123 protein-coding genes, 2 tRNA genes, 1 other RNA gene and 1 pseudogene (2 of these 127 only partly in view) are annotated in these 115343 nt (G+C 38.7%); 82 read left to right on the top strand and 45 right to left on the bottom strand.

What is annotated here, in order from left to right; genetic code table 11:
* The 9 genes from JGE69_RS00790 to JGE69_RS00830 all read left to right on the top strand — a co-directional run.
* Positions 1-323, top strand: partial view of an urease accessory protein UreD gene (locus JGE69_RS00790; RefSeq protein WP_199111838.1) — the final stretch only. The gene continues 553 nt to the left of window position 1, outside the view; only the last 323 of its 876 coding nucleotides appear in the window; the start codon falls outside the window, past its left edge; its stop codon occupies positions 321-323.
* A gap of 101 nt (positions 324-424) precedes the next feature.
* Positions 425-727, top strand: coding sequence for an urease subunit gamma (gene ureA / locus JGE69_RS00795; RefSeq protein ID WP_002117495.1), 303 nt, complete (start codon positions 425-427; stop codon positions 725-727).
* A gap of 11 nt (positions 728-738) precedes the next feature.
* Positions 739-1047: an urease subunit beta gene (locus JGE69_RS00800; RefSeq protein WP_046812721.1), complete on the top strand. Its 309-nt coding sequence runs from the start codon at positions 739-741 to the stop codon at positions 1045-1047.
* A 37-nt stretch (positions 1048-1084) separates the two neighbouring features.
* The gene (ureC, locus tag JGE69_RS00805) at positions 1085-2785 is read left to right on the top strand and encodes an urease subunit alpha (RefSeq protein ID WP_199111840.1); all 1701 of its coding nucleotides are present in this window, start codon (positions 1085-1087) and stop codon (positions 2783-2785) included.
* A 70-nt stretch (positions 2786-2855) separates the two neighbouring features.
* The gene (gene ureE / locus JGE69_RS00810) at positions 2856-3338 is read left to right on the top strand and encodes an urease accessory protein UreE (protein WP_199111842.1); all 483 of its coding nucleotides are present in this window, start codon (positions 2856-2858) and stop codon (positions 3336-3338) included.
* Entirely contained in the window at positions 3325-3990 is a 666-nt protein-coding gene (locus JGE69_RS00815; RefSeq protein ID WP_199111844.1) for an urease accessory protein UreF, read from the top strand. Before ureE ends, JGE69_RS00815 begins: the two co-directional genes overlap by 14 nt.
* Before the next feature lie 23 nt (positions 3991-4013).
* Positions 4014-4628 (top strand): urease accessory protein UreG, encoded by a 615-nt coding sequence (ureG, locus tag JGE69_RS00820; RefSeq protein ID WP_002117800.1) that lies wholly within the window; start codon positions 4014-4016, stop codon positions 4626-4628.
* A gap of 9 nt (positions 4629-4637) precedes the next feature.
* A complete protein-coding gene (locus JGE69_RS00825) occupies positions 4638-5207 on the top strand; it encodes a HupE/UreJ family protein (protein WP_199111846.1) in 570 nt (189 codons plus the stop codon).
* Positions 5208-5264: 57 nt separating this feature from the next.
* Positions 5265-5720, top strand: coding sequence for a hypothetical protein (locus JGE69_RS00830; protein ID WP_063098331.1), 456 nt, complete (start codon positions 5265-5267; stop codon positions 5718-5720).
* A gap of 72 nt (positions 5721-5792) precedes the next feature.
* Here the strand turns inward: JGE69_RS00830 and rsmD are convergent, their stop codons facing one another.
* Positions 5793-6338 carry a 16S rRNA (guanine(966)-N(2))-methyltransferase RsmD gene (rsmD, locus tag JGE69_RS00835; protein ID WP_068564191.1) on the bottom strand — a complete coding sequence of 182 codons (546 nt, stop codon included), beginning with the start codon at positions 6336-6338 and terminating at the stop codon, positions 5793-5795.
* Positions 6338-8356, bottom strand: coding sequence for a penicillin-binding protein 2 (mrdA, locus tag JGE69_RS00840; RefSeq protein WP_199111848.1), 2019 nt, complete (start codon positions 8354-8356; stop codon positions 6338-6340). Before mrdA ends, rsmD begins: the two co-directional genes overlap by 1 nt.
* 235 nt (positions 8357-8591) lie before the next feature.
* On the opposite strand from mrdA, the gene JGE69_RS00845 reads away from it, so the two are divergent.
* The 9 genes from JGE69_RS00845 to JGE69_RS00885 all read left to right on the top strand — a co-directional run bounded on the left by JGE69_RS00845 (position 8592) and on the right by JGE69_RS00885 (position 19355).
* On the top strand, positions 8592-9110 hold the full coding sequence (locus JGE69_RS00845) for a hypothetical protein (protein ID WP_002117557.1): 519 nt from the start codon (positions 8592-8594) through the stop codon (positions 9108-9110).
* Between the two features lie 61 nt (positions 9111-9171).
* Positions 9172-10485: a membrane protein gene (locus JGE69_RS00850; protein WP_005070566.1), complete on the top strand. Its 1314-nt coding sequence runs from the start codon at positions 9172-9174 to the stop codon at positions 10483-10485.
* A gap of 86 nt (positions 10486-10571) precedes the next feature.
* The gene (gene adk, locus JGE69_RS00855) at positions 10572-11225 is read left to right on the top strand and encodes an adenylate kinase (protein WP_002117671.1); all 654 of its coding nucleotides are present in this window, start codon (positions 10572-10574) and stop codon (positions 11223-11225) included.
* 186 nt (positions 11226-11411) lie between these two features.
* Positions 11412-12743: an SWIM zinc finger family protein gene (locus JGE69_RS00860; protein WP_199111850.1), complete on the top strand. Its 1332-nt coding sequence runs from the start codon at positions 11412-11414 to the stop codon at positions 12741-12743.
* The gene (locus JGE69_RS00865) at positions 12734-14371 is read left to right on the top strand and encodes a hypothetical protein (protein ID WP_199111852.1); all 1638 of its coding nucleotides are present in this window, start codon (positions 12734-12736) and stop codon (positions 14369-14371) included. The genes JGE69_RS00860 and JGE69_RS00865 overlap by 10 nt, the downstream gene beginning before the upstream one ends.
* A gap of 32 nt (positions 14372-14403) precedes the next feature.
* Positions 14404-15486: an ATP-binding protein gene (locus JGE69_RS00870; protein WP_063098336.1), complete on the top strand. Its 1083-nt coding sequence runs from the start codon at positions 14404-14406 to the stop codon at positions 15484-15486.
* A 76-nt stretch (positions 15487-15562) separates the two neighbouring features.
* A complete protein-coding gene (locus JGE69_RS00875) occupies positions 15563-17920 on the top strand; it encodes a DUF5682 family protein (RefSeq protein WP_199111854.1) in 2358 nt (785 codons plus the stop codon).
* Between the two features lie 3 nt (positions 17921-17923).
* Positions 17924-19108 carry a VWA domain-containing protein gene (locus JGE69_RS00880; RefSeq protein WP_063098338.1) on the top strand — a complete coding sequence of 395 codons (1185 nt, stop codon included), beginning with the start codon at positions 17924-17926 and terminating at the stop codon, positions 19106-19108.
* Between the two features lie 64 nt (positions 19109-19172).
* Entirely contained in the window at positions 19173-19355 is a 183-nt protein-coding gene (locus JGE69_RS00885; RefSeq protein WP_019456871.1) for a hypothetical protein, read from the top strand.
* Here the strand turns inward: JGE69_RS00885 and nth are convergent.
* Positions 19352-20038, bottom strand: coding sequence for an endonuclease III (nth, locus tag JGE69_RS00890; protein WP_060465437.1), 687 nt, complete (start codon positions 20036-20038; stop codon positions 19352-19354). The two genes, JGE69_RS00885 and nth, sit on opposite strands and share 4 nt — an antisense overlap.
* The gene (locus JGE69_RS00895; protein ID WP_199111856.1) at positions 20039-20830 is read right to left on the bottom strand and encodes an RnfABCDGE type electron transport complex subunit B; all 792 of its coding nucleotides are present in this window, start codon (positions 20828-20830) and stop codon (positions 20039-20041) included.
* Positions 20831-21102: 272 nt separating this feature from the next.
* Here JGE69_RS00895 and gdhA point away from each other — a divergent pair, with 272 nt between their 5' ends.
* Positions 21103-22506: an NADP-specific glutamate dehydrogenase gene (gene gdhA / locus JGE69_RS00900; protein ID WP_199111858.1), complete on the top strand. Its 1404-nt coding sequence runs from the start codon at positions 21103-21105 to the stop codon at positions 22504-22506.
* Positions 22507-22558: 52 nt separating this feature from the next.
* Here the strand turns inward: gdhA and JGE69_RS00905 are convergent, their stop codons facing one another.
* The 5 genes from JGE69_RS00905 to JGE69_RS00925 all read right to left on the bottom strand — a co-directional run bounded on the left by JGE69_RS00905 (position 22559) and on the right by JGE69_RS00925 (position 28968).
* Positions 22559-23668 carry an META and DUF4377 domain-containing protein gene (locus JGE69_RS00905; RefSeq protein ID WP_086264902.1) on the bottom strand — a complete coding sequence of 370 codons (1110 nt, stop codon included), beginning with the start codon at positions 23666-23668 and terminating at the stop codon, positions 22559-22561.
* A 168-nt stretch (positions 23669-23836) separates the two neighbouring features.
* Complete coding sequence (locus tag JGE69_RS00910) at positions 23837-24613, bottom strand: DODA-type extradiol aromatic ring-opening family dioxygenase (RefSeq protein WP_199111860.1); 777 nt, start codon at positions 24611-24613, stop codon at positions 23837-23839.
* A 112-nt stretch (positions 24614-24725) separates the two neighbouring features.
* Entirely contained in the window at positions 24726-25205 is a 480-nt protein-coding gene (gene rlmH, locus JGE69_RS00915) for a 23S rRNA (pseudouridine(1915)-N(3))-methyltransferase RlmH (protein ID WP_002054393.1), read from the bottom strand.
* Positions 25206-25509: 304 nt separating this feature from the next.
* Positions 25510-27939, bottom strand: a complete 2430-nt coding sequence (lon, locus tag JGE69_RS00920) for an endopeptidase La (protein WP_199111862.1) — start codon at positions 27937-27939, stop codon at positions 25510-25512.
* A gap of 444 nt (positions 27940-28383) precedes the next feature.
* Positions 28384-28968: a 5-formyltetrahydrofolate cyclo-ligase gene (locus tag JGE69_RS00925; protein WP_199111864.1), complete on the bottom strand. Its 585-nt coding sequence runs from the start codon at positions 28966-28968 to the stop codon at positions 28384-28386.
* Positions 28969-29208: 240 nt separating this feature from the next.
* Between JGE69_RS00925 and JGE69_RS00930 the strand changes: the two genes are divergently transcribed.
* From JGE69_RS00930 to JGE69_RS00940, 3 genes are all read left to right on the top strand, one after another.
* Positions 29209-29550, top strand: a complete 342-nt coding sequence (locus JGE69_RS00930) for a hypothetical protein (protein ID WP_199111866.1) — start codon at positions 29209-29211, stop codon at positions 29548-29550.
* 118 nt (positions 29551-29668) lie between these two features.
* Positions 29669-29782: a hypothetical protein gene (locus JGE69_RS00935; RefSeq protein WP_002117788.1), complete on the top strand. Its 114-nt coding sequence runs from the start codon at positions 29669-29671 to the stop codon at positions 29780-29782.
* Between the two features lie 93 nt (positions 29783-29875).
* Positions 29876-30196 carry a hypothetical protein gene (locus tag JGE69_RS00940; protein WP_199111868.1) on the top strand — a complete coding sequence of 107 codons (321 nt, stop codon included), beginning with the start codon at positions 29876-29878 and terminating at the stop codon, positions 30194-30196.
* 431 nt (positions 30197-30627) lie between these two features.
* Here the strand turns inward: JGE69_RS00940 and JGE69_RS00945 are convergent, their stop codons facing one another.
* The 8 genes and pseudogenes from JGE69_RS00945 to JGE69_RS00980 all read right to left on the bottom strand — a co-directional run bounded on the left by JGE69_RS00945 (position 30628) and on the right by JGE69_RS00980 (position 34961).
* A complete protein-coding gene (locus JGE69_RS00945) occupies positions 30628-30876 on the bottom strand; it encodes a helix-turn-helix domain-containing protein (protein WP_199111869.1) in 249 nt (82 codons plus the stop codon).
* Between the two features lie 75 nt (positions 30877-30951).
* Complete coding sequence (locus tag JGE69_RS00950; protein WP_199111871.1) at positions 30952-31410, bottom strand: DUF551 domain-containing protein; 459 nt, start codon at positions 31408-31410, stop codon at positions 30952-30954.
* On the bottom strand, positions 31407-31613 hold the full coding sequence (locus JGE69_RS00955; RefSeq protein WP_199111873.1) for a hypothetical protein: 207 nt from the start codon (positions 31611-31613) through the stop codon (positions 31407-31409). Before JGE69_RS00955 ends, JGE69_RS00950 begins: the two co-directional genes overlap by 4 nt.
* Complete coding sequence (locus JGE69_RS00960) at positions 31613-31909, bottom strand: hypothetical protein (RefSeq protein ID WP_199111874.1); 297 nt, start codon at positions 31907-31909, stop codon at positions 31613-31615. Before JGE69_RS00960 ends, JGE69_RS00955 begins: the two co-directional genes overlap by 1 nt.
* 263 nt (positions 31910-32172) lie before the next feature.
* Positions 32173-33303 (bottom strand): annotated as a pseudogene (locus JGE69_RS00965) (ATP-binding protein); the annotation flags it as partial.
* Between the two features lie 11 nt (positions 33304-33314).
* On the bottom strand, positions 33315-33641 hold the full coding sequence (locus tag JGE69_RS00970) for a hypothetical protein (protein ID WP_199111876.1): 327 nt from the start codon (positions 33639-33641) through the stop codon (positions 33315-33317).
* Between the two features lie 2 nt (positions 33642-33643).
* Positions 33644-34084, bottom strand: coding sequence for a hypothetical protein (locus JGE69_RS00975; protein ID WP_199111878.1), 441 nt, complete (start codon positions 34082-34084; stop codon positions 33644-33646).
* Positions 34085-34301: 217 nt separating this feature from the next.
* On the bottom strand, positions 34302-34961 hold the full coding sequence (locus JGE69_RS00980) for a LexA family protein (protein WP_199111880.1): 660 nt from the start codon (positions 34959-34961) through the stop codon (positions 34302-34304).
* A gap of 104 nt (positions 34962-35065) precedes the next feature.
* On the opposite strand from JGE69_RS00980, the gene JGE69_RS00985 reads away from it, so the two are divergent.
* The 38 genes from JGE69_RS00985 to JGE69_RS01170 all read left to right on the top strand — a co-directional run bounded on the left by JGE69_RS00985 (position 35066) and on the right by JGE69_RS01170 (position 64802).
* Entirely contained in the window at positions 35066-35254 is a 189-nt protein-coding gene (locus tag JGE69_RS00985) for a hypothetical protein (protein ID WP_140948380.1), read from the top strand.
* Between the two features lie 70 nt (positions 35255-35324).
* Positions 35325-35825, top strand: a complete 501-nt coding sequence (locus JGE69_RS00990) for a phage regulatory CII family protein (RefSeq protein ID WP_199111882.1) — start codon at positions 35325-35327, stop codon at positions 35823-35825.
* Positions 35826-35874: 49 nt separating this feature from the next.
* Entirely contained in the window at positions 35875-36195 is a 321-nt protein-coding gene (locus tag JGE69_RS00995; RefSeq protein ID WP_199113200.1) for a hypothetical protein, read from the top strand.
* The gene (locus JGE69_RS01000) at positions 36192-36848 is read left to right on the top strand and encodes a hypothetical protein (protein ID WP_199111884.1); all 657 of its coding nucleotides are present in this window, start codon (positions 36192-36194) and stop codon (positions 36846-36848) included. Before JGE69_RS00995 ends, JGE69_RS01000 begins: the two co-directional genes overlap by 4 nt.
* Positions 36845-37798 carry a helix-turn-helix domain-containing protein gene (locus JGE69_RS01005; protein ID WP_199111886.1) on the top strand — a complete coding sequence of 318 codons (954 nt, stop codon included), beginning with the start codon at positions 36845-36847 and terminating at the stop codon, positions 37796-37798. Before JGE69_RS01000 ends, JGE69_RS01005 begins: the two co-directional genes overlap by 4 nt.
* Complete coding sequence (locus JGE69_RS01010; protein ID WP_199111888.1) at positions 37795-38187, top strand: DUF559 domain-containing protein; 393 nt, start codon at positions 37795-37797, stop codon at positions 38185-38187. The genes JGE69_RS01005 and JGE69_RS01010 overlap by 4 nt, the downstream gene beginning before the upstream one ends.
* 2 nt (positions 38188-38189) lie before the next feature.
* Entirely contained in the window at positions 38190-38729 is a 540-nt protein-coding gene (locus tag JGE69_RS01015) for a hypothetical protein (RefSeq protein ID WP_227602346.1), read from the top strand.
* 105 nt (positions 38730-38834) lie between these two features.
* Positions 38835-39437, top strand: a complete 603-nt coding sequence (locus JGE69_RS01020; RefSeq protein ID WP_199111891.1) for a hypothetical protein — start codon at positions 38835-38837, stop codon at positions 39435-39437.
* 161 nt (positions 39438-39598) lie between these two features.
* On the top strand, positions 39599-39817 hold the full coding sequence (locus JGE69_RS01025; protein ID WP_199111893.1) for a hypothetical protein: 219 nt from the start codon (positions 39599-39601) through the stop codon (positions 39815-39817).
* A 133-nt stretch (positions 39818-39950) separates the two neighbouring features.
* Positions 39951-40175 (top strand): DUF2158 domain-containing protein, encoded by a 225-nt coding sequence (locus JGE69_RS01030; protein ID WP_199111895.1) that lies wholly within the window; start codon positions 39951-39953, stop codon positions 40173-40175.
* Positions 40176-40177: 2 nt separating this feature from the next.
* Positions 40178-40438, top strand: coding sequence for a DUF6953 family protein (locus tag JGE69_RS01035; protein ID WP_413784468.1), 261 nt, complete (start codon positions 40178-40180; stop codon positions 40436-40438).
* A gap of 42 nt (positions 40439-40480) precedes the next feature.
* The gene (locus tag JGE69_RS01040) at positions 40481-41128 is read left to right on the top strand and encodes a putative metallopeptidase (RefSeq protein ID WP_199111899.1); all 648 of its coding nucleotides are present in this window, start codon (positions 40481-40483) and stop codon (positions 41126-41128) included.
* Positions 41129-41174: 46 nt separating this feature from the next.
* Entirely contained in the window at positions 41175-41657 is a 483-nt protein-coding gene (locus tag JGE69_RS01045) for a DUF2280 domain-containing protein (RefSeq protein ID WP_199111901.1), read from the top strand.
* Complete coding sequence (terL, locus tag JGE69_RS01050; RefSeq protein WP_199111903.1) at positions 41635-43161, top strand: phage terminase large subunit; 1527 nt, start codon at positions 41635-41637, stop codon at positions 43159-43161. Before JGE69_RS01045 ends, terL begins: the two co-directional genes overlap by 23 nt.
* 8 nt (positions 43162-43169) lie before the next feature.
* Positions 43170-44516: a DUF1073 domain-containing protein gene (locus JGE69_RS01055; protein WP_199111905.1), complete on the top strand. Its 1347-nt coding sequence runs from the start codon at positions 43170-43172 to the stop codon at positions 44514-44516.
* Positions 44449-45261, top strand: a complete 813-nt coding sequence (locus JGE69_RS01060; RefSeq protein ID WP_199111907.1) for a phage minor head protein — start codon at positions 44449-44451, stop codon at positions 45259-45261. Before JGE69_RS01055 ends, JGE69_RS01060 begins: the two co-directional genes overlap by 68 nt.
* Positions 45262-45332: 71 nt before the next feature.
* Positions 45333-46184, top strand: a complete 852-nt coding sequence (locus JGE69_RS01065) for a hypothetical protein (protein ID WP_004834300.1) — start codon at positions 45333-45335, stop codon at positions 46182-46184.
* A 77-nt stretch (positions 46185-46261) separates the two neighbouring features.
* The gene (locus JGE69_RS01070; protein ID WP_199111909.1) at positions 46262-47458 is read left to right on the top strand and encodes a DUF2213 domain-containing protein; all 1197 of its coding nucleotides are present in this window, start codon (positions 46262-46264) and stop codon (positions 47456-47458) included.
* A gap of 18 nt (positions 47459-47476) precedes the next feature.
* Positions 47477-47947, top strand: coding sequence for a hypothetical protein (locus tag JGE69_RS01075; RefSeq protein ID WP_199111911.1), 471 nt, complete (start codon positions 47477-47479; stop codon positions 47945-47947).
* Between the two features lie 3 nt (positions 47948-47950).
* On the top strand, positions 47951-48931 hold the full coding sequence (locus JGE69_RS01080; protein WP_199111913.1) for a major capsid family protein: 981 nt from the start codon (positions 47951-47953) through the stop codon (positions 48929-48931).
* Positions 48932-48943: 12 nt separating this feature from the next.
* Positions 48944-49312 (top strand): hypothetical protein, encoded by a 369-nt coding sequence (locus JGE69_RS01085; protein ID WP_199111915.1) that lies wholly within the window; start codon positions 48944-48946, stop codon positions 49310-49312.
* Between the two features lie 9 nt (positions 49313-49321).
* Positions 49322-49705, top strand: coding sequence for a DUF4054 domain-containing protein (locus JGE69_RS01090; protein WP_199111917.1), 384 nt, complete (start codon positions 49322-49324; stop codon positions 49703-49705).
* Between the two features lie 9 nt (positions 49706-49714).
* Positions 49715-49906, top strand: a complete 192-nt coding sequence (locus JGE69_RS01095) for a hypothetical protein (protein WP_199111919.1) — start codon at positions 49715-49717, stop codon at positions 49904-49906.
* A 7-nt stretch (positions 49907-49913) separates the two neighbouring features.
* The gene (locus tag JGE69_RS01100; RefSeq protein WP_199111921.1) at positions 49914-50396 is read left to right on the top strand and encodes a hypothetical protein; all 483 of its coding nucleotides are present in this window, start codon (positions 49914-49916) and stop codon (positions 50394-50396) included.
* Complete coding sequence (locus JGE69_RS01105) at positions 50389-50832, top strand: hypothetical protein (RefSeq protein ID WP_199111923.1); 444 nt, start codon at positions 50389-50391, stop codon at positions 50830-50832. Before JGE69_RS01100 ends, JGE69_RS01105 begins: the two co-directional genes overlap by 8 nt.
* A 62-nt stretch (positions 50833-50894) precedes the next feature.
* Positions 50895-51662, top strand: coding sequence for a hypothetical protein (locus tag JGE69_RS01110; protein WP_013198709.1), 768 nt, complete (start codon positions 50895-50897; stop codon positions 51660-51662).
* A gap of 6 nt (positions 51663-51668) precedes the next feature.
* Positions 51669-51983, top strand: a complete 315-nt coding sequence (locus JGE69_RS01115) for a hypothetical protein (protein ID WP_199111925.1) — start codon at positions 51669-51671, stop codon at positions 51981-51983.
* 35 nt (positions 51984-52018) lie between these two features.
* Positions 52019-52246: a hypothetical protein gene (locus tag JGE69_RS01120; protein WP_171457874.1), complete on the top strand. Its 228-nt coding sequence runs from the start codon at positions 52019-52021 to the stop codon at positions 52244-52246.
* Between the two features lie 71 nt (positions 52247-52317).
* Entirely contained in the window at positions 52318-52818 is a 501-nt protein-coding gene (locus JGE69_RS01125) for a zinc ribbon domain-containing protein (protein ID WP_130121512.1), read from the top strand.
* A gap of 96 nt (positions 52819-52914) precedes the next feature.
* Positions 52915-55953: a phage tail protein gene (locus JGE69_RS01130; RefSeq protein ID WP_199111927.1), complete on the top strand. Its 3039-nt coding sequence runs from the start codon at positions 52915-52917 to the stop codon at positions 55951-55953.
* Positions 55954-55963: 10 nt separating this feature from the next.
* On the top strand, positions 55964-56617 hold the full coding sequence (locus JGE69_RS01135) for a DUF2460 domain-containing protein (protein WP_199111929.1): 654 nt from the start codon (positions 55964-55966) through the stop codon (positions 56615-56617).
* A complete protein-coding gene (locus JGE69_RS01140) occupies positions 56614-57471 on the top strand; it encodes a DUF2163 domain-containing protein (protein ID WP_199111931.1) in 858 nt (285 codons plus the stop codon). The genes JGE69_RS01135 and JGE69_RS01140 overlap by 4 nt, the downstream gene beginning before the upstream one ends.
* Positions 57472-57529: 58 nt before the next feature.
* Positions 57530-59992, top strand: a complete 2463-nt coding sequence (locus JGE69_RS01145) for a DUF1565 domain-containing protein (protein WP_199111933.1) — start codon at positions 57530-57532, stop codon at positions 59990-59992.
* A gap of 5 nt (positions 59993-59997) precedes the next feature.
* Complete coding sequence (locus JGE69_RS01150; protein WP_098729269.1) at positions 59998-60420, top strand: C40 family peptidase; 423 nt, start codon at positions 59998-60000, stop codon at positions 60418-60420.
* Positions 60420-62909, top strand: coding sequence for a phage tail protein (locus JGE69_RS01155; protein WP_199111934.1), 2490 nt, complete (start codon positions 60420-60422; stop codon positions 62907-62909). Before JGE69_RS01150 ends, JGE69_RS01155 begins: the two co-directional genes overlap by 1 nt.
* Positions 62910-62972: 63 nt before the next feature.
* Positions 62973-63356: a hypothetical protein gene (locus JGE69_RS01160; RefSeq protein WP_199111935.1), complete on the top strand. Its 384-nt coding sequence runs from the start codon at positions 62973-62975 to the stop codon at positions 63354-63356.
* Between the two features lie 580 nt (positions 63357-63936).
* Positions 63937-64482 carry a glycoside hydrolase family 108 protein gene (locus JGE69_RS01165; protein WP_199111936.1) on the top strand — a complete coding sequence of 182 codons (546 nt, stop codon included), beginning with the start codon at positions 63937-63939 and terminating at the stop codon, positions 64480-64482.
* Positions 64483-64550: 68 nt separating this feature from the next.
* Positions 64551-64802 carry a hypothetical protein gene (locus JGE69_RS01170; RefSeq protein WP_199111937.1) on the top strand — a complete coding sequence of 84 codons (252 nt, stop codon included), beginning with the start codon at positions 64551-64553 and terminating at the stop codon, positions 64800-64802.
* Here the strand turns inward: JGE69_RS01170 and JGE69_RS01175 are convergent.
* From JGE69_RS01175 to JGE69_RS01225, 11 genes are all read right to left on the bottom strand, one after another.
* Complete coding sequence (locus JGE69_RS01175) at positions 64792-65637, bottom strand: DUF6236 family protein (RefSeq protein WP_199111938.1); 846 nt, start codon at positions 65635-65637, stop codon at positions 64792-64794. The two genes, JGE69_RS01170 and JGE69_RS01175, sit on opposite strands and share 11 nt — an antisense overlap.
* 48 nt (positions 65638-65685) lie before the next feature.
* Positions 65686-66213, bottom strand: a complete 528-nt coding sequence (locus JGE69_RS01180) for a hypothetical protein (RefSeq protein ID WP_199111939.1) — start codon at positions 66211-66213, stop codon at positions 65686-65688.
* A gap of 335 nt (positions 66214-66548) precedes the next feature.
* Positions 66549-67106, bottom strand: coding sequence for a hypothetical protein (locus JGE69_RS17985; RefSeq protein ID WP_227602347.1), 558 nt, complete (start codon positions 67104-67106; stop codon positions 66549-66551).
* 232 nt (positions 67107-67338) lie between these two features.
* Positions 67339-68634: a Y-family DNA polymerase gene (locus JGE69_RS01190; protein ID WP_199111940.1), complete on the bottom strand. Its 1296-nt coding sequence runs from the start codon at positions 68632-68634 to the stop codon at positions 67339-67341.
* The gene (locus tag JGE69_RS01195; protein WP_199111941.1) at positions 68631-69128 is read right to left on the bottom strand and encodes a LexA family protein; all 498 of its coding nucleotides are present in this window, start codon (positions 69126-69128) and stop codon (positions 68631-68633) included. The genes JGE69_RS01190 and JGE69_RS01195 overlap by 4 nt, the downstream gene beginning before the upstream one ends.
* A gap of 147 nt (positions 69129-69275) precedes the next feature.
* Entirely contained in the window at positions 69276-69911 is a 636-nt protein-coding gene (locus JGE69_RS01200) for an SOS response-associated peptidase (protein ID WP_199111943.1), read from the bottom strand.
* 53 nt (positions 69912-69964) lie between these two features.
* Positions 69965-70450 (bottom strand): hypothetical protein, encoded by a 486-nt coding sequence (locus JGE69_RS01205; protein WP_199111945.1) that lies wholly within the window; start codon positions 70448-70450, stop codon positions 69965-69967.
* Between the two features lie 186 nt (positions 70451-70636).
* A complete protein-coding gene (locus tag JGE69_RS01210; protein WP_199111947.1) occupies positions 70637-71989 on the bottom strand; it encodes a tyrosine-type recombinase/integrase in 1353 nt (450 codons plus the stop codon).
* A 149-nt stretch (positions 71990-72138) separates the two neighbouring features.
* A non-coding RNA gene (ssrS, locus tag JGE69_RS01215) (6S RNA) lies at positions 72139-72323 on the bottom strand.
* A gap of 193 nt (positions 72324-72516) precedes the next feature.
* On the bottom strand, positions 72517-72801 hold the full coding sequence (locus JGE69_RS01220) for a cell division protein ZapA (protein WP_002117766.1): 285 nt from the start codon (positions 72799-72801) through the stop codon (positions 72517-72519).
* Positions 72798-73358 (bottom strand): hypothetical protein, encoded by a 561-nt coding sequence (locus tag JGE69_RS01225; RefSeq protein ID WP_174723502.1) that lies wholly within the window; start codon positions 73356-73358, stop codon positions 72798-72800. The genes JGE69_RS01220 and JGE69_RS01225 overlap by 4 nt, the downstream gene beginning before the upstream one ends.
* Positions 73359-73422: 64 nt before the next feature.
* Here JGE69_RS01225 and JGE69_RS01230 point away from each other — a divergent pair, with 64 nt between their 5' ends.
* The 5 genes from JGE69_RS01230 (at position 73423) to JGE69_RS01250 (ending at position 78371) form a co-directional block, all read left to right on the top strand.
* A complete protein-coding gene (locus tag JGE69_RS01230; protein ID WP_174723500.1) occupies positions 73423-74052 on the top strand; it encodes a UPF0149 family protein in 630 nt (209 codons plus the stop codon).
* A gap of 67 nt (positions 74053-74119) precedes the next feature.
* Positions 74120-75442 (top strand): Xaa-Pro aminopeptidase, encoded by a 1323-nt coding sequence (gene pepP, locus JGE69_RS01235; RefSeq protein WP_174723498.1) that lies wholly within the window; start codon positions 74120-74122, stop codon positions 75440-75442.
* 31 nt (positions 75443-75473) lie between these two features.
* Entirely contained in the window at positions 75474-76682 is a 1209-nt protein-coding gene (gene ubiH / locus JGE69_RS01240; protein ID WP_104075172.1) for a 2-octaprenyl-6-methoxyphenyl hydroxylase, read from the top strand.
* The gene (locus JGE69_RS01245) at positions 76679-77911 is read left to right on the top strand and encodes an FAD-dependent monooxygenase (RefSeq protein ID WP_199111949.1); all 1233 of its coding nucleotides are present in this window, start codon (positions 76679-76681) and stop codon (positions 77909-77911) included. Before ubiH ends, JGE69_RS01245 begins: the two co-directional genes overlap by 4 nt.
* Positions 77912-78119: 208 nt before the next feature.
* On the top strand, positions 78120-78371 hold the full coding sequence (locus JGE69_RS01250; RefSeq protein ID WP_002117665.1) for a hypothetical protein: 252 nt from the start codon (positions 78120-78122) through the stop codon (positions 78369-78371).
* Between the two features lie 37 nt (positions 78372-78408).
* On the opposite strand, the gene JGE69_RS01255 is transcribed toward JGE69_RS01250, so the two are convergent.
* The gene (locus tag JGE69_RS01255; RefSeq protein WP_005070536.1) at positions 78409-78810 is read right to left on the bottom strand and encodes a Cd(II)/Pb(II)-responsive transcriptional regulator; all 402 of its coding nucleotides are present in this window, start codon (positions 78808-78810) and stop codon (positions 78409-78411) included.
* A gap of 65 nt (positions 78811-78875) precedes the next feature.
* Between JGE69_RS01255 and JGE69_RS01260 the strand changes: the two genes are divergently transcribed.
* Positions 78876-79517 (top strand): cation transporter, encoded by a 642-nt coding sequence (locus JGE69_RS01260; protein ID WP_199111951.1) that lies wholly within the window; start codon positions 78876-78878, stop codon positions 79515-79517.
* A gap of 56 nt (positions 79518-79573) precedes the next feature.
* Here the strand turns inward: JGE69_RS01260 and JGE69_RS01265 are convergent, their stop codons facing one another.
* Positions 79574-80176, bottom strand: a complete 603-nt coding sequence (locus JGE69_RS01265; RefSeq protein WP_199111953.1) for a LysE/ArgO family amino acid transporter — start codon at positions 80174-80176, stop codon at positions 79574-79576.
* A 105-nt stretch (positions 80177-80281) separates the two neighbouring features.
* Here JGE69_RS01265 and JGE69_RS01270 point away from each other — a divergent pair, with 105 nt between their 5' ends.
* Positions 80282-81172: a LysR family transcriptional regulator ArgP gene (locus JGE69_RS01270; RefSeq protein ID WP_199111955.1), complete on the top strand. Its 891-nt coding sequence runs from the start codon at positions 80282-80284 to the stop codon at positions 81170-81172.
* A 2-nt stretch (positions 81173-81174) separates the two neighbouring features.
* On the opposite strand, the gene JGE69_RS01275 is transcribed toward JGE69_RS01270, so the two are convergent.
* Both JGE69_RS01275 and rsmI read right to left on the bottom strand, forming a co-directional pair.
* The gene (locus JGE69_RS01275; protein ID WP_199111957.1) at positions 81175-81561 is read right to left on the bottom strand and encodes a hemin receptor; all 387 of its coding nucleotides are present in this window, start codon (positions 81559-81561) and stop codon (positions 81175-81177) included.
* A 99-nt stretch (positions 81562-81660) separates the two neighbouring features.
* Entirely contained in the window at positions 81661-82497 is an 837-nt protein-coding gene (gene rsmI / locus JGE69_RS01280) for a 16S rRNA (cytidine(1402)-2'-O)-methyltransferase (protein WP_032004122.1), read from the bottom strand.
* 209 nt (positions 82498-82706) lie between these two features.
* Here rsmI and JGE69_RS01285 point away from each other — a divergent pair, with 209 nt between their 5' ends.
* The 3 genes from JGE69_RS01285 (at position 82707) to JGE69_RS01295 (ending at position 84762) form a co-directional block, all read left to right on the top strand.
* Positions 82707-83108 (top strand): YraN family protein, encoded by a 402-nt coding sequence (locus JGE69_RS01285; RefSeq protein WP_005070523.1) that lies wholly within the window; start codon positions 82707-82709, stop codon positions 83106-83108.
* 79 nt (positions 83109-83187) lie between these two features.
* Complete coding sequence (locus tag JGE69_RS01290; RefSeq protein ID WP_119685413.1) at positions 83188-83895, top strand: BON domain-containing protein; 708 nt, start codon at positions 83188-83190, stop codon at positions 83893-83895.
* Positions 83896-83898: 3 nt separating this feature from the next.
* Positions 83899-84762: an alpha/beta hydrolase gene (locus JGE69_RS01295; RefSeq protein ID WP_199111959.1), complete on the top strand. Its 864-nt coding sequence runs from the start codon at positions 83899-83901 to the stop codon at positions 84760-84762.
* Positions 84763-84790: 28 nt separating this feature from the next.
* Here JGE69_RS01295 and nudC read toward each other — a convergent pair whose 3' ends face one another.
* The 3 genes from nudC to dnaQ form a co-directional block, all read right to left on the bottom strand.
* Positions 84791-85534 carry an NAD(+) diphosphatase gene (gene nudC, locus JGE69_RS01300; RefSeq protein ID WP_005070517.1) on the bottom strand — a complete coding sequence of 248 codons (744 nt, stop codon included), beginning with the start codon at positions 85532-85534 and terminating at the stop codon, positions 84791-84793.
* Positions 85534-87177, bottom strand: coding sequence for a chemotaxis protein (locus JGE69_RS01305; protein ID WP_199111961.1), 1644 nt, complete (start codon positions 87175-87177; stop codon positions 85534-85536). The genes nudC and JGE69_RS01305 overlap by 1 nt, the downstream gene beginning before the upstream one ends.
* Before the next feature lie 129 nt (positions 87178-87306).
* On the bottom strand, positions 87307-88686 hold the full coding sequence (gene dnaQ / locus JGE69_RS01310; RefSeq protein WP_199111963.1) for a DNA polymerase III subunit epsilon: 1380 nt from the start codon (positions 88684-88686) through the stop codon (positions 87307-87309).
* 233 nt (positions 88687-88919) lie between these two features.
* On the opposite strand from dnaQ, the gene JGE69_RS01315 reads away from it, so the two are divergent.
* The 6 genes from JGE69_RS01315 to JGE69_RS01340 all read left to right on the top strand — a co-directional run bounded on the left by JGE69_RS01315 (position 88920) and on the right by JGE69_RS01340 (position 99084).
* Positions 88920-92135 carry a lytic transglycosylase gene (locus JGE69_RS01315; RefSeq protein ID WP_199111965.1) on the top strand — a complete coding sequence of 1072 codons (3216 nt, stop codon included), beginning with the start codon at positions 88920-88922 and terminating at the stop codon, positions 92133-92135.
* 15 nt (positions 92136-92150) lie between these two features.
* On the top strand, positions 92151-93986 hold the full coding sequence (locus JGE69_RS01320; RefSeq protein ID WP_199111967.1) for an extracellular solute-binding protein: 1836 nt from the start codon (positions 92151-92153) through the stop codon (positions 93984-93986).
* Between the two features lie 31 nt (positions 93987-94017).
* Positions 94018-95070 (top strand): microcin C ABC transporter permease YejB, encoded by a 1053-nt coding sequence (locus tag JGE69_RS01325; protein WP_199111969.1) that lies wholly within the window; start codon positions 94018-94020, stop codon positions 95068-95070.
* Positions 95070-96080 (top strand): ABC transporter permease, encoded by a 1011-nt coding sequence (locus JGE69_RS01330; RefSeq protein WP_199111971.1) that lies wholly within the window; start codon positions 95070-95072, stop codon positions 96078-96080. The genes JGE69_RS01325 and JGE69_RS01330 overlap by 1 nt, the downstream gene beginning before the upstream one ends.
* Positions 96058-97650: an ABC transporter ATP-binding protein gene (locus JGE69_RS01335; RefSeq protein ID WP_199111973.1), complete on the top strand. Its 1593-nt coding sequence runs from the start codon at positions 96058-96060 to the stop codon at positions 97648-97650. Before JGE69_RS01330 ends, JGE69_RS01335 begins: the two co-directional genes overlap by 23 nt.
* Before the next feature lie 189 nt (positions 97651-97839).
* A complete protein-coding gene (locus tag JGE69_RS01340) occupies positions 97840-99084 on the top strand; it encodes an NADH:flavin oxidoreductase/NADH oxidase family protein (protein ID WP_199111975.1) in 1245 nt (414 codons plus the stop codon).
* Positions 99085-99124: 40 nt separating this feature from the next.
* On the opposite strand, the gene JGE69_RS01345 is transcribed toward JGE69_RS01340, so the two are convergent.
* Positions 99125-101248, bottom strand: coding sequence for a TonB-dependent siderophore receptor (locus tag JGE69_RS01345; protein WP_086355013.1), 2124 nt, complete (start codon positions 101246-101248; stop codon positions 99125-99127).
* A gap of 303 nt (positions 101249-101551) precedes the next feature.
* Here JGE69_RS01345 and JGE69_RS01350 point away from each other — a divergent pair, with 303 nt between their 5' ends.
* Positions 101552-102139: a DUF2726 domain-containing protein gene (locus JGE69_RS01350; RefSeq protein WP_086355014.1), complete on the top strand. Its 588-nt coding sequence runs from the start codon at positions 101552-101554 to the stop codon at positions 102137-102139.
* Positions 102140-102228: 89 nt separating this feature from the next.
* Here JGE69_RS01350 and JGE69_RS01355 read toward each other — a convergent pair.
* The 3 genes from JGE69_RS01355 to pyrC form a co-directional block, all read right to left on the bottom strand.
* A tRNA-Glu gene (locus JGE69_RS01355) sits at positions 102229-102304 on the bottom strand.
* A gap of 18 nt (positions 102305-102322) precedes the next feature.
* Entirely contained in the window at positions 102323-102985 is a 663-nt protein-coding gene (rnt, locus tag JGE69_RS01360) for a ribonuclease T (RefSeq protein WP_002117536.1), read from the bottom strand.
* Positions 102970-104004, bottom strand: a complete 1035-nt coding sequence (gene pyrC, locus JGE69_RS01365; RefSeq protein ID WP_199111977.1) for a dihydroorotase — start codon at positions 104002-104004, stop codon at positions 102970-102972. Before pyrC ends, rnt begins: the two co-directional genes overlap by 16 nt.
* Before the next feature lie 149 nt (positions 104005-104153).
* Between pyrC and JGE69_RS01370 the strand changes: the two genes are divergently transcribed.
* Entirely contained in the window at positions 104154-105416 is a 1263-nt protein-coding gene (locus JGE69_RS01370) for a GGDEF domain-containing protein (RefSeq protein ID WP_199113202.1), read from the top strand.
* Positions 105417-105477: 61 nt separating this feature from the next.
* Here the strand turns inward: JGE69_RS01370 and argG are convergent, their stop codons facing one another.
* Positions 105478-106836: an argininosuccinate synthase gene (gene argG, locus JGE69_RS01375; RefSeq protein WP_014206117.1), complete on the bottom strand. Its 1359-nt coding sequence runs from the start codon at positions 106834-106836 to the stop codon at positions 105478-105480.
* 230 nt (positions 106837-107066) lie between these two features.
* Between argG and JGE69_RS01380 the strand changes: the two genes are divergently transcribed.
* From JGE69_RS01380 to JGE69_RS01390, 3 genes are all read left to right on the top strand, one after another.
* Positions 107067-107402 carry a hypothetical protein gene (locus JGE69_RS01380; protein WP_199111979.1) on the top strand — a complete coding sequence of 112 codons (336 nt, stop codon included), beginning with the start codon at positions 107067-107069 and terminating at the stop codon, positions 107400-107402.
* Positions 107403-107530: 128 nt separating this feature from the next.
* On the top strand, positions 107531-109561 hold the full coding sequence (locus JGE69_RS01385; RefSeq protein ID WP_199111981.1) for an NADPH-dependent 2,4-dienoyl-CoA reductase: 2031 nt from the start codon (positions 107531-107533) through the stop codon (positions 109559-109561).
* An 85-nt stretch (positions 109562-109646) separates the two neighbouring features.
* Positions 109647-109736: transfer RNA gene (locus tag JGE69_RS01390), tRNA-Ser, on the top strand.
* 324 nt (positions 109737-110060) lie between these two features.
* On the opposite strand, the gene JGE69_RS01395 is transcribed toward JGE69_RS01390, so the two are convergent.
* The 5 genes from JGE69_RS01395 to JGE69_RS01415 form a co-directional block, all read right to left on the bottom strand.
* Positions 110061-110660: a TetR/AcrR family transcriptional regulator gene (locus JGE69_RS01395; RefSeq protein ID WP_104075189.1), complete on the bottom strand. Its 600-nt coding sequence runs from the start codon at positions 110658-110660 to the stop codon at positions 110061-110063.
* Positions 110661-110664: 4 nt separating this feature from the next.
* The gene (locus JGE69_RS01400) at positions 110665-110982 is read right to left on the bottom strand and encodes a cupin domain-containing protein (protein WP_063098363.1); all 318 of its coding nucleotides are present in this window, start codon (positions 110980-110982) and stop codon (positions 110665-110667) included.
* Between the two features lie 807 nt (positions 110983-111789).
* The gene (locus JGE69_RS01405) at positions 111790-112149 is read right to left on the bottom strand and encodes a RidA family protein (protein WP_174725527.1); all 360 of its coding nucleotides are present in this window, start codon (positions 112147-112149) and stop codon (positions 111790-111792) included.
* Position 112150: 1 nt separating this feature from the next.
* Entirely contained in the window at positions 112151-113392 is a 1242-nt protein-coding gene (locus JGE69_RS01410; protein ID WP_199111983.1) for a D-amino acid dehydrogenase, read from the bottom strand.
* An 80-nt stretch (positions 113393-113472) separates the two neighbouring features.
* Complete coding sequence (locus JGE69_RS01415) at positions 113473-114351, bottom strand: LysR family transcriptional regulator (protein WP_199111985.1); 879 nt, start codon at positions 114349-114351, stop codon at positions 113473-113475.
* Positions 114352-114466: 115 nt separating this feature from the next.
* Here JGE69_RS01415 and JGE69_RS01420 point away from each other — a divergent pair, with 115 nt between their 5' ends.
* Positions 114467-115343, top strand: the 5' portion of a protein-coding gene (locus JGE69_RS01420; protein ID WP_199111987.1) for a Na+/H+ antiporter NhaC family protein. 551 nt of this gene lie beyond the right edge of the window; the window shows 877 of its 1428 coding nt (coding positions 1-877); its start codon is at positions 114467-114469; the stop codon falls past the right edge of the window.

Below are 115343 nucleotides of genomic sequence, written 5' to 3' on the forward strand. Positions count from 1 at the left end.
CATTGTTTTTTGAGGGTGAAGACCGTTGGCTTAGTTCGTGTTTAGGTATGAATAATCAAGCAGTAATGGGAAGTTTTTGGGCCGTAGCACCTGAGAAATATCGGTCATCATTTTATTTAGAACAACAGCTCGAACTCATTCGCGAATTGATGATGCGTATGCAAGCACCTGTAACTTTAACATTATTAGATGATGTGGTTTGTGCGCGTTTCTTGGGAAATGATGTCCGACATTGCCATGATGCATTTGCGGCAATAAGAGCAAGATTAAGACGTTATTGGTTTGATTTAGATGAAGAATTTCCGAGAATTTGGAGAACCTAAGTTACGTTAAATTGCGTATTTAAAAAACGATTAAAACAAGTATGCTGCTTTTGAGCACGTATTTTGCTTAAAGAAAGTTAGATGCTATTTAGGAAAGAGATATGGAACTCAATCCAACAGAAAAAGATAAATTACTTATTTTTACCGCAGGGCTAGTCGCTGAGCGCCGTAAAGCTCGCGGCTTAAAGCTAAATTATCCGGAAGCTATCGCTTTTATTTCTGCTGCTTTGCTTGAAGGAGCGCGGGACGGTATGACGGTGAGTGACTTGATGCATTACGGAACAACTTTATTAAAGCGCGAAGATGTGATGGATGGTGTGCCAGAAATGATTGCTGAGGTTCAGGTCGAAGCAACTTTTCCTGACGGTTCGAAGTTAGTCACTGTTCATCAGCCAATCGTATAAAAGGAGCGTTTATGATCCCTGGTGAAATCATTACTCCAGATACAGACATTGAGCTGAATGTTGGGCGACAAACTTTAAAAGTTGTAGTTGCTAATATTGGCGATCGGCCTATTCAGGTGGGTTCACATTTTCATTTTTATGAAGCAAATGATGCACTACAGTTTGACCGTGAAACAGCGAAAGGCTTTCGGTTAAATATTGCAGCAGGCACGGCAATACGTTTTGAACCGGGACAAAGTCGAGAAGTAGAGCTTGTTGCTTTGGCAGGTAAGCGAGAAGTATATGGTTTTGCGGGCCGAGTCATGGGCAAGTTGGACTAGACATAAGAACGATAATGAAAGAGATGAGTAATAAGTTATGAAAATGTCACGTCGTGCATATGCTGAAATGTTTGGTCCAACGGTTGGAGATCGTATTCGCTTGGCTGATACAGAGCTTTTTATTGAGGTTGAGCAAGATCTAACGACTTATGGTGAAGAAGTTAAGTTTGGCGGTGGCAAAGTCATTCGTGATGGAATGGGGCAATCTCAACTTTTAGCCGATGAAGTTGCCGACACTGTGATTACCAATGCTTTGATTGTCGATTGGTGGGGGATTGTAAAGGCGGATGTTGGCTTAAAAAATGGTCGAATCTGGAAAATAGGGAAAGCAGGAAATCCTGATATTCAACCTGACATTACCATTCCTTTAGGTGCTGCAACAGAAGTGATTGCGGGTGAAGGGCAAATTTTAACGGCAGGTGGTATTGATACTCACATTCACTGGATTTGCCCACAGCAAGTTGAAACAGCACTTATGTCGGGTACAACAACAATGGTGGGTGGTGGTACAGGACCGGCGGCTGGAACTTCAGCAACGACAGTGACTCCGGGGCCTTGGCATATTGCGACCATGTTGCAAGCCATTGATGATTTACCTATGAATATTGGCCTGCTAGGTAAAGGTAATTTGAGTTTGCCAGATCCAATTCGAGAGCAAATTAAAGCTGGGGTAATTGGGTTAAAACTACATGAAGACTGGGGCTCAACACCAGCAGCCATTGATAACTGCTTGAGTGTGGCAGACGAGTTTGATGTGCAGGTTGCAATTCATACAGATACCTTAAATGAAGGTGGGTTTTTAGAAGAAACTTTAGCTGCATTTAAAGATCGCACGATTCATACGTACCATACCGAAGGCGCGGGTGGTGGGCATGCACCTGACATTTTAAAGGCAATTGGACAAAGTAATGTCTTGCCGTCTTCAACTAATCCAACACGTCCTTATACCATCAATACTATTGATGAGCATTTAGATATGCTCATGGTTTGCCATCATTTAGATCCGGCAATTGCTGAGGATATTGCATTTGCTGAAAGTCGTATTCGCCGTGAAACCATCGCTGCTGAAGATATTCTGCAAGATTTAGGCGCCATTGCCATGATGTCATCGGATTCTCAGGCGATGGGGCGCGTGGGCGAAGTGATTTTACGTACTTGGCAAACTGCTCATAAAATGAAAATTCAACGTGGCCCGCTTGAGGGTGATAATGAGTTTCATGATAACAATCGCGTTAAACGCTACATTGCCAAATATACAATTAACCCAGCCATTACCCATGGTTTAAGCCATGAAATTGGTTCGGTGGAGGTCGGAAAACTTGCTGATTTAGTGTTATGGAAGCCTGCTTTTTTTGGTGTAAAACCTTCCATGATTATTAAAGGTGGCATGATCGCAGCGGCACCGATGGGTGACATTAATGCTTCAATTCCGACACCTCAACCCGTGCATTATCGCCCAATGTTTGGTGCCTATCCGCGTGGTGTACATAACACATGTATTACCTTTTTATCTCAAGTGGCAATTGATGAAAAAGTTGCTGATAAACTAAATCTTAAAAAGTTAATTAGCCCATGTAAAAACACGCGTGCAATTACTAAAGCAGATATGAAGCACAACACATATTGTCCAGTTATGCATGTTCATCCTGAAACTTATGAGGTGCGGGCTGATGGTGAATTATTAACATGTGAACCTGCTGACGTGTTACCAATGGCTCAGCGTTATTTCTTATTTTGATAAGTTTTATAGAGATGATTTGCCTCATTACTCTAGATATGAAAGAAATAAATAAGGAGAGAAAAGCTAAATGAAAATTTACACACAACGACTTGAAGATATTTCTCCTGATCAGGCATTTGAAACGGTTGAACTGACTTTTGATACCCGTCAAAAATCACGGTTCCGAGCGGCTTTAACGAGTGGCGTCGATATTGGTGCTGATTTACCGCGTACTGGCATTTTGCGTAGTGGTTCATATATTGCAACGCAAGAGGGCGATGTATTACGTGTTGATGCCAAACCTGAGCGATTAATGCAAGTCACTGCTCAAACCGATTTTGATTTGCTTAAAGCTGCCTATCACTTAGGTAATAGGCATGTACCATTAATGTTGACCCCTTCAGCTTTGTATTTTGAGCCTGATCATGTGCTTGCAGAAATGGTGGAAGGGTTAGGGCTTACAGTTTCAGAAACTGATCATCCGTTTGAACCTGAAAGTGGTGCTTATGCGCAGCATAGTCATGATCATCGTTTAAGCCCAATCAAAGCTTTACATCATGTCCATTCATAGTGCCGCGCAATTACTGCAACTGCTGACACTGTCTTCTACAGCATTGCCAGTTGGGGCGTATTGTTATTCACAAGGTGTGGAAACGGCGATTGATATTGGTCTAATACATGACGAAACCTCGGCAATTGCTTACTTTGAAGAAGTGCTTGAGATGTTGTTGGTGAGGTTTGAGTTGCCCGTATTAAAGCGTCTCATGCAATATCATGATGACTCAGAACAGTTTCTGGTATGGGCAAATTTGTATAAGGCCAGCAGAGAAAGTAAAGAACTCTTGGCAGAATCTCAACAGCTGGCATTTTCTTTAAATGCGTGGATTAAAGATGTTTTAAAAAAAACAGTTGAGGTTAAAAAGCGGTTTGGTTTCGTACCAGTCTATGCACAGCTTTGTGGCCGACTTGAACTCAACGACATGGATGTACTTACTGCTTATACCTTTACTGTTTTAGAAAATCAGGTTTTAGCCGCAGTAAAAACTGTTCCTTTAGGACAAATGGCTGGGCAAAGAATTTTATGGCATTTACATGGTTTAGTACCACAAGCGGTAGAGAAAGCTTTGAAGCTTAATGACGAACAATTGAGCAGCGCTTTACCTCGTTATGCCATGCTGAGCATGAAACACGAAACACAATATTCACGGTTATTCAGATCTTAAGTTTAGGAAAAAGGATAAAAATCATGACAGAACGTAGTCCATTACGAGTTGGAATTGGTGGACCGGTAGGTTCGGGTAAAACAGCACTTACTCTTAATTTATGTTTAGCCTTGCGTAATAAATACAATATGGCTGTGGTGACAAATGATATTTACACCAAAGAAGATTCAAACTTCTTAACCCGTAATGAGGCGATGTCACCAGATCGTATTGTGGGGGTAGAAACTGGTGGTTGCCCGCATACAGCTATTCGTGAAGATGCTTCAATTAACTTGGCTGCAATTGATGATTTGTGTGAAAAATTCGAAGGCTTAGAACTTATTATCATTGAAAGTGGTGGTGATAATTTGGCAGCGACATTTAGCCCTGAACTTTCTGATCTAACTTTATATGTTATTGATGTGGCAGGCGGTGAAAAGATTCCTCGTAAAGGTGGGCCGGGTATTACCAAGTCAGATTTACTCATTATTAATAAAACTGACCTTGCGCCAATGGTCGGTGCAAACCTTGATGTCATGGACCAAGATGCAAAACGTATGCGCGGAGAAAAGCCATTCTTATTTTCAAACATGAAAACACAAGATGGTCTTGAAGAAATTATTCAGTTTATTGAGAAACAAGGGCTGTTTAAAGCTTAAGGAGAGATTATGGACTTCATGAAAAAATGGAATGTAGCGCTCCTTTCATTATTGCCAGCACTTGCAATGGCCCATCCGGGACATGACCATGCACATTCTGGTTTTATGGCAGGCTTTATTCATCCGTTTACCGGTCTAGATCATTTAGTCATGGCTTTGGGTTTTGGTGTCTTGTTGTGGTCAGCTGCTAAACAGTGGAAAATTGCTGGAGTCATTGCCTTAAGTACTACCTTAATTGTAGGCTTTTTAATAGGTGCTCAAGGTTTGGTACTAGTTAATATAGCTGAATACGGCATTGTTGCTTCTTTAGTTATTACAGCAATTGCTCTATGGACAAAATCAAATAAAGTTCTACCAATTGCTGCGGCTTTGCTTGCAAGTTTCCATGGTATGGCTCATGGTGTTGAGTTAGCACATGCAGGGCATATTGTTGCATTAGTAACTGGTATGGTTGCTGGTATGGCGCTCATCTATTTGGGTGGATTGATCTTGGGTGCCGTGCTTACACGCTATGTGCCATATGGCAAAAAAATTGTTGGCACCTGTGCAGCAGTTGTAGCAGTAATTGGTTTAAGTTAATTAAAACCTTGCAAAAAAAGGTAGCATTAAGCTACCTTTTTGGATTTGCAAAATAAAATGTGTGTGCATAAAAATATTGATACTGTTTTTATAGCGCTGATTATCTTTTACAGTGGATATGTTCAGGCTTATGATTTTTTTCAACCAGAAAGTGATTCTACTTTACTAGATACAGACCAGTTGTTAGATCAATCAGATTTAAACTTGGAACAAAGGCGGTTAGCCATTGAGCATGATGATGAAGTTAATAACTATAATGTGCTCAAAAACGAGTTTTATTCAAATGAGCGTTGGGTAATTTATAATTATACAGCCTATGATACTGGGCAACTTCAGAATAAAAACAGTAATGGTTTTACGAATCATATTAATATTCAAGATTTATCCATTTCAGTTGGATATGGGGTTAATTATAGTGTTAATCCAAGACTGAAAATTGGTTATGAATATATTTCGAGTTTTCCTTATGATCGAGGTCAACTCATACGATTTTTTACGATCTATTTATTCTGAAATATGAAATAAAAATAATCTAATTCAAATAAATAGATCAGGTAAATTAATTTGCCATAAAATCCTACATGTTTAAATTTTCTGATAAAGCCCAGCGTGGACTGTGCCAGCTTTAGTGGTTTTAACTTGTTGCCATGTTGCGGGAAGTTGAAGCTGAGCTAAATCTCGGTCAGCTTCAACATAAATGTATCCATTCTTTTTAATATGAGGCTCGGCCAAGTTCGAGAGTTCATGCCATAGATCAAGACTATAAGGCGGATCTAAAAAGACTACATCAAACTGTTCTTTTAAGCGGGGTAGAGCTTGTTGAGCAGTGGCATTAATTAGGTGACAATTTTGGGCTTTTAATAGTTCAATATTATCTTTTAAAAAACGTGCCTGAGTTTTGTCGGGTTCAATCATATAAACAGATGCAGCACCACGTGACAGAGCCTCAAAACCTAATGCACCAGAGCCTGTACAGATGTCGAGAACTTGAGTATTTTGAATATCCCACATGAGCCAGTTAAATAAAGTTTCGCGTACTCTATCTGGGGTTGGGCGTAAACCATCAATGCTAGCAAAAGGAAGTACTCGTCTTTTCCATTCGCCGCCAATTATACGTAATTGATTTTTCATTATTCATCGGCCTCATTGGTAGCAGGACGAGCAGGAGCAGCTTGCGGTGTTGATGTTGCTGGTTTGTTAGTGGTAGCTGTAGCTGATGCTGGACCAGAACTTTCACCGCCGCTTGGAAGTTCACCTGGTTTAATTCCTGCCGTCATTAGCCCGCCATTGACTTGGTGATTTGCTGGACGAATCGGGTTTTTCTTACGAGTTAATAGCCAGTAATCAAAGACAGGTCTTGCAAGTTGAGCAGCTGAACCACCATGACGACCATTTTCCCAAATAACTGCAATCGCAATTTCAGGTTTTTCAGCAGGGGCAAATCCAACGAATAAACCATGGTCAAGTTGACGTTCACTCAAGGCTGCTTCGTTATAGCGTTTACCCTGTGCAATACTCTTAACCTGTGCTGTACCTGTTTTCCCTGCAATTTGGTAGAGGGGAGTACGAATACCGCGGCCAGTACCTGATTGAATTACATCAATCATGGCATCACGCATTTGAATCCAGTCTTCATCAGTGCCGTTGAATTTGATTTTACCATCAGGCGCATTACGTACTGTAAATGGTTTTGCACCATGCGTTGCGCGTAAAACATGAGGCGTTACATGAGAACCATGATTTGCCGTAATTGCTGTTGCCATCGCAAGCTGTAATGGAGTGGCTGTAAACGCGCCTTGACCAATACTGACAGAAATAGTTTCACCCTTCATCCATTTCGCTTTACGCGTACGCATTTTCCATTCAGGACTTGGATAAAGGCCTTCACTTTCACTTGGTAAATCGACACCTGTTTTTTGACCAAATCCAAATTGGCGCATCCATTGGTTCATTTGATCAATACCCATTTGATGGGCAAGAATATAAAAATAGGTATCACATGACATAATGATGGCTTTATGCATGTTCACGATGCCATGACCAGATTTTTTCCAGTCACGGAATTTATGTGAATCACCTGGTAGATGGAAATAACCAGGGTCAGAAATTGCCGTTGACCAGTCTACAATACCGTAGTGTAGGCCACCCATTGCTTCCATTGGTTTAATGGTGGAACCAGGGGGATATACACCCTGCACAGCACGGTTATAAAGAGGTTGGTCTAAATTGTCACGTAGTGAACTGTAGTCAGTATGACTAATGCCTGTCACAAACAAATTAGGGTTAAAACTTGGACTAGACACTAAAGCTAGAATTTCACCTGTACGAGGATCAATAGCGACAATAGCTCCACGACGACCTGCGAGCTGCTGAGAAGCGACAACTTGTAAACCGTAATCTAAAGATAAATAGAGGTCATTACCGCGAGTAGGGTCTTTACGGCCTAAATGACGTAATACATTACTATGTGCATCTGCTTCAACAGATTCATAACCCGGTGTTCCATGCAATAGGTCTTCATAGCTTTTCTCAACGCCAATTTTTCCAATTAGGTTGGTCCCAGCATATAAGTCTTTATCAATACTTTTTAATTCTTTATCGTTGATACGCCCGACATAGCCAATCACGTGAGCAAATAATTCACCGTGTGGATAATAGCGAGTCATTTGTGTCTCGATTCTAACACCCGGAAACTTATATTTGGCTTCACTAAATTTAGCAATATTGGCTTCAGTTAGATTAAGTTTAATCGCGACGCGTTCAGTTTTACGGGCAGTTTTTATACGGCTTTTAAAACGGTCAATATCTTCTTGCGTTAAATCTAAAATAGGCTGTAATTGCTCAATGACACTATCAACATCTTCTACATCTGTTTTACTTAAAGTTGCTGTAAAAACAGGATAGTTATCTGCTAGTAATACACCGTTTCTGTCATAGATATAACCACGAGCAGGTGGAAGTGGTTGCAAGCGAATTCGGTTTTTGTCAGATGCAGTCGAGAATTCGTCGTAGTGAAAAATTTGTAGATAAGCGTATCGGCTAATTAAAACTAATAAACAGATGGTCACGATCCCTACGGCAAAAAAGATACGACCTCGATAAATGCGCTTTTCTTGCTGGATATCTTTTAAAGGAAAGTGCTGTTTCATAAGGATCGACTTAATGACATAGGGTAGAAAAATAGCTGCTTATTCTAACGCAAGAGCACTTAAAATATTGCATAATTTTCAAAGTTTCATTGCATTTTAATAAGATACTTTTTGACTTTGCAGACAACAAAATTGTAGATACTTGTATATAAGAAGCAAAATAATTCTGTTAAAGTCTCTCATTCAATAGAATAGGGTTGTTCTCACCATACGATTAGGGAAAATGGAGAAAATAATGAGAAAAATTTATCCCTTACTTGCAGTTTTGACAGTAAGTAGTTGGGCCCATGCTCAAGACTACTCGTTTCTTCCGGAAGCAAAATTAGCAGGACATAATGCATCTACTTGGAATGTGGGTGCCGGAGTTACTCAAAAATTATTACATCTTAACGGTGAGTGGGTAAATCCATATGGTATTGCCTATGCGAAAGCCGGCGCATTTTTGAATGGTGACAAAACCGCTGGTGGTCAAGTTGGCTTCCGATATCCTTATTATCTTACTGGCACAGACAAAAATGGTTACTATATCGGTTTCTATGCTGGTCATCTTGATAGTAAAGAGGTCGATGGTGATTTTAAATCCCGTTTAGGTGCTGGTGTTGATTTGGCCTATGTGTGGTTAAATTCAGAAAGAATTAGCACTTTTAGTGTGGGTATCGGTGCAGCTGAAAAATTAACCGACCAGAACGGAAATGTTGCTGCAGATACGAAACCACAAATTCAATTTTCTTATTCTCTAAGTTTTGGTTTATAAAACAAAGCAGTTTATCGTTAACTCGCCATAAGCAGAGCACAAATAAATACGAGAGTCTTACATGTTAGAGTACGTCAGTGGATTGTGGCAGACCTTTTTACACAGACCTGATTTTTGGGCCGTTTTGAGTATTATTCCCGTAACGGCTTTTGTCACATGGGCACATGTGTGGATGGCTTTAAAAATGGTATTTTACCCAATTAAATTTTGGGGATTCCATTTAGGACCATTGCCAGTAGGTTGGCAAGGTATCGTGCCACGTAAAGCAGGACGTATCTCTGGAATTATTACTGATAACACTTTATCTAAATTAGGCTCATTGCGTGAATTTTTAGAAGCAATGGATCCTGAAGATATGGCGCGTATTATTGGTGAACAAGTCGGTTTTGAACTTGAACATCTTATTGATGAAGTCATGATCGATCGTAATGCCGTACTTTGGGAAAATTTACCTTATTCAATTAAACGCCGTATTTATGCTCAAGCACATAAGCAATTGCCGGGTGTGTTAAAAGAATTAGTGACTGAGCTGACCATGAATGTAGAGTCACTGGTTAACATGCGTGAAATGGTCGTGAGCCAGATGGAAGGTGATCGCCGTTTAATGGTACGTATGTTCTTAAAGGTGGGTCAAAAAGAAATTAACTTTATTTGGCATATTAGTGCACTGATTGGGATGTTCTTTGGTATTTTCCAAATGGTGGTTTGGTTTGTAGTACCATGGCACTGGACAGTACCATTTTGGGCTGCAATTTGGGGCTTTTTAACTAACTGGATCGCAATCTGGATGGTATTTAACCCAATTGAGCCGCATTATATTCGTTATCCACAGATTTTTAGATTAACAAAAGATCGTAAGTTTCCATGGATTGTACCAGTTCTTCGAATTGGGACCTATAATGTCCAAGGCGCTTTTATGAAGCGTCAAGAGGAAGTCTCTGATGTGTTTTCGAGCGTAGTCACAGAAGATTTGATCACGTTAAAATCGATTATGACCGAAATGATGTACGGGCCGCGTAAAGATAAAACGCGCCGCATTGTTAAGCGTCATATTAACGAAATCATGGAAACTCCGTTAGTTCGCACCTCTTTACAGCTTTCTTTAGGGCCAAGAGAGTACGCAAGATTAAAGACGGACTTGATTGATCGTTCAATTGAAATTACGATGGGACCCGTATGTGACCCAGCACTGAACGCAAGCCGGGCACAGAAGATTTTTCAAATGTTTAAAGAGCGTATTCGCGAACTGACACCAAAAGAATTTCAGAATTTATTACGTCCTGCATTTCAGGAGGATGAGTGGATTCTTATTGTACTAGGTGGGGTAACCGGATTTATTGCTGGTACAATACATTTGTTTGTGGCTTTCTTATAATTCGATGTCAGGCAGGATCTATTGAAGATTAACGAGACTTTTTCTGCCGGACTTCATATTCATTGTTTTAAATGAGGATGTTTTTTATGCGCATTATTTTACTCGGACCACCTGGAGCAGGCAAAGGGACTCAGGCTCAGTTGATCTGTAAGCGCTACAATGTCCCACAAATTTCAACCGGTGATATGCTCCGTGCTGCGATTCGTGAAGGTACTGAATTAGGTCTAAAAGCTAAAAGTGTAATGGAATCTGGTGGTTTGGTTTCAGATGAACTTATTATCGGTTTAGTAAAAGAACGTATTGCTCAACCTGACTGTGCAAATGGCTGCATTTTCGATGGTTTCCCACGTACTATTCCACAAGCTGAAGCTTTGGAAAAAGAAGGGATTAGCATCGATCACGTGATTGAAATTGATGTTCCTGATGAAGAAATCGTAAAACGTCTTTCTGGTCGTCGTCAGCATCCAGCTTCTGGCCGTGTTTATCACACTGTATACAATCCACCTAAAGTGGAAGGTAAAGATGATGAAACTGGTGAAGATCTTGTTCAACGTCCAGATGACCAAGAAGAAACAATCCGTAAGCGTTTAGCGTCTTATCACACTGAAACAGAGCAATTGGTTGGTTTCTACCAAGGCCGTGCTGCTTCTGGTGAAAATGCTCCAACTTATGACAAGCTTGATGGCTTGCGTACAATTGAAGATGTACAAAAAGATTTGTTCAACATCTTAGACAAATAATTTTTTTCTATAAAAAACTGCCCAGTGGTTCCACTGGGCAGTTTTTTTTATATTAATAATAATTAACGACATAATGTGTCGCACTATGTAATAATAGTATGTGAAATTAAATTTAAAACATTTATAGTGTGTTTGATTGTATAAACCAAGACATTGAAATTAAAAAATTATTTTAAAGGGTTAATTATGTTGCTGATGATTCAATCTGATCAGGTGGAACAGATTATTCCAGATGCAAGTTCAGCGAAATCAGCTAAAAAACTAGCGAAATTTGAAGCGTGGAATAATATCTCAGGTTCAGTTGATCAATGGATTTGGGGGGAAATTCAAGGTAGCTCAATTTATCAAAGTGCAATTTTTTTACCCGAACTAAAGTGTGAATGTAGTTGCCCGAGTTTTAAGCGGCCTTGTAAACACGCTTTGGCATTATTATTTGTCTATACCGAGTATCAAGATAAATTTATTGTGCAATCGGATGAACAACATATACCTGAGCGAGTACAGAAATGGCGGGATAAAAAAAACAAATCACTTGAAAAGAAAGAAAATAAAGTCAATAAGCCTATTGATGAAGAAGCCCGACTCAAACGCCAATTGGCGCGTGATAAAAAAATGGATACCGGGATTGATGCATTACAAACATGGCTAAATGATGTTGTTACTCTAGGACTAGGGCGGTTACGTCAACAACAACACGAGAAATTCAGAGATATCCAAAGCCGTTTAGTAGATGCTCAAGTTGCAGGTTTGGTGAGTTATTTAGATGAATTTTCTAGTGCCTTGTATCAAGCCAACTGGCAAGTAGAAAGTTCATTCTGGTTGGCTAAATTACAAACTGCTATTCATCTATGGCAGAATCGTCATCGTCTTAAACCTGAGCTTTATGAAGAGTTAAAACAGTTATTTGGCGTTAATTTGCCAGCTGATATGTGGGATAACATACCAGTTCATAAACTTGATCTTTACGCTTTAGGACAAGTGACGCATGAGTTGGTCAATACTCGGGGACGTTATCGTCGTCAATGGTTATGGGATAGTCAGAACCTGTGTGATTATTTGCTACGAGATTTTGAAATACCCCCTCATTCAAGCTTTGGAGTGACCTTACCTTATCAAAAACAATTGCCTATAAATGTCAAACTCTATCCTGTAATAAGCCAACAACGCTTACGTCTGGAAGATAATCTAATAACATTTAATGATTTAAACGAAGTGCTCATTTCACCTAGGGGGTTTAAAAATTTTGACCAGGCATTTACTCAATATGCGAATGGCTTAAAACAACATCCTTTGCAATTAGTACGCTTTTTCTGGCTAGAGCAATTACGTTTAGTAAAGCTTGATAAAATAATTTATTTGGTCGATCAGGATCAAAAGATGTGTGAAATTGAAATTAAACAGTTTGTTGAGTTGTGGTTTTTAGTGGGGGCAGAGCCTTTCAGTGCTGGTGTAGAGTGGGATGGGTTGAAACTTAAACTTATAAGTATTTGGCAAGGAGGGCATTTTGAATGTCTTTAACCACATTATACAGTGAGTTTAATCAACAGTTACTTCTCAAACTGACTTTAGGACAGCAATTTAAGCAAGTTATAAAAATTCCCAAAGAATTGCAGGATTATGTTCCTAAAGAAATTGATTCAGCACAAGATTTATTGGTCTTAAATCAATATTGGGGACTGATGCAACTAGCAGGTTATCAAACACGAGCTGTGCCTGAAAAGGTTCAAAAGAGTTTTGGTGAAATTGATCAGATACAAAATGAAAAGCAGCTAGATGATGAGCTTGTGCAAATTTTGAAATGGATTGTTGCGCAAGAGTCGCCATTTTTATATCAGGATTGGGTTAATCAAATTTTTAAACTTGCTCAACAGCAGCAGCAAGTGATTCCTCGTTATTTGGTGTTGAAGCTTCTACCACAGTGTCAGAACCCAGTATTATTGGCCACTATTCTACCTGAGTTCGCATTTCAAGGTGATTTTACAACACGTGTGGATGATGCGAAAAGGGTATGGAAATATTTGAAACAACAAGATTCATCGTCATTAATCCGTCAATTGTTGAAATCAAAAAATAGTGATTGGTCCTTACTGATGAGCCAATTGTGCAGTCAATTACCAGACTTTATTAACCAGCATATTGCGGAATTCTGGTCACAATCTATTCAGAAAAATCATTTGCAAAGTCATGCTGAAAGTCTAGTGACATATAACATGCCAGTAACCCAATTTGAAGCTTTATACCAGCATGTGAAAATACTAGAACCCCAAAATGCAGCGACAGTACGCAATAATGCAGCATTAAGCTTTTATTTATATTATCAAGATAATACCCTCTATAACGAGGTTATGGCTTTACTGCGTGCATGTTTGAGCTACGATGTTCAAGCCAGAAAAGTTAAATTCAACATTAACTTAGATCAAGATGATGCATTGAATGATTATGGTTTCTTTGATCGAGAAGCAAATTTGGTTGAAAGCCGTAAAAGTTTAAAAACGGCTTACCAAAGTTCTCAAGTCGAACAGGCTTATCAGGAGTTTTGTGAAGGTTCAAAGGGCGTACTTTATCTCAAAAGAATTTTAATCCAATTACCACTTGCCTATTGGTTAGAATTATTTGGTACTTTGGATCATTTATTTTCATTACATTCGCGACAAAAAGATTCACTGTGGAGCGCATTTATTTTGTGCTGTTACCGAGAGCAGCGCCGTGATCTAGCTTTATGGTTTTATCAACATCAGACCAAATGGTGTGAAGCTGTGACAATATCAACTGGAAGCAGGATCGAGCGTGAGACAATCTTTGGTTTGCTAGATCAGGAGCCAGCAAGCAAATTATTATTAGAACAACTTGAGTCCTATTATCGAAATCAAGATTTAGAACATTTTTGGTATGTATTTCAAAGAGCAAAAGTTTTACATCAAGATCAGAAAATTTCAGAAATGGCAGCTGTGTTAATACAACACGCATATGAGACTTTGGACTTGCAGCAGGATCAAAATAAATTTGCATTATTAAAAGAGCATGCACAATGGCTGATTTTGGAAGCTTATCCAATAGACTTCAGTTGTCTACAACCTCTTTTTCCTATTTCTGAATGGAAACAACTTATTCTGTTTATTCAGTATAAACAAAAACTTATTGCTTAATGATCAATAAATCATAAATTAGGATAATCAACATGTCTCAACAAGTTTTACGTGCACGTGCAGAACAACAGTTTTCTCATGAATTAGATGCATTAAAGGCACATGACCATTTAGCAAAACCACCACAATGGCAACTTTCACCGAAAGCTGTTGTAGATTATTTATTGGGGACCACTTTAGCTGATGGAACTGTGATTTCACCTAAATATATTGGTAATCGCCGTTTAATGGAAATTGCAGTGGCAACTTTGGCAACTGACCGAGCATTGTTATTATTAGGGGTGCCGGGTACGGCAAAATCATGGGTATCTGAGCATTTAGCAGCTGCTATTTCTGGAAATAGTGCATTACTGATTCAAGGTACGGCTGGCACTAGTGAAGATACTTTACGTTATAGCTGGAACTATGCACAACTTTTATCTAAAGGTCCTAGTGAAGATGCATTAGTCAAAAGCCCGATGTTGCGCGCGATGCAAGAAGGTAAGATCGCTCGTGTAGAAGAATTAACCCGTATTCCTGCAGATGTTCAAGATACTTTAATCACGTTGCTTTCTGAAAAAAATCTGCCTGTGCCTGAGCTCGGTATTGAGTATCAAGCGATACAAGGTTTTAGTGTGATTGCAACAGCCAATAACCGTGATAAAGGGGTGAATGAACTCTCCTCTGCGTTAAAGCGTCGTTTTAATACGGTAATTTTACCGCCGCCTGCCACAATCTCAGAAGAAGTCGAGATCGTACAAAAGCGTGTTCAGTCATTAGGTAAAAGCTTGCAACTTCCTGAGATTCAGCCTTTGGATGCTCAAATTCAAAAACTGGTGACGATTTTTAGAGAGTTGCGTCATGGACAAACTTTAGATGGTAAGCAAAAGCTAAAAACTACTACGGGTACCTTATCAACAGCTGAAGCTATTTCTGTGATGAGTCATGGTTGGGTAATGGCTGGGCATTTTGGTTCAGGTAATTTAACTGACCATGAATTAGCAGCAGGTTTACAGGGTGCTGTATTAAAAGATCCTGTTCAAGATATTGTGCCTTGGAAAGAATATGTGGAAACCGTGATTAAACAACGTGAGGGTTGGCAAGACCTGTATCGTGCTTGTCGTGACTTAGAATAAAACCCAATAATAAATGACTTCATCCCAATCTTCTCCTTGAAAAGGAGAAGATGTGATTGAAATAAAGGATAGAAAAATGCTGCATATTCTCGGTATTCGTCATCATGGGCCTGGTTCGGCACGTAGTGTATGTAATGCTTTGGCTTCGATTCAACCCGATTGTATTTTGATTGAAGGACCACCTGATGCCAATCCAATCATTGCCCAATTACAACATGCCGATTTTAAGCCGCCTGTAGCATTGTTGTTGAATACTCCTGTACAAAAAGAAGTACGATCACAGGCGGTCTTCTATCCTTTTGCTGAGTTTTCACCTGAGTGGCAAGCTTTACAATATGCGCTGCGTCAGCAAGTTGCAGTAGAGTTTATGGATCTACCTTTGCAACATCGTTTTGCATTAGAAAAACAATGGGCAGAACAACGTTTACAGAAAGCTTCGCTGGTTGAACAGGTATTAACAGATGAGCAAGAGGTTGAGCTAAATCAGCAAGATGATATTGAGTCAGAATACAATCTGGAACAACATTATCTTTCGATTCGTCGAGATCCAATTCAATTATTGGCTGAACAGTCTGGCTATCAAGATAGTGAACGGTTTTGGGAACATCTAGTCGAACAGCAACCACATGCTGGACAAATGTTTAATGCTATTAGCGATGCGATGGCAGCTTTACGTGATCATTTGCTAAGCCAGCAACCTGAAAATTACAGTAGCGAAGATCAATTGCTGGAGCAGTATCGTGAAGCCTATATGCGCAAAGTGATTAAGCAGGCAGAAAAGCAAGGCTATCAAAATATTGTGGTGATTTGTGGTGCATGGCATGCACCTGTGTTGGTAGATTTAAAAGCTCAAACTAAAGCGGATACTGCTTTACTGAAAGGTTTGCCTAAAATCAAAGTTGATGCTGCATGGATTGCATGGACACATGGACGATTGAGTCGAGATAATGGTTATGGCGCAGGTGTACAAGCGGTTGGGTGGTATACCCATCTTTGGAAGCATTACCAACAAGCTTTAGACGGAAATGTTGATGGCGAAAAAATTACCATTGATTGGTTAAGTCAATTTGCCCAAGCCTTACGCCAAGCAGGTCATGACGCCTCTAGTGCCCAAATTATTGATGCGGTACACCTGATCCAATCTTTATTGCAATTACGTGGACGCCGTATCCCTGATTTGGAAGATTTGTTTGAGGTAATTCGCTCGGTCTTGAATCATGGTTTGGATATTCCACAACCGATTTTAGCTAAATTGCTTGAAGATGAGCAATTGGGACAAGTACCTGCTGAATTGATTGAGTTGCCAATTCAAAAAGACTTTTTACAGCAAGTGAAGCATTTTCGCTTAAAACTCGAAGCACCACATCGTGATATTACGCTAGATTTACGTGAAGCATTCGACTTGGCAAAAAGTCAATTTCTACATTGTATTAAATTACTTGGCGTTGCTTGGGCAGAGTTAGCAGGTACAGGTGCGAAGCAAGGGAATTTTAAAGAAATTTGGCAGTTGTCTTGGCAGCCTGAAAGTAGTTTATATCTGAATGAAATGTCATTGTGGGGCAATAGCGTGCAACTTGCTACGCAAAGTTATGTAGAACATCAGATCAAACAATGTGAAGATGTGGGACAAATTGCTCAACTGATTGAAAGCATTTTATTGTCTGGTTTGGACCAAAGCTTAAATTTAGCGTTGGATAAACTGAATGAACTTACCACCAAGCATCAAGACCCAAGTATTATTTTGGCAACTTTAAAGCCATTAATTACCGCAATTCGTTATGGCAGCGTACGTCAGTTTTCGATGCAACATTTGCATCAACTGGTAGAACATTTAGCGATTCGTTTGATGTTGAGTTTGCCAAGTTATTGCGTACAACTAAATGCTGAAATGGCCCAGCAGTTTGCTCAACAACTACAAGCCTTATATGAACTTTTAGAACAATTACAACAAGATGAATTATTACAGCTTTGGCAGGAGACCTTGCAACAGTTATTGCAGTTGGAACATATGCAAGGTTATTTGCATGGTTGTTGTGTACGTTTAGCACGAGAACAGCAGTTGATTGATGTGAAACAGACACAGGGATTTCTCTCACGAGCTTTATCGATTGGGCAGACGGCAGACTACAGTGCCGCTTGGTTTGAAGGTTTTCTCACTCATCAAGCTTTGTTATTGATTCATGAGCAAAGCCTTTGGGAAACCGTGAGCCAATGGGTCAATCAATTACAAGAGCAGCAATTTATTGAGTTATTGCCAATTTTGGCGAGAACAGCCTCCAGTTTTAGTCCTGCTGAAGCACAGCAATTAATTCAGAAAGTGACGCAAAAAACGACCACAATCAAACAAGAGGTTGGTGTTTTAGACATCGAACGTGCTAAAACGGTATTAGATGAAATTTATACGTATTTGCAGCCTGTTGCTGTCGAGGTTTAAGTGATGAGCATGAATGAAGAACTGATCACTTTAGAACAACCAGACCTTGCGGAACAAGAACGACGTTGGCGTTTGATTTTAGGACAAGTCCCAAATTCGACTTCACATTTACCGAATTGGTCGATGCAAGATAGTAAGATGCAAGAGTGTTTGAATGAACTTTATCAGACGCAGCAGCCTAATCGCCGAGGTGGTCTTGGGCATTCGAGTCCTCGAGTTGCGCAATGGTTAGGTGATATTCGTCAGTATTTTCCATCCTCGGTAGTGAAAGTCATCCAAAAAGATGCTTTAGAGCGTTTGAATTTACAGCAAATGTTGTTAGAGCCTGAATTGTTGGCGAGTGTTGAGGTTGATATTCATTTGGTTTCAACTTTGATTTCACTCAATCATTTAATGCCTGAAAAAACCAAAGAAACTGCGCGTATCGTGGTACGTCAGTTAGTAGAGCAGCTTGAAAACCGTCTAAAGCAGCCCTTGCAGCAAGCGATTAGAGGGAGTATTAACCGTTCAGCTCATACACGACGTCCTAAACGCATGCAAGATATTAATTGGAAGCGCACCATTCAAGCTAATTTAAAGCATTGGCAAGAAGACTTTAAAACGATTATTCCGCATGAATTACATGGGCATCCACGCCAACAAACGGCCTTAAAAGATATTGTACTCTGTGTCGATCAAAGTGGCTCTATGGCTCCCTCAGTGATTTATTCCAGTGTTTTTGCGGCGGTGATGGCAAGTATTCGTGCAGTCAGTACGCAAATGATTGTGTTTGATACCGAGTTAGCTGATTTAACACCTTTACTAGAAGACCCAGTGGATGTGTTATTTGGTACACAGTTGGGTGGGGGAACCGATATTGCTAAAGCGATAAAATACTGCCGTAGTAAAATCACTCGACCAGAAGATACGATTTTTATCCTGATTAGCGATTTGTGTGAAGGTGGTGATGCTAAGCAAATGCTCAAGCAAGTGGCTGAAATGCTAGATAGTGGGGTGCAAGTCATTACGCTACTGGCATTGTCTGATGATGGTGCACCTTGGTACGACACTCAACATGCACAGATCTTTGCTGATATGGGGATTCCAACGTTTGCCTGTACACCTGATCAATTTCCCGAACTAATGGCAACTGCAATTGAAAAACAGGATATTCATGCATGGTATGCAAGCCAACAAAATCTGACATAATAGTAGTTAAAGATTATGTTATGGCATATAACAATCAAAGTTTGAGTGGATTGAGGATACTTCTTTGCTGAAAATTATTTTGATTGTAGTGGTAATTTTAAGTTTAGCTCTACTGTTATTTTTATTGTATCAAAGTCAAAAAATGCTGCGTCATGTGCAGAAACAACAGGCTTTGGAAAATAAAAAGAATGGACGAGAACGTCAACTACATCCGAAATTACAGCAGATTAAGAAACCTCAGGATTAACTGAGGTTTTTTGTTGGAATCGTTTTTATTGCGCCAAATTCAAAGCGATCAGGCCAGTTACAGACATCTGCAACAACACATTCTGCACATTTAGGTTTACGGGCGATACAACAATAACGACCGTGTAATATGAGCCAGTGATGTGAATCTAAAATAAATTCTTTAGGAATGACCTTAATTAAGCGGTGCTCAACCTCAAGAACATTTTTACCTACTGCTAAACCAGTTCGATTTCCTACACGGAAAATATGAGTATCGACAGCCATGGTGGGTTGTCCGAAAGCCGTATTTAAAACCACGTTGGCTGTTTTACGCCCGACACCTGGTAAAGCTTCTAAATCTTTTCTGTTGCTTGGAACTTCACCGTTAAATTGTTCCATTAAAATCTTACAGGTCTTAATGACATTTTCGGCTTTTGCGTTATAGAGACCAATTGTCTTGATATATTCCTTTAACCCATCTACGCCCAAGTTATAGATTTTCTCGGCTGTATTCGCCACAGGGTAGAGTTTATCAGTTGCTTTATTAACACTTACGTCGGTCGCTTGAGCTGACAACATAACTGCAATCAGTAGCTCAAATGGAGATGAATATTTTAACTCGGTTTGAGGTGAAGGTCGTTGTTCGCGAAGGCGTTCAAAGAAAATTTGAATCTGCTTTTTCGTCATATTCTTGACGGCCATTCAGACCTCCTGTAATTGCATGAGTTGCTGTTGAAGTTCTTCAAGTTGAAGACGTTTTTTAGCATCTTCACGAACACTGAGCTGTTTTTCCAGTTTCTTAATTTGCGTACGAATTTTCGCTAACTCAATTGTAGTTTTTGCATCAGTTGACACAACTTCTTTGGATTTCTCGATGAGCTCGATTGAAGGTACTTCATCAAGTGCCTGAGAGAATTGGGCAAACAGTTGGGTATCAATTTCAGCGCGTACTACAGGTCCTTTACGGTGAGTACGACGTTTTTCTTCGCGCTGAATGTGAGTGTAATAACGTTGTCTTAAATCATTTTGTTCAGCGATACGCTGTTGCTCATTTGGTAATGCTTGCGTGTCTTCGACCAAATCAATGCAATCTACCGGACAAGGTGGAATACATAACTCACAACCTGTACATAAGTCAGTCAAGATGGTATGCATGAGCTTACCACTTCCAATAATAGCATCTACAGGGCAAGCACTAATACATTTGGTGCAACCAATACATTCATCTTCCCGAATAATCGCTTTCATTCGTTGGGGACGACCATCGGCCTGTACAGGCCATACGCTAGTTTCAGCGGTTAACACAGGACGATTTAATAGATTTGCGAGTGCATCGGCTACAGGCTGACCACCTGGAACACATTTATTTGCTTCTTCACCTTCAGCAATCGACTTTGCGTAGGGTAGACATCCATCACGATGTCCACATAAACCACACTGAGTCTGTGGTAATAACGCATCAATCTCGCGTATGAGAGAAATAGATGAATTCATAGTGGGCAAATAGCTTGGTTAAAACGATGCGATAATGAAGAAAAACCTAAGTAAGGTCAATGGATTTTAACGAATTTATTGGCTTTTTGATTGACCTAAAATGTAGCTAATATTGCACAATAATAGATCAATAAAAATGAAAAGATAAATGACTATTTCTTATTTTTAAGTAGTTTTTCTAAAAATAAGTTTTTGATAATTAAGATAAATAAAATAATTTAAAATAAGTATTGTTAAAATTGATGGAAAGGGATTTAATATTTTGCTGCTAAATGATGCATTTAAAAATGTATTGCACCAATTTAATTCATTACTATGCTGAGGACCGTGCATTGAAATACAACAACCTGAATGAATTCCTGAATTACGTGCAAGCGCGTGATCCGCATCAACCTGAGTTCTTGCAAGCTGTCGAAGAAGTCATGACGAGTTTGTGGCCATTTATTGAAAAAAATCCGGAATATGCAGAGCAGGGATTGCTAGAACGTTTGGTTGAACCTGAGCGTGTGATTCAATTCCGTGTTTCATGGATGGATGATCAAGGCCAGACTCAAGTTAACCGTGCTTTCCGCGTTCAATACAATTCAGCAATTGGTCCATTCAAAGGGGGGATGCGTTTCCACCCATCGGTCAACCTATCAATTTTAAAATTTTTAGGTTTTGAGCAGACTTTTAAAAACTCACTGACGACTTTACCAATGGGTGGAGGGAAAGGTGGTTCAGATTTTGATCCTAAAGGTAAATCTGATGCTGAAATTATGCGCTTCTGTCAAGCATTAATCATTGAGCTTTATCGCCATTTAGGACCAAATACGGATATTCCTGCGGGTGACATTGGTGTGGGGGCACGTGAAGTCGGTTATATGGCAGGCATGATGAAAAAGCTGAGTAACGACACTGCCTGTGTCTTTACCGGTAAGGGAATTTCATTTGGGGGGAGCTTGATGCGTCCTGAAGCAACTGGTTATGGTACGGTTTATTTTGCAGAAGAAATGCTTAAAGCCCGTGGACAATCTTTTGCTGGTAAAACTGTTTCTGTTTCAGGCTCTGGTAACGTCGCACAATATGCGGCGGAAAAAGCAATGTTCTTAGGAGCAAAAGTTGTTACCTTGTCGGACTCAAACGGCACAGTTTATTTAAAAAATGGTTTTACAGATGAGTTACTTGCTGAAGTAATGGAACTAAAAAACGTTAAACGTGGTCGTATTTCCGAGTTTGCTTCTAAACATGGTTTTGAATATTTTGAAGGAAAAACGCCTTGGCATATTCCTGTTGATATTGCTTTGCCATGTGCTACGCAAAATGAATTAACAGGTGAAGATGCTAAAACGCTTATTGCAAATGGTGTCATTTGTGTAGCTGAGGGCGCTAATATGCCATCTACACTTGAAGCAGTTGAACACTTTATCGAAGCAAAAATTTTATATGCCCCAGGTAAAGCATCTAATGCGGGTGGGGTGGCAACCTCTGGTTTAGAAATGTCTCAAAATGCAATTCGTTTAGGCTGGACCCATGCTGAGGTCGATGAACGCTTACATGCAATCATGAAAGACATTCATGCCAATTGTGTTAGATACGGTACTAAAGAAGATGGTACTGTGAACTACGTAGACGGTGCCAATATTGCAGGTTTTGTAAAAGTTGCTGATGCAATGCTTGCTCAAGGTATTTTCTAAGATAGAAATAAAAAATCCGATGCATAAGCATCGGATTTTTTAGTCTAAAAACTTATTTTTTAGGTTTTTTAACTAACTCTTGTTCTACAACCATATCTAATACATCTGCTTGACTAGATTGGTCTGCAGCCGGGTTTTTCACTTCAAAACGTTTCACACGTAAAATTACGCGTTGGTCTGGTTTGTGTTCAAAACCTTCGATTTGACCGTAATATAATGACCAGTTTTTGTCTGCGTAAGTTTTAACGCCTTTGTCATCATATTTAATTTCACGAACTTGCATACAAGTTTGTGGCGCAACACCAGTACAAGATTTAGTTTCTGGAGCAACTTCTAGGAAAACTGTTTTCCCTTCAGATTGATATTTTGCTTCAGGTGTCATTTTACCTGTGAAAGTATATTTCTGGCCTTGAGCATCAGATACAGTTAATGTTGGTTGATCAACATTTGTAGTATTGAGTTCAAACGGAATTGCACGTTTTTGGAAGAGGCTGCTAGAGAACTGTTCCTGTTTCATTAAAGCAGGTTCACATGCCATCATCGTCGACATTACGTCTGTCGTTACAATCGTATTGTTTTCAACTTTCCAAGTTGTTCCTTGGCGGTTACAACCTGTTGCGATAGATAAACGATCATTTGTAAAGTTAAGAACGATTGGTTTTTTTGTATTTTCAGGCTGATATGACCAAGAGTAGTCTGTTAAAGCTTGAGTATTAACTGCTTTTTGACCTTGGAAAATGTGTTTTTGACCAGTTTTATCTGTCACCGTTAAAATCACCTGACCATTAGTGTTGCTAATTTCAATTGGTAATTTTGCTTCATTAAAGATGCTATTCGACAATTGTTCTTGTTTCATTAAATCATCTTGGCAAGCCATCATAGTTGAAACTAGATTCGAAGTAACAAGTTGGTTGCCTTCAACTTTCCAAGTACCGCCTTGGCCATTACAGCCCGTATTAATGGCTAATTTACCATCTGCATTAAAGTTAAGAATAAGTGGTTTAGAAGCTTTTACATTTTGATAAGTCCATGCATATTCACCTAAAGTGGTTGCAAGGTTTTGTTGTTGCTCAGAAACAATTGGAGCAGGAGTATTAGTAACTGTTTGACACGCCATCAAAGAAAAAGGTAATAACGCAAGAATTAAATATTTAATTTTCATTTAAAAACTTCAAGTAAAAAAACAACAGTAATAAGCTTAAAACATTCTTAAAAAAAGAAAATGTAAACATTTGATTGTTTCGGTTTTTAAAATGTATAAGTTTGTAAATTATTCTAATTTTCAACAAAAATAATGGTATACCCCGCAAAACGGGGTATTTCTTAATAATTAATCAAAACGATAGATGTCCATTCCTAATGAGCCCATTGTGAAGCTACTATGAACAATCGTAAAGCGATTGCCTGTACCCATAGCAAAAAACAAAGGTGCAAAATGTTCAAGCGTAGGGTGGTTACGTTTCACAAACAGCAATGATTGCCAGTCTAAAACTCCATCATAATCTTGATGGGAAAGCTTATTAACGACAGTATTTCTAAAAGTTGAAGCCCATTCAGGAACTTTAGAGTTGTCTCCTTGCCAAGATAATTCTGCAAGATTATGAGTAATACTTCCTGAACCAATGAGTAAGATTTGTTTATCACGTAAAGGGGCAAGCGTTTGTCCTATACGATAAATTTCTTGTGCACTTAAATTTGATGGCAAAGAAATTTCGACTACAGGAATATCTGCATCTGGGTACATATGCAATAAAGGCATCCATACGCCATGATCACGAGGACGGGTACTATTGGCATGTGCAACAAAGTGAGCATCGGCCAATAATTTTAAGATTTCTTCTGCTAATGCTGGTTCGCCAGGCGCACTGTAGCGAATTTCATATAACTCTTTAGGAAATCCACGGAAGTCATGCCACGTTTCAGGACGAGTCGAAATACTTACTTCAAGTGCTTTACTTTCCCAGTGCGCAGACATCACAATGATTGCCTTAGGTATAGGAAGATTTGTACCTAAACGGTGTAGAGCAGGTCCCACTTGTTCCGGGTCAAGTGCAAGCATGGGTGAACCATGTGAAATAAACAGTCCGGGAAGGGTTTGTAGTTCCATTTCATTACACCTGAGTTGAAAAGCAGAATAATAGGTATTATGCCAAAATCAGGACATGATAAAAGTATCCAGATTTCAACGGATTGTTCTTAAAATGAAACGTTTGTTCCTTTTATGCACGGTGATAGGGATGATTGTGGTTAATACTCATGGCCCGATATAGTTGCTCGATTAATAAAACACGTACTAAGGGATGGGGCATCGTAAGTTTTGAAAGTGACCAATGCCAAGCGGCAGCTTTACGTACCTGATCTGACAAACCATCTGGACCGCCAATCGCAAGTGCTACATCATTACCCTCAAGCATCCATTGTTTCATTGTATCGGCTAATTTTTCTGTACTTAGTTCCCGACCACCAACTTCAAGAGCAATTAAGGTTTCATTGGGTTTTAAAGCATTTAAAATACTTTCGCCTTCAATTTGGCAATACTTTAAAATATCCGCTTCTGAATCATTCTTACCGCGTTTGGCCATAGGTAGTTCAATAACTTGGGTTTGAACAAAAGGTTGGATGCGTTTGAAATAATCTTCAAAACCAGTAAGAACCCAAGCAGGCATTTTTTGACCAATGGTCAGAATACGAATTTTCATGTTATCTATTCATTCAAATACAGCTGGCGCATTATACCTGATGAATGAAAGTATCTGACGATCTAAAAAGCTGGCATAAAAAACGCAGTCCAAAAAACAGTGTTGGACTGCGATCAAATGATCATCTGTCTGGAGTTCAGATGATCATAGAGAATAAAAACAAGGCTATCTAAGAATTAGATAGTTAAGAGTACTCATTTATTTAAATACTCTTATTACCTATTATGAGGATGGTTGGATATTTTTCAATCAAATTGTGTAACAAAAAAAAGAGAGCCAAAGCTCTCTCTTTTTTATTTTTTAATTAGTGACGTGCTGCTTTTGAACCTTCCACCGGTTTTACAATCGGTGTTTTAGGTAAAGGCTTTGGCATCGAAACTAATGCTAAAGGTAAGATGTCATCAATACTTTTCACAGCTTTGATTTCCAAACCTTCTTTAACATTCGCAGGAATTTCTGCTAAGTCTCGAACGATGTCTTGAGGAATAAAGACAAGCTTGATTCCACCGCGGTGTGCTGCAAGAAGTTTTTCTTTTAAGCCACCAATACGCATTGCACGACCACCTAAGCTTGTTTCACCAGTCATTGCAATATCTGGACGAATTGCAATACCTGTAAATGCTGATACAAGCGCAGTTGTTAATGCTAAACCAGCAGATGGACCATCTTTTGGTGTTGCACCTTCAGGTAAGTGAACGTGTACATCAGTTTCTTCAAAACGAGAAGCTTCAATACCTAATTCATCGGCACGTGTACGCACTAAAGTCATTGCTGTAGTAATAGATTCTTTCATTACGTCACCGAGTGAACCAGTCGTAATGAATTTACCTTTACCTTTAACAGCTGCAACTTCAATAGTAAGTAACTCACCACCTACAGATGTCCAAGCTAGACCATTTACACGTCCTACTTGTGCTTCATCTTCTGCGATACCAAAGTCAAACTTATGTGGACCTAAGTATTCTGGAAGATTGGCAGAAGTCACATCAAGTTGTAAGTTTTTAGACTTTTTACTTACTGCTTCTTTTACCACTTTACGCGCAATTTTAGACACTTCACGTTCTAGACTACGTACACCAGCTTCACGTGTGTAGCGTTGAACAATGTCACGGATCGCTTCTTCATGAATTGTTAACTCTTTTGGACGTAGACCATTGTTCTTAATTGCTTTTGGAACAAGGTAACGTTCAGCAATGTTAACTTTTTCATCTTCGGTATAACCCGGTAGACGAATAACTTCCATACGGTCAAGCAAGGCTTCTGGAATATTCATACTGTTTGCAGTACAGATGAACATCACTTCAGATAGGTCAAGATCAAGATCTAAATAGTGATCGTTGAACTTGCTATTTTGTGATGGATCTAATACTTCAAGCAATGCAGAAGCAGGATCACCGCGGTAGTCTTGCGCCATCTTGTCAATTTCGTCGAGTAAGAACAATGGATTCTTCACGCCAACTTTTGTTAAAGATTGCACAATTTTACCTGGCATCGCACCAATATAAGTACGACGGTGACCACGAATTTCAGCTTCGTCACGTACACCACCGAGGGCCATACGAACAAATTCACGACCTGTTGCCTTCGCAACAGACTCACCAAGTGAAGTTTTACCTACACCAGGAGGGCCTACTAAACATAGAATCGGACCTTTGAGCTTTTTAACACGCGACTGAACAGCTAAGTATTCAACAATACGGTCTTTTACGTCATCTAAGCCGTAGTGATCTGTATCGAGAATTTCCTGTGCTTTCGCAAGGTTAATACTCACTTTGCTCGCTTTATTCCACGGCGTATCTAAAATTACTTCTAGATAGTTGCGTACAACAGCTGCTTCACTAGACGCTGGTTGCATTGCTTTAAGCTTACGGAACTCAGCTTCAGCTTTTTTACGTACGTGTTCAGGTAAATCAGCTTCAGCAAGACGTTTCTCTATTTCAGCAACGTCATCTTCAGCACCGCCATTCATGTCAGAAAGTTCACGTTGAATGACTTTCATTTTTTCATTTAGAAAGTATTCACGTTGGTTTTTTTCCATTTGACGTTTTACGCTGTCATGCAAAGTTTGTTCAATTTGCTGTTCAGCAGATTGATTGACCAAGTAGCTCATAAGCTCTTGCAAATGTGCTTCAAACTCATCGTGCTCTAAAAACTTCTGTTTAATTTCAATATTTAGAGGCACACGTGTTGCTACGAAGAACATGAGTTGTAGCAAGTCTTCAATTTTATTAGCCGCAGCAACAAGTTCGCGTGCATTACGTAATTTTGCTTCAGCATATTGAGCAAATAAAGTACGTAACTCTTGCAAACGAGTTTCTTGAGTAGCTTTATCTACGTTAATTGTCATTGGACTTAAGCTGTGTTCAGCAGTCAAATGGCTATCTTCATCGATAATCTTTTCAAGTTTAGAGCGATGTAAACCTTCAATAAGTACTTTAATGCAGTTTTCATCATTCTCATGATTTACGACTTGAACAATCTTAGCGACAGTTCCGTACTGATAAAGGTTATCGTGATCAATTTCTTCTGTAAGCGAATCTTTTTGCGCAACTACAAATACTAAATTGTCACTGTTACGAGCCACATCAACTGCATTGATCGATTTTTCACGACCCACGAATAACGCAATTTGCATGTGTGGGTAGACCACTACATCACGTAACGCTAAAAGTGGTAATACACTTGGAACCTGAGGCTCTAAGTCAGTTTTTTCATTCATAATAAGTTCAGACATGGGCACTCCTAATGAGTGACAACGAGGTTGCCATGTTTTTTATAGTGATGTGTATTTCAAAAATTACAAGGGCCTCTCTATAGAAAATGTGGAAAAAATGACTAATTTAGTCAACTTTTTTATTAAAATATTATGAATCAATGGATTAATTCTTAAGAAGAATAAAATTTTGTAGAAAGGATAGGTAATTTAGCTTAATAATTATGAAATATTCATATAGTAAAAAAGACGTTTGGATGGAAAATAACCATTTTCTTATGTCATTTGTCGGCATTGTATAATTAATAACAATGCAAAACTTATTTAATATTGAACATTAAATAGCCGTGTTACTATAAGTTGGTAAATCGGTCTGTCACGTAGAAGTAACCATCCTTAGGGTGGTTACTTTTATGATTTTAGGGGCACTAAAAACTTAAGACTAATTTTAATTTTCTATAAATATTATCTTTTAAAATAATAAATATGTTGAGGGGTGAGTAAAGCATCTAAGGGTTGATCCCAACTTTGACGTTTTAAAGTATGTCCAATAAATTGAAATTGATGAGCCATTCCTAAACGATAAGGCTTATGTTTTGCACTAGCCAATGTACGGTCATAATAGCCGCCTCCCATGCCAATACGCGTACCGTATTGATCACAAGCTAAAAGTGGCATTAACAGTAAATCAAGTTTTGATACATGTTTTCCTCTTGTTGCCATGGGTTCTTTCATACCCAATGGATGATGAGAAAAACGTCGATTTACATATTGGTTTTTAGATATTCTTACCCAGACTAAACGTTGGTTCATAGAACAAATCATCGGTAAATAAACTTGCTTATTCTTTTTAAAACATAATTCTATGAGAAGCTCTGTGTGAACTTCTCCAAAGGCATGCAAATATAAACCAATTTTTTTGGAAGAATGAAAAATAGGCAGGGTATTTAAATGATGAAGAACATTAAGCTGAGCTTGTTTTTGCTCAAATGAACTTAAAGAACGTCTTTTAGATCTTAAATTTTTTCTAATAAAGCTGAGTTCATTCATGTATAAATCTAACTAAGATTAAAGATCAGTCGTGCAAAATTATACCTATTTTTCGACAGCTTTATGGAAATAGAAGGGTAATTCGAAAATAACTTAAATTCGTTAGACCAAAAGTCATAAATTGATCTGATCTATTGTGTTTAACTATTAAAAATTCTATTTCTTTACGTATTGTCAGTATTTCTTTACATTTAATAAGGTTAAGTATATTTAAAAGATTAATGCAGAATTGTTAAGCGTATGAAGTTGAAAATTTTAACCATTACAGTAAGTGCTGGTCTGCTACTTGGTGGATGTACGAAACAAGCCGAACCTGAAGCGGCGGAAGTTGATTATAAAGCTCAATTTGAAGAATCAGATCGTAAAATAGGAGAGTTTTTAGATCAACTAGATAACCCGAATACACCGCAAGTAGTTAAAGTCAAAATCTTATGTCATGACTATCCAGAAGTTTATAAAACCCAATATATGCCTGCCTTAATAAAAATTTCGCCTAAACCTTATACCGAAGAGAAATTATTATCGGATTTGAAAAGTGCGACTGATTACTACAAAGATGCCTTTGCTATTAGGTGTAATTAATAAATTCATTGATGTTTTAATTCTCAAAAAATGCAAAAAATGTGAATTGTTTGGCGATATTGAGTTGTGGTAAGTTTAATTTTGTTTTGTTTATAACTGCTAATTGGGGGTTCTCGATATGGAAATCTTGAAATTCTTACAGAGTTTTAATACGGTCGGTACATATTTAACGATCGCTTCAACCGTTTTAGTAGGTCTAATTATTTATTTTTATGTGATTAATCCAGCATAAAAACCTTTAAAAGAAATAGGGATCAATTTCCTATTTCTTTATTAATAATAAAATTCTTTAATTAATTTAAAGCTATAAAAATAAGGTAGGTATATGAAATTTAAATTATTTTTTCTTGGTTTTTTAGCTTTTGGCTGTTATGCCGATGAAAGTGTAAATGACCCCGAAATTTGTAATGTGGTAAAGAAAGTTTCTTATACTGTCATGGAAGCGCGTCAACAAAAAGTCCCATCTGAAGACTTGCAGCATATAGCGAATAGTCTTGAAGATCCAAAGGCAAAAAAACTTTATCAAGATTTAATTACTTCTGCTTACTCAACCAAAGTATTCAAGACCAGCTTCTTTAAAAGAAAAGCGATAGAAGATTTTCAAACAGCTTGGTATCAAGAATGCCTGAGTAGAAAAGAAAAGTAATTTTGAATGCAAAGACTTATTCATCTCTAAAATAATAATGTCATGCTTATTGAATGCTTGAGAAAAAGATCGTACCGACAGGTCTGTATTGAAAGGCAAATTAAAATAAATATTTGAAATTTTATTATTTAATTAAAAATAAATGCTCCGAAGATGCCGCTGCATGTGTCGTTACCCTGAACCCGATGAGTTCTCGGGTAAAAATGATTTTATAGCAACATGAAACGATATTAGACTATTTGAAATCATATGAAAAGTGTTTTCAAGTATTTGTATTTTAATAATAATATCTGAAATAATACTAAAACACCTGTCATGATACGATAATATATTTTATTTGCCTACTATCTGCCTATTTCTTCGAATTTGCCTATTATTATTGGTTTTTAGCCTATTGTTTGCCTACTAAAATATTACAATAAAAAAGGCGGTTAAACCGCCATTTGTGATGTTGATTGTATACGTCGTCGTTCAATATAAGCTAAAACATCAGCTTTTTTATAAATAATTTTTCGATAGTGAACTTTTGCAAATGGAATACCACCACCTTCACAACGCTTTTTCTGCAACCAAGATGTCGAAACATCAAGTATGGCCGCAAGAGATTCGGGTGAAAATTCTTCATCATCATTAGCGGCGTTGAATTTATCAATCTCGGCTTGTTTATCAATACATTTCATTTAGATTACCTCACCAAAACACTGCAATTTAAAAAGCTAAAAACCATAAAATATTTGTTCCGTAGAGCGCTTCTTTCATCCCTCAGCTCCCGATTCGCTTGGCACTTTATGAAAATGCATCCAGTGTGTTGGTGGATCACTGTCAAAGTTTGCCCAAATATGATTTAAGTCGTCATCACAGGTCATGTAGTCAATTTCTGGTTGAATATCGGGCGCAACTGACCAACAAATAAGTACCATTGTGTCTGTAGTTGGCTCTTCATCTTCAACACAGATCCAAGTTGGCACCGCTTGAGCTTGGGCTTTCATAAAAGTAACTGCTTTTATCCACATCGCCCAGCCAGTATTTACGCGATGGTATATTTCTAAAATGTCCTCTTCACTTAGTTCGGTTTTGACACCATTCGCTATTTCAAAACACCCATCAATCAAGTCAAATTCAAGGACTTCTAAATGATTTGGAAGCCAATATTTTTCTTTAAAGAAAGGTAATTGTTCTGCCCAGAAAGCTTGTTTAGTTTTTAAATCAATCATGCTTTATCCTCCGAAACTATTTCCCATTCACCCCAATCGCCTAAATAGCCTGATTTAGAAATGTTTGTTGTAATCACTTGGCCATCATCACAAGTAACTTTCATTCGTTTGGCATCTACGCGAACAGCTTTATAAACAACATTCATTTGTAGATTTTCTGGTAATGGACTTGAGCCATTTACGGACTTAATTCTTACTTCCATCACGCCACCGCTTTATATATTCGTTTAACTTCATGATTCAGCTCATCCATTGCTGAGCGGCCTTCTTTGAAATACTTCAAAAGCATTAACTTGTAGCGCTCTTGAGCTGCTTTGTTCATCTCACCTTTATCTGTCAAGAAGAGGGTGGCTTTATTCCCTTTAATCAGGTTTACACCGTGAGGCGTACCTCGTCCGCGATAACCTGCATTAACGTTGAACACTATGAACTTCTCGAAAAGCTGCTGGGGTAGCAGCTTTTGTTCGAAAAGAAACTCTGGAGTAATCTGTTTCGACATTAAGATTGCCCCTCCAATACACATTCAGGATTTTCATTCACAAGTAACGCTAAACGAGTAGTAATCGCCTTTAAGAGAGGTTCCATTTGTTGATCAGACCAGCCACGGGTATAGCGATAAACAGCATTTACTTCTACTGTGGTTTTAGATTCACTAACTCGTTGAAGTAGGGTGTCTAGAGTTTTTTGATATGACTCATCCAAGATTTCAGTTTGCTCAACAGGATCTTTTGATGACTCATTTTCAAGATCATTAATTTCAAATGCTGCTATTTCATTTTTGGCTAAGGTTTCAATTTCTTGTTTAACGTTTTCTAGCTTTGCGGCTTCTATTTGTGTAAGTGCATCGATGCCGAAATATTCACAGACCGACTTAACATCTAAACCACAGGTATCAATAAACACCTGTAATTGATCACGATCAGCTTCGGTGATTAAATCCACTGGAATAGAATTAGGATCCATGTATTTGTTTTTTTCAGGGTCAAATACGAAGCCCAAGCTTTTAGCTCTATTAATGAAGTGCTTACGCATTTCCTTATAATGAGGATGATTTTTGTCGAGCTGTTCAATCAATGTATTTAGCTCAGATACATAGTTAATTTGATCGCATTCTGAAAAGAACTGATCTCGCTCTTCAATTGCTTTCATCGTTTGCAACTGAGCAGGAGTCATAGTGTTAAGATGTCTTTTTGCTTGCTCGATCAAATCACCGAAGAAAGTAGGGGCATGGTAAAGATCGGGTAAAACTATATTTCCACTTGTTTCAGCACCAAGATTTCCTGAGTTTTTGGCATGATGCGAGTTTGATGCTTTGAACTTTAGAACACGGACAATTTGCCCATCTGTAGCTTTTTCATAAGTTAGATAAGCCATGATGTCTGATATGCGGTAAAGCACATCACGATTTTTACCACTCATAGAAGGGCGGTGAATTAACAAATCATCGTTACGTTGTTCTTCAGCATGACCAATAAAAATGATGTCTTTGCCATAACTACGAATACGATTAATTAACCCAATAAAATCATTCCCTGCATAACCCTGAGCTTTTAAAGTCAGGTTTCCATCACGCTGGGTATTTCCTTGAATACCTTGATAATAGATTTTAACGCAATCCAGCATGGTGCCAACTGTATCGAAGGCAACAGTATTATAAGGTTTAAGATCCTCTTCAGTTACGTTAGATACATCAGTCCATTTTTGTACTTGTACCGCCGTTCCGCGACGTAAAGCCCCTACACGGTGAACACCTTTATCGAAGTCAAACAAAATGGTGTCTTTTGCCGTAAAGGCTAAAGAAGACTTACCTATGTCAGGATCTGCATAGTAGTAAGCAACAATTGTTTCTACATGGATCGGTTCATTTGCATGAACAATATTTGCAAGTGCCATTTTTATTATCCTTATCTTGAGCCAGTGAAGCCGCGAGAACGCTTATAGTTTTTACGGTCCTGTGAAGAGATATTTGATTCAAGTAGCTTTATAGCGAGCTGCTTTCTACGTTGAAAATCAATTTCTTGAGTGAGTACATCCCAAACTTTCGAATATTCAGTTTTGAACTTCTCAACATCTAAAGGTGTCTTAACTTCTTTGATGATTTTGTACAGAACTGAGCCATTAGCATTAGATGCATACACTTGCCAGCCAATTCGAACGGAATAGAGGCTTGTTAAACGGTCAAGACCTAAATAAGACTTATAGCCGTCAGGGTGCTTTTTGACGTTAGACATGATTAAGCCTCCTCGATCCAATGGTTACGATCGATGTAGCCCACCAACAAAATATTTATATTTTTATGGTCATCGCGATTAGTGAAGTCGTTCCAAGGCTTGCCGCTTAGGTCTGTTACTGATTCAATAGAAAGGTTGGTAATTTCAGCTGCTGTAAAGTCAGATCCAGCTACACCGTAGCTATCTGCAATACCGTTAAAATCAAAGCTTACGTTTAATTTAAAGCCGTCAATGCGTATAACAGCTACACCAGTTTTTTCACCAGTCTGCTTAGCACCTAAAAGCTCGTATTCAGAAGCAACTACTTGTTTGCTTTCATATGAGTAATTAGAAGGGACGCTAGAGTTAGCGGTACGGTATTCACAAGAACCAAGGGCTACAAGTACAGTAATTGCTGTAAGGCCTGCTACCTTATGCTTGTGTGGAATTGCTTTTGCATTCATAATTGATCTCGCAGTTTGCAAAGCACATCGGAAGGTAGAAGAGTCGATGTGCTTTTTTGTTGTCTACGAGATAAATATTAACTATGGTTAATTTTTTAGTCAATAGAAAAGTTAACAATAGTTAATCATTTTTATTAACCATAATTTGATTTTTATTAACTAAAAGAAAACCCACCTTGGGGTGGGTTGAGTGATTTGAGTTACTTAATAATAATTATCAAGATGGTCTTGATCTTCTTTTTGCTCTGTATGTATATCGCATGCAGTCAACTACTTGGCCCACAAAATGACAGTGTTCATCTAAAGGAATTATATTTGGTTCGAATTTTGGATTTAAGGCTTGTAGAAAGCGAGAACCATCTGTCTCGATAACAAGTTTTTTAAAAGTTGCATCTTCAAATCTTCGCACTACAACCATATCGCCAGATTGCATGTCACTGTAGTAAACATCGGGATCAACAAGAATGTAATCACCTTCTAAAAAGTCAGGTTGATTACTAACACCTTGAACTTTTAGGTAAAAACAATTGGAACATTCGTCAGGAAGAGGAAGCCATTCTTCAACTTGGGATAGGTCTACAGATTGCACATTAGTAAATAAACCCGCCTGAACCCATGAAAGTACAGGAGCTAATGTAGCTACTTTCTTAGAGACATTATTATCTATTTTTGGTTCTTCTTTTCCACCATATAACAACCAATCATCAGAAACATCTAAGAACTTTGCAATAACTTTTAAATTGTCAGCTGTTGGAACACTTACACCATCAAGCCACTTTTTAGCAGCAACTGGTGACTTCTTAGTTGCACGTGCTAGGTCAGCAGCTTTTAGCTTTTTCTCATCTAATTTCTGCTTAATGCGCTGGTGTAAAGACATAACAAAAATTCCAAAAACATTAACTAATGTTAATACACAGTATTGAAACTATGGTTAACAAGTGTTAAATTCCAACTATTAACTATAGTTAACTTGGTGCAAGTATGAATCTTAGTGACTTAATGAATTATCACGAATGTAAAAACAAAAAAGAGTTATCTAAAAAAACTGGATATTCAACTGTAACTCTATGGAAATGGGAGAACAACGGAATACCAGTTAGAACTCAAGCTGTTTTACAAGTTCAAACCAATGGGAAGCTTAGAGCAGACCTAAATGTATTAACCGCCTAGGAATAACCATAAGCAAAGTATCAATCAAATAGTTCAAAAAATAAATGTGAAGGAAATGAAGGATTTCACAATGCAAGAAATGACTTTAAGCCGGGATGCACAAATAGCACTTTGGCAAATGGTAAATAAAACACCTAATTGCTCAGCAAAAGAAATTGCTCAAGCAATAGGTGACTCACATAACACGGTTTGTAATTACGGCAATCAGAACATGCCGGCCTATTTACCGAGCTTAAAAAAGCTTGAGGCAATGATTTTTTTTACACAAAACCCTGCATTGCTAAAGGTTTGGGCTCATGAGCTGGGCTTTGCTTTAGTTCCAGTTGGATGCAGCAGCTCTAAGCATCATGAGTTATCAATTTTTGAAGCAATGATGCAGCACAACATTAAAAACGGTAAGGCGAATCGGGTCGTATATGAAGCATATGAAGACGGAATTATTACGCCGATGGAATATGAAGAAATTCACCATCTAACGCAAAACCTTATTGAGCTTATCACCGCCGTTGATCAAGCAGCACTAAAGCAAATGAAAAAATGTACAGCGGAATTAGGAAATGAAAAAGCCTGATGGTCGAGATCAGGCTTTTCAATTCAATTACTGGCTAGAGGAATCGAATATGCAAACTAATTTATCAAATCAATCGTCTAAAGACAATCTGCAAGAACAGAAGCGGCAGCAAATCATTCAGTCTTGGTATGAGCCAGCTCTAAAAACCTTGGACGATTTACTTGAAAAGCGTAGAGAGAACTTGAGAAACCAAAACCGCGAAGAAAAAAATGCAGCGGTAAAACGTGATGAGTTTATGCAAGCACTTTCAGATCAGCACAGAATGCCACTTTTCCATGCAGGTCAAATCATTTCAAGTTTGTATCGAGCTAAACGAATTCGGTACTTAGGTAGCACTTTCATTCAGATGAATGAAGGCGGTGAAGCATGAAAGAAAGATTTTATCTTGCTTGCTTCCGCGACAATGTGGGATCAAATGTAAGTTTTCATTGTATCGATGGCAAAGGTTATGCAACCGATATTAATAAAGCTCATGTTTACAACCATGAAGAAGCTCAAAAAGAATGGAACACTGGTCGTACATATGATCGTCCAATTTCAGCAGAACATGTTGATGCCTTGACTATTTGGAAAGTTGATTGTCAGTACATACCTAAAGAAACATCTTGCGCTGATTTAAATGATTTGTACGTCGCATACCAAGAAAATAAATGGGATGGGAATGATGTTTTTTGGTTGACGATGTATGTTCAGCCTTTAACTGATTTTGAACGTGCTTACAAAATGGATTATGAGGTCGCTAAAGCTTTCCTTAAGAGCACGGATTCAAGCGGTTTTATTGTTATTCCTTTTAGACTGGCCAATGAAGCTAAACGCCGTACGTTTGATTTTAATAAATATAACCCTCGCACTATGACACAAGGAGCAGGCTTAAAAATGCCAGCTCATCTTAAGAAAGCTAAACGCTGTGTAGAAAATCCAAAGTCTCGTTTTAACTGCCCAAATTGCGGAAAAATCGTATGGCAATACAACCCATATGAATTTGATCACTGTGACCATTGCGGACAAGTGGGGGATCTATGAGCTTAGACGCTACTGTATGGGCTTGGAAAACCCGTCAAAAACAAAAGGTGGGTGGTGCATTAAAACCACTTAAAAAATTAGTTCTTCTTTCGTTGGCTGATAGAGCTGGCGAAACTCATGAATGCTATCCAAGTGTTGCTCGTCTTGTGGAAGATACAGAAATGGACCGTAAGACAGTTTTAAAAATTATTGATGAGTTAATTGAGGATGGATTTATTGTCGATACTGGCAAGCGTGAAGGCAGAACAAAGCAAGTAAAAGTATATCTTTTAATCGGAGTTAAGGGCCGAGAAACCGTACCAACAACGGTACTCTTTGATACGGAAAATGATGATTCAAACAGTACCAACAACGGAACAGTTCCAACAACGGAACAGTTCCAACAATTCCATGAAACAGTCCCAACAATTCCGTTAAACAGTCCCAACGATGGGACACGGAATCTTCCAAAGAATCTATCAGAAGAATCTAAAAATAAAAAAACATGGTTGAGTTTGAAAAAACTTGGTGAAGAAATTCTTTTGGCAACTGATCAGGAAACTTACGAGCAAATCAAAAACGCGACTTGGTTCGATCGTGAGCTAAGAGCATTTGAACTCTACAACGCCGAGAAAAATCTTTGTGATGAACTCATGAATTACCACTTTGCAGATTGGTTAATCAACGCATGTGGAAAATACCAAGCACGTGAACAATCTAAAAAACCAAATTCTGGAACACAGGTTCGAGTCCCGCAGGGAGAATCAAACACTCTTAGTTCAAAACAGATTTACTCATTTGCTCAAAAACTTTCTGTACATCCTGAGTTTGCAAGCAAATACGCTGAAGGTAACGAAAGCTATGAACAACTTGCAGCACGTATCGCCGTAAAACTCGCAGATCCTGCGCAACAACAAAAATTGATGCCCTATCTCATTCAAGTTGGTTTCACTGGAAAGGGGGCTGCATGACATCAATGAGCCTTGCTGAATATCGTGAATTATTTCCTATTCAGAAAAATAAAAAGCGCCGTTCAGCAAAGCAAAAACGAGAACCAAGTGTAGGGGAGGTTTTGTTAGCAACTCATCTTAAAGCCTGCAAGATTGATTTTGAGCAGGAATATAAATTCCATCCAAAACGTAAGTGGCGGGCGGATTTTTTAATAACGGGAAAAAAGATTTTGGTAGAGGTCGAAGGCGGGATCTGGAGCGGAGGCCGTCATACAAGAGCCAAAGGTTATCTAGGAGACATGGAGAAATACAACGAAGCGGCAATGATGGGGTTTACAGTTTTGAGGTTCAGTACTCAGCAAGTTAAAGCAGGTGTGGCGATTAAACAAATTGAGCAATTGGTGGGATGAAAATGAAGACAATTGAAAAAATAAGTAATATTGAATGGCTAGGTCAGCACATGCGTGCCAAGACACCAAATTATGAACAAGTATGTTCTAGTAGCACCGATGATGTTGCAGCATGGGAAGTGCGTTGTGCTGCATTTGAAAATATTGAAACTCAATTAGCTAAGGCGCTTGCATCTGTTTATGTATGGGGGCATAAGGCGCAGATTGAATATTTATATGTACAAGAGCATTTAGCTAATATCATGATTCGAGCAGCTGAAGAGAAAAACCAGAAGCCTAATATTATTGGTTTAGAAAAGTTGGCTGAGTTGATAGCTCGTCTTGTTCTTGATTTTGAAATTGACCCAAATCTAAATGAAGTTTTCACAAGTAAAGGCCGATTGTATTACGCGGGTATTGCAGCTCATCATTTAACTTATGACGCATATCGAAAAACATGGAAGGACTACGAAAAGCTTATGGAAGTAGCATTAGTAAATGCACGTTGGGAAATAGAAAACGGGGTTGGGGAATATAGAAGTAGATTGAAAGAAATTGCTTAAATATAGGTAAAATAAATTTGAGTAAATGGCCTGCAATTAATGGGCTTTTTTCTTTTTATATCTTATGATTGTGATGATTTTTAAACTTTATAATAAGGTATACATATGGGGTTTGGTAGCTTAATGCGTGACACAATTAACGTATATGATTTAGATGGTAATCTTGTTGCTGAAAAAGAAAAAGCCAGCGTTCAACAGGGTAAAAAAATTATTACTTTTCGTGCAACTTATCCAGTTCAAATTGGATTCATTGTAGAAAGAATCATTCCTAATGGACTTGTAGAGAGATATAAAGTTATTGAACCGAACTACTGTCAAGGCCTAACAGCTATTGCGCCACATTATCAAATGGATGTTGTTAATGTAAATGCAGAACCTAATCCTAGAGCAGCTAGCACTGTTAATACTATTTCGGTTTCTGGAAATGCGCGATATTATCAAAATAGTACAGATAACTCAGTAAACACTATTAACTACACAACCAATGATTACAGACAGGTTTTAAATCAAATCAAGAGTGATTTGCTGGATTTGGGATTGGATGATTCTGATCTAAATATGTCTAATAAGGTTCTAGGCAAAATTGAGGAAGAAGTACAAAGCGGTAACCCGAATAAGGGTAGGATTAATACTTTTATTGAGTTATTGCCAGCTGGTGTCACTGTACTAGAATCAGTTACCAAACTGATTGAAATGTGTTCGCCGTAATCAATGAAAATTTCCTATTCCATTATTTTGGGAACTGAAGTAAAGTATTTATAGAATGGTCGTATTGTCTTTAGGCATTAGATCAAATTAAAAAGCTCTCCGAAAGGTGGGCTTTTTTGTTTTGTGCTATAGTCCAGACTAATTAAAAACTGGTACTTAAAATGAATATCTGTGTTGGTGGTGAGCTTGACGGCCAAAAGATAGAAAAAGAGGGGCGATTACTTAAAGCCTCTGAAATTGATCCATCATTTAAAACTGAGTACTACAAGCAGATTTTTAACCGCGACAATATTCAATATCAATTCTGGTTACCTCAAGGCTCAGATCTTCACGAAATGTCTAAAAAGGTTTTAGAAATCTTAAGAACACCTAAAAATTAGTTTTTCGTTTGCCGGACGTATCGGCGCAAATGGCCCCGCTAAATATCGATTATTGGCGGGGCTTTTTATTTTTAAAGTTGAAAATATTTTTATTGTCTCAATATATTAATTTCATTAGAAAAGAGACTTAAAAATGACTACAGCAAGAACACCTAAATATAAGATTGGTGATAAGGTTAAATTAAATGTAAATGGTCCAGATATGGCTGTTAAAAGTATTTCTTTAGACTACCATAAAAATTTTGAAGGAATTTATAGATGCCAATGGTTTGCTGGTAAAAAATTAGAATGGGGAGAATTTCCAGAAGAAAGCCTTGAGTTGGTTACAAGTGAGGATGAAGATCAAGAAAAAAAGTAGATATTAACCAAGTAGTTGATTGGATGTTAGCTAAACTATGTACTGAAGGATGTCTCTATCAAGATGATGTAGTAGATTACTTGGTTAAGAACTTCTATTTTGATTTTCTTAAAGAAAATGCAGATGGGAATTTGGTTATTGCCACGCCCTTATTAAATGCCTTTAAAAAACCAACTATATATGATGTTGTTTGGGTAAAACCAGATCGATATTGGCGATATAGAGTTCCAGAAGATGAATCTAGTCGTGAAGCTAGAGGTTAAATATAAGCTGCCAAATGGCAGCTTTTTTAATGGATATAATTTATGAAAAATGAAGTCGGTTTTCATGTTCCAGTTCGTCCAAAACCACCAGAATGGCTTTTTGAAATAAATACACCAAACTTTGCTCCAGCTCCAGAAATGTGGGAATGGATAGGTAAAGTATTTCTAGATCCAAAATCAAAATTATTTAATCCTGATCATATGCATTTACGTTCATTTCGGTATCCCGATATTGCAGTGATGTGGGCTAGATCTGGATTTAAAAAGCAAGGTCGTCAGGTTATTGGTACTACAGAGAAAGTCATGATCAATGCTGGTGGCTGGAAGAAAGAACGGCAAGAAGAACAATACATCCAGTGGTTCAATTATTTACCTGAATACTTAATTACTTTTGATGCCTCATATTCACGCATAGCTAGTGATGTGAATTTTTGCGCTTTGGTTGAGCATGAGCTTTACCATATCGCCCATAAGAAAGATCAATGGGGAACACCTTCATATAACAGAGAAACGGGTATGCCTAAGTTAGCAATTCAAGGACATGACGTTGAAGAGTTTACAGGTGTTGTTCGTCGTTATGGAGCAAGTGAGGATGTCAAAAGAATGGTTGAGGCAGCAAATACAAGACCAGAGCTGTCACGCGCTGATGTTCATTACACATGTGGCACTTGTTACTTAAAGGTGGTTTAAATTTTTTTGCCACTCTACTTGGACGTACTTGGACGGATAGAGAGAAATGGCAAGGCTTAATAAACGGGTAAAACTCTATATAGTACGGTCACTTGCTACCTATGAGACACCCAGCGAAACAGCAAAGGGCGTCCAAGAAGAATTTGGTATTACCGTCACTAAACAGCAATGTGAAGCTTACGATCCAACAAAGAAAACAGGACAGGACTTAAGCGAAGAATTTAAAACTGAATTCTACAGAGTGCGCAAGGAAATGAATGACAATATTAGCGCTATTCCTATCGCAAACATTGCATACCGCCTCAAGCGCCTACAACGCTTCATCGATCATGAACAATTCAAAGACAACCCCGTATTAGTGCCGAGCTTATTGGAGCAGGCAGCAAAAGAGGTTGGTGGACTTTATACCAATCGCAAGGAAATTACAGGCGGTGGCGGTGGTCCATTACAAAGCGAAAATATTACCTATGTGACTGCTACCGATGAGCAGGTAAGGCAGGCGATAGATGAACTCGAGAACGAATATTGATCCTGTTAAAAGCAAAGCTAAGCGGATCAAATGTGAGAAAGAACATTTATTTTTTACACGTGCTTTTTTCTTGCCCCGTATGGGCTTTAAGTTTTCGGTCAATTGGCATCATGAATATATTGCTGACAAGATTGACGAGGTAATTGCTGGCAAGGTTAAAAACTTAGTTATTAACGTTCCACCCGGAAGCGGTAAAACTGAATTACTTACAAACCTTATTGCCCGTGGCATAGCGCGTAATGCTCGATCACGCTTTTTGTATTTGTCTTTCTCACAGTCACTTGTTGAGGATGTATCGGCAACAGCAAGAAATATTGTTAAGTCTGAAGACTTTCAGAATCTATGGCCTGTAAAGATTTCTACCAGTACGGACGCTAAGTCTAGTTGGAAAACTACAGTTGATGGATATGAAGCAGGTCATGTTTATTCTGCATCGATGGGTGGTCAGGTCACAGGTCGCCGTGCCGGTACATTAGCGGATGAAGGCTTTACCGGTGCAATCATTCTTGATGACCCATTAAAGCCTGAGGATGCATTTAGCCAAACAGCAAGACGCAAAGCTAACCGTAAGATCTTAAATACGGTCAACTCACGTAAAGCTAAATCTGATACGCCAATTATTCTGATCATGCAGCGTTTGCACGTTGAAGATCCGACTAACTTTGTGATGACAGGTAATGTGCCTGGTGAATGGGAACAGATCAGTATTCCCGCGCTTATCGATGATGAGTACGTCAGTAAGTTGCCTGAAAAAATACAAAGCAAAATTCCACGTAATGTTGAGCGAGATGCGAAAGGCCGTCAAAGCTATTGGCCATTAAAAGAATCATTGCAATCGCTATTGCAACTCGAACAAGGCGGACAGGATAAAGACGGCGCAACGGTATCGCGTTACACGTTTGCAAGCCAATATCAGCAGGCCCCTAAAAAGCTAGGTGGTGATCTTGTTAAGGCTGAATGGTTCCCACGTTATCTAGAGTTACCAGTTCTTAAGTGGCGGGCTGTATGGGCCGATACTGCTCAGAAGGTCAAAAAGCATAATGACTTCTCGGTGTTCTTATGTGCTGGTCTAGGCTATGACAATAACCTTTATATCATTGATGTGAAGCGCGGGAAATGGGAAGCACCTGAACTATTGAAAGAAGCTAAGGCCTTTATCAATAAGCACAAGGATAGCAATACCAAAATCGGCAAATTGCGCTATATGGCCGTAGAAGATAAGGCGAGTGGTACCGGATTAATTCAATCTATTTCTAGGGAAACGACATTACCTATTCGGGCAATTCAGCGGGATGAAGACAAGTTGTCACGGACAATGGACGTCATTCTTTATGTTGAAGATCAGCGCGTTTGGTTACCTGCAAACGCACCATGGTTATTGAACTATGTTGAAGAAATCGAAGGCCTCACAGCGGATTGGTCACATGATCATGACGACCAGTGGGACCCGACCATTGATGCGATTAATGATTCATTAGCTAAAAAGCCAACTGTATTTGATTAGAGGAAATTATGGCTGAAGATAAAAAGTCCGATGCAATTGGCGATGCAGGGGCGTATACAAACTTTGTCTCAAATATTGGTACCGAACGTGACAAAGCTTCTCACGGATCTTTCGTTAAGAAAGTAATTCCTGATGAGCAGTTAGAAGCGGTGTATCAACACTGGTTAGCTAAGCGTATTGTCAACCGCCCAGCAAGTGACATGCTCCGAGCTGGTTGGTTTTATGAAGGTGTTCAGGATAACGATTTATTGAAGCTTAAAGAGGCTTGTAAGGCTTTTAACTTAGATGGGGTGCTCTTATCTAGTTTGGTCCTTTCTCGCTTATATGGCGTTTGCTATGTGCTTCTAGGAACTGTGGACGGCGGCAACTTAGATCAACCGTTTGACTTAAACAAGTTGGGTGTTGGTCGTTTAGAGTTTTTTACGGTACTCAAGAAAAAGCAGATTGAAGCTGATACTTCAAAGTACTTACCACCAAATGAAGCAGGCGGTCTTTTAAAGCAACCTGAATTTTACAAGCTTAAGCTCGATGGAAAGTCTAACCAACGGATCCACCACACTCGCTTAATTAAATTTGGTCATGCTGACGTGGTCAATGAAGAGCCTGTAAGTGTCTTACAGGAAGTCTATGAGGATCTACTTGATCATGCAGCAGTTAAGAAAGCCACTGCTAGTCTAGTCCATGAATCAAAAATTGATGTTATTAAAACTCCGCATTTGGTTGATAAGATCAAAGAGGATCTAAAAGGTGTAGCAGAACGTTTTCTTAGTGTTGGGTTGCTTAAAGGTCTAAACGGCATGATCGTTTTGGATAAAGAGGAGGAGTACGACTCTAAATCTTATAGCTTTGGTGGCTTACCTGACCTTATGCGTGAATATTCGATACAAACTTCTGGAGCTGCCGAAATGCCATATACGGTTTTATTCGGTCAATCACCAGCGGGAATGAATGCAACAGGCGAACATGACACACGCAACTATTATGACAGTATCGCAACTAAGCAAACATGGTCATTAAAACCATTCATGTTAAGGCTTCTAGGAGTGATTGTTCAAACTACATTTGGTCGTCAGATTCCAACTCTGGACGTTGTGTTCAATCCACTATGGCAGTTAGACGCTAAGGTTCGTGCCGAGGTTGAGAAAGCTAACGCAGAACGTGACGATAAATATCTTCAAATGGGTGTCATTACAGAGCCACAGATAGCAAGACAGCTTGTTATTGACGGTGTTTATTCAGTGATTGATGAAGAACATATCAAAGAGCTTGAGACAATGGTGAAGCCTGATGACGACGATAATACAGATACTGAAACCACACCTCCAGCAAGCAAAGAAACGAAAGAAAGGGCGTAAAGCTTCTAAACCGAGAGCCGTGCACGTAAATCGCCGTGTAGAGCTTTATTACACACGGCAATTACTAGCTATATCTAAATACTGTCAGGATCAAACAAAAGATCTAGTTATACCAACAGTAGGCCAGAACATTGGTGATGCTTGGTTCTCTGAAATGATGACGGCGTTTAGGGAAAAGCTCACAAAGTATGTTGTTGAGGTTTCCCGACCGTTGGCCACAAAAGTTGTGACTGATACCCAAAAGGAAGTAGATAAACAAATAGCGGAACATACCAAATCAATTATTGGTGTGGATCTTACGCCGTTCTATCGAGCTGCTGATATTCAGGATGAAGTAGATCTAAATATTACAGCTAATGTCAGTTTGATTAAGTCTATTCCGCAGCAATACGCCGATAAGCTTGAAGTATTAATCACCAATGCTTTGCAGACTGGACAAACAAATGAAGAGTTGGCCAAAGCTATTAAGCAATTGGGTTTATCTACTGATTACCGAGCACGTCTTATTGCTAGTGATCAGATGGGCAAGATTAACGGCCAAATTAACCAAGCCCGACAGCTTTCAATGGGTGTTGAGACATACACATGGCAGACGGCGAAAGATGAGCGTGTAAGGCCAGATCATCAACATAAGCAAGGCAAGACATTTAGATGGGATTCACCGCCAGATGGTGGGCATCCCGGTCAGCCTATTCGTTGTCGTTGCACAGCTTTGCCTAATTATGAGGATATTTTGATTGATTAATTTAATTACTTTATGAGATTTTAATAACTTGGTAATTAAATTTTATTTAATCATTTTATTAAGGTGGGGTAATGGAAATTAAAAATGAAATTTTAAAAGATTACGAAGATTACTGTCATAAAAAATTAGTTAGTGAGTTTGGTAATTATAAGGCTGGAACAAATGGACCAATTCATTTATATCAACGTTATAAGTACAGAATTATTAACGCTCAACCGAGAGAGGTGATTGAACCTCAAAATTTAGTCATACCTGCTGAACATTTAGGTGCTTATCAAAAAATTATTTTAGATATAGAAAAAGGAAACTCTTTAAATAAATATCAAAGCAGAAACCTTAAAAAGCTAGATTATAATGATGATATGTTATCGCATTGGAGAATCCAGCATTTTCATTTAGGTAATGTTGTGGAAAGTGATGGGTATATGGAAAGAACGTCGGATTTATTGTTTATCCACTTTTCTAACTCTCAAGCACACATTATTGGTATTTTCTCACATGGCGATTGGTGCGATTTAGATATCATCGAAACTATTCATGAAAATTGGCCTAATCTACTAATTAGTTTTAAGTCTGAATCGACTAGCGAACCATTGACAGAAGAGCAATATAAAATTTTAAGACGTAAAGGCTACAACACAACAGTTAGAGTAAAGGATGGTACAGAATATCACCCACCAGGTTTTGGTGTTGTTGCTAATGGATCGCCTGTAGAAGCCATAACGAATGTTCAGAGGATTTTAATTACATTTGAGAACTCATTTGATGCAATTTCTACGAATATTGATCAAATATTAGAGGCTGACCCTCAAAAAAGAACAACTGAAATAGCAACTATCGGTTTGGAGATGGATGAGGCTAATCAAAGATTTGTTTATATAATTAAGGAAACAGGCCATAGATTTACCTTAGATTACGAATAAAGAAATTTTTCATCACAGGAAATTAAATCTGATATTTCAAACCCACCATTTGGTGGGTTTTTTATTGAGCGCAATTTATGAAAACCATTTACCAACTCAAAATTGGTGACTTTGCGCCAAGCGAATCGACACGCTCATTTACCAAAGAGGGGTATCTGAAATGCGTAAATGTTCGTTTAGCTAAAGCGCCTCAAGTACGTCAGTACTATGCGTATGAGTTTCCATCACTGGAAGGTTATACCGCTGATCAAGTCATTAATGTCTACACGCCAGCAGATGAGCTTTTTAAGCCCGAGACTATAAAAAGTTTTAACGGTGTAGATGTCACGGACTATCACCCACCTAAGAACGAAATTAACGCATCTAACTGGAAGGATTATCACATTGGCTATTGTGAGAACGTCCGACAGGAAGGCGATTATCTCGTGGGTGATTTGCTCATTAAAGACAAGATCAGCATTGATCTAATTCAAAGTAATGAACGATTAGAAATGTCTCTTGGCTATGGAGCTCTATTAGTCGTTGAACAAGGTACGGCGCCAGATGGAACGCCATACCAAGCTAAATTTATCAATTTTAATGGCGACCACATGGCGCTAGTTAAATATGGCCGTTGCGGTGGTGATTGCCGCATCGGTGACCAAAAGCAAACTCCACCAGAGGGGAAAACAATGGAAGTAATTGTAAACGGTATGCGTTTTGACATTGGCGATAATAAGCCTTTTGCGGATGCATTAAAGATCCAGCAAGAGCAGCTGGAAAACTTGAAGGCTGCAAAACTTAAAGTTGGTGATAAGCAATTTTCAATCGGTGATGAACTAAACGCAGTTCAAGCAGTTGTAGATCAATTGCATACCGATAAAACCACACTTGAGCAGAAAGTCGGTGATCTGGAAAAGAACCAGATGACGCCTGAAAAACTTGAACAAGCTGCTACCGAACGTGCTGCTGTGATTGCCGATGCTAAAGCATTGGTGCCAACAGTTAAAACTGAAGGCTGCACATGTGAGCAAATCAAGCGCGATGTAATTGCAGCTAAAGCCGGTGATGCGTTGGTAACTGCTTTATTGGGTAGCGTATCGGTAGGAGATGCAAAGCCCGATCAGATCGATACAACTTTCCGCGCTTTGTCTGCTGTGAAAGGTACACACCCATCTAATCCAGTAGGTGATGCACTTCATAAGCAACAAAACATTCAAGCTGGTGACGGTAAGCCAGATGATGGGGAGCCTAAATCTAACAACAAGAAAGAAGCTTGGAAGAAAAGCTTCTAAGAAACTGGAGAGATGACAATGTCTTTAACCCCTCAAGCTATTCCGGGCATGCGTGCACGTCTGCACATGCCTGAAGAAATTCTATCTTTACCAGTTGCTGGTACAGGCGTAGTAAGTGACGGTGAAGTGGTCGTGCAGTCTACTGATGGAAAAACAGTTAGCGCGGTAACTGGAGCAACCAATACAAAGTTTGGTGTAGTCGTTTTTCAGCACGTCGGTAAAACAGGAAAAAATGTATTAGGTAAAGAAGCTTATCAAGCTAAGGACTGTGCACCTGTCATGCAAATCGGCTCAATTTGGGTAAAGCCTACAGCACCTGTGATTGATATCAATGCAAAGGTATATGTGCGTACTGCGAACCCTACTGTCCAAGCGCCGTTAGGTTCACTTTCTTCTGCAGCATTGGATTCTACGGAACTTCCTAATGCCTCATGGGAAACCATCACTGGTCCTGATGGATTAGCAATTCTTCGATTACGTGGAGCATAATCAATGTCAAAACAATTAGAACAAATGAAAATTCGCCTAACGGCAGTTGCACATGGTGTGCAGATCGCCGTAGGTGATGCATTTAATTTAGATAACTTTGCCAAGTTATTGTTGAAGCTTGAATCAATTGATGAAATGACACCGCAACTTGCTGAAGCTCAAGCTTATGCAAAATATTTGCCAATTGAAGGATTGGAAGGTGCAGTTGTGGGATCCGCAAGTGTCTTACAACGTAAGAAAGGTGTCGGCCGTGGTAAACGTTTCGCAGGTACTGGCAACGATGTGCCCTTAGCAGAAGTGGTTTATGACGAAGTTAAACTTACTGTACAGCCTGGTGTTATTGGTTATGAAATCAGTATTTTTGAAGCTGCAGCAGCCCTAAAAGCAGGTATTCAATTAACGACTGATAAAGTTGAAGCGGCTCGTCTGGCTTATGAAAACCATATGAGTGACGTTGCATGGTTTGGAGAGCCTGAAACCGGGTTACAGGGTTTCTATAATCAGACTGGTGTAGAGGTTATTTCTTCTACGGTTGATTATGCAACAGCTACAGTTGAAGCCGTTCTTGCCGATATAAATAAGGCAATTAAAGGCGCTTCAAATGCCTCTAAGTTTGATAGCAGTATTCAGCCTGATACTTTCGTAATGCCTGAGAATAAGTTCACTATTCTCGCTAGCCGTATCGTTCCCGATTCAGCAGGGAAAACCTTCCTTGAATATATTAAGGAAAAGAACACCTTTGCAATGCAAGGTAAAACACTGACATTCACTTCTGAAAGTATGCTTGAAGGTAAAGGTGAAGGTGGTACTGATCGCAGCATTATATATCGTCGTGATCCGAGCTGTATTACTTTCCGTTGTAATGAACTGGAATTCTTGGCAGCTCAACCTATCAATTATGTGATGCGTACACCAGGACACTATATGTATGAAGGTGTCTATTTAAAACGTGTCGATTCTCTCCGCTACTACGATGTTGAATAAGGATAACTAAACATGCCAAAAATTACTTATAGCGGCTCTCAGGCCGCTTTTTCTTTTGATGGGATTCAAGTCGGTCAGGGTCAAACCGTGGAAGTTAATGCTGCGGATCTCACACGTATTTCTAAAGGTAAAGCCTTTAAATCTCTCGTTGAAAAAGGTGAGCTTGAAGTTCAGAAAATCTCAGAAGATGAGCCAAAAGCAGCAGGTAAAAATGGTGGTCGTGGTGGCAAAGGTGGCAATGCAGCCAATGACGCTGCTAAGGTAGCAGATGAAGCTGCTTTGGCCGCCGTGAAAGCTGAATTAACAGCGCTTGAAGTAACGGTTAGTGATGATGAAACACTTGAGCAGCTACAGGCGAAGTTAGATCAGGCTAAGGAATAAGGTGGATCTATGGACGTACAAACGTTTCGTGAAAAGTTCTCGACTGAATCGAGTTTAATGTCTTTGCCAGATGAGAGAATTCAGGATGCATTAGAAGAAGCTGATCTGGTTGTATCTCAAATTGAGTTTGGGGCATTAAAGGAACGTGCTGTAGGTCTATATGCAGCACACATTCTTAAAGTTGGTACCGCAAGTAGCAATGGTACTGCTTTTGGTACTGCATCAAGCATGACAATTGCTGGCCAAAGTGTGAGTTATTCTCGATCATCGAAAGAAGCTTTCTATGATCTCAGCATGTATGGCCAGCGCTACCTTGCGTTAAAAAATTCCATTCCAATCGATGACGAAGGCACAAACCCTAATCGTTTAGGCGTTGGTGTTTTTGTTGTATAGGAGAATCCCATGCCATTTAAATATCAGGCACCAAAAGGCTATAAGCCAACAAAGGTTGTTATTGCTGGTCAAAACCTAGATATCAATAACGGCGTTTTAGAATCTGAGGACGACATTATCCATATGTTAAAGCCTTTAGGTTTTGAGCGTTTTGTCGAAGTGGTTGAGCCAAAGAAATCGACAGCCTCTGCTAAAGAGTAATTAAACTATGAGCGATATTCGTGTTGATAAGCATGTCAACTTTGATGAGATGAATAATCGCGTTAGGTTTGAAATAAGACGCACGATTAACACTCTTACTTTACGCTTACAGCGGATTGTTCAGGAAGATATGTTGAGTGGTCAACGGCTGAACGTACAGTCTGGCCGCTTGCGTGGATCCGTTTCATCTAAAGTGGATGAGGATAAGGATTCGATAGAGGGAACGGTGGGTGCTGGTGGTGCTTTAGTACCTTATGCACCAGCACATGAGTTTGGTTTAAATGGTTCTTTGGGGGTTAAAGCCCATTTAAGAACAATTAAGCAAGCTTTTGGCCGACCTATATCACCGGTTCAAGTCAATATTAAGGCTCACTCACGGAATGTTCGTTTTAAAGAGTTACGCTTCATGCGTGATTCACTGGATATTGTGGCCAAGATTGTGCCGAAAAATATTGATGCAGCAATTGAGCGAGGTTTAGCAGGTGAATAGCGAAGCAATCTATCAAGCGTTATTTGATCGGTTAAGTACAAACGTAGAAGGATTGATTACGGTAAGTCGCCGTTTACGTCACTTTAACCATGTAACACTAGAGCAACGCCCAGCCATGTTTATTACACAAGGCAATCAGCAAGAAGTACCGGTACATGGTTTAGATCCAAAAGTTGAACTAGCCGCTGAGGTTTATCTCTATATCCATGAGACCGATAGAGATAAACCACCATCATCACAGATGAATGTTTTCATCGATCGTGTACGTGAAGCTATTCAGCCAGACTATCCGGAATTTAGCGAAAATCAAACCTTAGGTGGTTTGGTAGAGCATTGCTGGATCGAGGGCACAATCGAAGTATATGAAGCAGTAGAAAACATGCTGGATGATCAGGCGATTGCCATTATTCCTATCCGGATCCTCACAACCAATTAACAAAACATTCATTTAATGACCGCCTCTATGGCGGTTTTGTCATTTTAGAGAGGTCAAAATAAATGGCTCAATATTTATTTGGTGCCGGCAAGATCTTTGCTACACCGATTCAAGACGTTTTCGGGCAGCCGATTAGCAATCCTACACCTGTAGAAGTAGGGGTATTACAGTCGGTCGGAGTCGATATTAGTTTCGATTTAAAAGAACTCTTTGGTCGTGGACAGTTCGCCGTAGATGCTGCACGTGGTAAAGGCTCAATTAAAGGCAAAGCATCATTTGGGCGAATTAACGGAACCCTTTTAAATTCTATTTTCTTCGGTGGCGTTGTTGCTGAAGGTGGAATCGAGACAGTATCCCAAACAATTAATGGCGAAACTATTCTGGCGGGTGGATTGGTTACACCTGTAGTTCCTAATGCTGGCACATTTGTTAAGGATTTAGGTGTTACAGATGGGAAGGCTATTCCACTAAAGCGTGTAGCCTCAGCACCAAAAACAGGAGAATACAGCGTTGATAACGCTACAGGAGCATACACTTTTGCTACAGCTGATGTTGGCAAGATTGTATTCATTAGCTTCCGATATTCCGCGACAGTCGCAGGTGGTAAGTCAATCACAGTATCTAACTTAGATATGGGCTATACACCTGAGTTTGCCTTAGATCTTCAGCGAGATTACAAGGGCAAGTTCATGCACATGAATTTCTACCGCTGCACCAGTAACAAGCTTGGATTCAGTTCAAAGCAGGACGATTACGACATTCCTGAGTTTGAATTCCAGCCTATGGCTGATGATCTTAACCGTGTTTTCAAAATCGATTTATCGGAGTAATAGCAAATGCAATTTAAGCAAGTTGAAAACCCGCGTGGCTCTACAATTATTATTGATGGGCAGCCATTTGTATTTGCTCCATTGTCACTTGGTGCGGTTGAAAAGTTATTGCCAGCTCTTCAAGCATTTAAGCCCGATGATGTTGGCACTGTGATTGATGTTGCGTTTAAGTCGCTTAAGCGAAATTATCCTGATATCACACGTGATGATGTTGCAGAGATGATTTATATGGATCAGCTAACAGAAGTCATGGAAGCTGTAATGTCGGTGTCTGGTCTTAAAGGAAATGATGACAACGCTGCAGGTGGTTCGGGGGAATAGATTGGGAGGAGCTTTACACGCATTTAGTGCTAACCATGGGTAAAGATTACGACTATGTACGTGATGAAATGGATTTACCAAGATTAAGAGCATTAAGTGCGTATCAGCAAAGTAACCCTCCCGCCCATATAGGAATACAACGTCTTTGTCGTATTTTAGAAGCTTTCATGGGAATCGAAGAAACTCCACAAGCTATCACCGTTTCGGATGATGAAGAGGACGATATGCTAGAAGTGTTAGAAAGTTTCCCGCAGGGTGGTTAAGGCTGCCCTATTTGCATTATTTGTAAGCGTTGGTTAAAGTTTGTTAATTAAAACTTTATAAGGATAAATCTGTGGCTTTAACTAATTGCAAAGAGTGTGGGGCACAAGTTAGCACTCAAGCTAAAAATTGTCCAAGTTGTGGGGCTAAAGTTAAAAAACGCTCAATTTTAAAATGGATTTTATTAGGCTTTGTCATTCTTTTTATTATTGGCGTTATTGCGGGTGGTGGTGAGGGATCTTCCTCATCAAATAGCACTAGGGAATTGTCGCCTAAAGAAGATGCTCTTAAAAACACTGTACTTGATTATGATTGGTCAAAAGGTGGATTTGATAGTGTCATGTTAGTTGATTTTAAAATCAAAAATAACAGCAAGTATGACATTAAGGATATAACAGTAGAGTGTGAGCACTATTCAAATAGTAAGACAAAAATCGATAGCAACAGCCGTGTAATTTATGAAATTGTAAAAGCTGGACAAACTAAAACAGTTAAAGAATTCAATATGGGATTCATCCACTCACAAGCTGCATCTTCAAGTTGTGGAATATCTGATTTAGTCGTAATTCAATAAGTAGTCTTCAAGGAAAACGCCGTAATTACGGGGTTTTTTTTATTTCTTTTAATTTACCTTGCATCGGCAAGGTTTTTTTATGCCTATGAGGTGTGTATGGCAAATAATAACCGTGTCGAGGTGCATATCGGTGCAAAAACTTCCGAGTTAAAGGAAGGAATGCAAGATGCTGAAAAAATTGTTTCGGATGCTTCTAAGAAAATTGAAAGTACGGGAAATAATATTGATTTTAAACTTGATCTATCAAATCTAAGATCAGAGTTAAATGGTTTTGCGACAGGTTTATCTGACAGATTTAAAACTGTAGGGAACGATATAAAAAGCTCCCTTACTAGTGGTTTATCCTTAGTTAAAGGCGGTTTCTTTTTAGGGATAGGTCAAGAAATAGCGAGAAGTGCAGCTGAGGCTGTGGCGGCAATACCAGATTTAGTTTCTGCAGTTGGTAAAGCATCTAAAGAATTAGAAATTCAATCAAGGTTAGCAAATGCAAATACCACTGAATTTCAAGAGTGGGCATTTGCGGCAAAAAAGGTAAATGTTGAGCAAGATAAACTTTCGGACATCATGAAGGATGTAAACGATAAGTTTGGTGATTTTATGCAAACAGGCGGCGGTGAAATGGCCGACTTCTTTGAAAAGATTGCCCCAAAAGTTAATGTTACTGCAAAAGAGTTTCAGGGTTTATCAGGTCCGCAGATCCTTGAAAAGTATTACCAGACTTTGCAAAAAGCTAATGTTTCGCAAGCTGAAATGACCTTCTACATGGAAGCAATTGCGAATGATGCGACTTTATTAGCGCCATTACTGGATAACAACGGACAAAAATTAAAAGAATATGCAAGACAGGCGCATGATTTAGGCGTAATCATGAGTGAAGATGCAATTGCTGCGACTAAAGAATTTAACTCTGCTCTTGAAACGATACAAACAACATTACAAGGAGTGCTTACACGTATTGCAGCCCAAGCAGCACCGTCATTAACTGAGTTAGCAAATCAATTTTTAACATTTGCAGTAGATTCTAAAGATGCTATTGATGACTCAATTAAATCAATTATTGGTATTTTTGAAAGCCTCTTTTCTATTCTCAGTGAGCAGTTCACTACTATTGCAGGAATCTGGAATGATTTGACGGGAAACATTGGTGATGATGCAAATACTCAGATAAGCTTTATGGATGCTATTTCAGTAGCTTTACGTGCGCTTGGGGTGGTTGTAACTGGATTTCAAGTTGGAGTTCAAACAGCATTTGCAATTATTCGCGCCGTTGTGGTGACGGTATGCCAAGCCCTGATCATTGCCTTTAATGGCCTCATGGCTGGCTTTGACATGGTGCGCAATACCATTCAATTCGGTTTAGATGTTCTTCAGGTTAAATTTCAAACTTTCGGTAGTGTCGTTAATAATATTCTTCACTTCAATTTCTCAGGTGCGAAAGCTGCATGGGAGGGTGGATTATCTCAATTAGGTGGGATTACTGATCGATATACCAATCAAATGAAAGGTCGAATGAACGACCTTAAAAACTCTTGGAATACTGGCGCAACCACCGCAGCTAACTCACTTGTCACCGCAGGTAAACGGATTCTTGATGTTACAACGGCGGGCAATCAGAAGATTACCAGCTATGTGTATAAAGATCCGGCAAAATCAATTGAAACACCAAGTGTTCCAAAACTTGGAATTGGCGCTCCACCTCCAAGTACAAATAAGGGCATTGGTACAGGTGTTAAGGATGATAAAGGAGGGTCTAAATCATCTGCAAAATCTAAAGCTGAGCAAGAGGCTAAAGAGCGTCAACGACAGGCTGAGCAGGCAGCTAAAGCGCTGGCTGATATTCGGTATAAATATGCATCCGAAGAAAAGAAAGTCGCTTTAGATCTACAAAAGGCATTAGATGAGATTGAAAAATCTAAAATGTCTGAAGCTGAAAAAGTCGCTGCCAAAGTCAAAGCCGAAAAGGATGCCTCAGACAAGATCATTGCTATCCGTTTAAAAGAGTTTGAGGAATACAAAAAAGCTCGTGAAGAACAGATAGACAATTATCAACAGCAAGCACAGCGCCTTTATGAAATTGAGGCGGCACGGATCCAAGCAGAATATGATGCCAAGAAAATTTCAAATGTTCGTAAAGTTCAATTAGAGAAGCAGCTCGAAGATCAATTACGTGAAATTAAGCGGCAAGGTCTTTTAGAGCGTCTGGCACTTGAGAACGAGCAAACTGGCGTTACTGGTAAGCAAGGTAATCAAAACCAAATCACAAACAATATTTCCGATTTAGAGACAGATCAGAAAGTTGCTGACACTAAGTCTATGGGCTTAATTAGTGATGCCGAAATGAAAGACTTTGAGGCTAAGTTTGGTGGCTTTACTTCTAGACTTTCCAATCTTTGGGAACAGGGCATTCAGTCACTTATGAATGGTACCTTGACTTGGAGCAACGCAACTAAAGCAGTGCTGGCTGATATGGGTGCATTTGCCTTGCAGTCGGCAACTAAAGAGCTACAGGGCTGGCTAAGAATCCAAGCGATTAAGTTAGCTCGAAAACTTGGTTTTGTTGGTGCTGAAACGGCGGCAGAAGCTTCCGGCCAAGCGGCTCAAACGGGGGCAACGATCGCTGGTGAAGCAACAAGAACTGGTGTAACTGCCTCAGGTGGTTTAGCTCGTTTAGGATTAAAAGCTGCTGAAGCTGTCAAAGGCATCATGATGTCAGCTTGGGAAGCAATGGCGGGTGCATTTAAAGCCATGGTTTCTATTCCTTACATCGGTCCAGTTCTCGCCGTGGGTGCCGGTGCTGCTGCGTTCGGTTTAGTTGCTGGTTTAGCTGGCAAGATCAAATCTGCTCGAGGCGGTTACGACATTCCATCAGGTGTGAATCCAGTTACCCAGCTGCATGAAGACGAAATGGTTTTACCTTCTCAACATGCAAATACTATTCGTGAAATGGGTAAAGCTATGCGTAGTGGTGCAAGTTTTGGAGCAGCTGCAGCTGCTGAAGGTGATGGAGCTGGAGCGACCATTAATATCAGTGCAATTGATGCAAAAAGTATTGAGCGCTTGTTAAAGAAAAATGGCCGTGCGGTTGCTAATGGTTTGAATAGTTACGCTCGTGGATTCGGTAAGAATGGTAAATAAGGGGGTATAAGTGTCTAACGTTTTATTTCCAGAGTTACCCGGTCTTGAATGGGATACATCAATTACCCCCACGTTCAATACCAAGATCATGACATCAATTAATGGCCGAGAGCTACGTGCAAGCTTTCAGTCTACTCCCAAATATGAAATCTCGTTGTCTTACGCTTTCTTACGTGAAAATAAGGGGAGAAAAGAATTGCAGCAACTCCAAGGCTTTTATTTAGAACGCCGAGGCGCATTTGATTCATTTCTTTATAAGATGCCAGACGATAACCAGTTTGACTGTACATTTATTGGTGATGGCTCAACTACCTCATACCAGCTCTACAAGATGATGTATGACACGCCTTTGCCTCTTGGGAATACAGAGGAAAAAATTGTACAGGCCATAGATCCTAATATGTGGAATCAAGCACCTGCTAAATCTATGTGGAATACCAATACAGCTAAACGGATGTGGAATACAGCAACCGCACAAGTTACCGCAGATGGTAAATACATTCTTTCTCAACCGATTGAAGCCGGTATCGAACTAAATATTAAGGGTACTTATTTTTATCGCTGCCGCTTTAAAGATGACACTCAACAATACGTTAACTTTATGCACAAGCTTTGGAAGGCTGGAAAAGTTGAGTTAATCGGATCCTTAGGAACAAAGATATGAGACAAGCATCACCTCAACTTATCGCCTTGTTAGATGCTGATCAGTTCATCATGGCCGATTTGTACACCATTACGACCATACAGGGTATTGAGTATCGTTATACAAGCTATGACGTTAATTTGACTGTTCAGGGTAAAGAATTTCGTGCTGATGGACCAATCATCAGCCGAGAAGGTACTAGCCTATCTTTAGGCATTGAGGTAGATAATTTATCTATCACAATTGAGACAAATGAAAGTACAAAATTTGGTGATGTGCCAGTAGCTCAAGCCTTTCATAACGGCATATTGGACGGCGCACGGTTTAAGCTGGAACGTATCTTTATGGATATGTATACACCAACTGATACTAGTGCCGGCACCTTGGTTTTATTTGAAGGTCGTATCGTTGAGCCTGAGCTTGATCGATATGAAATCAATGCAAGTGTGGTTTCTGATGTTGATAATTTAAAACTTCAAATGCCAAGAAACTTGTATACACCAGGATGCTTAAATACTCTTTTTGATAGTGCATGTGGCTTACTTAGTGCTGATTTCGCTGTTAATACAAACATTGGTCCAAACAGTACTCCTAACCGGATCCTATGCAATTTAAGCCAGCCTCAGGGGTGGTTTACCCAAGGCGTATTAGAGTTTTTGGAAGGGGTAAATATTGGGATTAAGCGAACTGTACGATTACATGAATCGGGTGCTTTACTCTTAACCTTGCCGCTACTTGAAATGCCTGAAATCGGTGAAGCTATTCGCGTGTATTCAGGCTGTGATAAACGTCTCGATACCTGTACTAATAGATTTAATAACCGTGCTCGGTTCCGTGGTGCACCTTTTGTACCGGTTCCTGAAACTTCTGTTTAAACATATTCATCTTTAACCAAAACCCCGCATAGAGCGGGGTTTTTTATGGGGCTATAAAATGGCTTTACCGAATGTTAATGATTTAATCGGGGCAGCTGTGACAGAAGAAGGTTTTAAAACCGCTTTAAAACAGTTTCTCGAAAATACAGCTTCTACAGATCAATTGAGTAGTTCACTTAATCAATCTCTCGATTACACAGATTCTCGTGAGCGTTTGGGGCTGTCTCAAAACATCTTTACTCTTGATGAAATCAAAGGAATCGATTTTTCAAGAATCACAAACCAAGCAGGGCGCACTGCCGTTAACCGGATTACCCCTAAAGCTATTAAAGTTACTGGGGCAGCAAATACTACAACAGATGTTCGCTGGCGTTTTAGCGCGGCTCATTTTAAAGATACTAGTGCTATCTCGGCTTATATTCGATTAAAGAGTGTAGGAGCTAGTGCTGGTGCTGCGGTGCAAGCAGTTCAATTCATGCTCTGGCAAACCAACATAACTGGTGGATCACTAAAAACTAATTCAACTTTAATTGCTGGACCTGAAGCAATTACAAGCGAACGAAATGTAGTAATAGAAAATATTGCTCTTGATCCGGCAGCTATATTTGTTGAAATTGGATTTAGCATTAATGCTGTAGCTGCCAGAGATTTGATATTTGAAGACTTCTGCATTTCTTCAGCAGCAAAGGCAGTGTTTATTAGACCTCTTGCAAATCCCGTAAATTTATTTCCTGATCCACTATACAGTGGTCAATATTCAAAAACTTTCGATGGTCTAGCTCGGATTGAAAATAACGAATTGATCATGACTTTTGAAGAGACAAGTACCCTTCGGCAGTCACTCTACCAAATCCCAGCTTTAGGCCGATTTGCCCCTGGTGCTATTGTGCGTTTTGGTGCGGAAGTTTCTAGCAATTCAACAAATGCTACACATGTAACACTAGTATTTTGGGATGCTGCAGGAGTAGAAATTCCTAATACTCGTTCTACAGCTGCTTCTCGAATAGTGAACAGTTACGACATACTGTCAACTGAGTTTGTCGTCCCTCAAAACTGTGCACGTGTAGATGTGCGGCTTATGAAAGACGCAAACGCAACACTTGCAAAGTTTAAACCCGCATTTATTTATTGTTCTTATCAAAATCGTGTCAATTTTAATCCTCAATTTCCCTTAACCATAATTTATGTAGATGGCGTGAATGGTTCAGACTCGAACAACGGTACGCAAACAGCTCCTCTAAAAACTCTCACACGTGCGATGGTAATGGCAGGGTATTACACACGAATTGTTGTGGCTGAAGGCGATTATGCTGAAGCGCCTCAAGTTACTGCAAAAATCGGAGTTTTAGAAATTGAAGCAGCCCGAAATGCTCGCGTTAGACTTATAGGAGGTACAAAAGTAACAGGGTTCACACAGACAGCCGGTTATTCAAAAATTTGGCAAGTTAATCTAATTGATAGCCCATTATTGGCTACGGATCGAAGTGGATTTTGGCTAATTCATCATGGTGTGCCTGATGCTACAACTCTCATTCCAGACTTAGAACGCCATAGTCTACATGAGGGGAAAATCTATCGAATTGCCGATTACACAAGAATTTGGAAAGTAAATAGTGTAGCTGAAATTGAAACTGCAACTAAGCCAAGCTGGTTTTGGGAAAATGGTATTTTGTATTTAAGCTGCGCGGGTTTTGGTAATCCAAATAATGCCGATATCAGGATCCCTGAGAAAGTACTCAGCCCGTTCTACACTTCTGCAATAACCAAAGATCAAAAAATTAAGCTAACTGGAATCGAATCATTTTATTGGCTTCACGGTTTTAGAACTTGGGATTTTTCAAGTGTAGAAATGACTCGTTGTAAGGCATGGGGTAACCGAGTAAACGGTTTTGAGCATAGCAACACAATGCATGTTTGCCGTACAAGTTGCGAAAGTGGGGGGAACTGGGTGGATGGTTCCGGTGGGCATGTCCACACAGCCCAAGGGCGTCCGAATCCGTCTGGACAAAGTTGTTTGTACATCGGCTTTAACAACTATGAACATGAGCCGGGTGATGATGGGCAGTCTCTTCATGAGTATTGGCGCGGTGTGGATTTTGGTGGATTAATTGAATACACAGGCGATCGATGTCTTGCTACGGCTGTAGGCGGGCATTCTGTACATCATGGCGTTCATGTTCGCAGGTCAGCACAAGGTTTGGGGCTTTGGGATATCGATGACGGGGCGGGTTTTGCTTGCGTAGGAACTGCAACGGATGGTGGCGCAACAACAAACATGGAATTATACAACTGCATTGCCGAAGACTGTCGTATTAGTATCAATGTTGCGGGTGTTGATATTAATAAAAACGTTATCAATGCTCATAATTTCAAATCATATAATCCGACCGTAGCGCACTTCAATGCTTCACGGGGTGTGATCAATTTATATGGAGCTGAAGTTAGTGATGATGATAAGCCTATTAAGCAAATGGATAATGGCGGTCTCATTAATGTTAAAGCCACTAAAAAGGTAACCTAATCAAAATGAAAAATCTTGAAGCTGTTCAAGAGGCTTTAACTTGGCTAGGTACACCTTATCATCATCAAGGCCGCGTTAAAGGTGTTGGAGTGGACTGCGGAACATTGATTTGTGAGGTCTATGAAAAAGTAGGTCTCATGGATCATCTAGATCCACGGCCATATCCACCAGACTGGCACATGCACCAGATGGGACAGCGTTATTTAGAGCTTATTTTGGGTGTATGTGATCCGATAGAAGGACCACCACAACCGGGTGACATCGTTTTATATCAATTTGGCAAGTGCATTAGTCATGGTGCAATTGTCATCGAATGGCCTCAGGTCATTCACAGTTATCTCCATCAGGGAGTGATTATTCAGGATGGAACAAAAGGAAGTTTAGCCCGCCGTATAGCGGGCTTTTTTCGTATGAAGAGGCTGAAATAATGGGTGGATTATTTGGCGGTACCACAATTAGTACTACTGATACCCGTATTAATTCTATGCGTATTCAGCAGTCAGCTTATGGGCTTTGCCAGCCTTTGGTTTATGGCAAAACCCGCGTAGCGGCTAATATGTTTTGGTATGGAGATTTTCTAGCAACGCCTCACACAACTGTTGAAAAATCAGGCGGCAAAGGGGGGAGCACTAAAACTAGTAACACTACATTTAGTTATAGTGCATCTCTCATGCTTGGGCTATGTGAGAACCAGATTAAAAAGATCGGCTTGATTTGGGTTGATAAAGAACAGTACATATCAAAGCTGGAGGGATCTATTACGTTAGATCCAATCGATCAGCTAAAGTTTGAATTGTTTGATGGGAACAATAACCCTCCGTGGGGGTGGTTAGTTTCAAAGCATCCAGATCAGGCAATTAACTATCCATTTTTGGGATATGTAGCATGTGCTAATTATGAGATGGGAAATAGTGCCAGCCTTTCAAATCACACTTTTGAAGTGATTAGCACAATTACTCTGTCAGAATCTATTGATGATGCTAATCCGGCTGATGTGATTGAAGACTTTATTACGCATCCTAGACATGGCGCTGCACCTAATTTAAATATGGCAGATTTAGAAGAGTTCCGTACTTATTGCCGTGCTGCAAATCTCTTAATTAGCCCCGCATTCACAGAACAACGCCCAGCATATGAAACAATCAATGAGATTGTCGAGGCTGTAAATTGTGCTGTGGTACCAAGTCCAGACGGTTTAAAGATTCGTTCTTTTGGCGATTCTGCAATTACAGGGAACGGCGTTACTTTTACTCCGGATCTCACACCGGTTTATCACTTAACTGATGATGACTTTATTAGTGATGATGAACCTGTGCGAGTTCGCCGTAGCCGTGATACTGATGCTTATAATCATGTGCAGATTGAATACATCAATCGCTACAACCAGTACAACACAGAAACGACTGAGGCCAAGGACCAAGCAAATATTGAAATGTTCGGCTTGCGTACTGAAGATCCCGTCGAAAGCCATTACTTTTGTGAGCCCAAAATAGCCCGTCATGCTGCACAGCTTCGCTTACAACGATTGCTTTATGTTCGTAACGAATATGAGTTTACCTTAGGCTGGAAGTATTGCCGGTTAGAGCCAATGGATATTGTCACCATTACTGATGAAGCTTTGGGCCTAAATCAATTTCCTGTACGTATTACACGTATTGAGGAAGATGAGTTCGGTGAATTAACTATCACAGCTGAAGAGTTGGCCATAGGTTCAAGATCTGCCATTGAATACGATTCACAAGCTTCTAATGGTTATCAGGGGGGGAATGAGGAAGCAGGTAATGTAAATGCTCCTGCTATCTTTGAGCCTCCGCTAGATCTAACGGATGGCAAGAATCAAGTATGGGTTGCTGTGTCTGGTGGAATCAATTGGGGCGGCTGTAACGTTTGGGCCAGCCTTGATAATACGACTTATGAAATGATCGGCACTATTTACGGATCCGCACGATATGGGCAACTTGTAACGGCCATTGATGCAGATGATACCGCTTTACAAGTAGAGCTAAATACAGCAAGTCGAATCTTCAGCGGCACATTACAAGATGCTCAAGCCGATCAAACGCTTTGTAAAGTTGGTGACGAGTATTTTAATTATCAAGTGGCCACTTTAAACGGATCCGGTCTTTATACGTTAAGTGATGTTCTGCGTGGACGTTTTGACGATGCCCAGATTCATAATGCTGGTGAGCCTTTTGTACGTCTTGATCGGGCTATCTTTGAATACCCATACAATGAAAATCTTGTGGGTAAACAGATCTTCTTAAAATTCACTAGCTTTAATGGCCTTGAACGCAAAGAACAAACATTAGATGAGGTTACGGCTTATAGCTATACATTGTCTGGTGGACGTCCTGCGGGGGTTAAAGGCCTGTCACTTCAATCGCCGTTTGTTGGTACCACATTTAAAGTTCAATGGCAAAGCTCAACCGGTGCCGATGGCTATCGTGTGCAAGTTTGGTCGAATGGTGCAATGATTCGTCAAGTAGATACAACCAATACGGAATATAGCTATTCAATTGAAGATGCTAAAACGGATGGTATAGGCAGAGCTTATACAATACGTGTAGCCAGTAAGAGCGGCGACCAGTTCAGCACCTATGCTGAATTAAGCATTAGCAATCCGGTACCGCCAGTGCTCCTAAATGTTTATACAGCTGCTACGGTGGATTCAATTACAGTGAATTGGGTACCGAGCGAAGTACCAGACCTTAAAGATTATGCGGTATGGCTCAGCATTACTTCTAATTTTGATCCTACACAAACGCCGCCAGCATGGACTGGCACAGATTTAACAACAACTTTTGGAGGCTTAGAACCAACAACCCCATATTACATTCGTGTCGCTGTACGTGATGTATGGGAAAACACAGTCTGGAACTATACAAATCAGATTACTCAAAGTACTTCTGAAGCTTAATTTAAATTAATTCATAGCACCCAAACGGGTGCTTTTTTTATTCCAAAATTTAAGGAGCCTATTATGGCCGAACCTATTAGCACTGCTGGTGCAAGTGCCTTTTTTAAAATTTATGGAATGGCGATTGTCGTCATTCTAAGTACGGCTCTTATCGCCCTTGTAGTGATGATGATACGTATGCCAAAGAACCCGCAAGAGTGGGCAGTAGGGCTGATTTGTACAGTGGTTTCAAGCATCACAGGCGGATCATTTTTTATTATGAAGTTTGGTCTACATGAGTGGGTAAACAATGTTTGGGGTGTGCTAGCGCTTGGCGGTTTTTTCTTTGCTTGTGGTTTACCTGGTTGGTTCATTGTTCGTATTACTGCCAACTTTATTAACCAGCGTGAAAGCAAAAATATTATCGAAGTCGTTAAAGAACTTAAAAAAGAAATGAAGGGTGAGTAATGATGAAATCGAAAACATTCAATGCCGCCGAAACACGGTTTTGTTTAGATGTACACGTATAAGAGAGAAATTACCTGTTGACACTACAAGCTGCTGACTACTACGAAAACCTATTGACAACCAATATTATGAAACGACCACCTTCGGGTGGTAATTCTTTTTTACGGGTAGGAAAACGAGTATGAAGCATACGTCAACTAACAGAAATAAATTTTTAACAAAGTCAGCGGAAGTCCTTCCGCCTGATATTAAAAAACGGATGGGGGTAAAGTTCGTCTATTAATTCTATGGGAAGTAAGAAATGTACTTTATTCCAAAAAAGCAAAAACCCCAGTGCGCCAACACTGAGGTTTTTAATTCCACCAACTCATACAAGTAAGAGGAAAAATATATCTATATGGAAGATTTTATCAAATTAGTTAACTGGTGTCTAAAGGAAATGAATGAGATGAAAGATTGGCGATTTATTGCTGTTCTTATCACTTTGATTATATGTACATATATTTGGAAAATGTAATTCAACAAAATATTTAAACCGACCCTAATGAGGTCGGTTTTTTATTGCCTAGAGGAAAATGAAATGAATATCGAACAATATCTTGATGAATTGATTAAACGTGAAGGTGGGTATGTAAATAACCCGGCCGATCGAGGTGGTGCTACTAAATACGGTATTACTGAAGCAGTTGCTCGAGCAAACGGATTTAAAGGAAACATGAAGGATTTGCCGCTTGATGTCGCCAAGTCTATTTATCGCAAAAACTATTGGACAGCTCCGCGTTTTGATCAGGTGAACGCCGTTTCTTCAGCAGTAGCGGAGGAGTTATTAGATACAGGAGTAAATTGTGGTACCAGCTTTGCAAAACCACTTTTACAGCGTGCACTAAACTTATTGAATAATCAGGGTAAGGGCGGTTGGCCAGATCTTACGATAGATGGAATTTATGGCCCAGCAACCTTAAATGCTCTTAAAATCTATTTGGCCAAACGTGGAAAAGACGGCGAGAAAGTGCTTGTGCGAGTTCTTAATATCATGCAAGGCCAGCGTTACATTGAGATCTGTGAACGTAACCCAAGCCAAGAACAATTTTTCTATGGTTGGATTGCTAACCGGGTTTCCCTATGAGGATTTAATTTTGCTGTGCCTTCTTATAAAGGAAGGCACAGTTTACTAAGATTATTAAGGTAAAATTTATGTATTTATTTTCCAAAAAAAAAATTAGTTTGAAAAACATTCGAGGAAAAATATTTGAACTTTATGATATTAACTACTTCACTTATAGTGAATTGAAAGCAAAAGTAGTTAAGTTGACTAACAAAATTTATAGGGTTCATTTAGAGTTAGAATATGGAACATTGATAGTTTTACTTGATCAATGGAATTTCTTTAAGCTTGAAATTTATTCTAAAAAAAGAGAAATTCCTTTCCGAAAAGTTACTGATTAACAATTCCCTCTTTTAGACTTGATTTGATGTAATTTAAATGTATTTCAGTCTTTTGCTCTTTTAAAATGGTTGTTAAAACTCTTTTGGTAACAATAGTTATACCTCCAACAACTGTTCCGCTCGGAAAAGTTGCCAACGCAGAGTCAGCTGCTGCTGCAGCACCAAGTTCAATACAATCGCTTTTTAAATCAGAGATAAGATTTTTAAAAGAAAGTTTATCCTTAAAACTTTCATTCATGGATTTATTTAAGTTAACTAGAGATTTTTCGAAATCAGAGATAACTTGTAATTTCTTTAAATCCTGTGAGTGTGCAGTATTCGCAATATCTAAATATAAATTAGTAAGGTGCTGATGTAGATCACCCAGTTCATCTGTTCTTTTTTCTTTAAATTCTAATAAATCTTGAATATTTGTATTAGATGGATAGGGAAGCAAGCTAGCTAATTCTACTCTTAGAGCTTGTTGTTCTATTAAGTTGTCGTCTTTTAAATTACTAAAACCATTAAATACATTGTGATGAATCATGAAATCAAAAGTTGGATTATTTTCTTTAAATCCCTTATATGCATCAATTAATTCAAGAGAAGCTACTTCATTTATTTCACTACTACTCATAGAAGCACTTCGGTTTATTATTGGTCGCACAACCGCACCTGAGTTGATAAAATCTGGCTCATATGGGATGTTTCCATAAAAATGACCATTACCAGGAATAATCACTTTATCCCAATACAAGCAGTAATACATTAAATCATCTAATGTAATTCGTTCACTAATTTCTCCATTTTCATTTCGGAAATTACCATAGTGGGCAGTTATTATTGCACGTTTCATAAATCCTTACCTTCTATTAGATTTTAAGTTGATATTTAATAAAAATGATTATCTTGGTTCTATTGTTTGTACATTCGGTAGGGATGAAGTGCCTACATGAACTATAGGCAAAGCTAAAATTTTATTTTTTACTATTTCATTCTGATTATGATCTTTAACCCAATTCTCCACTCCTACTATCATACTTAAGCAAAAAAAATTAATATCTATTATAACTTTTTGATCATGGCGCATAATTCCGCTTATCATCGTATTAGTCATAAAGCTTACAGAAGGAGCGGCTTTATCAATACCTTTTAAAATCTTTTGATGCTGAGTAATATTTGTTCCTTGATGTAGGAAAGAACATCGTGCTGCATAACATTCTTGAGCTGATAAAAGAACTTTATTACCGGGACGAGGAAAACTCCCAGCTAAGTACTTTTCAAACCATGCACAATACTTATCTCTATTTGTTTCATTATTGTCTGATTCAATTGATGCGCAGATGTCAGGTAAAGTTAAGGATAAAGCAATTGCTCCAAAATAATTTTTGGTCTCTAAAGAAAGCTTGATTGAATCTAAGTATTGTTTCATGTAAAACTTCTCGGGTTCTTATTTAAGTAATATTCAAATTTATAAATTTAAAGTAATAAAATAACTTTATACAAATTAAAATCAAACATTAAATGATATTAATTTTGAATTATATCTTTATAGTTAGTAATTCATCACACTTAAACGGATTTCTACTCAATTTATCTCTCTACATCAACCAGTTTCGACCTAGCGTATAACAGGATCCCTCTTTAAATTTTACTTTCCAAGCTTTTTGTAAAATGTCTTTAGAGTTCACAGCTCATACGATCAAAAAGAATGTCACTTTAGCTATTTGTGTGAAAGTTCTCCTATGAGAGTTTTAACTTATGAATTTATGCTTTTAGTTTTTTTACGGCTAAAATTATATATTTATTCTCTATATCATTGATAATTGGAATTAAATTGGAAAATTCAAACATAAGTTTACTAGCACAAGAGTTAATATCTGTATCATTTATATTCAGACAAGCAATTGAGAATTTTCTGTAAGTTGACCTAATAATATTTAATTCTTTTTCTATATTTTCTTTATTATTTATTAATAGGGAGAATTTTGTAATAATCTCCATAACCCCTAAAAAGCTAATATGAAGATCCATTACTTTTTTATTTTTATGTTGCTTAAAATTATTTATTGCATTTTCTAATAAGTTATAATCTTTAAGATCATAAGCAAATGAGATAGGGGCATAAAAGGCGGTAAGCTCTTCATCAAAAATATCAAATTTATCAATCATTTTTAATGCAATTTGAACTTCTACTGATTTATTGTGCTGTATCTTCCAATCATTAAAAAGATATGCTGCAATTATCGCAGCTCCAATAGTTGTTAATGCCGAAAGAAGAGCTATTGATAGCGTCCAAGCTTCTTTTAAAGGGTCCTCAATCATATTGTAGGAATAGAGTAGGAGGATAAAAAAGAAGAATATTATGCATATTGAAATTATCCAAAAGCATACATCTATCAATAAATTTTTAATCTCAGTCTTCATGCAATTTTAATGAAAATTTTTAATTTATTCTAATTCAGTATTGTTAATAATAGAAGGTTTAATTTTAATTAAATTAATGAAATTTTAGCTTATTAAAATTTTATGTTTACTGTATTTGAATTATACTTAACTATTTAACGATTGTTAGTTGATCCCACCGAAATGGATTTCTACTTAATTTATCTCGTGACATCGACCAATTTCGATTTGGTATAAAACAAGGTCCGACACTAATTTTTTTCTTTCCGAACTTACTATGGATACCATCCATAGCTTTCATCAAACATTCCTTTTTTTTTATATGTTCAAAGTCCGTCAATAGGTCATAGGTATGGCCAGATTTTGGCTCTAAACATGTAAGCACTACGCCGCATTTCTTATATTTAATTCCTTCCTTGTAGATATCGTTCAACATTCTTGTTGCTGCTTTAACAAAATCAATAGCGCAATCCGTGGGCTCAGAAAATGAACCAGTGATTGATTTATTGTAGAACGGCACATTTGAGTCGAAAGGATTTGACTGAACAAAAGCAATCATACATCCGCATAACAGCTCTTCATCACGAAGTCTTTTACACGCATCCTGAGCATACATCGAGATAGCTTCTTTTAGATCCGTTAGTTCTGTTACTCGACCACCGAAAGACCGGCTTGCAACAATTTGCTTTTTTGAGGGTGGGGTGTGCTCGATCTCAATGCATGAGATGCCTTGCAGTTCGTAAATAGTACGAGCCATAACAATCGAAAATTTTTTCTGCATTTCGCGCGGCTCAGCACAAGCTAGATCCAGCACCGTATTAATTCCCATCGATTGAAGCTTTTTAGAGTGCTTACGACCAACGCCCCAAACTTCAGATACTTCAACTAATGAGAAATAATATTCTTTATTGCACGGATCCATAGATACCAGATCGCAAACACTATTAAATCCGGGATTCTTTTTAGCTATATGGTTAGCTATCTTTGATTCAGTTTTACTTCTGCCGATTCCTACGCATACTGGTAATCCTAACCACTTCCAAATTTGTTGGCGCATTTGTTGACCAACTTTTTCTAAGTCAAAGTTCTTTTCATAAGCTGAGAAATCAACAAAACACTCATCAATTGAGTACGGTTCAACTTCTTCTGCGGTTACGTACGAGCTCAGAATCTTATGAAAACGTCTCGACATTTCTGCGTACATTGCATAGTTGCTTGAAAGTACGATTACGTTATGATTTTGAACAATGTCTTTAATTTGGAAAAGTGGCACACCCATCTTTATATTTAAGGATTTCGACTCATTGCTACGCGCTACGGCGCACCCATCATTATTACTGAGAACAATCACAGGCTTATTATTCAAACTTGGGTCAAAGACTCTCTCACATGAAACGTACATGTTATTCACATCTATGAGAAAAAAGACTTTATTCTCATGTTTCATGATCTTTTTCTTGTCATTTTAATGATATGAGTGACAACGCCCCAGATAATTAGTTCCTGACCATCTGCCAGATAAATATTTTTATAATCAGGATTTTCGGCTTTGAGCCATTGGCCTTTTTCATCGATCATTAGGCGCTTAACTGTAAAATCATTATCAATAAGAGCAACAACAATATCGCCGTGCTTTGCGTCAAGACTACGATCGACAATTAGTTCGTCATCAATATCAATACCAGCATTTAGCATCGATAGCGAAGCAACTTTCACAATAAACGTAGCGGTTTCATTTTTTATTAAGTGCTCGTTCATATCGAGCGCTTTGTCTATATAGTCTTGTGCAGGAGAGGGGAAGCCAGCGGAAATTTTTTCTAGAGCGTAAGGGATAAGCAGGTGAGTTGAGGGCACAACTTGCTTGATTAACAAGGCTTCAGATAAAACAGCACCTTGTAAATACGGTTTTATCTGGATGATGGATGGTGCAATTTCGCTCATAGAATATCCCCTAACTTGAATTTGTAACGTATTCAAGATGATATGCTAGAGCACAGTTGAATTTCAAATTTAAAAAGTTGTGGATAAATAACGACTAGTCATTACTTGTCGCGCTAGTCGGTGCATTTGGTCGGAAAATCAACGGCGCTAATTTGCACTTTTTTTGGGTTTAGGGAAGTAGTCAGCAGTAAATTCATCGAGCGGCATTTCAAAGAAAAATTGATCAGCATCTTCTTTTTTACAGTTCAACCAATCCTCCCTGTATTCTTCAGGGATTACAATAATCGATCGTTTCTCATCTTCTGGTTTATGAAACTGGCTCATGAAAGGGTGATTATCTGCATTAATAGTCAGCATAGACATAGATCTTACTTGCTGCCCATCAATCAAAGTCGAATCATAAATAGCAGCTACTGTAAAAGGTAAACCATCCTCTCGATAAATTCCCCATCTTTCCGCTTTACCATTCACATACTTAGGCTCATAAATTTTTTCTACAGGTATTAGCGCGAATTGGCTTTTAGCCCATGCATGTCTAAAGCTTGGCTTTTTATCTACAGTTTCTGTTCTAGCGTTGTATGTGAACTTGGAAAACTTAAAATCATGGTTCCATGGTGGAATCATACCGAACTTTACTTGGCGCCATTCTATATGGCCATCTTTAGAAAAAATAAGAGGGCAGTCGTAACCCGGGTAAACATCCGCTTTATATTCGAAAGTAGGTTCGAATAGATCTAGTAAGTGCACCCGGTCTTTTGATATAGGTTCATAGTTTGCACACATAAGAATCTCCATATTCTGCCTATCAATACTATGACATACATTTTAAGAGTAACTTAATTTATAATTCGTTTACCTATCATAATAGCCTCATCAAAAATACTTAGACATTCATCATAAGCTTCTCTTGAAGGTCCTGTATTTAATAGACCATCTGGTTTTACATCTTGAGCTAAACTCATTAAAAGCGAGTAAAACCTAACAACATCTTTCACTTTTTTCGGTCTAATTAAAGAAATTTTATCTAAGTTATTGAAGTAGATAGGGCAATAATTTTCTTGTATTTGAACTTCCAATGTATAAAATTCATTTTTAGATAATTTTTCACCTAATCCAAACAAGAATATTCCTTCTTCTAAACCTTTTCTATAATTTCTCTTCTCCATAATATTTAAAATAGCTTCTACTTCAGCAGTAATTGACAATTCAAAAGTTTTTGCTTGATATCTACGATCGTTCCATTTAAAAAAAAATTGGACTACGAAGCTAATTAAAGCAGAAAATAATGCAACTGAAATGGCATTTGTTAAGCTTATATTCATCAAGAGTACATCCCACTTAAAACTAAAAAATTATTCTTTAAACACAATGACCAGCCTGACTCTTTATAGAAAGGTTCACCATACTTAATTGTGTGTGCGATATAAAAATAGACCCAATCTTTCATTTGCTAATTCTCAATTAATTAGTAAGTGTTTTTACATTTAAGAACTTCTTAACTGGCTCAACTATTCACAAGATCTACCTACAATAATATTGTTATGCTCAACCCATTTATCTCTCATATTCCTTATTGATTTTTGTTCAAAGTAGATTCTGTTTTTGATCAAAGCTTTTGAAATGTCAGATAACACAACATTTTCAATCATATTCATAGCTTTACGAAGATCATCAAAAGTCACTTGGACATATCCATCGGTTACATCATTATCATCATCACCAACCATGTGATTAATGAGTTTTTTAATTGTGTAACTACCAATCGCTAAACTATTTGCGATTGTTCCGAAGGTTCTCCGCAAGTCATGAAATGTAAATTCAATACCAGTTGCTTCAGTTATCGTATAACGGGCTTCACGCTTATCAACGATATGTGAATCAAGCGTATCACCAGCGAAAACGTATTTATTATTGCCAGCAAGTTTTTTTCGCTCTGCCAATATATACCAAAGCATTTCTCCCATAGGCAGGAGAAGGTCTTCATGATTTTTTGGGTCCTGAATTTTTAAAGTTCCATATTTTAAGTCAACATTTGCCCATTCCAGTGTTTCACCTTCTTCTCTGCGGAATCCAGTAAGTATCAAGAGAAGTAAGAAGTCCTGATTTGTGTATGCACGATGATTTAGATTTTGGTTGCCTATCCACCAAGTCGTACATACAGCAAGAGACCAGTCATGTATCTGGTCTGCTCGAATATAACCCTTACGACGTTTTATCTTGTTCCATTTCTTCTCTTTATATATAACCCCAACAGGGCTTTTTTCAGTGATAACTTTTTCATCATTATCGTTATATAGAATTGAGGCATTGAAGTTATAAACAGCAGATAAAAACTTCATTGCAAGATTTGCCTGCGCGAAACTGCGCTCCGATAAATCCATATGCTTGTTTAAAGTCATTTTCTGAGAAATTTCAGTAATTTTGATGTTTTTCCAATCTTTAAAGTAATCATTGGCACATCGGTCATAAGCATCAATCGTATTAGCACTTAGCTTTTTTTTACTTTTGTAGACTTCATAAGCTTGTTCAAGTGTTGGGATTAATTCGTTTGCTTCTTTTTCGGATTTAAAATCATTCTTTAATTGTCTTTTTTGAGCAACTGGATCAATGCCTTGGTGCATCATTAACAATATTTTTTTAGCTTCTGTACGTGCTTGCTCAAGAGTATAAACACCATGTTTACCAATGGACTTCCTTTTGTTTCGGCCATCGGGCATTCTCGTTTCAACAAAATAGGTTTTCGACTTTGTTGCAATTAAACCAAAACCGATAGTAACTGAGTCACGATAAAATTTAGTTCCCGTTTCTTCGAGCGGGATGTTGTCGATAAATGTTTTTGTAAGTTTATATCTTTGGGTCATGTTGACTTAAAAAGTACGAAACGATACGCAGCAATATACCACAGTATTTCTAGAGCCTACTATAAGCCTATTTTTGATTAATTTAGTGAAAAATAATAGGTTTTTAAAATGATATTATTGGTTGTAAGTTGTTGTTTTTATAATTAAATAAATGCTCCGAAGATGCCGCTGCATGTGTCGTTACCCTGAACCCGATGAGTTCAAGGTGGACGCGACGTATACTTGCTGGGTTTCCTACTCGAAGGTAGGCATACACTCTAAATATACAGAACGCAATCCATAAGTTTAAGTATCGGCAGGGGAATAGACCCGCTGGCGAACATCCCAGAGATAGCTTAAGTATAACCGATCTAACTATGTTGGCAATCACTTGAACCTATGGAACTGTAAACTTAGTTTGCGTTTGATGAAGCTTTGTACATTGAAAGTAGATAAAACGATATTCAACTGTAGTTGATAGTTAAAGTAAAAAAAGCCTTGCATCTATGATTTATAGAGCAAGGCATTTTGTCGTAATCAAAGCTTGTTTAAATAACCTGTTCCACATCTTCTAAAATCGCTTGTAGTAGGCGTTCACAGTGAGTGTATTCCTGCAAAGATTTATTAAGGCTTAGCACTTCTTGAGTTAACTGTAGAGCGACCATAATGACTAGTTTGTTGTGCTCAACACGTGGGGCACTACGGCGCATGTCATTAAATTTCTCATTGAGAAGTTGTGCAGCGCGTTCAAGTTCATCTTTTTTATCTGAGGTAGTCGCGAGTCTAAAAGTCTGCTCAATCAGCCTAAGCTCTACCATGACTTGTTCACTCATGATTGGATCTCCTCACCAGTTTCAGCATTAGGATGGGCAAGTTGCTGGATTTCTTGAGCGTGTTGATCTTGAGCAGTGCCTAAAATTCCTAAACGCTGAATAATGGCTTCAACTTTTGATTTGGCAAGCTCATTTTTTTGTAACAAACGGTCACGATCTTGTTGTAAATCATGCAGCTCTTGTTGGGTTTGACGCTGGTGGGCTTGTAACTTTTCTTTTGTAACACGTAATTCATTTCGTTCGGCAAGAATTTCTTGAAAACGATTTTTTAAATCAGTCGTACTTTTTTCTAATCGGCTATAACGTTCGGCAAGTGTGTTAGCATCTTGATTCAATTGTTGAAATTGGCCTTTTAACTGAGAAAGTTGCTCAGTTACCGACTCAATTTCCTCTTGTTTTTTAGTGATAATACTATTTTTTTGCACAACTTGTGCGTGATGCTCTGTTTCAGCCAGTTCTTTAGCTTCCGAGAGTGCGGCATGTTCACTCTCTAAATGATGTAAGCGTGTTTTTAAAACGCTAATATGCGCTTGTAGCCGCTGTAATTGTTCTAACATAACGAGGTCGCACAGAATTGCAATCAAAGGTAATATATACAAAGTATAGAGATTGGATAAACGAATGCAAGACGATATTTCAGGCTGGACAGATTGGAACGCTCATTTTGAAGGAATTGAAGAAATTTCAAGCCCTAGTGAGTTACATGGTCTGTTAACAGGTATTGTTTGTGTGACAGAAGCGCCTACGCGTGAAGAATGGTCACAAATTTTAACAACCCTTAATGTGCCAGAGTTAAGTGAAGATGCTTTAGCGCTTTTGACTAACGAAGCAGAAGATGTGGTTCATGCTTTATCTGAAGATGAATTAGATTATCTACCAATGCTTCCAGATGATGAACATCTACTTCAAGAGCGTGTGCAAGCACTATCTGATTGGTGTGCGGGTGTTGTGTTAGGTTTCGGTTTGGCATCGGGTCATGTTCGTGGTGATGAGCGCGAATTGATTGAACACCTTCAAGATGTTGCTGCAGTAGAATTTGAAGATTCTGACAATGATGAGGAAGGCGAAAGCAGCTACGAAGAATTGTATGAATTTGTACGCTTGATCCCTGTAAGCTTGTCGATTGGTAGAAAAAAAATCACTGTAGCTGAAAGTTCTTTATTGAAAAACTTTCATGCAAAAAGTAAAACTGCTGCTCTAGGTACAGATCAGAATATTGTAGAAATGTTCACACCACATCGTCCAAGCTAATTGAGGCGATGTGTTATTGGTTGTATTTTATTTTTTGACTTTAAAATTCTAAATCAAGTAGATCATTATGAAATTGCCTCAAGCTGATTTTCAACATCGTAGAGACCGTTTAGCAGAAAAAATGGGTCCTAATAGTATTGCAATTATTGCAACGCGTGAGGAGATGTACCGTAATCGTGATGCGGATTATAAATTCCGTGCCGATAGTAGTTTTTTCTATTTGACGGGCTTTGCTGAGCCTGAAGCAGTTGCAGTTATTGAAACTTTTGAGGATGTAACTGACTATAGCTATAGTCTTTTTTGCCGTGAACGTAACCGCGAGATGGAAATCTGGAACGGTTACCGTGCTGGAATTGACGGTGCAATCGAAGACTATGATGCAGATGAAGCCTATGCAATTGATCTGCTTGATGAAGAAATTATTGAAAAGTTATTAAATAAAGAACGCCTTTATTATCGGATTGGGCAAAATGCTGCGTTTGATGCACGAGTGAGCCAGTGGATTAAAAAAGCAGATGCGGAGCATCGACATCAAGGTGCTCCAGCTCAACTGGTACAGCTCGACCGTATTCTCGATGAAATGCGTTTAATCAAGTCACCACAAGAACTTGAGCTGATGCAAACTGCTTCAAAAATTAGTGCTCAGGCACATACCCGCGCGATGCAAATGGTGCGTCCAGGTATGATGGAATATGCGCTTGAAGCCGAGCTCAATTATATATTTGGGCAAAACGGCTGTGTCCCGTCTTATAACAGTATTGTTGGTGGTGGGGCTAATGCCTGCATTTTGCACTATGTTGAAAATAACCAACCTCTTAAAGACGGTGATTTAGTCTTAATTGATGCTGCATGCGAATATGAGTTCTATGCCTCAGATATTACCCGTACTTTTCCGGTCAATGGTAAGTTTAGTGCTGAACAAAAAGCATTATATGAAGTTGTATTGGCTTCTCAATATGCGGCGATTGATGCAGTACGTATTGGTAATTCGTATCGTGAGCCTCATGAAGTAGCCGTTAAAATTTTAACCGAAGGCTTAGTTACTTTAGGTTTACTCAAAGGTGATGTTAACGAACTTATCGAAACCGAAGCATACCGTCAATTTTATATGCATGGTACAGGCCATTGGTTAGGAATGGATGTACATGATGTCGGGTCTTACAAAAAAGGTGAAGACTGGCGTCAATATGAAGAAGGTATGGTCGTTACCGTTGAACCAGGCCTATACATTGCACCAGACGATGAAACTGTAGATAAAAAATGGCGTGGTATTGGTATCCGTATTGAAGATGATGTGGTCGCAACATCAAAAGGTCCGCGAGTTTTAACTGCTGATGTAGTTAAAAATATTGCAGATATTGAACATTTAATGGCGCAAGCTAAATCATAATTAAACGTATTCGCCAAAGGAGCACAACTCGATGCAACAACAAGTGATTATTGTAGGTGGGGGAATGGTTGGACTTAGCCTTTCACTCATGCTGGCGAAGGCTAATATTGCAGTAAAGCTGTTAGAAGCTGTGAAATACCCAAACTATGATGATCAAAATGTTGCCCCTTATCATTCCAGTTTCGATGCGCGTAATACGGCTTTATCGCGTCGTAGCGTCCAGATTTATCAGAAGCTGGGGGTATGGGATGCATTACAGCAGCACGCGACTCCAATTCTACAAGTTCACATTACTGAACAAGGCAGTTTTGGTAAGGCACGATTAATTGCAGAACAAGAAAAAGTCGAAAGCTTTGGGCAGGTGATTGAAAATGCTTGGTTGGGTCGTGTTTTATTGACTCAAGTACGTCAGCAGCCTTTGATTGAGCTGATTGATGGCGTTCAAGTGACTGCTTTAACTCAAGATGCTGAGCAAGTACATATTGAGGCCAAGCGTGGTGATGAAGTTTTAAAACTTGAATCAAAACTATTAATCGCTGCAGATGGACGTGACTCTTTCTGTCGTCAGGCTATCGGCATTGGTGTAGATGTTCATGATTATGATCAGGTTGCAATTGTCACTACCGTTCAGACTTCAAAACCTCATGAACAAGTAGGTTTTGAGCGTTTTAGTGCATTAGGTCCTTTAGCTTTATTGCCTTTACCGGGTGGGTATCGTCGTTCGGTTGTATGGCCTGTTAAAAAAGGCACTGAAAGTGAGTGGTTAGGCGATGAAAATGATCAGCATTTCTTAAGTGCTTTACAACAAACTTATGGTGACCGAGCGGGTAAATTTGAAAAAACCGGCAAACGCTTTAGTTATCCGCTTTCACAAGTGCTCGCACATAAACAAGCTGTCGGACGTGTTATTTTAATGGGTAATGCGGCGCATACAATCCATCCTGTTGCAGGACAGGGCTTTAACCTATGTCTACGTGATGCGGATGTTTTAGTGCGTTATTTAGTGAACCAGCTAACTGCTTCTGATGATATTGGTAACCCAGATAATTTACTGGCTTATGAACAAGCTCGTTTGTCAGATCAACAACGAGTCATTAAGTTCTGTGACACCGTGGTTCGTGGTTTTAGTAATCAAAATCCATTATTAAAATTAATTCGTAATACGGGATTAATTGCATTTGATGTCATTCCAGGTGTTAAACCACTGGTAGCGAACTATGCAATGGGGCTAAAAGCATGAGTGAAGTCTTAGATGTTATCATTGTTGGTGGTGGACTGGTTGGTGGTTTAACAGCTTTATTACTTGCCCAAGGTGGTGTACAGCCTACTGTGCTTGATGCTGCTCCTGTACTGGATGTTGAAAAAACACTAAGTGTGATGAACCCACGTGTTTTAGCACTAAGCCAAGCGACCATTCATTTACTTAAAACTGTCAATGTTTGGGATGATCTAGCACGTCAAATGCCATATACAGGAATGCAGGTGTGGAATCTGAATGGCTATGGTGAAATTAATTTTGGCCACGAGTCCGTACAAAGACCAATGCCAGAACAGTCCTTAGGTTCTATGGTTGAGCCAAGTGTATTGAATGTTGCTATTCAACAAAAAATGCTTGAGCAGTTAACAGATTATCGTACTCAAGTTCGAGTGACTCGCATTGAGCAGGGTATTGGTTGTTGGCATATTCAATTGGCAGATGGTACGACACTTAAAACAAAACTGCTGATTGGTGCAGATGGTGCCAATTCATTTGTACGAGAACAGGCCTTTATTGACCTAGATGTCTTAGATTACAAGCAAGCAGCGATTAGTTGTGCTATTAAAACATCTAAACCCCACAATCATGTTGCTCGCCAAATTTTCTTACCTACAGGGCCTTTAGCTTATTTGCCGATGGCTAGTCTTGAAGAAAGTGAAAATGGCTACTGGCAGTCAATTGTCTGGACACTACCTGATGATTATGCCGATGAATATTCTGCTTTAACCGATCATGAGTTTATGCAGCTTTTAACTCGTGAAAGCCAACATATGTTGGGTGAAGTATTAGATGTACGTTCAAGAGCCCAATTCCCGCTCAAAGCGCGCGCTGCAAAACAGTATGTGAAAGCTGGTTTAGCTTTAATTGGAGATGCAGCACATGTGATTCATCCACTTGCTGGACAAGGCGTAAATATTGGTTGTTTAGATGCGGCTGTACTCTGTGATGCATTACTACATGACTTAGCGCGTGGTGTATGGGCAAATGAACAGACATTGTTGCGTTATGAGCATCGCCGTAAAGGCCAAAATGACGCAATGATGCATAGCATGTCGGCAATTGGCTGGTTGGAAAGTAGTGAGCTATTTCCATTTATCTGGGCTCGGAATGTGGGACTCAAGCAAGTTGAACAAATTTCCTTCTTAAAAGAGCGTTTTATGCAACAAGCAAACGGTTTAGGGTCTTTACAAAACACCCAGTATAGTCGTTAAAATAATTACGAAGTTTATGCTCTACTGGTCTAAATAAATATCAGTAGATATTTTTTAAACAATCATTTATATATCATTACCAATTGGGTTGAAAAAGATACACATTTGACCAATTTGGCTCTTTGCTAAATGCAAAGAGATTGCTAAATTTCTGAGGTCTCAAAGACCATAGCGATGATGCAATAGAAATCATTCTGGGGAGTGAAAAATGTCAGATATCAATGATTATGAAGATGCAGAAGATTCTGCTGTAGATGAAGATGAAGCAAAGGCAGCTGAAAGCGGTGCAGCTGATGAAGAAGCAAGCAGTATTAATGATACTGATATTGCTGAAGCAGAAACACTGACTGTGACTGCTAAGCAAAAACAGCGCCAAGCGCTGGAAGATGAAGTTGCCGCATTTTTAGCTCGAGGGGGGAGAATTACCGAAGTTCCTCCAGATGAACATAGCGACCATTAATCCTAAAAAGCATCACATGAGTGATGCTTTTTTATTTTCAAGGAGAGTTTTGAAGCTCTTTCAAGATCCCGCACTCATCTACTGTTCGATTGGTCGAGCAATGCTGTTTTAAATCAATCAAAGATTCTTTTAAAAGTAATAATCGTTCGATTTTTTCTGATACTTCTTTTAAATATTTATCGACTAAATTATCAATTTCTGTGCAGGCCTGTTTGGGCTGAGTTTTCATTTCTTTTAACGTTTTAATATCACTCAGTGAAATATCTAATTCACGGCAATGCTTAATAAATAAAAGGTCTGCAAGTGTTTGTTCGGTGTAAACACGATAATTATTTTCTGAACGTTGGATGCGATCAAGTACACCTACTTTTTCGTAATAACGGATCGTATCAATTGGAATATCCGCTTTTTTTGATAATTGACCAATAGAAAGACTCATAAGACTTGACTCTGGAGCTACTCAAGGGTTTTTAATCACTATAAAAGAGTTTTTGAGGAAATAAAATGGCTGGATGTGGTTGTGCTTCAACATGTTCTCCTTCAAAGAAGGTGAGTCCTCGTTTTAGAAAAGCGTTATGGATTGCACTTGTGATCAATGCCTTAATGTTTGTGGTGGAAATATTGGGAGGTTATAAGGCCCAATCTGTTTCACTTTGGGCAGATGCATTGGATTTTGCCGGAGATGCAGCAAATTATGCATTATCTTTAGTCGTCCTTTCGATGAGTTTATATTCGCGTGCAACAGCTGCATTAGTTAAAGGAATAACGATGGCAGCTTTCGGCATTTTTGTCATTGCGAAAGTGGTCTGGTCGTATTTTTATGGCGTTTCACCCGAACCAATGGTGATGGGAGCAATTGGTGTAATGGCTTTAATTGCTAACGTTTCTGTCGCGCTTATGCTTTATGCATTTCGTGATGGGGATGCCAACATGCGCTCTGTTTGGTTGTGCAGTAGAAATGACTCAATTGCCAATATTGCTGTAATTTTAGCGGCGGTTGGGGTCTTTGGAACAGGCAGTGTATTTCCCGATTTATTTGTTGCCTTTGTCATTGCATACTTGGGTGTATCTTCTGGTTATGCTGTTATAAAACAGTCACAACAAGAAAGAAAACAGGCAAGAGTTATAGTTGCCAGTGAAGCGTAATACTCAAGAGTAATAAAAAAAGGATCTTTTATATGATCCTTTTTTATTTTAAGCCGTTAAAACAAGAGGGTTATAGCGATACTCCACATAACGCAACCAATAATGAAATCTAAAATTTTCCAAGCTTTGGGATTGGTAAATAGTGGCTTTAATAATCTTGCACCATAGCCCAGACTAAAAAAGAAAACCCAAGAGGCAAGAATGCTGCCCAAAGCAAAACTCACTTTATCTTCAAGCTGAGTTGCAACTGAACCAATCAGAACAATAGTGTCTAAATAGACATGAGGATTAAGCCAAGTAAAGGCAAGACAGGTCACTAATGCTTGAGTTAATGTTTGTTTTTGACTGCTATCAAGGTCCATATTTTGGGTAGTCTTAAATGCAGCATAAAATGCTTTGGCACCGTAAACTAATAAAAACGTTGCCCCTAAATATTTAGCTACGGTAATTAAGATAGGTGATGCAGTCATGATTTCTGCAAAACCTAATACACCACAGGCAATTAAAATTGAGTCGGACAGGGCGCAGATTAAACACAACCAAAATACATATTGCTGTTTAAGTCCTTGTTTTAGGACAAAAGCATTTTGAGCTCCAATTGCTACGATAAGCCCACTGCCAATACCGAAACCTTTAAAAAATATACTAAGAGAGAACATAACAATAAGGTGAAAAAATCAGATATGGGAATTATCTGACTTTTTATTAAGAAATAAGTAAAATTAAGAATATTTAGGTTTGGCTAAAAAAAATTTAGATTTAATATGTTAGATAGCAAACAATGTGAAGCCTTTCTTGCAGTCGCAGAATTGGGAAGTTTTGATGCGGCAGGGGAGCATTTATATATTACGCCATCAGCAGTGTCCTTACGCGTACAGGCTTTAGAAAAGTATTTAGGACAAATACTCATTATACGGGGCCGCCCTTGTATGCTCACTCAAGCGGGGCAAACTTTATTGCAACATTTACGTCATACGAGATTAATGGAGCAAAATTTATTACAAGGTTTGATGGGAAAATCATCAGAATCTGAATTTTATAAAATTGCTCTAGCTTCAAATGCAGATTCATTAGCTACTTGGCTTTTACCAAATATTCAGCAAACACTTTTTAAAGAAAAAATCGTGTTAGAACTAAAAATTGATGATCAATCTCACACGCACACTTTATTGGAGACAGGACAAGTCAATGCCTGTATTTCGGCAGAAGAGCAGGTCATGTCAGGTTGTTTAGCTCAACCACTAGGAAAAATGCGTTATAAAATGTTGGCCTCTGCTGAATTTGTAAATAAATGGTTTAGTGCCGGAGTGAATAGAGACGCATTAAGAAAAGCACCAGCAGTTATTTTTAATCATAAAGACTTAATGCATTCAGAGGTCTTACTAAAAGGATACGGTTTACCGATGCAAAGTTATCCTTATAGTTTTATTCCAGCAACAGATGCTTTCGTCAAAGCAATTCAATTAGGTTTAGGCTATGGCATGGTGCCCGAGTTGCAGGTTCAGCCACTACTCGAAAATGGAACACTTGTTGATATTATGCCTGAAGCCGAACTTGATGTTCCTTTATATTGGCACCACTGGAAAAGACAGTCGCAGCAACTTGATGTATTAACTGAGACAATTGTTCAGTCAGCGAAAAAGATATTGAGATAAATTTAAGTCCGTGAGCGGGCATAAAAATTTGAAACATGCTGAATATAAAACTCTATATCTTGTGTTGAGTAACCTAAAAGCTGTCCGATTCTACGGTCAAGCTCTAAGCGATCTTCGAGCTGAGTCTCCTTTAGTGATTTTTCAATACATAACACAAGTTCATTTAAATTTGCTAAAGGTGCATTTTTATAGATCAACATAATTGAAAATGGTAAAGGTAAAGAGGTTTCAATGTCTTTACTCAGCATAGATAAAGTACCTTGCTCGAGATGCTCTAAAAACTCGGTAGGTAGTAGATCATAAAACAAAGCGATAGGTTTCTCGCCTGAAAGTAGTAATTCTAGTTCACACTCTTCATGCGGCCCAAGCTTTCCAAACTGTACATTCATGTAAATACTCTTATTTTTATCTTTAATATTATTATGCAAAATTCATGCACAGTGATGATGAAGAATATTTATTATTCATCACTGTGCTTAATCAAAAGATTAAGATTGTGTTAACTCAAGCGCACGTTGATAAGCGACTTTTTTCTTAACTCCTGTTAAATCAGCAGCCAGTTGAGATGCCGCTTTAACAGATAAATCTTGAAGTAAGCGCTTTAAAAGTTCATCTAGTTTTTCTTGTTCCAGATCTGTCTTTTCTGGTGCACCGCCAACTACAAGAACAATTTCGCCTTTTTCTTGGTTGTGATCATTTTCTATAAAACTGACCAAATCTTTTAAAGTCATTTTTTTGATGGTTTCAAAGGTTTTGGTAATTTCACGTGCGAAACCTACAGGACGGTTTTCACCAAATACCTCAGCCATATTTTTTACACATTCTAAAATACGGTGTGGTGCTTCATAGAAAATTAAGGTCTGAGTTTCATTTTTGAGTTTTTCTAATTGAGAAATACGTTGAGAAGCTTTTGATGGCAAAAATCCTTCAAAACTAAAACGATCGCTCGGTAGACCTACTGCACTTAGAGCAGCAATTGCAGCACATGCGCCAGGCACAGGAACAACCCTAATGCCATGTTCTTGAGCAGCTCGAACTAACTTAAAACCAGGGTCACTAATAAGCGGTGTACCAGCATCGCTAATTAAAGCAATGTTATCGCCTGCAAGTAATTTTTGCACTAACTGCTCAATTTTATTACTTTCATTGTGATCATGACATGCAGTAAGTTGAGTCGATATATTATAGTGCTTAAATAATTGTGCTGATTGACGTGTATCTTCGGCAGCTACAATAGAAACGGATTTTAAAATATCAATTGCACGGAAAGTCATATCATCTAAGTGCCCGATTGGGGTGGCTACAACGAATAACTGAGCACTCATTTGGTTTTACTCCGTACAGATAAACAATTTTAATGGGGTAGTTTACCCGAAATTATGATTTGGGCGTGAACAATGTCTGCCAACCTTTGCTTTTCCAAAATGATCTGATCTTCATTTGTTCAATTTAGGTCAGAAAGTACGGGTGGATTTAACGAAATAATTTAAGCATCAAAATATGTGGTGCTACTTTTAATTTGGGGAAGATAAGAATGCTATTAGCGCAGCAGTTGGGGAAATGGGCAGAGCAAACAGCTTTAAACCTGTTGCAAAAGCAAAACTACGTATGGGTAACCAGTAATTACCATTCACGCCGTGGTGAAGTTGATTTAATTGTTAAAAGAGGGCAAGAGCTGGTTTTTGTTGAGGTAAAGGCGCGTACTATAGGAAATTATGGACAAGCTTGCGAAATGGTGACAAGAACAAAGCAGAAGAAAATTATTAAAACCGCGATGCGTTTTTTACAGCGCTACCCATCTTATCAGGATTTTTATTGTCGTTTTGATGTGATTTGTTTTGATTTTCCACAGAAAATTGCAAAAACAGTACAGCAAGACTTTTCAAATTTCCATTATGATCTGCAATGGATCGAAAATGCATTTACTTTGGATTAAGAGTTCATTACTCTTTTGAGCAAATTAAAACCGATGTTTTATGATCAAGCCAAGAAGAGATTGATAGGAGTCTGGTGGAGTGTTGAAACGTATTGCTGTAACAGCGCTTTGTGTCGCAAGTTTGTCAGGTTGCGCAAGTTTTATTTCTGGTGGAACAGGTACAGCTCCAGTTGGAACAGATAGTGGTGTACGTAGCTTAGGTCAAGTATTCATTGATTCTTCAATTAAACGTACAGCGAATATTAACCTCTATAAGCTTGATCAGCGTTTTAAACAATCTCGTATTAACATCGAAAGCTTCCATAGCACAGTATTGTTAACTGGTCAGGTGCCAGACCCTTACTTGAAACAGCTAGCAGAAGACAATGTTAAAGCCATGAGTGACGTAAAAGCTGTACATAACTACATTACCGTGGGTAATAAGGTCAGCTATAACACGATCATGCAAGATGCTGGTGTAACTGCAAATACACGTGCTCTATTAATGAAAGCACCAGTTGTATCGGACAGTAAAGTGCTCGTTCATACTGAAGATGGTGTTTTATATGTGATGGGCCGTTTAAATACTGCTGAAATTAATGATTTAAATAATGTGCTTCAAAATGTTGGCAACGTGACCAAAATTGTGACACTCATTGATAACGTTGATTTAGCACCTGCGCCAGCGGCGAGTACTGCTAGTGCAACGACTACACCGATTATTAATAACGTCATTGCTCAACCAACAGTTCAAACTCCTGTTGCAATTGATCCTGACCAAACAGATCCAGCTTCGAATGCACAGTAATTTATGAATCTGATTGAACAACTACAAAGTAAAATTGAACAGGCGCGAACTCTCTATAAAGAGTTCCGCCTTTATGATTTGGGGAGTTTTGCTTTAAACCGTTTTACGCCAAAAGATGGTTTTGAACAGGTCGCAAATGTACGTTATGGTCTAAAGCCGCGTCACCGTTTGGATATTTACCGATCTGTTAAAAAACTAGCACATCAGCCTCTTATTGTTTTTGTACATGGTGGTGCTTGGCAACATGGTAATAAGCGAGATTATCTTTTTATTGGTGAGACGTTTGCTAAAGAAGGCTATGACGTTGCAGTTATCAACTATCAATTAGCTCCTAAAAATATTTTTCCGAGTTTTGTTGATGACTTGACACAGGCACTGAATTATTTACATCAAAACCAAGACAAACTAGAAATTTCTACAGAAAATGTTGTGCTTATGGGACATTCGGCAGGGGCATTTAATGTAATGTCTGCTGTTTATCACCCAACGCCAAATCCTATTCAATGTTTAGGAAATATTAAGGCGATTTTCGGTTTAGCTGGACCTTATCATTTTGATTATAAGGGGGACCCACTAGCTGAAGATGCTTTTGATCAAAGTACTTCTTATCAAGAAGTGATGCCATACTATTTCGTCAATCAAAATAGTATTAAACATTACTTACTCATGGCTGAAAATGATCAGCTTGTCGGCAAAGAGAATACGTTGGATTTGGATCGGGCTTTAAGACAGAGTGGAAATCACAGTCATATCGCTGTGATTCCTAAAACTGGACATATTACAATTTTGGCCAGTCTTTCTAGCTTTATTAGCCACTATTTCAGAACGAAAAGAACGATCTTACATTTTCTCGAAGAAGTGTTTTAAACGAGAGTCTCGTTTAAAACACGGCAGATTACCCAGCTTGGGTAATCTGCATAATCATTGAATGAGCAATACTTCCTTTAAACGGAATCTCAGGTAATTGATCAATTTTGAAGAATTGGGCATCTGCAATTTCTTCTTCTTGAAGCTTAATTTCACCCGACTCATATTCTGCCCGAAATGCCACCATAAGGTTACTTGGGAATGGCCAAGGCTGACTTGACATATACTGAATATTTTTGAGTTTTAAACCTACTTCTTCAAAGGCTTCACGTTGTACTGCTTCTTCAAGTGTTTCGCCCACCTCAACAAAACCTGCAATCAAACCATACATATTGGTTTTGTTGTGAACTGACTTAGCCAGCAAGATTTCATCATCACCACGAGTAATGACGGTAATAATGCAAGGGTTTACACGAGGATATTGGTGGTAGCGACAAGAAGGGCATACCATTGCATATTCGGTTGGGTGAACTTCTGTCGGATGTCCACAGTGGCTACAAAACTTATGGTTACGTCGCCATTCAAGTAATTGAACAGCACGGCTCGCTTGCAAAAACTGTTCTTTCGACCAGCTGGTAATAAGCTGGCGAATTGGGACAAGTTGTAAGCCTTCCGGGATAGGTTCCTCAGCAAGCAAGTCACGTGCAATGACTTGCTCATCATGAGTGAAAAGTAAATCACTTGCTAACTTTTCGACTTTGGGTAGTTGGAGATTCTGGTCAACCAGTAATTGTTGATGATGGAAAATATAAGCAAGTGATAATTCAGACATTAAGCTGCCTTTTTTTGAAGTTGTTGACTACTCGACAATGCTACATTAAACATGGATTGTAGAACAGGTTGTTTATTTTTTAAATTGTCAACTAACATGTCAATGCCTGCTAATACGTTAAAAATACAGTGAATTTGGTCTGTATTAAAAGGCTGGTTTTGTTCAAGTTGCTCTTGAACAAATTGGGCAGTTTGGAGTAAAGCATGTTGTTGCGTCGTGCTTCCTAAAAATTCGGCTGCACCTGCTAACTCTTTTAATGAACCTGCAATGGCTTCAATATTTTGTGTTTGGTCATTGGCATACAACGTAAGACTCTGACAGATAAAATCAATTAAATTTTTTGTCTCGGTAAGCAAAGCTTGATGAGCTTCATCAAGACGATCTAAAGAAATAGCCGTATTATTCACGCTAAGTTGTAGACGATTTGACGTGTAATTGCGTACCAAAATACCAATTGAGTTCATAGCAGATAAAATGCTGTTCATCAGCTGCTGAGCATAGTTTTCATCACTTAAAATGTTAAGTTGACTTAAACTGCTGGCTTGTTGAGAAAGAGCAGATGCGGCTTCATCAAGGTTTAGAAGTTTAAAGGTATGAGCCAGTTGTAAAAGGCTCGCTTGTAGTTGCTGTGCTTTTTCAGGCGACATATTTTGATAGTTGTATTCAATATCGTTCCGCACCTTATTCATTTCATCCAAGATTAATTGGCTGACTGTGTGCATCGTGTCAAAGTCCGGACCAAAAAGATGGCGACTTAAAACGAGTAATTGAGTATCAGTTGGTGTTTTATCACCAATATGAAGCTGGTTACGAATATGGTGAGCAATCTCATCTTCTTGAGCGATGACAATACTTAAAATATCTGCGAATGCCGCTAAATTAGGTTTAAAACTTTCGGGCGCTGCTAAAAATAGAGCAATATGACTTTCAATATTAATCAGTACACGTAGGCGTGAATCATTTAAAAGGAGGTCATCAATATGGTTAAAAGCGTAATTGACGAGCTGCCAATATTTTTGGCTTGGCTGAGTATTCGCCATGCTGACCAAATAGGTTGCAATAAGTTTAAAGGCTTGAAAATTCTGAGCTGAGGCTGTCTTTTTTAAAAATTGGTGTAGAGAGAGTTTGTATAGTTGATGGATGAACTGAGTTTTTTCACTAATTAATATTTCAGGCAACGGCAGTTCAAGCGAAGTATTTGCAAGTAAAGGGACAATAGCTTGTCCGGAGGTAGTTAGAGGCTTATTTAAAGCTAATTCTAAATTATTTAAAGTCGTAAGAAGAAATTGTGGAACTTGTATTTCACGCAAACAGATAAATTCAATATAACGCTTTACCATGGTCGTGCCTTCGCTTAGGGCAACGACATCATCCGTATTAATTTGTGCTGGATTTGCAATAATTTTTTGCATCAACTCAGTTGAATACTGAGTGATTTTTGCAAGATAAGGAACATCAATTAAACGTAGAACTTGAGTGCATTGTTTAAACTGTTCTAATGCATCATCAATACCAAAAGGGAGAGTTTGTTCTTCAATTAAGGTACTTACCGCACCTTCTACCAGTTTTATTGAACGATCAATTTCATGTTTAATGATGAGTAAAGCTGTTGGATCGAAATGAATCGACGTATGCTCAGACATAAACGTTCCCCTTTGCAAAAAATCAATTGTTATATTCGTAGTGCTCAATAATTTGAGCTAAAAATCTATGTGACTAATATAACTTAACTTGCAAAGGGGAAAAGCTAAAAACACTAAAGAATCAAAAATTTATTTTGCAAAAAGGCAAGGTTCTCCGTGTTTTTCCTCATATTCTTTGACCCAAGTCTCATGTGTATTTAACTCTTCATCTGAAGGGTAAATTACAGGAAGATCAATTTGAACTCTGCTTCTATTGGTTGTTTGCTGGCTATTTTCACTCTGAGATAAGGCATCAATATCAAAAGAAACCTGACCACCAGTCATTGCCAAGTAAACATCAGCAAGAATTTCAGCATCGAGTAATGCGCCGTGGAAAGTACGGTCACGTGCTGGAATTTCATAACGTCTTACAAGCGCATCAAGGGAGTTTTTTTGTCCCGGATGTTTGTTTTTCGCTAAAGCTAAAGTATCTGTTACCTCACATACTTCAGAAAGTGCAGGAAGTCCTACGCGTTTAAACTCCATATCAAGGAAGTTCATATCGAAGGTCGCGTTATGGGCAATAATCTCTGCACCTTTGAGATAGTCAAATAAGGTGTCAGCAATGTCCGCATAGAGCGGTTTATCTTTTAAGAAATCATCACTGATACCGTGGATGTTTTCTGAGTCTCCCACTGGTTTTTGTGGGTTGATATAAATATGAATCGAGCTACCCGTAAGCTTACGGTTAATCATCTCAATCGCGCCCACCTCAATAATGCGGTCGCCATCTTGGAAATAAAAACCAGTAGTTTCCGTATCGAGAATCAGTTGTCGAGGACCTTGTAATTTTAACTTGGCTTCGGTCACAACGATTTGAGGATGAATGTTATTGGTTGGCTGCTTACTTTCTTGTTCGGTAGTTTCAACTTCAATAATTTCTTCTTCCACAATAATCATATCAACTTCTTCAGATGCTTCAAGATGAATATTTTCTTCTTCAGTTGCGTCAGCCAGATCAAATCCGAAAGGGTCATCTAGCAGCCAGTCCTGTTCAGGCTTTTTTATATCTTGCGATACAGTGGCAGACTGTGGTTGCTTGAGTTCTTTAGCAGTTTTGTCTGCACCTAAATTCGCCAACTGGTCTGCCATTTCATTGCCAGGGTGTCCTGCATGGCCTTTAATCCAGTTCCACTCAATATTTCTACCTGCACAGACAGCATCTAATTTCTGCCAAAGGTCAGGATTTTTTACATCTTTCCAGTTTTTCTTTTTCCAACCATGAATCCACTCAGTAATACCTTGCTTCACATAATTTGAATCTGTCCAGATAATCAAATGTGCATCGGTTGGACAAAATGAAACACCTTCAATGGCAGCAGTGAGTTCCATACGGTTATTGGTCGTATCAGGCTCACCGCCAAATAATTTATGTTCACCCTGCTCGGTAATGACATATGCGCCCCAACCACCTAAACCCGGATTGCCACGACATGCACCATCAACATACAGTGTGATTGTTTGAGACATAAATCGAAACCTAAACTAAAAGAAAAAGAACTGAATATGGTGTATTGTATACGCAAAAAGTTCGGTTCCATCGTATCAAAGCAAGGTTTTTTTAATTTCTTGTAACATTTCCATGCGAATGACATTAAATTATTGCCTTGTCTATCTTGCATGCTTTACTACAATGGCATCGAAGACCTAGGGTTTGTGGGCAGACCCCAAAAAAATATTACGCGAGTTGTTTGGAAGTTTTTATGTATAAACCAACCACATTTGTGTGGCAGCCATCTGCAGCATCATTGTTTAAAATTACCGTACTTAGCTCTGCGTTAGCTGCGTTGGGTATTACAACAGGCTGTTCATCGACTCCGCAATCTGCAAAAACCTCAAAATCGAAACAGGTCAGTGGTGCAGGTTATTTAGATGCGAGTAGTCTTGATTCATTGGAAGACTTACTTTCAGCAACTGATATGCGTGCTGTAGAGGGTGACCGTCTGCTTATTTTAAAGCATGGTGATGTCTGGAAACGTATGTCTGTTGGTTTCAAAATGGATTTGAACCATTGGGATTCACGTATTGAAGCTCAGCGTAGTTGGTTTATTTCTCGTCAGCCTTATCTTGATCGTTTAAGTGCCCGCGCAAGTCGTTATTTGTACCATACAGTTAAAGAAGCTGAACGCCGTGGTTTGCCGACAGAACTTGCACTATTACCTGTAATTGAAAGTTCATATGACCCAGCTGCAACAAGTAGTGCTGCAGCAGCAGGTTTATGGCAGTTTATTCCGAGTACTGGCCGTATTTATGGCTTAAAGCAAACAGGCATGTATGATGGCCGTCGAGATGTTGTTGAGTCGACTCGTGCTGCCTATGAGTTTTTAGGAAGCTTATATAATCAATTCGGTTCTTGGGAGCTTGCTTTAGCAGCCTATAATGCTGGACCGGGACGTATTCAACAAGCAATTAACCGAAATCAGGCAGCAGGTTTACCAACTGATTATTGGTCTTTAAAATTACCTCAAGAAACCATGAACTATGTTCCTCGTTTCTTGGCTGTTGCCCAAATTATTAAAAATCCAAAAGCTTACGGTATTTCTTTGCCGCCTATTGCAAATAGACCCCATTTCCGTGAAGTGACTTTATCTGCACCTTTATCATTGAATGAAATTGCGTCTGTAGCTGGATTAAGTCGTTCGGAACTCTATGCATTAAACCCGGGATATCGTGGTGAAATGGTAGACCCAGCAAGCCCAATGCGTATCTTGATTCCGGCAGATTTAAGTCCTTCAATTGATAATAAATTAAAAGGTATGAAGTCAGGCGGTGGTTCGGGTTGGTGGGCAAATGTGACTTCACCATCTAAGCCAGATGTAAGTGCTTCAACATCTGTGACAATTAAAACCACGCCTGCAAATCAGGTTCAACCAGTTAAACCGTCAACACCTACTAAAACAACGAGTAGCTCTACCACAGTAAAAACTTCAACTCCTCGTGGGTCTGATGCTTTAGCCGCGTTTGCAGCTTCGGCTGATGTACCAAGTGCTCCACGTATTCCTGTTGCTGTGACACCTGCAGCAAATATTAAGCAAGTGAAGACAGAGCCACCAATCTCGGCTGCAGAACGTGAAAAGATTTTAGCGGCAGTTCGAGCTGAAGGTGAGAAAGAAACAGTTCAACAAGCTTTAGAGCCACAACCAACGCAGGCTGAAAAAGATCAAGTAGTTGCCGAGTTAAAAGCTATTGCACCACAAGGAACAGAAATTGTTGATCCTTATGATGGCAAAATTAAATTAACTGCGATTCAAACAAGTCAGTCAGTTGCAGAGCAACAAGGTAAAGAAGTAAGTAAAGGTTTTGCATATCCAAAAACTTTAGCTGAAGATGTGACTGTAGCTAACTCTGAAGATGGGCAGCGCAATAAAGACAAGCCTTACATTAAAACTGACACAGATGTAGTGGTTGTACAGCCAAAAGGCAAACGTAGTACCTATACAGTTTTACCGGGTGATACTCTAGCCGTTATTGCGATGAAAAATGGCGTAAACTGGCGCGATGTTGCTAAGTGGAACCAGATTGATCCAGAAAAGACGTTATATGTTGGTTCAACGCTATACCTTTATGATGCTAAGCCACAAGAAACTCAAACGACTTCAAAAAGCACAGCTAAACCAGATGTATATGTCGTTCAGGCTAACGATAGCTTAAGCGGCGTGGCTAACCAGTTTAATTTGTCAGTAAGACAATTGGCTGAATATAACGATTTATCAGTGACTGATGGCTTATTTGTTGGGCAAAAACTACAGTTAAAAGAACCAAAAAATAGTCGCTCAAGTGCTAAAGCAGAACCGAAAGCTGTTCAGGCAAGTGCAAAACGTATAGCAACTAAGAGCTATACTGTGAAGCGCGGTGAATACCTTAAATTGATTGCAGATCGTTATGCGCTCTCTAATCAGGAACTTGCTGAATTAACACCGGGATTAACTGCGGGCAGTAACTTAATGGTAGGCCAAAAAATTAATGTGCCTACACAAGATATTTCTGTAGATGAAGTTGCTGAAACTAAGGCTTCTAGTAAATCTGAGAAAGCATCAGCAAGTGTTTCTTATAAAACAGAAGGCTATAAAGTACAACGTGGTGATACTTTATCGAGTATTGCAACTAAATCAAAAATTAGCCTAGCTGAGTTAGCCGAGTTAAATAACTTAAAAGCAAATAGCCATGTGCAGCTTGGTCAAACTTTAAAAGTACCGGCAGGCTTAAGTGTTCCAGAACAATACGTTGTACAGTCTGGCGATAGCTTAAATGCGATTGCGAGTAAATATAATTTGCAAACAAGCTATTTGGCTGACCTAAACGGTTTGTCTCGTACTGCTGGTTTGCGTGCTGGTCAACGCTTAAAACTAACAGGAACTGTTGAAGAGGCGCCAACTAAATCTTCTAAAAACGCCAAAGAAGAAACACCAGAAACTTATACAGTTAAATCTGGTGATAGCTTAGGTAATATCGCTAATCGCTACCACTTACAGTTGGACTACCTTGCTTCATTAAATGGTCTTTCACGCAACAGTAGCGTTCGTGTGGGGCAGCGCTTAAAGCTAACGGGTGATGTACCTACAGTTGAAACAGCTAAAGCAGATACTAAGTCTTCAACTAAAACAGTTGCCGCTGGTAAAAACACTGAAAGATATACGGTTAAATCTGGCGAGTCTTTAAATAGTATTGCGAGCCGTGCAGGTATTTCAGTGCGTGAACTGGCTGAAATGAATGCATTAAAAGCAAATGCTAACTTACAGCGCGGTCAGAATATTGTGATTCCAAAAACTGTCGTGGAATACAAAGTGAAGCGTGGTGATACCTTAATTGGTCTTGCGAGTAAATATGGTTTAGAAACCAATTTATTGGCTGAGCTGAATAATTTAACGCCTTCTACTCAGCTTCGCATTGGTGATGTGATTAAAGTGCCTAATTTGTAAAATAATTAGCCACTTATGCATAAATTAAATTTTCAACTGAGCCTGCTAGTCGGGCTCAGTGTCGTTTCGCATGCAGTTTTTTCTGCACAGCAAACCACATCATATATAGCAATTCATTCCAAACCTAAATATTTAGGAATGATGGCTATGCCATATGCAAACCCTAATGCTCCTAAAGGTGGCCTATTAAGTCAGGCAGCTCAAGGAACTTTTGATAACCTTAATAGTATGAATGGGAAGGGAAATGCTACAGAAGGCGTGAATTATCTTTTTGATACCTTAATGACCCAATCACTTGATGAGGTCGGGGTTTTATATCCGCTTTTGGCACAGAAAGTGAGTTATGACCCAGAAAAAACACAATCAGTGACTTTCTATTTAAACCCTAAAGCGCATTTTAGTAATGGGCAGCCAGTCACTGCGGCAGATGTTAAATTTAGTTTTGATGCCTATCAGACGAAGTCCAATTTAGGTTTGCAAATGTACCTTGCCGATTTGGCTAAAACAGAAGTAATAAATACTCATCAAGTAAAGTTTAGTTTTAAGTCTACACATAACCCTAAAATGCCATTCATTTTGGCAACCTTACCCATTTATTCAAAAGCAGATTGGCAAAAAAGAGATTTTAGCCGAATTACCCTACAACCGATTATTGGTTCGGGACCTTACGTGGTTGAACGAATTGATCCGGGCAGAAGCATTAGTTATAAACGGAACCCAAATTATTGGGCAAAAGATTTGCCTATTAATAAGGGGCGTTATAACTTTGACCGCTTGAGATATGTTTATTATCGAAATTGGGATATTGCTTTTGAAGGATTTAAATCTGGGCAATACACTTTGCATGAAGAAACTAATCCTAAGAAATGGGTAACAGATTACCGTTTTCCAGCCGTAAAAGCAGGGTTGGTTTCTCAATATAAGTTTCGTCACCATAATCCTATAGCCACTGAAAGCTATGTTTTTAATACGCGACGAAAACCTTTAAATGATATTCGTTTTAGACAAGCCTTAACCTATGCCTATGACTTTGAATGGCAGAATAAAGCTTTGTTTTATGGACAATATCAGCGCCTACAAAGTTATTTTGAAAATAGTGAATTAGCAGCAACAGGCCGACCTTCAAAAACTGAATTAGAGTTGTTAAAGCCGTTATTGCCTAAGTTATCTCCAATCATGCAGCAAGGTGTTTTAGCAAATTGGAAATACCCCGTGTCTGATGCGAGTGGTTTCAATCGTCAGAATTTATTAACTGCACGCCAATTGCTTATACAGGCTGGCTATAAAGTTAAAGAAGGGCAGCTCTTTACCCCTGAGGGAAAGAAAGTTCAGCTTGAGTTTTTAATTCAGCAAGATGGTAAACAACGAACACTTTTACCTTTTATTCGTAACTTAAAAAAGTTAGGTATTGCAGTTAATTTGCGTCAGGTTGATGCTCCGCAATATTTAGAACGGACTCGTCGTTACGATTTTGATATGACCACAATGAATTTGCCTCAATCTCTAAATCCGGGAAATGAACAGACTCAATTTTGGGGGAGTATCGCCGCAGCTCAGGATGGAAATTACAATTATGCTGGAATTCGCAATCCAGTAATTGATCAAGTGATTTCAAAACTCGTTGCGAGTAAAAATCGTGAACAGCAGGTTATTTATACTCGCATTCTCGATCGATTGCTTAGAGCTGGTTATTATCAAATCCCGACCTATGGTAAAGGTGAAAACTGGTATGCTTATTGGAATATGTATCAACAACCTAAAGTTAAACCAGCACTTTCTTCTGGGATAGAATATTGGTGGAGTGATGCAAACAAGGCCCAAAAAGTTGCCAAATATTTACATCAACAATAAAAAGCACCTGCCATAAAGGAAATCTTGTTATATGGGTTCATATATTCTCAAGCGACTTCTTTTAATGATTCCAACATTGTTTGTCATTCTATTGATTAACTTTGTGGTTGTGCAAATTGCACCGGGTGGGCCAGTTGAGCAAGCAATACATCAGGCACAAAGCGATTTGGGAATTGGCCGTGCATTGAGTGCAGAAACTTATTATCAAGGTGCTCAAGGTTTAAGCCCTGAAATGGTTGAGCAAATTAAGGCTCAGTACGGCTTTGATCGTTCTGGCCCTGAACGATTTTTTCTAATGTTAAAAGGCTATTTAACTTTAGATTTTGGACAAAGTTTCTTTAAAGATAAACCTGTTGTGCAATTGTTGTGGGAAAAAATGCCTGTTTCCATTTCACTTGGGCTGGTGAGTACTTTACTCATTTATCTCATTTCTATTCCGTTGGGAATTAAAAAGGCAAAACAGCAGGGTTCTTGGTTTGATCGCTCCACTTCTTTAATCCTCGTAGTGGGATACGCCGTACCAAGTTTTGTATTTGCCATTTTGTTAGTTGTTTTTTTTGCAGGTGGGTCTTATTTTCAATGGTTTCCACTACAAAACTTAGTCTCAGATAACTTTCATCAACTCAGTCTCTGGGGCAAAGTTAGCGATTATTTATGGCATATGACTCTGCCACTCATTACGATGGCATTAGGCGGTTTTGCCAGTTTAACCTATTTAACTAAATACTCATTTCTTGAAGAACTCAATAAACCCTACGTTTTGGCAGCCTATGCAAAAGGGTTGAATGACCAACAGGTCCTATATAAGCATGTATTTCGTAATGCCATTTTAGTTGTGCTCGCAGGATTACCAGAAGTGTTAGCAGGTATTTTCTTTGTGGGTAATCTGTTTGTAGAAATTATTTTTCATTTAGATGGGGTGGGTTTGTTGGGCTTTGAAGCAATTGTCCAACGTGATTATCCTGTTATTTTTGGTGTTTTATTTTTCTTTACTCTATTTAGCCTGATTTTACGTCTCATTTGTGATGTGTTGTACCAATGGATTGATCCACGAATTCACTTTGAAGCGCAAGGAGGCAAATAATGTCCTTGATTGTGCGGACACGATTACAGCGTTTTAGAAAGCATAAATTGGGCTGGGCCAGCTTTATTTTATTTAGTCTGATTTTGGTTTTGTCATTAGCCGCGGAGTTAATTGCTAACGATAAACCGCTGTTAGTGAAGTATGAAGATTCGTACTATTTGCCTGTGTTGAAAACTTATCCTGAAACGGCGTTTGGTGGAGTGTTTGAAACAGAAGCGGATTATAAAGACCCCGCTGTACAAGCGCTTATTAATACTAAAGGATGGGCAGTTTGGCCCCTCATTCAATTTTCATATCAAACGCCCAATTTAGACTTGGCAGTTCCTGTGCCATCACCACCTTCCAAGCAAAACTGGTTGGGAACAGATGATCAAGGAAGGGATGTTCTTGCACGTATTCTTTATGGCTTAAGAGTATCGTTGCTTTTCGGTTTAGCTTTAACCTTTTGTTCTGCTTTATTTGGAATTACCGTAGGTGCCATTCAAGGTTATTATGGCGGTTGGGTAGATTTATTAGGACAACGTTTGGTTGAGGTCTGGAATGGCTTACCCATGCTTTTTATGGTCATGATTTTAGTCAGTATGTTTGTTCCAAATGTATATTGGCTATTTTTCATTATGCTATTTTTTGGCTGGACCGTTTTGGTGGGAATTGTCAGAGCAGAATTTTTGAAAGCTCGCCAGTTAGATTATGTGCGTGCAGCCCAAGTTTTGGGAGTGACCGATCACGCGATTATTTTTAGGCATATTTTGCCCAATGCGATCAGTTCGAGTTTATCTCAGTTACCTTTTATTTTAACAACTAACATTAGCGCTTTAACTGCTCTTGATTTTTTAGGATATGGTCTACCGCCAGATGCTGCCTCTTTAGGTGAATTATTGCTTCAAGGTAAAAATAATTTAGATGCGCCATGGCTAGCAATTTCAGGCTTTTTTAGTCTGGCGATTGTTCTTTCACTTTTAATCTATATTGGGGAGGCGGCTCGCGATGCTTTTGACCCAAGAAAATAATTTAAATACCACTTCAACATTATTAAAAGTAGAGCATCTTTCGGTTCAAACCAAAAATCGAAGAGTTTTATTAGATGACCTGAATTTTTACTTAAGTGAAGGGGAAACACTGGCTGTTGTGGGCGAAAGTGGTTCAGGTAAATCGATGAGCTGCTTAGCAATAATGGGGTTGCTACAAGATAAATTAGAAATAACGGGGCAGGTCTGGATTGGTTCACAAAATATGCTTGAGCTAGATGAAAGAGCTCAATCAAATTTACGTGGTCGACAAATCGCTATGATTTTTCAAGAGCCTGCTACTGCATTAAATCCGCTCCATCGGGTTGAAAAAATTATAGGGGAAAACCTTCTTTTATCTGGGTTTTCAAAACTTGAAGTTCGACAGCAAATATTAGAACTGCTAAAAGATGTTGGAATTGTTGAACCAGAACAAATATTAAAACGTTATCCTCATGAGCTTTCTGGTGGGCAAAGACAACGTGTCATGATCGCGATGACATTGGCGCTTCGGCCTAAAATTTCGATTGCTGATGAACCTACTACTGCGTTGGATGTGGTTTTACAGATACAGATTTTAGAGCTATTAAAATCTTTGCAAGCAAAATATGGAATGGCACTTATTTTAATTAGCCATGACCTCAATTTAGTGCATCGCTATGCTGAAAAACTTATTGTATTGCAAAGTGGGCGTGTAGTAGAGCAAGGTGAACTGAGCCAAATTTTTGCAAATCCTAAAACAACTTATACAGCACAGTTGTTAGATCATGATTTTGGAAGTGTAGAGTCTAGACCTGCTCAACAGAATGTTTTATCAGTTCGACAGCTCAGCGTGCAGTTTCCTATAAGAAAAGGAATTTTAAATCGCATTCAAGGGTATTTCACCGCAATAGAAGATTTGAGTTTTGATCTTGCTCAAGGTGAATCACTTGGGGTGGTGGGAGAAAGTGGTGCGGGTAAGTCATCCCTGGCGATGGCTTTGGTCCGACTTATTAAAAGTGAAGGGCAGATTGTTTTTTTAGGGCAAGATTTGAATCAGCTAAAGCTCAAAGACCTACGTTTGATGAGATCAGATTTTCAACTTGTGTTCCAAGACCCATTTGGAAGTTTAAACCCGCGTATGACAGTAGGGCAGATTATTGCGGAAGGGTTAAAGTTAAAAGTGGTGGATGATAAAGAGATAAAGCAGCAAATTGAATCTGTATTGGTGAAAGTTGAATTAGCTGAAGATTTTCAACATCGTTACCCACATGAACTTTCTGGGGGACAACGTCAACGTGTCGCCTTAGCCAGAGCTTTGGTGGTTCGACCTAAACTTTTAATTTTGGATGAACCTACCTCTGCCTTAGATCGGACCACACAAAAAGCCATGATCAAGTTGTTGAGACAATTACAGCAAACTGAGCAGTTAAGTTATATTTTTATTAGTCATGATCTCAATATAGTAAAAGCACTGTGCCATAAAGTAATGGTGTTACGTCATGCCAAAGTTGTTGAATATCAGGAAACAGAACTCTTATTTTCTAAGCCTCAGGCTGAATATACGAAACAGTTAATTAAAGCATCCTTTTAAAGATATTTTTATAATTTATTGTTTTATATAAATAAATTTTAGTTAAACTTCTAATGCAAAAAGTTGCATATTTTTATTTTTTTTAAAATTGACATGTGCTATTGTCAGTTATCGATTATGACTTGACATGCCCAATAACTCATTTAAATTAGAGTAATTGCTCTAAAATTCAAAGAACAGAGGTTAACCATGAACCAGATTGCTCAACCCATCACAATTCGCAATACCACCTTTAAAAACCGAATTATTAAAGGTGCAATGAGTGAGGCACTTGCAAATTATGAAGGCCAACCAAATGACTTACATTTGGGTTTATATGGTGCATGGGCAAAAGGTGAGCTTGGCTGTGCGATTACTGGTAATGTCATGGTAAATGCCGGCGCAAAAAATGAACCGGGTGTTGTTATTATTGAAACTGAACGTGATCTAGAGCGCTTAAAAGAGTGGGCGGAATTAGGTAAAAAATATGGCATGGTGCAGTTGATTCAATTGTCACACCCAGGTCGTCAGTGTCCAAAAGGTTTAAATAAAGAAACTGTAGCGCCATCAGCAGTACCTTTTAGTCCAGCTTTAGCAACCATGTTTGGAACGCCACGTGAACTTACTCATGACGAAATTCTAGATATTATTAAACGTTTTGCGACAGCAGCTCATATTTGTGAAAAAGCAGGTTTTGAAGGGGTGCAATTACACGGCGCACATGGTTATTTAATTAGCCAGTTTTTATCACCATTAACCAATAAGCGTACAGATCAGTGGGGCGGTTCAGTTGAAAATCGTACTCGTTTTTTACTGGAAGTTTATAAAGCGGTACGTGAAGCAACCTCAGAAAATTTTATCATTTCAGTGAAACTTAACTCAGCTGATTTCCAGCGTGGCGGTATTAGTGAAGAAGATGTGATTTCAGTGTTTAAAGCAGTGGATGAAGCTGGTATAGATTTAATTGAAATTTCAGGCGGCACTTACGAGGCACCAGCAATGGCTGGAGCTAAGGCGGATAAGCGTAAGGCAAGTACGATTGCACGTGAAGCATACTTTTTAGATTTTGCAGAGAAAATCCGCCAGCATGTTAAGTGTAAACTCATGGTGACAGGCGGTTTCCGTACTGTAGGAGGTATGAATGCCGCACTTGAAAGTGGTGCATGTGACTTTATTGGTATTGCTCGTCCATTTGCAGTAGAAACTGATTTAACTGAGCGTTTAATTGCAGGGCAAGATGTTCGCTATGCAGTAAAACCAATTAAAACAGGCTTACCATTTGTCGATAAGATGGCAATTATGGAAATTATTTGGTATGCCGCTCAATTTAAAACGATTGGCAAGGGTAAAAAGCCAAATCCAAAGCTTTCCCCACTTGTGGTGTTTTTAAATTATGCTAAAGGCAATATTAAAGCTGTTGTACAAGGCCACGTGAACTCACGTAAGTCTGCGTAAATCCGATGCGCCATTTCAATAGCTGAAATGGCGCATTTTTTTAGAATGTATAGCTCATACCCACTTGAACGGTACGTGATTCACCAGGATACGCATATAGACTGAAAGCACTTTCATCATAAACTTTGTCAAAAAGATTTTTCAGATCTAAGTTAATACGAAGTTTTGGTGTTGCCTGATAATAAGAAACCAAATCTGTAACTGCATAACCTTTCATGGTGTAGGTACTATTGGCTGTTTGACCTGCACGTTTATCAATATATTTTTGATTAATGCCCAGACCTAAACCTTGTAAAGGGCCATTCTGAAATTCATAGATATTTAACAGATTAAAACTATTCTTGGGAATATTGGCTAAAGCCGTTCCTTTTTGCAGAGTGTTGTCTTTAGTCACTTCTGCATCTGTATAAGCATATCCACCAATAATTTTCCAAGCTGGAGTAATTTGCCCTGCAATATTTAGCTCAATACCTTGGCTACGAACTTCGCCAGCAGTGACTTTTTTATTTTGATTAGGGTATAAAGGGTCATCTGTTAAGACATTTTCTTTATTAGCATAGAAAATTGCAGAGTCAACCGACAACATATTGTCGAGTGCTTGCCATTTAAAGCCCAACTCGTAAGCCATGCCTTCCTCTGGGTCAAATCCCTCTCCATTATGGCTAGCACCAGTGTTAGGTTTAAAAGATTTCGCAGCATTGCTATAGATTGAAAGGTCATCACGCGCTTTAAAAACTAAACCTAAACGCGGAATAAATGCATCATGACTGGTATTCCAGTTTGCTGTATTCGGTAGTAGGTTTTTGTAATCATGTTCGTAGTGCTCAAAACGCAAACCCAGCAGTGCACTTAAACGCTCATTTAATTCGATTTGGTCTTGTACAAAAAGAGCCGTTGTTTTTAAATTTTCGCGGTCATGTGTAGCCACGCTATTAAGCTCAGGTAGAGGTTGACCTAAAACTGGATCATAGATGTTAATAGGGTAGTTATTTGACTTAGGGTCTGAACGAATAATATATGACTTATAATCATAGTTTTCGTATTCAAGCCCAGTCACTAAAGTGTGAGCTAGACCTAAAAGTTGAAAATTACCTGTTAGATTGATCTGTGCATCAGTATCTTGCCACTTTAATTCCCGATAGCTGTAATTTCTGTTAATTTTTTCTATATCATCTTTATTAACACCGCTTCCTTCTACCGCATAGCCATGCAATTTGCCATGTAGATATTGCACACCCGCATTAAGTTTCCATTCATTTCCCAAGTCATGCTCAACTCGTAATTGAGTCATGTCATTATCATTGTAAAGCCGGTTGTTGTATTTACCTGTTTCCCATAAATAGGTTTTGGGTGAACTATTAAAAGACTTTTGTGTAGGGTAGCGTGTGTGCCCGCGATCAAGTGGATGTTGATTTCGTAAAATATCGGCTTCAAAGATAACTTTTGTTGCATCAGAAGCCTGCCATTGGATGACTGGTGCAATTCCATATCGTTTGGACTCGACATGATCACGATAACTATCACCACCTTCTGCAATCACATTTAGGCGATAACCGATATTTTCTGCATTCGGGATAGTACCTGTTGTGTCTACCGTGGTGCGATATAAACCTTCACTGTTAAGCTGAGCACCTAAAGTGGTTCGTTGTTCAGACTTTGGTGTTTTAGAAATTAAGTTAAACGTACCACCCGGGTCACCACGACCATATAAGCTAGAAGAGGGTCCACGTAAAACGTCTACACGTTCAATCGTGTTGCTATCTGGAGCATTTGGATAACCACGGTTAATTGGGAATCCATTACGGTAAAACTCACCACTGGTGAAACCACGTAGGTTAAAGCCTGTTAACCCTTGACCACCAAAGTTATTAGCACGAGTCAGACCGCCAGCTAAATCAAGCGCTTCAATCAAACGTGTTGCGCCGATATCTTCAATTACTTTTTGAGTTACTATACTGACGGATTGTGGCGTATCTTTTAATGCGACTTCACTACGTGTTGCGGTATTTGAACTATCGACTTTATAAGCTTGGTCGGCAGCTTGTTGGGCTTTAATCTTAATGGTAGCGAGCGTTGTTGAGGAATTATTGGTTCCTGCGAAAGCACTTGAGATACAGCAGAGTTGAGCGATGCTCAGGGAGAGGAGGCGAAGCTTAAGATCCATTTAAAACCTTGTTGATAATAAATATCAGTATAAAAATAAGAATTATTATATTGTAAATCTATGTAAAGGAAATACCGGATCAGTGATATATGTGTACAAGTGTATTTTATTAGGAAATACAAATGGCAAAAAATTAAACAACAAGAATTGATTAGTTTAAATAATTATAAATTACAGACTAAAATAGAGTATCAGATACATAGAACAATAGCTCTTAAAATCAAATAAATAATTTATAGCTAGCCGTTTCTAATTGTATTTTGAAAATCAAAATAGTTTTTATATTTATTTAGGGGAAATTCGATGTTTGCGATTGTTAGTATATTTTTAATAGCCATGATGATATTGGCAATTTTAAATGTTTTAAAGAAAGGGGAAAGCAAAAATAGAAATGCAAAACGTAACCCAATTAAGGGAAAGCGTATCATTACTATGAATGAACAACCTACTTTTATGAAACTAAAGGAAGCTTTGCCCGAACATATTATTTTGGCGCAAGTTGCTTTCAGTGCTTTTATGACAGCACAAGGATACGCGACGCGTAATTTATTTAATCGCAAAGTTGCTGATTTTGTTGTGTTGGATAAAGCATTTAATATAGTTGCTATTATTGAACTGGATGATTCTAGCCATAAGGGGAAAGAAAACCTTGATGCAGAGCGAGATGCTTTAATTCAAGAAGCTGGTTTTAAAGTCATACGCTATAAACGAACACCAGAATTGGCACAAATATATAGTGATTTTAATATTGCATCGAGTTCATTAGCTCAAGTTTCAATAGAACCAGATTTAACAAAAACAAAGTTAGTTGCTGATGCAATAATTATTGAGAGAGATGATCCAAGTGTACAACCGACTCAACATATTGATGAAGCAAAGCTGAATTCTTGATTTTGAAAATAAGAAGTTTATCTCATGGATGATATTTGAAGTGAGATAAAATAATTTGGAGATAGGATTCTTTATAGATAGAAAGAATATGGCGTCCCTACGGGGATTCGAACCCCGGTTACCGCCGTGAAAGGGCGATGTCCTAGGCCTCTAGACGATAGGGACGTTGAGGATGGCGGTATCTTAAGAAGCCGCCACCAAACTGTCAAGGAGGTAAGGTGACAGTTTGTTCAAAATATAGCAAAACAGTTCAGCAGTCTTCTGAGTATCGTACAAAGCAGAGTGTGCTTCTTTGCCATCGAACTCAATTCCAGCTTGAATACATGCTTTCGCAAGCACAGTTTGTCCAAACATAACAGCACTTAAAGTAACCGTATCCATCACTGAAAAGCTATGAAATGGGTTTTGGTTTTTTGTGCTTGTACGCGCAATTGCTGCTTGTACAAAACCAAGGTCAAAATGCGCATTGTGGCCCACTAAGACTGCATGTGTACAGTGTTGCTGTTTACGGACTTCATTCACCGATTTAAAAATACGGCGTAATGCAGTGCGCTCATCTTCAGCCATTGCAATACGCATTGGATTGAATGGATCAATACCAATAAAGTCTAACGAACGGCGATCGAGATTAGCCCCTTCAAACGGGTTAATATGCGCATGAAATGCTGGACCAGGGACAAATTGTCCCTGAGCATCATACACAATTGGAATGCACGCAATTTCTAGCAATGCATCTGTCTGGGCATTAAAACCTGCCGTTTCAACGTCTACAACAACAGGTAAGAAGCCACGAAAACGTTGGCCAATGACCGGGACAGAGGTTTCTTGTGTCACACTTTTCTCCATTGCAGCGTTTTCCCGGCATGCAGCGGGATAATTTTTTGATTATCTAAATAATCAAAAGATTCTGGAACGAGGTTATCTTCTTTTACCAAAGTAATCGTAGAAGTATTACGTGGTAGGCCGTAGAAGTCTGCGCCAAAGTGGCTAGCAAAACCTTCTAAACGTTCTAGTTTACCTACTTGATCAAATGCTTGAGCATAAAGTTCAATTGCATTAGGCGCACTATAACAGCCCGCACAGCCGCACGCATTTTCTTTTGCATTTTGCGAGTGAGGAGCACTATCTGTACCCAAGAAAAATTTAGGGTTACCGCTCGTTGCAACTTCAAGCAAAGTAGTCTGGTGAGTTTGACGCTTTAAAATTGGTAAGCAATAGAAATGCGGTTTAATACCACCAACCAACATATCATTACGGTTAAATAATAAATGCTGAGGTGTAATCGTTGCAGCGACATTACGATCTTGTTCTAAAACAAAGTGTGCAGCGTCACTTGTTGTGATGTGCTCAAGTACCACTTTAAGTTTTGGAAACTGTTTTAATAACGGTGATAAAATTTCGTCTAAGAAACGCTTTTCACGGTCAAAAATATCAACGTGGTTATGAGTCACTTCACCATGAAGTAATAACGGAACTTGATGCTCTTCTAGTTGCTCAATGACTGCATAAACTTTACGAATGTCACTTACTCCGTTATCAGAGTTGGTGGTCGCACCTGCTGGGTAAAGTTTAATGGCATTTACATGTCCAGATTCTTTAATTTTACGAACTTCATCTGGTGAGGTGAAATCAGTAAAATAAAGCACCATACGTGGGTCAAAGTTAAGACCCTCCGGAACATGAGCAAGAATACGTTCACGGTAAGCCAATGCTTCTTCCACAGTTTTTACAGGTGGAACAAGGTTTGGCATACAGATCGCACGAGCAAATTGTTTGGCCAAATCAGGTACAGTACGTTTTAATGCTAAACCATCACGTAAATGTGCATGCCAGTCATCTGGCTGGAGCAGGGTAATAGAGTCCAAGGCAGTTCAAACTTCGAAATAAAACAAATGATAATCGATAAAGTGTGAAAATGGTAACGAGAATTACGGACAAATGGCAAAATAAAGCGCCAGAGGCCTTAAAAAATAATGTTATATTTTGTTAATGTGTAATGGGCAGGAATCAAGTAGTGGTGAATAGGGGAAATGTACATGAATTACTCAAAGCAAAAGAAGAAATAGAATATTTAGTAACCCTACATACCCATCGTTATGCCAACATGCCTTTACCACACCAATTAGAAAAAAAATTCTGGTGCTTGAATCTTGAGCGAACTAAACAAAATATCTCAAAATTTTTAACAAGTGGCATTTTAACCTATCTTATTTTTATTTTGTTGGTGTTGCCAACCGACTACTTAGTGATAGGTAAGCCTTATATTACTCTGGACTTTATTCATTGTTTATTAAGCGCAATGAATATTGCGCTTGCGCTCTTACTATTTTGGATTTTTGCCAAATCTAAAAAGCTCTCCGAGCACTTTTATTTTGCTGCATGTAGCATTGTTTTTTTTAGCATTATTACAAGTGCAATGTTGTTGCTAAGCGTTGGAAATATGGCGCTTAAAAATCAGTCGATGTTGCTACTTTCATTTTTATATATGCTTGGGTTTATCTTAAGTGGGATCAAGCCACTACATATGCTGTATGTAGGCTTATCCGCAGCAATATTGGTTTTTATTTTTCTTAATTTACTCAACGTAAATTGTGATTATATTGCACTTGGTCGAGCCTTGTTTGGTACTTGTATTTTAGGTTTTTCAATTAGCACAATGCTTATCTCTAGAGAAAGAAGCCTTTTTTTAAATAATCAGCTTGCTGAACTTAATGAACAAATTTTACGTATTGAGGCATCTGAATTGCTTCATTTAAGCCAGCAGGATGCACTGACGAATATCTCAAATCGACGTACTTTTGATGAGATGTTCGACTTTTTTTACTATCGTGCAAAGCAAGAAAAGCGACCATTGGCCGTTTTGTTTATTGATATCGATTTTTTTAAAAATTATAACGATTTTTATGGACACCAAATGGGGGATAAAGTCATCTCATCTATTGCCGCTGCAATTAAAAATTCGATTCGGCATGTTGATTTTGTTGCCCGTTATGGTGGAGAAGAATTTGTGGTACTGTTGCCGAAAACACCTGCTCAAGGCGCCTATGCCGTCGCTGCAAATATTTATAAAGCAATTGAGCGACAAGCGATTCCTCATGCAGCATCTTTAGTCTCTAAGCATGTCACAATTAGTTTAGGTTTTACTGTTTATACAGAAGGTTTTAAAGTAAATCAGGAAAAATTAATTCATGCTGCGGATCAAGCTTTGTACCGAGCTAAGCAGCTTGGACGTAACCAGATTTATTATCAACCTTTGGAAGTAGCAGAACTTGTTTGAGCACAAATATTTGAAATAAAAAAGCCACCTTTGTCGGTGGCTTTTTTATTAAGTAAGAAAATTATTTTTTCTTGCTATCAAGTTGTGGTACAGCAGAACCTTGGCCGATTGAAAGCAAACCAGCATCTGTATAGATACCAAGTTTTGCACGTGTATCGGTAATGTCGAGGTTACGCATAGTTAACTGACCAATACGGTCCATTGGCGTAAACATTGAATCGCCTTTTTCCATTGTTAAACGTTCAGCTTCGTACGTTAAGTTTGGAGATTCAGTGTTCATGATGGTGTAGTCATTACCACGACGAAGTTCAAGAGTCACTTCACCAGTAATCGCTTTAGCAACCCAACGCTGTGCAGTTTCACGCAACATAAGTGCTTGAGAGTCGAACCAGCGGCCTTGGTAAAGTAAACGACCTAAACGTAAACCGTTAATGCGGTATTGTTCGATCGTATCTTCGTTATGAATACCAGTAACCAAACGCTCATAAGCAATATGAAGAAGGGCCATACCCGGTGCTTCATAAATACCACGTGATTTTGCTTCGATAATACGGTTTTCGATTTGGTCCGACATACCTAAACCATGACGGCCACCAATACGGTTTGCTTCAAGAATAAGCTCAACCGGATTGTCAAAAGTTTGACCGTTTAAGGCAACAGGTACACCTTCTTCAAAACGTACAGTCACTTCTTCTGGAGTAATTTCAACTTCATCTTTCCAGAAAGCAACGCCCATAATTGGGTCAACGATTTTGATACCAGCATTTAAGTATTCAAGATCTTTTGCTTCGTGAGTCGCACCCAACATGTTTGAGTCAGTTGAGTATGCTTTTTCTTTTGACATTTTATAGTCAAAGCCGTTGTCGATCAGGAACTGTGACATTTCAGCACGGCCACCGAGTTCATCGATGAAGTTTTGATCTAACCAAGGCTTATAAATTTTAAGATTCGGGTTAGTCAACAAACCATAACGATAGAAACGTTCAATATCGTTACCTTTATAAGTTGAACCGTCACCCCAGATGTTTACGTCATCTTCTTTCATTGCAGTAACTAACATTGTGCCTGTTACTGCACGACCTAATGGAGTCGTATTGAAATAAGGAACACCACCTGTACTGATATGGAATGCACCACACTGAATTGCAGCAATACCTTCAAGCGCAAGTTGTAAGCGGCAGTCAATTAAGCGAGCTTTTACAGCGCCGTATTGTTCTGCTTTCTTTGGAATTGCATCGTAGTCATCTTCATCAGGCTGACCTAAGTTTGCAGTATATGCATAAGGTTCTGCGCCTTTTTGTTTCATCCACAATAAGGCAGCTGAAGTGTCTAGGCCTCCGGAGAAGGCAATCCCAACTTTTTTGCCTACTGGTACATGCTGCAAGATAGTTGCATTATCAGTCATTGCTAATCCTAACATTTATGAAAAAGACCCCATATAGGCGGTCTTGAGAATTCTGAATGGCGGCTATTGTAGCACTATTCATGGTGCTTTTTTTCGCAAAAAAAGCATTAATTCACTTGTTCTGATTTGAAGTTTTAATTTGATAAAAAATATAAGGCTATTTCTAGAATAAGAAGAGTTAAATGAAGTATGGTTGTCCAAATAAGAAAAGACTTTTAATAACTTAAAAAGAAAATAGGATGAATATGAAGAAAAATATTGGCTTATCACGTGCACACTATGTTGTGGCCGCGATCACAGTACTCGACGTGATTTATATGATTTACCATTACATGGCATTAAATGACCCTATTCGTACATATTTAATTGGTGGAATTATTGGAAAAGGGGTAGTTATTGGATTCCATATATACGCTGCTAAAAGAGTTTTAGATGGCACAAAAAATTCTAGATATATTTCTCTTTTTCTAACGATATTTTTACTTTTTGCATTTCCTATTGGAACCATTCTTGGTGTGATTATGCTGTTTTTATTATATAAATGGGAGAAAGAGCTAGATTTCATTAGCGTCATTAAATAAAAGCAATAGGAGCTGTTTTACTGGATTGACCATAAGCTCCGATAAATTTCTTTGCATGGTCATCCAAAATTATCAAAAAAGTATTAAAGTACTATGCAACAAGTTGCAAAAAATTATTGGGACGCAGCATGACAAGTTACGCCAATTTATTAAAACCATTACATCTAGGCTTTACCACTATTAAAAACCGTGTGGTGATGGGTTCCATGCATACGGGGCTTGAAGATCGTTTTTACAATTACCCAAAGCTGGCAGCTTATTTTGAAGAGCGTGCAAAAGGTGGGGTGGGCCTGATTGTGACAGGTGGTATTTCACCGAACCGTCAAGGATGGTTAGCACCTGCTGGCGGAACCATGAATAGCTTATTTGATATTCCACAGCATCGTCTGGTTACACATGCTGTGCATAAACATGGTTCTAAAATCTTAATGCAAATTTTGCATGCAGGTCGCTATGGTTACCAGCCGTTTGTTGTGTCTTCAACTGCAATTAAATCTCCAATTTCACCTTTTAAACCACGCCAGCTTTCTGAAAAAAATATTCTGAGCACAATAGAAGATTACGCACAGTGCGCTGATATTGCTAAAAAAGCAGGTTATGACGGTGTCGAAATTATGGGCTCGGAAGGTTATTTAATTAACCAGTTTTTAAGTCGCCACGTGAACCAGCGTACTGACCGTTGGGGTGGTGAAATTGAAAACCGTATGCGCTTTCCGGTCGAAGTCGTAAAGGCGATCCGTGCAAAAGTTGGTGAGAAATTTATTATTTGTTTCCGCTTGTCTTTACTCGATTTAGTCCATGACGGTAACACCATGCAAGAGGTGGTGACTGTAGCCAAAGCTTTAGAAAAAGCAGGAGTGACTTTATTAAATACCGGCATTGGCTGGCATGAAGCTCGTGTGCCGACCATTGTAACATCTGTGCCTCGTGCAGCTTTTGTCGACTACACTGCTCATGTAAAACAATATATTTCTATTCCGATTATTGCGTCAAACCGTATCAACATGCCTGAAACTGCCGAAGAAATTTTGGCAACTGGCAAAGCAGATATGGTTCAAATGGCGCGTCCTTTATTGGCCGATGCATTTTGGGTAAATAAAACTGCGACTAACCGTGTTGATGAAATTAATACCTGTATTGCATGTAACCAAGCCTGTTTAGACCATGCTTTTAAAAATAAGCGTGTATCTTGTTTGGTTAACCCACGTGCAGGCCATGAAACTGAACTGGTCTATTTAAAGACTAAACAACCTAAGCGAATTGCAGTTGTGGGCGGCGGAGTAGCGGGTATGTCGGCGGCAACTGTTGCGGCAAGCCGTGGCCATGCAGTGACGCTGTTTGAGGCAACTTCTGATGTAGGTGGCCAATTTAACTTTGCCAAAGTTGTACCAGGTAAAGAAGAATTCCATGAAACGATTCGTTATTTTAAAGTCCAACTGGAAAAAACTGGAGTAGACGTACGTTTAAATACTCGCGTAAATCGTGAGCAGCTTGAACGTGAAGGTTTTGATGAAGTGATTGTTGCAACAGGTGTAATCCCTCGCGCATTAAAAATTGAAGGAAGCGACGCACCACAAGTCCTTTCTTATGCTCAAGTTTTAAAAGGGGCAGAAGTCGGGCAAAAAGTTGCAGTGATTGGTGCAGGTGGTATTGGTTTTGATGTATCTGAATTTTTGCTTAAACCACCACATCAACCTCAGCCTCAACCTTTAGCCGAGTGGCAACGTGAATGGGGTGTTGACCCAGATCCAAACTACATTTCTGAAGGGGGAATGCAGCCGCCAGTTGTTGAGCCAGCAATCCGCGAAATTTATTTATTGCAACGTAAAACAACACCACTCGGTATTGGCCTTGGCAAAACTTCGGGCTGGGTCCATCGTGCACAGCTTAAAAAGCATGGGGTCCGTATGCTGCGTGGTGTGCAATATAAAGCAGTCACTGATGAAGGACTTTGGATTGAGCATAATGGTCAAGACCAACTTTTACGTGTAGACACGGTAGTGGTGTGTGCAGGGCAAGAGTCGGTAAAAGACTTGATGCCAAAAGAAGATGAGTCGACGATCGCGAACTACCATATTATTGGTGGTGCAAAGCTCGCAGCAGAGCTAGATGCGAAGCGTGCGATCAAAGAAGGAGCAGAATTGGCTGCTCAACTGTAAAATTGATGAAACAATATGCACTTGAACACAAAGCGATGATATTTTTCTTGAATAAAATGAATAAGCTTTGTATTCTTACGCACATGGAAGCGTGGCAGAGCGGTTTAATGCACCGGTCTTGAAAACCGACGAGGGTGTGAGTCCTCCGTGAGTTCGAATCTCACCGCTTCCGCCAAATTCGAAAAGCTCCTGTTAATAGCAGGGGCTTTTTTTTATTTATTGTTTATCACTCAAATCAATTTTAATTTGCAAGTCTAATATGTTGATGCTAATCAGCATGATCAACAGATAACGAATTTCTGTGAACTCGCATTCAAGTGCCAAGATGTGCCATATGCCAAAAGGAAAATAAGCTTTCCAGTCACTATATTTGCTATGACTGGTAGATAACCATCTGCTGTGTATAAGATTTTAATTACAAGCTCTAATACTCAAAATCTGACGATTTAATTCAATAACAATTAAAGCGCAGATTCTAGAGCTGTTAGAGCCTGTTTTTTTATTTAACGGTTGTGAGCAACATAATGTTGAGGAAAGATTTAGCTTTTGAGCGAAAGTGTGTACATGGGCTCTCATCAACTAGAGAGGTGGCCATGATACCTTCGAGAGAAGCAAATATGATTTCAGCCATGTCTCGCTCTGTTTCAATAGTTTGAGGTGATTCTTTTTTTGCTTGGCATAAAGTATCTTCTAACCAATCGATATTCTGTTTGGCGAATAACCTCAATTCACTTACACATGGCTCTTGTTGGAAAGAGGCTTCTCTCACCATTACCATATATAAGCATAGACGTTTTTCGTCGTTCAGCATCTCGGCGAAAAGTTCAGAATACGCATGCAGTTTTTGGGTTAAGCCATTCAGTTTTTCAATTTCCTGTAATCGGTAGAATTGCTCTTCTCTGTAGTGTTGAAGTGCAGATCGTGCCAGATCATCTTTAGACTCAAAATGGTAGTAGAGACTAGGCGCCTTTATTTGTAAGCAGTCAGCGATTTGTCGCATGCCTAGTCCGCTGAATCCATGCTGTTGAAACAGATGAATTGCGGCTCCTAGTATTTTTTCTCGCGTCAAAGGTGTATGGTTTTTTGTAGAGGATGTCATAATATTATTCCGTCAGTTCAATACCGCCATGATGAGTAATGAACAAGAGAGTGTTCTCTACGGCAAATGCCTTATGTTCGTCAGTACCTTGAACTTGTAACACATCTCCAGCCTGCATTTCGACATCATTGAAGCGAATCACACCTTCTAAAACAATGATCTGTTCCCATCCAATATGAGTGTGTTTGGGAAAACTTGTTCCAGCCTGAAATTTTGCTAAATAGCTTTCAATACCATCTTCACTAATCCAAGTTCGACAGGTTTGAACTCCTGGGATATTACTATCAGTCCAAGTGCGATCTTTTTGACTAACTAAAATCATTTATAACTTCTTAGATAATTGAATTTTAAACAATCTAACTAACGTTTGTTAGAAAGTCAATGTGAACTAAATTTTTAGTGAAGAATAGTAGATATTTATGAGTGTTTTTATGGAGTGATCTCAGAGATATTTGAACAAATTGCTAGATTCTATGACTTAAGTTCGTAAAGTTTTTCTTAAATAATAGATTGAAGACTTCCAGAACTTTATACTAACAAAATTAGGTGGAGAGCGTTCTCTGGTTAATCTTAAAAAGTATTGAGATATAGTATTTTAAAATGTTGATATAAATGGCATTCAAGTTCTACTTAAGTGTAATAGGGTATTTTTTTAAGATTGTTTTGGTTCGGGAAAAGTTATATTTAGGTCTACCTAAAATAATAAGAGAATAATTTTTCATCATTGAGTTTTAATTGGTATTAATTAGTTTATATTTATAATATGCTTTTTATTAAATTTTATCTAAAAAATTATTTGAATATATATTGTATTTTCTCATCAAATCATTACAGTAGATATTGTTAAGCTCTAATTTTTACTATTTCAGGCTCAGTGGTTTTCACTAGACCCATTTCAAATTTTTGGAATGGGTTTTTTATTATAAAAATTTTAAAAATGTCTTTTGAAAATTTATTTTGTCTCAGCCTAACTAACTGGTCAGATTAAAATCAATTCGTAAAGTATTTAGTAAGGATGAGGTGATCAGCGTTACCTATAAAGATGTGCAATATCGAGTTGATGATTGGTTATATTTGAACATGAAATTAATAAAACCAGTAGATTTACTGGTTTTACTTTAGGTAAATATTATTTAACACTTGCCGTAACCATTACTTCTACTAATACTTGCGGACGTGCCAAATCTGCTTGAATAGCCGCGCGCGCTGGTGCTGCTCCATCTGGTAACCATGCTTCCCAACATTCATTGAACACTGCAAAATCTTTGGCAATATTTTTAATCCAAATTTGTGCAGTTAAAATACGGCTTTTATCACTACCAGATTGTTCCAGTAAAGCATCAATTTTTGCCAGAACTTCTAAAGTTTGCTGCTTGGCATCAGCATCTAAATTCGTTGGAACTTGACCGGAAACATACACTAAACCGTTATGAAGCACGCAACCTGATAAACGTGCATTCGTATCAATACGTTGAATATCATGACTCATTTTATTTCTCCAGAGATAAACCATCTAATATAATTGGCGAGGTTGCTTGGCTAATTAACTGACTAATGACCATGGCACAACCAGCAGCTAATGTGAAACCTAAACTACCTTGGCCAATATTTGCCCATAAATTCAAATATTTCGTACGACCCAAAATGGGTAAACCTGTAGGGGTGGATGGACGTAAACCACTCCATTCTTGTGCAGTATTTACACCCAATAAATCGGGAAATGTTTTTCGTACCGTATCTTTCAATGCATTTATTCGCTCTTTTCGAATGTAGATATCTTGATAGCCAATATCGACCATTGCGGCAATACGAAGCTGATTCCCCAATTTTGCATATACAATTTTATTTGCATAATCGGTTACGCTCATATTGGGTACAACGTTGGCTTTTTCTGGGAATGGTAGAGTTAGGCTATATCCTTTTAATGGATAAACTGGGACTGAAATACCTACCATATTAAAAAGTGCAGTACTGCCATTGCCTGCAGCAACGACAAATTCATCTGCTTTTATACGTTCTTGATTTGTTTCAATCGCAGTAACTCTATTATTTTCTACAAAAAAATCTGTCACTTCATGTGCATATAAACATTTGAAGTTACTACTCTTTTCTAGTGCTTTATACAATGCTAAACAAAATTTGTAGCAATCTGCTGTTTCATCATCAGGTGTATAAATTGAACCCACTAATGTAGATTCAATACCTTTTAATGCAGGTTCAAGTTGAACTGTTTCTTTAGATGACAGCACTTTTTGTACAGTTGGATCAATCCCTGTTGCTGCTTTTTTAAAAGCTTTTTCATCACGATGAATAATCATTTTTCCTGATTTTACCCAGTCAAAATCATCAATTTCATCACGCCATTTAGACATAATACTTTGACTATATAGGGATAACCGTAAAATATGATTGCCGTTCACAATATTGTCTTTACGATTACATGCCATGAGGAATTGGAATAACCAAGACCATTGAAGAGGTGAAAAATTCAATTTAAAGTTTAAAGGCGAATGGGCTTTTCCTAACCATTGCAGCGCCTGAAATGGAACGCCTGCATCCGCTAAAGGTGCAACATAGCGATAACTGAGTTGACCACCATTTGCAAAACTTGTCTGGCAACCAATCTGGTCTTTTTCTTCAACTATTGTAACTTTATGACCTGCTTGAATAAGTGCATAGGCCGTACTTAAACCAATGACTCCACCACCAATGACAACGACATGCTTTTTCATTCTTCCATGCTATATTTGCAACACACATTTGTATTAAAGAAGAAGAAAAAGGGTTAAACAAATGAGTTTTTACATAGTGCTCATAACTTTTGGTTAATTGATGGCGTCATCGAAGCAATTTCTCTTTTAATCAATTCAATAAAATCTTCAGTCGCTTTGGTCGTACTTACATTGGCATTTTTTAAAATATAAATTGTGGTATATAAACTTGGTTTTATTTCATGAATCATATGATTTGGTAAGGAGTGTGCAGCAGTATAAATATCGGTAATGCTACACCCTAAACCTTCGCGTACCAGTTCACTCGCCATATAGTAAGTTTGTACATTCACAATACTTTTATTAAATGTTCTGTACTTTTTTACGACTTGCAGGAGGGAATCTGAGTAGGGTTGAATCCACCTGTTTTCATCAATTAAATGAATATCTTGATTTGAATCAATAGGCTGAGAATCAATATAAACCAGAGGAATTTCTAGAACAGGTGTGGCAATAATGCCATGCTGAGTATGGGGCTGGAACGTCACCGCAATATCAATTTCACGTCTTAATAATTTTTGCTCTAATGCTTGAGTATGATCTGTGCCAATATTGACAAAAACATCAGGGTATTTTTTTAGAAATTTTGCAGTTAATTTGGGAATGAGGCTCAAACCTAAACTGGGTAAACATCCGAGTGTGATTTGACCTTGAGTATTTCTTGCCAAATTATCCGTCAACTTATTTAATTCATTCATTTTTTCATAAATTGGCTTAATTTCATCATATAAAATATAGGCTTCTTTCGTGGGTTGTAATTTCCCTTTGACCCGTTTAAATAGAGCAAAACCAAGGCGTTGCTCTGCATGTTTTAGTAATTTACTGGCTGCTGGCTGTGAAATGCATAACGATGACGCTGCTTCTGTGAGTGAACCAAAAAGCATGACTAAATAGAATATTTCTAGGTGTCGAAGATTCATAAATGAGCACATAACTATTAGTTATAGGTAATCTATTAGAATTCATTATTTAATGTCAATGAACCCTTGTAAATTGGTGTGAAATTCAATGCCCAATGATCAAGGAGTGATACATATGTCAGTTGAGCAATCTTCTATAACAATACCAAATATAAGGACACCTAAAAATATTGCCCTTATCACCATTATTATTCTTAGCTTTGCTTTAGCATTTTATGCAAAAGGCCTACCAGTAGAGGAGGTCGGTTTAATTGGGTTATTGCCCATTTTTGCCTTGGCGCTCTTAACTGTTATTGGTCTCGATATTGTTCTGGCAGTTATTATTGCTATTGTCATTAGTGTGATCATGACATCCACCAGCGTATTTGAATTGGGTGGAATTCTTGCAAAGTCTACGGGCTCATTTATTGCGACTGTAGGTCTTATTATTATGTTAGGTGCTGGGGTTGGTGAAGTTGCTAACCGAACAGGTGCAGCGAAAGAATTGGTCAAATTTATTGTCAATAAAGTTGGGCTTTCAAGTATTCCTCGCGTCAAACTTGGCATCATGATTTCATCAGTTGTTATTTGTGGTTCATTGGGAACTATGGCAGGTGGTAATGCCATTATTGTTGCTGTCATTATTCCCATTGCTGCAGCAGTTGGTTTAACACCGCCTACAGTTGCATTACTTTTGATGACAGCAGGTTCGGTCGGTCTCTTTATAGGACCTTTTACACCAAGTACAGTGACTATTTTAGAGTTGGGAGGCTTGACCTACCCGCAATATTTGAGCACTTGTGCCATACCTATGAGTGTTGTCACACTTCTGACGGGGTGGTTCATGTCTGGCTATATCCAAAAGTGGACTTTTGGAAGATATACCTATAATGAAAATTTCTTAGAACCTTCTGAAAAAATAGAAAGTGCCTCTGAAGTGAAAAGAAGTAAACGTGCAGCGATTGTATTTATTGGCACAATTATCGTGATGGCAATTCTTGGAATTATTTTTA

The organism is Acinetobacter sp. C13 (genome assembly GCF_016809775.1).
GTDB lineage: Bacteria > Pseudomonadota > Gammaproteobacteria > Pseudomonadales > Moraxellaceae > Acinetobacter > Acinetobacter pittii.

Bases quoted from the DNA above. Each gene is read 5' to 3' on its own strand.
- ureA (WP_002117495.1), top strand. From the start codon at position 425: ATGGAACTCAATCCAACAGAAAAAGATAAATTACTTATTTTTACCGCA.
- JGE69_RS00800 (WP_046812721.1), top strand. From the start codon at position 739: ATGATCCCTGGTGAAATCATTACTCCAGATACAGACATTGAGCTGAAT.
- ureC (WP_199111840.1), top strand. From the start codon at position 1,085: ATGAAAATGTCACGTCGTGCATATGCTGAAATGTTTGGTCCAACGGTT.
- ureE (WP_199111842.1), top strand. From the start codon at position 2,856: ATGAAAATTTACACACAACGACTTGAAGATATTTCTCCTGATCAGGCA.
- JGE69_RS00815 (WP_199111844.1), top strand. From the start codon at position 3,325: ATGTCCATTCATAGTGCCGCGCAATTACTGCAACTGCTGACACTGTCT.
- ureG (WP_002117800.1), top strand. From the start codon at position 4,014: ATGACAGAACGTAGTCCATTACGAGTTGGAATTGGTGGACCGGTAGGT.
- JGE69_RS00825 (WP_199111846.1), top strand. From the start codon at position 4,638: ATGGACTTCATGAAAAAATGGAATGTAGCGCTCCTTTCATTATTGCCA.
- JGE69_RS00830 (WP_063098331.1), top strand. From the start codon at position 5,265: ATGTGTGTGCATAAAAATATTGATACTGTTTTTATAGCGCTGATTATC.
- rsmD (WP_068564191.1), bottom strand. From the start codon at position 6,338: ATGAAAAATCAATTACGTATAATTGGCGGCGAATGGAAAAGACGAGTA.
- mrdA (WP_199111848.1), bottom strand. From the start codon at position 8,356: ATGAAACAGCACTTTCCTTTAAAAGATATCCAGCAAGAAAAGCGCATT.
- JGE69_RS00845 (WP_002117557.1), top strand. From the start codon at position 8,592: ATGAGAAAAATTTATCCCTTACTTGCAGTTTTGACAGTAAGTAGTTGG.
- JGE69_RS00850 (WP_005070566.1), top strand. From the start codon at position 9,172: ATGTTAGAGTACGTCAGTGGATTGTGGCAGACCTTTTTACACAGACCT.
- adk (WP_002117671.1), top strand. From the start codon at position 10,572: ATGCGCATTATTTTACTCGGACCACCTGGAGCAGGCAAAGGGACTCAG.
- JGE69_RS00860 (WP_199111850.1), top strand. From the start codon at position 11,412: ATGTTGCTGATGATTCAATCTGATCAGGTGGAACAGATTATTCCAGAT.
- JGE69_RS00865 (WP_199111852.1), top strand. From the start codon at position 12,734: ATGTCTTTAACCACATTATACAGTGAGTTTAATCAACAGTTACTTCTC.
- JGE69_RS00870 (WP_063098336.1), top strand. From the start codon at position 14,404: ATGTCTCAACAAGTTTTACGTGCACGTGCAGAACAACAGTTTTCTCAT.
- JGE69_RS00875 (WP_199111854.1), top strand. From the start codon at position 15,563: ATGCTGCATATTCTCGGTATTCGTCATCATGGGCCTGGTTCGGCACGT.
- JGE69_RS00880 (WP_063098338.1), top strand. From the start codon at position 17,924: ATGAGCATGAATGAAGAACTGATCACTTTAGAACAACCAGACCTTGCG.
- nth (WP_060465437.1), bottom strand. From the start codon at position 20,038: ATGGCCGTCAAGAATATGACGAAAAAGCAGATTCAAATTTTCTTTGAA.
- JGE69_RS00895 (WP_199111856.1), bottom strand. From the start codon at position 20,830: ATGAATTCATCTATTTCTCTCATACGCGAGATTGATGCGTTATTACCA.
- gdhA (WP_199111858.1), top strand. From the start codon at position 21,103: ATGATGCATTTAAAAATGTATTGCACCAATTTAATTCATTACTATGCT.
- JGE69_RS00905 (WP_086264902.1), bottom strand. From the start codon at position 23,668: ATGAAAATTAAATATTTAATTCTTGCGTTATTACCTTTTTCTTTGATG.
- JGE69_RS00910 (WP_199111860.1), bottom strand. From the start codon at position 24,613: ATGGAACTACAAACCCTTCCCGGACTGTTTATTTCACATGGTTCACCC.
- rlmH (WP_002054393.1), bottom strand. From the start codon at position 25,205: ATGAAAATTCGTATTCTGACCATTGGTCAAAAAATGCCTGCTTGGGTT.
- lon (WP_199111862.1), bottom strand. From the start codon at position 27,939: ATGTCTGAACTTATTATGAATGAAAAAACTGACTTAGAGCCTCAGGTT.
- JGE69_RS00925 (WP_199111864.1), bottom strand. From the start codon at position 28,968: ATGAATGAACTCAGCTTTATTAGAAAAAATTTAAGATCTAAAAGACGT.
- JGE69_RS00930 (WP_199111866.1), top strand. From the start codon at position 29,209: ATGAAGTTGAAAATTTTAACCATTACAGTAAGTGCTGGTCTGCTACTT.
- JGE69_RS00935 (WP_002117788.1), top strand. From the start codon at position 29,669: ATGGAAATCTTGAAATTCTTACAGAGTTTTAATACGGTCGGTACATAT.
- JGE69_RS00940 (WP_199111868.1), top strand. From the start codon at position 29,876: ATGAAATTTAAATTATTTTTTCTTGGTTTTTTAGCTTTTGGCTGTTAT.
- JGE69_RS00945 (WP_199111869.1), bottom strand. From the start codon at position 30,876: ATGAAATGTATTGATAAACAAGCCGAGATTGATAAATTCAACGCCGCT.
- JGE69_RS00950 (WP_199111871.1), bottom strand. From the start codon at position 31,410: ATGATTGATTTAAAAACTAAACAAGCTTTCTGGGCAGAACAATTACCT.
- JGE69_RS00955 (WP_199111873.1), bottom strand. From the start codon at position 31,613: ATGGAAGTAAGAATTAAGTCCGTAAATGGCTCAAGTCCATTACCAGAA.
- JGE69_RS00960 (WP_199111874.1), bottom strand. From the start codon at position 31,909: ATGTCGAAACAGATTACTCCAGAGTTTCTTTTCGAACAAAAGCTGCTA.
- JGE69_RS00970 (WP_199111876.1), bottom strand. From the start codon at position 33,641: ATGTCTAACGTCAAAAAGCACCCTGACGGCTATAAGTCTTATTTAGGT.
- JGE69_RS00975 (WP_199111878.1), bottom strand. From the start codon at position 34,084: ATGAATGCAAAAGCAATTCCACACAAGCATAAGGTAGCAGGCCTTACA.
- JGE69_RS00980 (WP_199111880.1), bottom strand. From the start codon at position 34,961: ATGTCTTTACACCAGCGCATTAAGCAGAAATTAGATGAGAAAAAGCTA.
- JGE69_RS00985 (WP_140948380.1), top strand. From the start codon at position 35,066: ATGAATCTTAGTGACTTAATGAATTATCACGAATGTAAAAACAAAAAA.
- JGE69_RS00990 (WP_199111882.1), top strand. From the start codon at position 35,325: ATGCAAGAAATGACTTTAAGCCGGGATGCACAAATAGCACTTTGGCAA.
- JGE69_RS00995 (WP_199113200.1), top strand. From the start codon at position 35,875: ATGCAAACTAATTTATCAAATCAATCGTCTAAAGACAATCTGCAAGAA.
- JGE69_RS01000 (WP_199111884.1), top strand. From the start codon at position 36,192: ATGAAAGAAAGATTTTATCTTGCTTGCTTCCGCGACAATGTGGGATCA.
- JGE69_RS01005 (WP_199111886.1), top strand. From the start codon at position 36,845: ATGAGCTTAGACGCTACTGTATGGGCTTGGAAAACCCGTCAAAAACAA.
- JGE69_RS01010 (WP_199111888.1), top strand. From the start codon at position 37,795: ATGACATCAATGAGCCTTGCTGAATATCGTGAATTATTTCCTATTCAG.
- JGE69_RS01015 (WP_227602346.1), top strand. From the start codon at position 38,190: ATGAAGACAATTGAAAAAATAAGTAATATTGAATGGCTAGGTCAGCAC.
- JGE69_RS01020 (WP_199111891.1), top strand. From the start codon at position 38,835: ATGGGGTTTGGTAGCTTAATGCGTGACACAATTAACGTATATGATTTA.
- JGE69_RS01025 (WP_199111893.1), top strand. From the start codon at position 39,599: ATGAATATCTGTGTTGGTGGTGAGCTTGACGGCCAAAAGATAGAAAAA.
- JGE69_RS01030 (WP_199111895.1), top strand. From the start codon at position 39,951: ATGACTACAGCAAGAACACCTAAATATAAGATTGGTGATAAGGTTAAA.
- JGE69_RS01040 (WP_199111899.1), top strand. From the start codon at position 40,481: ATGAAAAATGAAGTCGGTTTTCATGTTCCAGTTCGTCCAAAACCACCA.
- JGE69_RS01045 (WP_199111901.1), top strand. From the start codon at position 41,175: ATGGCAAGGCTTAATAAACGGGTAAAACTCTATATAGTACGGTCACTT.
- terL (WP_199111903.1), top strand. From the start codon at position 41,635: ATGAACTCGAGAACGAATATTGATCCTGTTAAAAGCAAAGCTAAGCGG.
- JGE69_RS01055 (WP_199111905.1), top strand. From the start codon at position 43,170: ATGGCTGAAGATAAAAAGTCCGATGCAATTGGCGATGCAGGGGCGTAT.
- JGE69_RS01060 (WP_199111907.1), top strand. From the start codon at position 44,449: ATGACGACGATAATACAGATACTGAAACCACACCTCCAGCAAGCAAAG.
- JGE69_RS01065 (WP_004834300.1), top strand. From the start codon at position 45,333: ATGGAAATTAAAAATGAAATTTTAAAAGATTACGAAGATTACTGTCAT.
- JGE69_RS01070 (WP_199111909.1), top strand. From the start codon at position 46,262: ATGAAAACCATTTACCAACTCAAAATTGGTGACTTTGCGCCAAGCGAA.
- JGE69_RS01075 (WP_199111911.1), top strand. From the start codon at position 47,477: ATGTCTTTAACCCCTCAAGCTATTCCGGGCATGCGTGCACGTCTGCAC.
- JGE69_RS01080 (WP_199111913.1), top strand. From the start codon at position 47,951: ATGTCAAAACAATTAGAACAAATGAAAATTCGCCTAACGGCAGTTGCA.
- JGE69_RS01085 (WP_199111915.1), top strand. From the start codon at position 48,944: ATGCCAAAAATTACTTATAGCGGCTCTCAGGCCGCTTTTTCTTTTGAT.
- JGE69_RS01090 (WP_199111917.1), top strand. From the start codon at position 49,322: ATGGACGTACAAACGTTTCGTGAAAAGTTCTCGACTGAATCGAGTTTA.
- JGE69_RS01095 (WP_199111919.1), top strand. From the start codon at position 49,715: ATGCCATTTAAATATCAGGCACCAAAAGGCTATAAGCCAACAAAGGTT.
- JGE69_RS01100 (WP_199111921.1), top strand. From the start codon at position 49,914: ATGAGCGATATTCGTGTTGATAAGCATGTCAACTTTGATGAGATGAAT.
- JGE69_RS01110 (WP_013198709.1), top strand. From the start codon at position 50,895: ATGGCTCAATATTTATTTGGTGCCGGCAAGATCTTTGCTACACCGATT.
- JGE69_RS01115 (WP_199111925.1), top strand. From the start codon at position 51,669: ATGCAATTTAAGCAAGTTGAAAACCCGCGTGGCTCTACAATTATTATT.
- JGE69_RS01120 (WP_171457874.1), top strand. From the start codon at position 52,019: ATGGGTAAAGATTACGACTATGTACGTGATGAAATGGATTTACCAAGA.
- JGE69_RS01130 (WP_199111927.1), top strand. From the start codon at position 52,915: ATGGCAAATAATAACCGTGTCGAGGTGCATATCGGTGCAAAAACTTCC.
- JGE69_RS01140 (WP_199111931.1), top strand. From the start codon at position 56,614: ATGAGACAAGCATCACCTCAACTTATCGCCTTGTTAGATGCTGATCAG.
- JGE69_RS01145 (WP_199111933.1), top strand. From the start codon at position 57,530: ATGGCTTTACCGAATGTTAATGATTTAATCGGGGCAGCTGTGACAGAA.
- JGE69_RS01150 (WP_098729269.1), top strand. From the start codon at position 59,998: ATGAAAAATCTTGAAGCTGTTCAAGAGGCTTTAACTTGGCTAGGTACA.
- JGE69_RS01155 (WP_199111934.1), top strand. From the start codon at position 60,420: ATGGGTGGATTATTTGGCGGTACCACAATTAGTACTACTGATACCCGT.
- JGE69_RS01160 (WP_199111935.1), top strand. From the start codon at position 62,973: ATGGCCGAACCTATTAGCACTGCTGGTGCAAGTGCCTTTTTTAAAATT.
- JGE69_RS01165 (WP_199111936.1), top strand. From the start codon at position 63,937: ATGAATATCGAACAATATCTTGATGAATTGATTAAACGTGAAGGTGGG.
- JGE69_RS01170 (WP_199111937.1), top strand. From the start codon at position 64,551: ATGTATTTATTTTCCAAAAAAAAAATTAGTTTGAAAAACATTCGAGGA.
- JGE69_RS01175 (WP_199111938.1), bottom strand. From the start codon at position 65,637: ATGAAACGTGCAATAATAACTGCCCACTATGGTAATTTCCGAAATGAA.
- JGE69_RS01180 (WP_199111939.1), bottom strand. From the start codon at position 66,213: ATGAAACAATACTTAGATTCAATCAAGCTTTCTTTAGAGACCAAAAAT.
- JGE69_RS17985 (WP_227602347.1), bottom strand. From the start codon at position 67,106: ATGATTGAGGACCCTTTAAAAGAAGCTTGGACGCTATCAATAGCTCTT.
- JGE69_RS01190 (WP_199111940.1), bottom strand. From the start codon at position 68,634: ATGAAACATGAGAATAAAGTCTTTTTTCTCATAGATGTGAATAACATG.
- JGE69_RS01195 (WP_199111941.1), bottom strand. From the start codon at position 69,128: ATGAGCGAAATTGCACCATCCATCATCCAGATAAAACCGTATTTACAA.
- JGE69_RS01200 (WP_199111943.1), bottom strand. From the start codon at position 69,911: ATGTGTGCAAACTATGAACCTATATCAAAAGACCGGGTGCACTTACTA.
- JGE69_RS01205 (WP_199111945.1), bottom strand. From the start codon at position 70,450: ATGAATATAAGCTTAACAAATGCCATTTCAGTTGCATTATTTTCTGCT.
- JGE69_RS01210 (WP_199111947.1), bottom strand. From the start codon at position 71,989: ATGACCCAAAGATATAAACTTACAAAAACATTTATCGACAACATCCCG.
- JGE69_RS01220 (WP_002117766.1), bottom strand. From the start codon at position 72,801: ATGAGTGAACAAGTCATGGTAGAGCTTAGGCTGATTGAGCAGACTTTT.
- JGE69_RS01225 (WP_174723502.1), bottom strand. From the start codon at position 73,358: ATGTTAGAACAATTACAGCGGCTACAAGCGCATATTAGCGTTTTAAAA.
- JGE69_RS01230 (WP_174723500.1), top strand. From the start codon at position 73,423: ATGCAAGACGATATTTCAGGCTGGACAGATTGGAACGCTCATTTTGAA.
- pepP (WP_174723498.1), top strand. From the start codon at position 74,120: ATGAAATTGCCTCAAGCTGATTTTCAACATCGTAGAGACCGTTTAGCA.
- ubiH (WP_104075172.1), top strand. From the start codon at position 75,474: ATGCAACAACAAGTGATTATTGTAGGTGGGGGAATGGTTGGACTTAGC.
- JGE69_RS01245 (WP_199111949.1), top strand. From the start codon at position 76,679: ATGAGTGAAGTCTTAGATGTTATCATTGTTGGTGGTGGACTGGTTGGT.
- JGE69_RS01250 (WP_002117665.1), top strand. From the start codon at position 78,120: ATGTCAGATATCAATGATTATGAAGATGCAGAAGATTCTGCTGTAGAT.
- JGE69_RS01255 (WP_005070536.1), bottom strand. From the start codon at position 78,810: ATGAGTCTTTCTATTGGTCAATTATCAAAAAAAGCGGATATTCCAATT.
- JGE69_RS01260 (WP_199111951.1), top strand. From the start codon at position 78,876: ATGGCTGGATGTGGTTGTGCTTCAACATGTTCTCCTTCAAAGAAGGTG.
- JGE69_RS01265 (WP_199111953.1), bottom strand. From the start codon at position 80,176: ATGTTCTCTCTTAGTATATTTTTTAAAGGTTTCGGTATTGGCAGTGGG.
- JGE69_RS01270 (WP_199111955.1), top strand. From the start codon at position 80,282: ATGTTAGATAGCAAACAATGTGAAGCCTTTCTTGCAGTCGCAGAATTG.
- JGE69_RS01275 (WP_199111957.1), bottom strand. From the start codon at position 81,561: ATGAATGTACAGTTTGGAAAGCTTGGGCCGCATGAAGAGTGTGAACTA.
- rsmI (WP_032004122.1), bottom strand. From the start codon at position 82,497: ATGAGTGCTCAGTTATTCGTTGTAGCCACCCCAATCGGGCACTTAGAT.
- JGE69_RS01285 (WP_005070523.1), top strand. From the start codon at position 82,707: ATGCTATTAGCGCAGCAGTTGGGGAAATGGGCAGAGCAAACAGCTTTA.
- JGE69_RS01295 (WP_199111959.1), top strand. From the start codon at position 83,899: ATGAATCTGATTGAACAACTACAAAGTAAAATTGAACAGGCGCGAACT.
- nudC (WP_005070517.1), bottom strand. From the start codon at position 85,534: ATGTCTGAATTATCACTTGCTTATATTTTCCATCATCAACAATTACTG.
- JGE69_RS01305 (WP_199111961.1), bottom strand. From the start codon at position 87,177: ATGTCTGAGCATACGTCGATTCATTTCGATCCAACAGCTTTACTCATC.
- dnaQ (WP_199111963.1), bottom strand. From the start codon at position 88,686: ATGTCTCAAACAATCACACTGTATGTTGATGGTGCATGTCGTGGCAAT.
- JGE69_RS01315 (WP_199111965.1), top strand. From the start codon at position 88,920: ATGTATAAACCAACCACATTTGTGTGGCAGCCATCTGCAGCATCATTG.
- JGE69_RS01320 (WP_199111967.1), top strand. From the start codon at position 92,151: ATGCATAAATTAAATTTTCAACTGAGCCTGCTAGTCGGGCTCAGTGTC.
- JGE69_RS01325 (WP_199111969.1), top strand. From the start codon at position 94,018: ATGGGTTCATATATTCTCAAGCGACTTCTTTTAATGATTCCAACATTG.
- JGE69_RS01330 (WP_199111971.1), top strand. From the start codon at position 95,070: ATGTCCTTGATTGTGCGGACACGATTACAGCGTTTTAGAAAGCATAAA.
- JGE69_RS01335 (WP_199111973.1), top strand. From the start codon at position 96,058: ATGCTTTTGACCCAAGAAAATAATTTAAATACCACTTCAACATTATTA.
- JGE69_RS01340 (WP_199111975.1), top strand. From the start codon at position 97,840: ATGAACCAGATTGCTCAACCCATCACAATTCGCAATACCACCTTTAAA.
- JGE69_RS01345 (WP_086355013.1), bottom strand. From the start codon at position 101,248: ATGGATCTTAAGCTTCGCCTCCTCTCCCTGAGCATCGCTCAACTCTGC.
- JGE69_RS01350 (WP_086355014.1), top strand. From the start codon at position 101,552: ATGTTTGCGATTGTTAGTATATTTTTAATAGCCATGATGATATTGGCA.
- rnt (WP_002117536.1), bottom strand. From the start codon at position 102,985: ATGGAGAAAAGTGTGACACAAGAAACCTCTGTCCCGGTCATTGGCCAA.
- argG (WP_014206117.1), bottom strand. From the start codon at position 106,836: ATGTTAGGATTAGCAATGACTGATAATGCAACTATCTTGCAGCATGTA.
- JGE69_RS01380 (WP_199111979.1), top strand. From the start codon at position 107,067: ATGAAGAAAAATATTGGCTTATCACGTGCACACTATGTTGTGGCCGCG.
- JGE69_RS01385 (WP_199111981.1), top strand. From the start codon at position 107,531: ATGACAAGTTACGCCAATTTATTAAAACCATTACATCTAGGCTTTACC.
- JGE69_RS01395 (WP_104075189.1), bottom strand. From the start codon at position 110,660: ATGACATCCTCTACAAAAAACCATACACCTTTGACGCGAGAAAAAATA.
- JGE69_RS01400 (WP_063098363.1), bottom strand. From the start codon at position 110,982: ATGATTTTAGTTAGTCAAAAAGATCGCACTTGGACTGATAGTAATATC.
- JGE69_RS01405 (WP_174725527.1), bottom strand. From the start codon at position 112,149: ATGAGTCATGATATTCAACGTATTGATACGAATGCACGTTTATCAGGT.
- JGE69_RS01410 (WP_199111983.1), bottom strand. From the start codon at position 113,392: ATGAAAAAGCATGTCGTTGTCATTGGTGGTGGAGTCATTGGTTTAAGT.
- JGE69_RS01415 (WP_199111985.1), bottom strand. From the start codon at position 114,351: ATGAATCTTCGACACCTAGAAATATTCTATTTAGTCATGCTTTTTGGT.